This window comes from candidate division KSB1 bacterium (assembly GCA_034521575.1).
Lineage (GTDB): Bacteria > Zhuqueibacterota > Zhuqueibacteria > Residuimicrobiales > Krinioviventaceae > JAXHMJ01.
In genome coordinates this window covers 922,741-1,038,083 of the sequence record JAXHMJ010000002.1, presented here as the reverse complement: position 1 = coordinate 1,038,083, position 115,343 = coordinate 922,741, and the positions used below count along the sequence as shown (strand labels likewise).

Here is a 115,343-nt window from a genome sequence, read left to right as displayed (position 1 = left end):
GGTTGCGACCATGGCTATTGGAAAATCAGGAGCTGTGAATGCAGCCATTTATGCTGCTCAGATATTCGCCGCTGCAAATCCGTCAATTCAGGAAAAGCTTGATCAGTTCCGCGCTAACCAGTGTAAACTATAGACAATGATTATGGAAAAAATTGCAATAGCCGGAAGCCTGGGACTATTGGGACAACGGCTCTTACATTCCACACCTGATAACAAAGAGCTGCTTTGTATCGATCTTCCGGAATCTCCACAGCCTCTGACACAGCCCAACTATGTGTCCTGTGATCTTACAGACCGTGGAAAAACCTTTGATGTTCTTGATGCTTTTTCTCCGGACTGGATTATAAACTGCGCTGCTTATACACATGTGGACAGGGCAGAGGTAGAGCGTGAACTCTGTTGGACTGTCAATGTTGAGGCGGCAGAAAATCTGGCTTATGCTGCCAGAAAAACCCGCAGCCGTATCCTGCAAATTTCGAGCGATTATATTTTTGACGGGAAAAACGGACCCTATACAGAGGATGCGACGCCGAATCCTCTTGGTTATTACGGCAAATCCAAGCTGGCAGCTGAGAATGTTCTTCGCGGTGCGCCTGTAGAGTCGACCATAATTCGAACGATGGTGCTGTATGGTACGTCTAAAAACCAGCGACCCGATTTTGTTCAATGGTTGATCGGTGAACTCAAAGCCGGCCGCAGGGTAAAGATTGTAAATGATCAGATTGGGAATGCCACACTGAACGACAATCTCGCCGAAAATATTTGGCGTGTTATTGAACAACGATATACAGGTATTCTGAATATAGCCGGGAAAGAAATCAACAGCCGCCTTGAATTTGCCCGGCAGATTTGCGAGGTATTTGATCTGGATTTACGGCTTATGACTGCGATATCAACCCCGGAACTCGGACAAAAAGCACCGCGGCCGCTAAACTCCGGTCTTGTTGTGGACAAGGCAATAACTGAACTCGGACTTTTACTTTTGGATAACCGTGAGAGCCTGAGAATACTCAAGGATCATTTAAATCTTTAAATGGAGAAATCGGTGAAATCCCTGGTAATTATTCCCACATATAACGAGTCTGAGAATATTTTAAAGATTATTGAAGCGATTCTCAGACAGAAAATAGACGGACTGGATGTTTTGGTCATTGACGACAATTCCCCGGACGGAACCGGAGGGATTGTAGAGGAAATAGCGGGTCCACAATCCCGGGTTAAACTCATCAAACGTCCGACAAAATCCGGCCTGGGGACTGCCTATGTCCGCGGTTTTAAATATGCGTTGGAACACGGCTATGATCGCGTTATTGAGATGGACGCGGATTTTTCGCACGATCCAGCCGAACTCTCCAATCTGCTCAAGGCCAGTCAGACCTATGATATTGTGTTGGGATCCCGCTATATCCACGGTGTGAATGTTGTCAACTGGCCGCTTTCGCGATTGATACTCAGTATGGGAGCCAGTCTGTATACAAAACTGGTTACAGGATTACCTGTCAAGGATTGCACAAGCGGATTCAAATGCTTCAGACGGGAAGTATTGCAGAATCTAAATCTGGATCAGGTACAGTCTGACGGATATTCTTTTCAGATCGAGCTCAATTTCAAAGCCTGGAAAAAAGGATTTACTCTGGGTGAAGTTCCTATTATTTTTATAGACCGCCGGGCCGGGACTTCTAAAATGTCGCGAAAAATCGTCTGGGAAGCGGTTTGGATGGTATGGAAGCTGAAATTTATGAGCCTGTTCGGTAAAATTTAGAGGATTTTATGACACCGGTTCAGGAACTGCCTGTGATTTTTAAAAGTCAAGGCCATCAGATCATGGGCGTGCATCATACATCAGGACAGCAGCGGTCTTTGCTTTTGTGTCACGGGCTTACCGGTGACAAAGTCGAAGACCATCGTTTGTTTGTTCATACTGCACGGGCGTTTTCCGAAGAAAACTATGATGTGCTTCGTTATGATTTTTACGGTTCCGGTGACAGCGAGGGAGATTTTCGACAAACCCGATTGTCACACAACATCGATAACATTCGTGATGCTGTTTCTTTTCTTCGAAATATAAAGTACAAACAGATTGCTGTTTTAGGGATGAGTTTGGGCGCCGCCGCCGCCATACTATGCGCAAATGAATTGCCGATAGATGCGCTTATACTGTGGTCTCCTGTAACAGATACGCGGAAATTGCTGACAGAGCGAATGCATGTTGATCCTGAAACAACGATTGAAAACAGAATCATAAGCTTTGATCACTGGGAGCTGGAAGCTGATTTTGTCCCGGATGTTCTGAAATATGATATTAAATCGGCGTTCTCTGAACTGAACCTTTCCACATTTGTAGCTCAGGGTATGCAGGATGCACCAATGTTTGTGCAGGGGTTTCATGCACTGCGTCAGATCGCCAAACCTCCATGCGATTTTATGGAACTGCCCCAGGCGATACATACATTTTCTATACCGCGTCACCGACATCAGGTTATCCGACAGTCTCTGATCTGGCTTGACCGACAATTAACAAAAGGATAAAATCATTATGTACAATGAACGGGATGTTTATTCACCACATAAAAAAGAGAGTCCGTTTAAACGCATCGGAAGAAGCCGTTCCTTTAAAAAACCGCATTTAACACGTGCTTATCATAACAGTGAATTTCTGAACAGCAATGACGCCCGGGTGATTCGGATGCTTGCGGAATACCTTGAGACAGAAAGCAGGCTCAGTCATTTTGATATCAAAGACACGGTGGTTTTTTATGGGTCAGCCCGGCTTGTTTCTTCTCAAGAAGCTGCAGATAACCTGAAAACTCTGCGTGAAAAAGGCGCTGAACCGGAGGAGACTTCAAAGAGCCGAGAGGGAGTTGAAAATATCCCGATACTATGATGAAGCCAGAGCGCTGGCAAAGCGTTTAACCGAGTGGTCTATGCAACTGGCTGAGAAAAAAAGGTTTATTGTCTGTTCCGGGGGCGGTCCGGGAATCATGGAAGCTGCGAACCGCGGCGCTGCCGATGCAGGCGGCCCAACCATTGGTATGAATATCAGTCTGCCGTTTGAACAGTTTCCCAATGCCTATATTTCAGAAAATTTATCCTTTGAGTATCACTATTTCTTCATGCGTAAATTCTGGTTTGTTTATCTTGCCAAAGCCCTGATTGTGTTTCCGGGTGGATTCGGTACGATGGATGAACTGTTTGAACTGTTGACCCTGCTGCAAACCAAAAAGGTGAAAAAGTCGATCAAAGTAATTATCTACGGCAAAGAGTTTTGGGAGAAAATTATTAATTTTCAGGGACTCGTCGATTGGGGGGTCGTATCACGCGATGATTTAAACTTGTTTGATGTCGTGGATCATGTGGATGAGGCGTTTGAAATTTTGAAAAACCATTTCGAAAAAGAGTTTCTTGGAAAAACCCAATACTGGGAATTGTAAGCTGCAGCGCTGTGGAGTTTATAGTGTGGATTAAATTATTATATATCGGAGCCGGTGGATTTTTAGGCGCTGCCTTGCGCTATTTCTCCAGTGGATGGATTCAGAAATGCTTTCCCCAGTCTTTTTTCCCATGGGGCACATTGTTTGTCAATATTCTCGGTTGCCTGCTGATTGGATTTTTCATGGGTTTGGTCAACTCGAAACAAATGTTTTCTCCGGAAATCCGGTTGTTGATATTGGTCGGTGGATTGGGAAGCTTTACCACGTTTTCGACGTTTGCCTACGAATCTTTAATGTTGCTTCGGGATGGACAATTGTTGATGATGGCGTTGAACATCGGAGTGCAGGCAGGACTGGGGCTGTTTGCGGTTTACACAGGACTGTATTTGTCTAGATTGATATAAGGAGAACATATGCCGCTGCCTGAAAAAGGCCAACTGCTGCGCATCTATATTGCGGAATCTGATCACTATGAGGGAAAACCCTTGTTTGAATGGATTGTAAATAAAGCCAGAGAAATGCATATTGCAGGAGCCACTGTACTTCGGGGACAGTTGGGATATGGGCGCACAAGCGTAGTTCACAATGCAAAAATCTTGAGATTGTCCGAAGATTTGCCCCTGGTTATTGAAATGATTGATGTGCCGGATAAAATTGATGCATTTTTGCCCATTATTCAGGATGCTCTGAAAGGTGGACTCGTCACCGTTGAGAATGTTTCTATTCTATTGTATCAAAATTGATTCAATGCGGATGAAAACAGCGGTCTGGTTTGTTATAAAGACAAAATATTCATTCAATTAAAAGGAGAAACTATGTCATACTATCATGAACCCCCTGAAGAACTTGGAGAACAAGCACGAAATATTACCCGTGCTCTTAATAGCCTTAAAGAAGAAGTGGAAGCAGTTGATTGGTATAATCAACGCGCTGTAACCACCAATGATGATCATTTGAAAAATATAGTTGAACACAATCGCGATGAAGAAATCGAACATGCCTGTATGACCCTGGAATGGCTGCGCCAGAATGTCCCGGCCTGGGATGAACATTTGCGTACATACCTGTTTACAGGACGGGATGTTACAAAAGTTGAAGAGGAAGAAGAAAACGGTAACGATGCCTCTAAAGCATCCGGAGGCAGTGATTTGGGTATTGGAAAATTATCATAAAAATTCGAGGAGATTTTTATATGGATATTCTAAAACGGTCATTAGCCCCTCTCACGGATGAGGCATGGCAAGAAATAGATGAAACCGCACGCGCGGTTCTGGTAAATAACCTGTCTGCCCGTAAAGTTGTAGATGTGGATGGACCCAAAGGATGGGATTTCGGCGCCATTCCGCTGGGACGTCTTGATATTCCGAAAGGTCAATCCAATAAACAAGTCCAGTTTGGTACGTTCAGCATGCTTCCTTTGACTGAAGTTCGTGTGCCGTTCAAACTGAATATTTGGGAAATAGATAATCTGATCCGCGGCGCCCGGGATGTCGATCTTGATTCTCTGGAAAAAGCTGCTGAAAACACCGCAAAATTTGAAGAACAAGCTATTTATTACGGTTTCAAACAAGGTCGGATTCAGGGGTTGAAAGAAGCTTCGGAAAACGAGCCGCTTTCACTCCCCAAAGATGCAAAAGAAGCCCTGGCGGTTGTGACTCGGGGTATTCGGGTATTGGAAGATGCCTCAATCGGCGGCCCTTATACATTGGTTGTCAACCCGAAGAAATGGCAGCAAATCTCAAGCTATACCGGTGGTTATCCGGTACGTCGTCAGCTTGAAGAGATATTGGGAGGACAGATTGTACTCAGTCCACAGGTCGACGATGTATTTCTGGTATCCCAGCGGGGCGAAGATTTTCAGTTGACGCTGGGCGCTGATTTGTCAATTTGGATATCATTCACACGACAGCAAAGAAGTCGAGTTGTTTTACACTGAATCTTTTACATTTCAGGTATTTGAACCCAAGAGCTGTGGTTGTGTTTGAATAAATTTTAGCCGTACGGGTCCTGTTCACAGCAACAGGACCCGTCTTTTTAGGGGACTCTTGAAATCTTTTTTGTTATTTTCTCTTTGTATGATAGCTGTGCAATGAATTGAATCTGCTTGATTTTATATGATTAATTGTTTATACTCAGTAACGTCCGGTTAGGTAATTGCAACGCTCAGATTATACAAAAAAATATGACATAACACAGAAAAACACTTGACATTACGTCAAAAATTTTGAAGTCGACTTTCATAACATTAATAAATATAAGGTGTTATGGAAATGCGACGTAAATTCAAAAAGTTTAAGCCTCGACAAAAATCTAAAACATTCAAAAGACTAATGGAACCGATCAAGGCTATCTTGTCCAAGGTACCACCATTAGTTTCACGAGGAGATCGACCTCTGCAAATGACATTTGAAGATCAACTTAATGCCCTCGTGTTTTATCATCTTGAAGAGCATGAATCAGGGACTCATCTTGTCCAGGTTCTTCAAGAAGATACATTTGCTCGGGAGCATATTGCCCGAAAGATGGAATCAAAAAAAGTAGCTTTTTTGAGGCTATCAACAATCGCGGCCTCGAACAACTAGCTGTTGTTTTTAATGAACTTCAAGCCAAAGCTGCGACCACTATCCCAAAGCAATTTGAACATTTGGGGGAGCTTGTTGCCATCGACGGTTCTTTGATTGATGCTGTTCTTTCAATGACTTGGGCTGATTATAGAAACGGCTCTAAAAAGGCAAAAGTTCATCTCGGTTTTGATATTAATCGGTCCATTCCAAAAAAACTATATCTCACAGGCGGTTTAGCCGGTGAACGACCATTTGTCGATCAAATACTCTCTTCTGACCAGTCCGGCGTTCTTGATCGGGGCTATCAATGCCATAAACGCTTTGACCAATGGCAGGAGGACGGTCGTCAATTTTTCTGCCGCATCAAAGCATCGACGAAAAAAATATGTCTTTATGCACATGACATAAAACCAGAAAGCATTGTTTTTTATGATGCTATAGTTTTATTGGGGACGCCGGGCACCAATCAAACAAAAAAGTCGATACGACTTGTCGGTTATAAAATCGGCAATGTAAAATACTGGATCGCGACAAATCGTTATGACCTCTCTGCAGAAGATGTTGCTCAGGCATACAAACTTCGTTGGGAAATTGAAAATTTCTTCGCTTGGTGGAAACGCCATCTCAAAGTCTATCATCTCATAGCTCGAAGTCAGTACGGACTTATGGTTCAAATTCTCGGCGGCCTCATTACATATTTGCTGCTGGCAATCTATTGTCATGAAAATTATAACGAAAAAGTTAACATCGAAAGAGTGCGAGAACTCCGTATTCAAATTCAAAATGAAGTGCGAGATTCCGACAAGAAAAATCGTAGAAAATCTCATAGAAAAAATCGACGAAATTACTTACGTGCAAAAACCTAACCGGACGTTACTGGTTTATACTAAAAGGTAATGATTCATACCTAAAGACTACTCAATGTCCAATTATATTGAATATAAAAACTTTTTAGATACCTTTCCGTGTGCAGTTGTGTGGCTGTATATTGATCCTGACACGGAAACAAAGAATGAATGCATCGTGGATATCTGCAACCCGGCATTTGAAAAGACGGTTGATCAGAAAGACTGTGCCGGCAAGCCGCTTTCCAAATTGTTGCCGGATATTGCGGAAAATATATATGCTTTTATTGAGCGTTTGGGGGAAGGAGAACAGGATAATTTTATTTACTTGAATAAAGAAACCCAGAAGGAATATCATTGCAATATTTATTCACCCTCCCCGGGGTCTATTGGTTTGGTCATGCTCGAAAGACCCCGGTTTGAAGAACCGTTTGCAAAAGCGCTCAAAGCCGGCAAAATCGGCACATGGACCTGGGATATCGAAACCGGACATATTACTTGGTCAGAGACCGTGAGTGAGATGTTTGGATTTCAGGAACGCCAGTCGGATGTTAATTTCCGAACCTTTCTTAAAAACGTGCATGAAAAAGATCGATTTGTTCTTTTGGATGCACTGAAATCCAGTGTAAAAAATAAAACGCGCTATCAGGTGGAACATCGAATAGTCAAACCTGACGGAGCTGTTCGATGGATGCATGAAGCCGGTGACTGGGTCAGGGATGAGCATCATAATGTAAAAAAGATGTACGGAATTGTATATGATATCACTGAACCGAAAAATTATCGGGACGCACAGCAGCTACTGGTGGAATTGGTCAATCGGTCGGGGGATGCGGTTATTATCCAGAGTCCGGACGGGATCATCAAAAGCTGGAATGACGGTGCCCAGCAGATTTACGGTTATTCCGAACCTGAAATGCTGGGAGAGTCCATCAAAAAGATTATACCTGAATCACAGCATCAATCAATCGATGAACTTTATTTATCTATTTGTGGTGGCAAGAAAATAGACGGATACGAGACCATTCGGTGTCGCAAAGACGGCACGCACATTTATGTTTCCATCACTTTTTCGCCTATCTTTGATGATCGCGGACGTATATCGGTTATAACATCCATTGCCCGGGATATTACAGGCTGGATTGAAAAAGAACAGGAACTCGTACAAGCCAAAGAAACTCTGGAACAACGCGTGATGGAAAGGACCATGGAAATCCAGGAACGCAATCTGGATTTACAAAAAGAAGTGTTCCGGCGCAAGCGCTATCAGCAGCAGCTGCGCAAACTGGGAATGCATTTGATGCATGTTGAAGAAAAGGAACGACGTCGTATCGCGACCGGTCTGCATGATCGAATTGTACAAATTTTGGCTCTTGCCAAAATTAAAACCGGCATTTTGCGTAAAAAATTTGCAAATGATGAATCCTACGCCGACATTGATCAAATATATGAAATCCTCGATGAAAGCATTGATCAAACACGTACACTTACCTTTGAACTCAGCCCTCCGGTGTTGTATGAAATGGGACTTGCAGCCGCCATTGAATGGCTTGCCGGAGAGTTTTCGGATCGATATGATTTGGACATCATTGTCGATGCCCGAAATGAAATTCCATCCCTGCACGAAGATGTTCGAAATGTATTGTTTCAGTCTGTACGCGAGTTGTGCAATAATATTGTCAAACATGCTCAGGCTGAAAACGTAAAAATCTCATTGGAACAAAAAAAGGGTAAAATCATTATAATCATCCGTGATAACGGGGTGGGTTTTAACCCGGATCAATTGGAACAGCATGAATCCGGAGGTTTCGGCTTGTTTAATATCAAAGATCGAATGGCATATCTGGATGGCTCTGTGGATATAAACTCTGAACCTGACAAAGGCACAGTTGTCACATTATCAGTTCCCACGAGTGTACAATAAAAAGAGTTAGCACTATCATGTGAGGGAAAAATGCCGATATCAATACTGATCGCTGATGATCACGAGATCCTGAGAAGTGGATTACGGTCTCTTTTAAGCGAAAATAAACAGTTTGACATCATTGCTGAAGCATCTGACGGCAGAGAAGCCTTGACAAAGGCAGAAGAATTGAAACCGGATGTCATTGTTATGGATATCAGTATGCCGGGCATGAACGGGATGGAGGCTACACGCCAAATTCTGGAAAAAGAAGGGGAAATAAAAATTATTGCTTTGTCTGTACATTCGGACAAACAGTTTATTGCAGGGATGTTACAAGCAGGAGCAAGCGGTTATTTGCTGAAAGATTGTGCTGTAGACGAGTTGGAAGAGGCCATCACAACTGTAATCCATGGGGATACCTACCTGAGTTCCCGTATTACAGGAACAGTGGTCCAGCACTTTCGTGATATTCTGAACAGTCAGCATACAAGCGCATTTGATGTGCTCACGGAACGGGAAAGAGAAGTCCTGCAGTTAATCGCTGAGGGCGGCAATACAAAAGAAATTGCCGCAAAATTATACGTTTCTGTTAAAACCATAGAGACACATCGTCAAAATTTGATGAATAAATTAAAAATATACAATATACCGGATCTGGTGAAATATGCCATCCGGGAGGGGCTGGTCAGTTTATGACAAAAACGCTCGGTCATTGATAAAAAACCAGGAAAAATTGATTTGAAACTCAGGAAATCCCCGATTGAAATTGGATTCGGTTTGTTATATATTTTTATCGAATTTGACAGGCTGATTTATTGTTTATATAAGTAAAGAGCGGTTTATAAAAGCGGAGGTTTATCATGTTACCTGTTAAAAATATTTTATGCCCTACAGATTTTAGCAAATCTTCTATCAAATCAACCGAGACCGTTAATAAACTTGCGGAATTATTTGGATCTACTGTTTATCTGGTTAATGTAGTGGTGCCTGTCCCTGTGAATGAGGGGTATCCCGGTATGATCGATACGTCTTCAATGAATACCGAGCAGCTGGATATGGAAATTCATAACAATGCCAGGGAATCTCTGCAGAAAATGGCGGAAGAACATTTTTCTGAAAATATAACGGTTAAAAAAACTGTTCTCACAGGTTCACCTGTGGATGAAATTTCGCGGTTTGCAGAGGATCAGAACATTGATCTTATCATTGTACCGACGCACGGAAGAACCGGATTAAAGCGGTTGGTGATGGGATCAGTCGCTGAAGGTATTATTCGTCATTCATCCTGCCCTGTGCTGGTTACACGCGCTGAACAGGAATAAAACGGTGTGCTGCTATAGACCCTTGTACTCTATAATTCAAATGCTTAACAGATATTGAGGGCCTGATGTTTGGTAAACGTATTCATTATGGTAATCCGTGAAGGCAAATTACAGGGAATTATTGCGTTGAAGGATATGATGAAATTATTGTCGTTGAGAATGGATTTGAATGAAAACAATTAAAGGAGGAATTATGTCAGATTGGATGAACAAGGTTGTCGATTTTGGGTTTGGCGCTTATGCTGTCACCAAAGAACGTGCACAGTCTCTGATTGATGAAATGATCGAAAAAGGCCAGATTTCCAAGGAAGAGCGTTCAAAAGCGGTTGATGATCTCATGGAAAGAGCGCAAAAAGAATGTCAGGAATTCAATCAGAAACTAGAAGACAATATGAAAGAGGTCATGCAAAAACTTGATCTTGCTACAAAAGACGATATCAAGGAAATTCATAAAAAGCTCGATCAAATTCTTGAAAACAAATAACGGCTGTTGGATATATGAAACGATTGCTGTCAAAATTAAAAAAGATCAGACATTTTAGTCGTTACCAGCAGCTTGTCACTATTCTTGTCAAATATGGATTTGAAGATGCGCTGAATCGCTACAAGATATCCCGGCTTTTGTATAAAAAGAGCCGGGTTCTGTTGCGCAAAGAATCGAAAAAACAAATGCACCGGTCTTCAGCGCAGCGAATCCGGCTGGCTTTGCAGGAAATGGGTCCGACTTTTATTAAATTCGGGCAGATGCTCAGTACCCGCTTTGATCTGTTACCGGTACATGTCATTGAAGAATTGCAGAAACTGCAGGATGAGGTAGAGCCCTTTTCAGGTGTACAATGTGTGCAAATCATTGAAAAGGAACTGGGATTATCTTTAAATGATATTTTTGCAGAGTTTGAAAATGATCCGCGAGCGGCCGCTTCTTTGGCCCAGGTGCACAAGGCGCGTACGCATGACGGACAGGTTGTTGTCATCAAAGTGCAGCGGCCGGATATACAAAAACAAATAAAACAGGATATTGAAATCCTGAAAGATCTGGCAGACTGGACGGTCAAACACGTTCCAAACCGGATGTTCATTCACCCGTCAGAGCTTGTCAGTGAATTTGAAAGCTGGATTCAGGATGAGCTGGATTTCAAGCAGGAAGCCCGGAATATGTACCGCTTTGGGGAAAACTTTAAAAATGATAATACTCTATATGTTCCGGAGGTGTTCTGGCAGTATACAAGCGGTAAAGTGATTACAATGACGTTTGTGGAGGGCATTCGCATTGATCATGTCGAGTCATTGAAAAAAGCGGGACTGGACCCGGGTATCATTGCCAACAATGGAACCATCGCAGCTCTCAGGCAAATATTTGAACACCGCTTTTTTCATGGTGACCCGCATCCCGGCAATATCTTTGTAACGTTTGATGGGAAAATTGTGCCCATTGATTTTGGCCTCGTCGGGCGATTGGATCAGTCCATGGTTATGCTGGGGGGAGAGCTGCTGATGGGAATTGTCAACAGGGACAGTGATACCGTCAGTCAGGTGTTGATCCGACTGAATCGTCTGGACACAGATGTGAATGAAAATGCGATGCGGATTGATGTCTATAATTTTCTGGATCGTTATTACGGTGTCCCGGCAAATCAGCTTTTATTTGAACATTTATTTTATGATCTGGTCAACCTGATTAAAACACACAATATACAGTTACCCCGTAATCTTTATCTGGTGGGGAAAGCCCTGCTTCTTATGGAATATCTGGCTCGCAAACTGGATGAAAATTTTAATCTGTTTACAGTCGCGGAACCCTACGTCGACTCTGTTATTCGGAAAAAGATGGGGCCGTCGTTCTGGGCTGAGCAAACCAAGCAAAGCGCGCAGGATTATGCCGGTGTGCTGCTGGATGTGCCGAGAACTCTTAAAAAGATTATGCGCAAGTCCAGCAGCGGTAACATTTCTGTTACGTTGCAGCACCAGGGACTCACTGATTTGATGAATGAGATCGGCAGATCAAGCAACCGGTTGTCATTCAGTCTTATTATTGCGTCTCTAATTATCGGCTCTTCTTTGATTATTCGGACCGGGATGGGCCCCGTGGTTTGGGGGGTTTCTATTGTCGGACTCGTCGGTTATATTCTGGCTGGTATGATGGGCCTGTTATTGCTCTTGCGGATTTGGAGATCCGAACAATTTTAAAGGAGGTTCTATTTATGATTCGTTGCTTGACAACTATCGTAATACGGGGTCTTTTACTGCCCTTTCAAATAAATGCACAAACAGAGTCAACTGTATTGCTGTGTGAAAAGATATAGACTTGCAAATGAAACGGGAGAAAACCCTATGAACAAACAAACCTATCAACGCTTGTACCAGCGTATGGAAGATATAAACGCACGTTTGAACACATTACGTGAATTGGTTGAACAAGACAGGTCGGAGAACGTCTTTCAAAAGCAGGAGCTAAAACGTCTTGAACAGCAGCGAGAAACCATTGAAAACCAGCTTGAAGATTTGCATAATCGTCTAACATGGGAAAGATATGAATTGGTGGATCTCGAAAATTCAATGCAGGATCTTGATATGAAAATCACTCGTGCGCTTCAGGTTTTTGAATAATATTGTTAATGATTACGTGTATAGACAAACGTTGGCAGGAGTTGTTGGTGACGGTTGTTTGTGCATCTATAGCCGGTATTTATAAAGTGATTTTCTACAAATGATTTTGTATATTAACAGCCTAATGGCAGAAAGGATCAGAAATGAACAGATTACTTTGTTTTTGGGCTATTGTCTGTTTAACTTTTATCACATCACAGGCTGGTGAACCGTTTGAGAAAGATACAGTAAGAACGGCTGATCGGGATTTGGTGATGACCTTTATCGGACATGGCACGCTTATGTTTGAATACGGGGATACGGTTATTCATATAGATCCGGTAGGCCGCTATGCGGACTATGGGAAACTGCCCAAAGCTGATCTCGTTTTGATTACCCACCATCATTTTGATCATTTGGATGCCGATGCAATCAAGCGGGTAAGTAAAAAAAATACCAGGATTATTCTGACGGAGAAAGCCAGGGAACACCTGGAAATCGGGGTGGTTATGAACAACGGTGAGACAATGACTGTCCAGGGGATTCCCGTTAAAGCGCTGCCGGCCTATAATATCAAGCATGTACGCGATAACGGTGAGCCTTTTCATCCCAAAGGAGATGGAAACGGTTATGTGCTGACCTTTGCTGATAAAATAATCTATATCGCCGGAGATACAGAGAATATACCCGAGATGCAGCAACTGGAAAAAATCGATATTGCATTTCTACCGATGAACTTGCCCTATACAATGGATCCGGAAATGGTTTTCCAGACTGTACAGGTGATTAATCCCGGTATTCTTTATCCTTATCATTTTGGAAATACGGACACGGATAGTCTTGTAAAGATGCTGGAAAACAGTGACACGGAAATCAGAATACGAAATCTTGAATAAGACATTAGCGTACAACCCGAGTCTGTCGGATACAAAACAATGAAGAGCACAAAAGAGTTTGAACTGATGGCGCCCGCCGGGAATGAAGCGAGTCTGAAAGCAGCCATCCAGGCGGGTGCGGATGCTGTTTATTTCGGGGTGGATAATTTGAACATGCGGGCCAGAGCATCCCGCACATTCAAACGGGCAGACATGCATAACGTCGCAGAAATGTGCCGTCATGCTAATGTACGCAGTTATCTTGCATTGAACACCATTATTTATGACGATGAATTAAAGCAGGTGCGAGAGATATGTGATGCTGCTTTGGAGGCCGGGATTACAGCGGTCATCGCGACTGATCTGTCAGTTGTCCGGTATGCCTCTCAAATCGGCCTGCAGGTACATCTGTCAACTCAGGCCAATATCAGCAACATCGAAGCTGTAAAGCACTATGCTCAGTTTGCCACGGTTATGGTGTTGGCCAGAGAGCTGACATTGCAGCAAATTAATCACATATGCTGGCGCATTGAAAAAGAACAAATCACCGGACCGGACGGTAATCTTGTCAGTATAGAGTTGTTTGTTCATGGCGCCTTGTGCGTGTCCATTGCCGGAAAGTGCTATATGAGCCTGGCCGCCACCAATCAATCGGCCAATCGCGGGTTATGTCTGCAGACTTGCAGACGGCGGTATCGGGTAATCGACGAGTCTACCGGAGAAGAACTGGACATCGAGAACAAATTTGTCATGTCTCCCAAAGATCTGTGTACAATCGGCTATATGGATCGTTTGATGGAATCCGGGGCAACGGTGTTCAAAATAGAGGGACGGGCGCGCGCTGCTGATTATGTTTTCACCGTGACGCAAGCCTATCGTCAGGCTATTGATGCGGTTTTACAAGACGAATTTAACCCGAGACGGGTTGAGCAATGGATACAGTCACTCGAAAGCGTCTTTAATCGAGGCTTCTGGCATGGCGGTTATTATTTGGGACACCCATTAGGAGAGTGGAGTGCAGCCTATGGCTCAAAAGCCACCCGTGAAAAAGTGTATCTCGGCTATGTGAGCAATTACTATCAAAAATCCGATATTGGTGAGTTTTGTATAGAGAATAATGAATTGTTCTCAGGAGAAAAAGTGGGGGTCATCGGACCCACGACAGGGTATGCGGAAACTGTGGCGGAAACACTGTATGTGGACGGGGAACCTGCGGAAAAGGCTGTAAAAGGTGATAGGGTCACCATACCGTTTTCTGAAAAGCTTCGCAGAAATGACAAACTTTACGCGATTCGAGACCGCTCGCTCTGGCAAAATTGAAAAAATATTTGAAATTCCATTGAAAACCCTTATATTTAAACAGAACAAAATGGAGGTATCTATGGGTAAAGGTGATCAACGTTCACGCCGCGGCAAGATTTGGCGAGGAACGTATGGAAAGAACAGGCTGAAGAAAGATACAAAGAAAAAGAAATAAACCCCGATAAACGGGGTTTATTTATTGCATATCTTCTATCTGCTCTTGTGCGGAATAATTCAGTTCTGAACCCTGCATGCTGTGCGGTATTAAAAAAATGACCAGGGTGATCAGCGCTGCAATCCAGATATAAACCTTGTAATGTTTTGAACGCTGAAACGCAAAAATTGCGGCAATCCATCCCAAAAGTGCGATCAAGGTTTTGTTATCTGTGAGATCATAACCCAGGGGAAAACCAGCCCACCAATCGCCGAATGCAAAGTGCTGTACAATGGGACCAAATATAAAACCACCCACGATCAACAGACTGAATGTTGTCCATAAATAGCCTTTCAGCGGAGCCTGCTTGCGCAGAGCCTGTAAACCGGTGCGTGTTGAAAGCAGCATAAACACAAACATGGCCAGGATATGGGGAAGCAACGCCCAGGCTGGAACCCGGCCGCGGAATCGGATGACGGCATTTTCGGAAAAAGGCAGCGTGATCTCGGCATCTGCTTTTTTCAATTCAATATGGTATTCAACTTTGCCTGCCGGCGGCTGATGTGGAATAATGCCCTGCAGGGTGTCTCCGTAACGGGTTAGACGCACTGCAGTCCATTCATCGTTTGTGGGATAGCGTCGGTAGACGAGCTTTCCGATGATGTTGGTATCCGGGACAATAATCTGGATAAATTCTCCTCCCACACCGCCATGTGTACGGGGAAGCTCATAGACAACCGGCGAACCGGCAAGTTCGGTTTTGCCCGAGATGGGATAGGAGGGACCGGTCATCCTCTGGAAAACAGCAGAACCCAGAGTAACAACCAGGGCCAATATCCACAAAAGTAAAGAGTGAAGCGTTTTGTTCATATGATTTCCTTGATAATCTACGATAGTAATCTACTGACAAAGCATTAAAGTGGCGGACATTTAATTGTACTTTTGATTTTGCGTTGAGCCTGTCAGGTCCGGCACATTGTGGAACATTAAAGGATTTTTAAACACAGATAAAATAAAATAAAAAAATATGAAAAATGCAAAATAAAGCTTGCAGAAAAAAAAATATATCGGTACCTTTTAGATATAAAATGACTGACGGTCAGTCATAAAACAACTTTTAGTTGGTGAGGAGCTATGGGAACTGCTGAAAGAAGAGAGCGTGAGCGCCTGAAGCGCATGGATGAAATTTTGTCCGCTGCGGCTGAGCTGGTTTTTACAACAGGTGTCCATGAAACCAGTATGGATCAAATCGCCGATAAAGCTGAATTGAGCAAGGGAACCCTGTATTTATATTTTCAAAATAAAAGCGATCTCTTGGCCGGCCTTTGTAACCGGGGATTAAATCAATTAAAATCCATGTTTGAGGCGGTTATGCAGGAAAAAAAGACCGGAGCGGAACAGCTGGAGGCGATCGGCAAAGAATACCTTCGATTTGCCGAACAGGAACGCGATTATTATGAACTCATGTTGTACTGTATGGCTGATAAACACAATTCCGCTGCTGAATTAGACCCCCAGGCTGATGCCTGTCACCAGACCGGTATGTCTATTCATAAAATTACAGCAAAAGCCATAAAAAACGGTATACAGGATAAAACTATCCACACGTTATATGATCCCATGGAGCTGGCTGTGTTGATGTGGGGACAGACCACAGGCGTCATTCAAATTGTACAACAGAACAAAGATGAACTGCAAAATGTTTTCCATGTAGATACGGATAGAATGATAGAAATATATTTCCAGCTGGTTCGAAGCAGTTTACGCAATATTGCAATTGACAACAGTGAATGAGGAGATCAACATGAAATATAGATATATGATTTTGACATCTGCTTTACTGTTGCTGGCCTGTCATGAACCGGAACAGCCGCAAACTCATGCCGTACCGGTTCGGGTCGATAAAATAAAACAGCATAGAACATCACGTCCCGTTGTCACCAGCGGACTTTTGAAAGCAGAGAAAGAATTGAGGTTATCCTTTAAAATCGGCGGTTTTATTGACAGTGTTTGTGTGCTTGAAGGCGAACAGGTTGTTCAGGGACAATGTCTGGCTGTGCTCAAATTGGATGAAATTAAAGCGCGTGTCCAGCAGGCCCGTAGCGGTCTGGATAAAGCCCGGCGTGACTATAATCGAGTGAAAAAACTATATACCGACAGCGTAACCACACTGGAACAGCTGCAGAATGCTGAAACAGCGCTTGAAATGGCTCACTCTGACCTGAAAATCGCAGACTTTAACCTGCGTCATGCCCGTATAACCGCTCCTTCAGATGGATATATTCTTTCTCAATTGATGGATGAGCACGAAATGGTAGCTGCCGGACATCCCGTTTTTTTCTTTGGGCAACTGGATGATCACTGGGCGCTGAGGACCTCTGTAACTGAATCAGATGTTATCAGACTCAATCGCGGCGACCGGGCGATTGTTGTATTTGATGCCTTTCCGGATCGTCCCGTATCCGGATACATCAAGCAGCTTTCCGGAACCCTGTCACCCAAAACCGGCACTTACCCGCTGGAGATTATCCTCCAGTCTGTCGACCTCAAGCTGAAAAGTGGATTTGTCGCGCGTGTTAAACTGATACCCGGTGATACACAGATATTTAACATTCTGCCGGTCAAAGCGCTGGTGGAGGCCGATGGATCACAGGCCTCTGTTTATTCAGTTGAAAATGGACGAGCCAGCAAACATGCTGTCAAAATAGCGTTCATGACTGATGATTCCGTGCTGGTGGAACCCGATTTGTCCGTTACAGAGATTATCACCGATGGAGCAGCCTATCTGAGCCCGGGAATGCCGGTAATCGTTGAACAAAATGCGAGGCCGGAATTATGAAATTACCCAAAAGTTCCATTGAACATCATCAGTTTACCCTGATTATTGTTGTTTTATTGATATTGATGGGCGTTATTTCTTTTCTGGATATGCCCAAAACCGAAGATCCGCTTGTGACACCGCCGGGAACCAGTATCATTGTTATTTATCCCGGAGCCGGTCCTTCTGATGTTGAGGAGCTGGTTGTCGATCCTATTGAGACGATTGTCAATGAATTGGAAGATATTAAACATTTGTCTGCTGAAGCATCGGATGGGCTGGGTGTGGTGGCTGTTGAATTTGAACCCGGGAGCGATGCGGATGAAAAATATGATCTGGTTGTACAAAAGGTCAACAGCATGCGCTCTCAGCTTCCGGACGGAATTCATGACCTAACGTTGATGAAATGGAGCATCAGCGACGTTCAGATATTACACTTGGCCCTGGTATCCGATGACGCCTCTTATCGCGATCTTGAAGAACGGGCCGAACGTCTTCAGGATGACATGCAACGGATTCCCGGAGTGAAAAATGTAAAGCTGTGGGCTTTGCCGGATCAACAGGTGCGTATTTCCATCAATATGACAAAGATGGCGCAATGGCAGCTTTCCATCGACCGTGTCATCGGCGCTATCCAGGATGCCAATGTGAACATACCGGGCGGAGCCATTGATGTAGGGTCACGCCGGTTGAGCATTAAAACCAGCGGCAGCTATGAATCTGTGCGGGAAATTGAAAACACGGTAATCAATGCGGCACCCGGCCAAGTGGTTTATCTGAAAGATGTGGCTGAGGTGGACATGAGGCCGAATGACGTCACATACAAAGCCAGATTCAATGGCGAACGATGTATCTACCTGTCTGTCAGTCAAAAACCCGGCACCAATATCTTAAAAATATTTGACAATCTGCATCCGGTTCTTGACGATCATAAAAAAAGCTTGCCGGGCAATGTTCGGATGGAGACGGTTTTCGACCAGTCGACCAGCGTATCCAAACGCATTCGCGGGTTTTTTATGAATCTGCTGCAGGGTATCGTGCTGGTTGGTACCATTATTCTGCTTGGTGTGGGAGCACGTCCGGCGTTGATCGTTATGCTGGCCATTCCTATTTCCATTATGACGGCTATCGGACTGGTGGATATGAGCGGTTATGGCCTGCAGCAAATGTCCATTGCCGGACTGGTGATTGCTCTCGGCCTGCTGGTGGATAATGCCATTGTGGTGACTGAAAATACCAGCCGGTTTATTCATCAGGGACTGGATCGCACTCAGGCTGCTGTGCAGGGCACCACTCAAATCGGGTGGGCGGTGGTCAGCGCGACAACCACTACGGTGTTGGCGTTCATTCCGATTATCCTCATTCAGGATGTAACCGGAGATTTTATCCGCAGTATGCCGGTGACGGTGGTGTACACGTTGTCCGCGTCACTGCTGGTTTCCCTGACTGTGACTCCTTACTTTGCTTCAAAATTATTGTGCACATCAGACAATCAGAGACAGAGCCGGGTGCGTCAGCGGCTAAACCGATTTATCGAAACGGTGTACAGACGCACACTATTCCGGGCGCTCGAACATCCGCTCAAAGTTTTAATAGTGTCCACGCTTGCCCTGATTCTATCACTGGGATTATTCCGTTTTATCGGTGTCAGTTTTTTCCCAAAAGCGGAAAAACCGCAGTTTTTTGTCAATATCAATCTGCCCCAGGGCATGAATCTCAATGAAACAGACAGAATAAGCAAGGATGTGGAATCAGTTCTGCAGGCCTGTCCTGAAATAAAAACCGTTGCTTCGAATATCGGACACGGCAATCCTCGTTTGTATTATAATATTATTGCCGAACGTACAAAAAGCAATCACGCTCAATTGTTTGTTGAGCTCGAGTCTTACAACAGTGAAAAACAAGAGCAGCTTATTGCTGAACTTCGAAAGCGCTTTGACCGTTATCCCGGAGCTAAAATTCAGATCAAGGAACTCGAACAGGGTCCACCGGTTGAAGCGCCGGTAGCCATTCGAGTTCTGGGAGACAATATGGCAATGCTGGAACGCATTGCCGGGGATGTGGAAAGTATGCTAAAACAACATCCGGGCACGGTGAATATTGACAATCCGCTGCGCACCGGCAAAAGTAATCTGAAAATAAAAATGAATCGGGACAAAGCCGCCATGCTGGGAGTCCGGCTTTCTGATATTGATTTTACGGTTCGTGCCGCTCTGAACGGACTGACGCTTGGAGAGTACCGTGATGTCAATGGGAAAGCCTATGATATGGTCCTGCGACTGCCTGTTGATCAAACACCGCGTATGTCAGACCTGAACGATATTTATATAGCGTCAATGTCCGGAACCATGATCCCGCTTTATCAACTAACTGCAGTGGAATTGACACCCAGCCCGCTGTATATCTCTCATCACAATATGGAGCGCTCTGTTTTGCTGACCTCGGATGTCCGTCCGGGATACACAGTAGATGATCTCGTCTCCGGTATTCTGCAAAAACTCGACAACTATCAATGGCCGACAGGCTACCGTTACAGTATTGCCGGTGAGCAGGAGAGCCGTCAGGAATCGTTCGGCGGCATGATGCAGGCCATACTGGCGGCACTGGTTGGTATTTTCGCTGTACTGGTGCTGCAGTTCCGCTCCTGGTCCCAGCCCTTGATTGTTTTCTCCGCCATTCCGTTGGCGATTATAGGTTCCATATTGGCGCTGCTGATTACGGGAAACAGCTTTTCATTTTCAGCGTTCATTGGACTCACGAGTCTGGTGGGAATTGTGGTGAACAATTCCATCATTCTTGTTGATTATTCCAATCAGCTGCTGCGTTCCGGCAAGTCTCTGATTGAGGCTGTACAAATTTCAGCGGAAACCCGGTTTGTTCCTATTGTTTTGACTGCATTGACCACCATTGGCGGACTGCTGCCGCTGACGCTGACCGGCGGTACCATGTGGGCGCAGATGGGGTGGACCATCATCGGGGGTCTGCTGGTGTCAACCCTGCTGACTCTGCTGATTGTGCCGGTGCTTTACAGTTTGTTCACAAAAACAGCCTGAAGACTTTACACCTTATATGAGCAAGGCGCAACATAAAAGTAAAATGGAGTATAGGTTCATTGGCGCCCCGGTACTCCCGGAATACCTGTATGCGGACGTTTGATGATTATGATACAAAAGCGCCTTACTCTGACTGGCTCAGCGTGGCGGTTTATTTTGACAGCATGGGGCGCCGCTCGATGCAGCATTTTGAAAAATTCTACAACAGCATACTTTTTGCAGATGCATCAAAAAGATGATCTATACAAACCATTCATGTCCAACCTTTGAGAGGAGTGTAATGAAATTCTACTATTTTATTTTATGTTTTGCTGTGCTGTTCAGTGCTGCGTCCGCAAATCCGCTGCAGACGCTGGTACAGGACGATACTGTTTATGCGCGTGAAGCCGAAACACCGCCGGTAATGGATGGATTCGGATCGGATGCCTGCTGGGATCATGCCGCGTGGCAGACCATCGATCAGGTCTGGATTCCCTGGGGCGGCAGTCTGCCTGCTGAAGATTTTACAGGGCGGTATAAAGTGAGCTGGTCATCAGACACTGATTCGGTTTATTTTCTGGTCGAGATCGTTGACGATGCATTGGTCAAAGGCTACAGTTACCCGGATGGCGGCTGGCCGGACTGGGATGTGGTCGAGATTTTCTGCGATGAAGATAATTCGGATGGGGATCATACACATGATAATAATGCATTCGCCTATCATATTACAGCTGGCAATAATTCGGTTGCTTATGAGGTCATTGACCTGCAGCAGGGATGGGACCCCGTGGACTTTACTCACCATCTGCGCTGTGTCATCAAAGAGCAGGACACACTTTACACCTGGGAAATTGCCATGGCTGTGTTCAACGAATCCTATGATGTGAACAATGCAAGCAATCCGACGGAAGAACTCTTTATCGGCAAAGTCAGCGGCCTGTCATTGGCTTACTGCGATAATGACGGAATAAATGAGGAGCCGAAATCACGCGATAATTTCATCGGATCAGTCTATGTACCGCAGCACAAATATAACGACCACTGGCAGAATGCCTCGGATTTTGGTACAGTAAAATTTGTAGAGACGGATTTTGTTTCCATTGTCCGCCAGGAATCAATGACGCCGGATGATTTTACTCTGAATCCCAATGTTCCCAATCCATTCAATCCGATCACGCGAATTACTTATTCTCTTGCCTCTACAGGATATGTAAGCCTTGTGGTGTATAATATGCAGGGACAGAAAATCCGTACCTTGGTTGATCAGACTCTGCCGGCCGGTCATTATAGCGCCACATGGAATGGCCTGATGGATTCTGGCGTTCAAGCGCCTTCAGGGGGTTATCTCTATCGTCTACAGAACAACTCACAATGTCATCAGCGCAAAATGATGCTGACTCGCTGATCCTTGCCTTCGGCGGTTGAAATTCGGCCGCCGAAAATTTTCAGAGATACAGGCAAATATCGGAATAAACCGAACCCAATGACCTGTTTTCAAAAATTGCACGAACAGCTGCGTAAAAGTTTTCAGCAGCAAAGCCCCTGGGCGCATGCCGGAAAAGGAGAGCAGAATGATCTTTTTTTTAACAATATGATTCCTGAGAGTACCCACGATGTTTCGCAATCCATTGATTTGATGAATCTGTATCAAAACAAAACTATAAACTATACCGTACCGGGTGAACGTTCGAGCTGGTTTACGGTATCCGGCAGCGGGGTCGCCGAAAAGTGATGTACGGGGCGCCCGGGGCTGCCGGGAATGTCATGGAACACTATAACCGCAAAGTGACACGCGCCTATCTGCAGAGGCTTTTGAAAATATCAGCGGATACAGGAGTACCGTTCGAGGATATTCTGCGGGCCCTGTTTTGTGACAGCATCGAACTTGCCGGCGCCAACTGAACGGATGGATTTGCGAGTCGCTTCAGGAAAACCTAGCAGGAACGTTGATATACGGGCCCATGCAATATGAAGCCCTGATGTTGACCGGGGTTGAATCTATGCATCCGCAGACCGCTCAAAATATTATACAATTTGTGCAAACAGGCGGCACCCTGGTTATGGTGGATTCATTGCCCAATCGCTCACCAGTCTATATAAAGCACTATTAATTAATGAAATATGCTAGGGTATAACAGTACATACTATGGTATGGTCTGTTTTGTACTTTTTATTCATATCTCTTTTCTCTGTTGTACGGGAACAACCTGTTATTTATAAGCGTTTCTCTTCTATCTAAAGAGGAATTATATTATGGTTGAAAAATTGAAACAATGGTTCTGGTCTTTATTCTCCAGCGGCTTGCCCCGGGATCATGATCTTGAAATTTTGCGCAAGGTTTTTTTGTCAAATCTCATCATCTTTTTCGGAAGTATTTTCCTGTCCATATTGGGGATACTGGCTCTGATTCAGGACTATATCATCGTTGCTGTGATTGACTTTGCCGTGTGGTTGTTTTTGATTGGGTTGTTTGTTTTTCTCCGCCGCAAAAAACGCTATAATATCGCCGCATTTTTGGGTTCTGCCGTTATTGGGTTATTTTACTTTTATCTCATCACCTCCGGCGGTGTCAACGCTACAGGATTTGTCTGGCTGTTTTCTTATCCGTTGATTTCTTTGTTTATGCTTGGATCAAAGCGGGGCTCTTTCCTGGCGCTGCTGCTGTTGTTTATGACCAGCCTGAGCTTTGTGGTTGCGCCTCTAATTCCGGGACTTGCCGTCTATCCCCCGGATTTGATGATTCGGTTCATTCCCGCTTATATTGTAATCTATGCGTTTGCGCTGGTCATGGAAATTTTGCGTGAGGTTGTACAGAAAAGGTTAAATAGCTCGAACCAGGCTCTCACCGCTACTGTCACCGCACTCAAATCAGCAAATATCGAAAAAGAGGAACTGATTGATCGGCTGCAGCGATCGATCCAGGAAATTGAAATGCTGCAGGACATTATTCCGATCTGCGCCAATTGTAAAAAAATACGCAACGACTCGGGATACTGGGAACAGGTCGAACATTATTTTCATAATCGATCAAATACTCGCTTTAGCCACGGCATCTGTCCTGACTGTGAAGCAAAATTGTACGGCGAATTAGATCCTGAGGATTAATGGTACGATCCAGCGCGGAATTTTGCACCGGAGTTCATACAGCGCTGTTTCCGTTCCATGAAACCGGTATTTCGCAATCGAAATCGACTATTGCCTGACGGCTCAAGCGTAAAAGGCTGCGCCGCCTGTGTGAGCAAGTGGCATCGGGGATACCTGCCGGATTATCTACTCAACAAGCATGGATTCGACACGGTTGATGGTATTTCCTGCAGCAAAGATATGACCAATGAACGCCGGGGTGATCCGCCGCTGCCCGTATCTTTTCACCCATTAACGCCTTGTCACGCCATCCATTCGCGTTTCCGTGTAAATCCCGGATCGTTCACAACAGACGTAAAACTATTGGCGTTTTCCACGATCTGGAAATCAAACATGCCCACACAGGCAAAATCGGCGCCGTTTTCAAATACATATTTGAACCCTTGTTCCGGGGAAAGGGCGCCGGCGGCCAGGACCTTGAAGGCGATCCAGGGTTTGTCCAGGCTTTCCATATACTGAATCGTTGCCTCCGGCGTGCGCGCCCAGTAATTGTCCGTGTCATAATTGTCGATCACCCAATCCTGTTTGGATTCATCCGGCTGCCAGGACCAGTAGCGGTTGCTGTGCAGGGTTTTCATGTAAAAATCTGCGCCCAGATGATGCTCTTCCGCATCTTTGATTGTAACCAGTTCATGTCCTGCCAGTCCGGCCGGCACCTTTTTGCTTTTGATGTATTCAAGCACCTCACCGACCAGATCGAATTTACCGTCCCGGATCCATTGATCACCCATGTTGCCCATAATCAATGCTGCAGAAGCGCCGTTGTCCAACGCCATATCGATATTTTCCTTGAAATGTTTTTCCTGGGGATAAACGCGCGCGATCCACTGCATGTTGCCGCCCTGTTTCCAAAAGTATGAATCAAATTGATTTCAGGCGGCGCCGTACGCATATCAATCGAGTTGATGCCGCATTGCTCACAAATCCACCAGGTATCCAGTACCTTTTTCTCTGTGAAATAGGTTTTCAGCAGGGAGGATACATAAATCAGATCACGGCTGTGGGCAAACCCGCTGATCAGGTTGCCGCCGCAGATCAGACGGCTGATTTGCAGATCACCGATATTACCTTTGGAAACCGGTTTTTTCAGTTTGGACAGATCGACCGGATCATTGACTTGAACCGTAGCTCCGGTTCTGGCATCGCTCAGGTTCAGTTTGTTGTTGAGTTGTGTCTCTTCAAAGCTTTCCCAGCCGTGATTCTTGATGAATGCAAATGCCAGGGCGCCGACAAACGGCAAGGAAACCAGATTCTTGACCAGTCTGCGGCGGTTTAGTGCATGACCGTCCAGGTTGTGATTGATGTCGTCCGGCGCTTTGATCCGGTTTTTTTTCGGCAGTCTGATCTTAATCAGCCTTTGCAGTCCGTAATACCACGATTGCGGTAAATTGGCAATAACGATGAGAGCGATGATTTCCACCAGATTTTTATCCACCAGCAGATAATGCCCCTCACTGGCATAACTTACTTTGGTTGCGGTCCAGGGCGGTTGCGCCAGATAGTAAAAACCGATCAGCAATGCTCCGGCTATCGCCGCATATCGGGTAAACAAACCGAGCATAATAAACAAACCGATGATGACGAGTCCGGCAATATTGATAAAATCAACCGCTGTCAGCAGCAGATCTGAACCTGCCATCCATTGAAAAAAGCCCGATAAAAAACCGTTTGAATTCATTAAATATCCGGCTGCAGACCAGGCCGGATCAATGAGTTTGACCAAACCTTCGTAGAGGAAATGCCAGCCTATAGCAATATTTAACAATGTGATGGCGAGTTTCAGGCGAAAGGGAGGTGTTTGCGGATTCATGATATATCCTTTATAAAGCGCATTATCAATTTTTTTATAATTTAAATGTTAAAGGTGAACAAGTCAAGTAGCATATTGTCATCATTTTCATTTGCAAAGGATACTTTTTGTTTTTCTTCGTTCGATCTGTTATATTGTTTGAATCTGAATCAACTCGAAATTTGAATCAAAAATGACACCAATGAGACGCAGAAACATAACATTAACCGAGGGCAATATTGCATCCAGTCTGGTGCACATGGTCTGGCCCATGCTTTTCGGTATGCTGGGCATGGTGGTGTTTAATCTGGCGGATACTTATTTCATCGGGCAAGTGGGTGTGAATGAACTCGCTGCGCTGGGATTTTCTTTTCCGGTGGTTATGCTGGTCACCAGTATTTCACTGGGAATGGGTATTGGCACGGCATCCCTGATTTCGCGCAGTATCGGCGGGGCTGATCATCTCACTGTCCGACGTTATGCCACCTCAGCGCTGTTCCTCGGAATTATGATCATTTTGGTATTCATTGCAGCCGGACAATTAACCATCCGTCCGCTGTTCTCAGTTCTCGGGGCAGAAGGTGAGATGCTCGAATTAATCCATGATTATATGAGTATCTGGTACTGGGGAATGATATTTGTCATTATTCCCATGATGGGCAACAATATCATCAGGGCCACCGGAGATACATTTACGCCGGGTATGATCATGCTTCTATCAGCGAGTGTGAATATTGTGCTTGATCCGTTTTTGATTTTCGGCCTGGGACCGTTTCCGGTACTGTCGCTGAAAGGTGCGGCATTGGCAACGGTATTCGGACGCGCAATGGGTATGGTGTTGACATTGTACATTCTGATAAAACGTGATCAATTACTCACTAAAAATCTTCCAACCCGACGCGATATCTTTCGAATTTGGGGAAAGGTTCTGTACATAGCCGGCCCTGCCGCGATCAGCATCTTGATTACACCGCTGTCCATCGGCATTATTACGCGCATTATTTCCCGTTACGGCGAACCCGCCGTTGCTGCATTCGGTGTGGTTACTCGCCTCGAAATGTTTGCCATGCTGTTTATCCATGCGCTGGGCTCGGTGATGATCATTTTTGTCGGACAAAATTGGGGGGCGGGACAAAAAGAACGCATTCTGCAGGGGTACCGGATCGGCGCCCTGTTTTCCGTGGGGTGGGGATTGATCCTGTTTATAGTTGCTCAGGTATTCTCGCACGAAATCGCCGGTGTGTTCAGCGACGATATGCAGGTTGTTGATATTACCGCCCAATACCTGGGGATTGTCTCCTTCAGCTATATGTTTATCGGCTTTCTGGTTCTCGGAATTTCTGTCTTTAACGGCGTCAACAAACCACTTCCGGCCACAGGCCTGACCGCATTGCGCATGGTCGGACTTTATGTGCCTACGTCTGTTCTCGCTGCCTGGTTTTGGGATATCAAAGGGATATTCTGGGCAGCGTTCACGGCAAATATTTTGACCGGTATTCTGGCCTATATTCTGGTTAGGGCATTTCTGAAGCGGAACACCGCAAGCTGAACGGCAGGCTGGTCACTGGTATGCTGATATGGGTGATACCGCCGATATTGCGCGCCCGAGCTTAAATCTGAAAAGGCTGTGGTTGATCCGAACCCCATTCCGGATTCCATGATGTTTTGCAGACTGCTGTCGTATCATAGCACATAATAGGTAATAAATGAAAAATCAGGAAAGCTGGATGCGCTGATTCACTGATGAACCGTATCATACAAAAACGACGCATCCGGCTAACCAAGGTCGGGGGGATGAATATCTGTTTTTATTTTTAGCAAGGTAAACCAGTTCAGTTATTCAGCTTGTGAATTTCAACACTTGCCGTAATGAACGGGCCGACACCTTTGCCGTCATTGCTGACTATATCCTCATTGATATAATATGAATAAGATCCATCCCTGCCGTATCCCAATCCGGCTGAACGGCAGATTTGATTCAAATTTAGGGTTCCGTCAGAATTTTCACTGACAAACTGATCGATTATTCCTTTATAGCCCCGGTCCGCTATCCGATGATACGATTCGTCCAGATATCCTTTTCTCACACCTTTGGCCAGGGCATAGGTGAACATACAGGACGCCGAAGCTTCAAGATAATTCCCGGCTTGCTCCGGTTTGTTCATGATCTGCCACCAGACACCACTGTCTTTGTCCTGGGTTTTTTTTATGGCTTTGGCCAGCCGGGCCAAAATATCCATCAGTTCTTTACGCTGCTGGTATTCTTTGGGCATGATTTCAATGACATCGACCAGCGCCATGGCATACCAGCCCATGCCACGCGCCCAGAATTCTGATGATTGGCCGGTTTTAGAATCCGCCCAGTCCTGGGTCTTTTTTTCATCCCAGCCATGGTATAACAGACCGGACCAGGCATTGCGTGTATGGGTTTCTGATAATTCAAACTGCAGCACAACATCGTCGTATATTTCAGGGTTGTTGAACAGTTTTCCGTATTCCGCATAGAACGGCGCGCCCATATACAAACCGTCCAGCCACATCTGGAACGGATATCTTTGTTTATGCCAGAATCCGCCCCCGGATGTACGCGGCTGCTCGATCAGTTGTTGATATAATAGATCTGCAGCTTTTTTGTATTTTTCATCGCCGGTTTCTTTGTACAGAAATAAAAGCATGCGGCCTTCATTGATTTCATCGATATTGTAATCATTGAGATCATAGTCGTTAATTGAACCATCCTCATTAACCGAAAAATCAACACTTTTTTTGATATACTCGTAATATTTTCGTTCGCCGGTCAACAGCCAGAGTTCTTCAAAGCCGCGCAAAACCGTGCCTGTCACATAATCCCACTTGTAATAATTGTCCGGATGCCTGACAATCACGGATTCCGCCATGCGGATCCCCCATTGCAGACCCCGGGACGGGGATTGTTTTTTCTCGGGTGTACAATACATGCCTGCAGATATACAGGCCAAGAGCAGTATCATTATCGGATATAATTTTTGTCTCGTCTTCATCGCTGGTTCCGCCGTTTTAAATATCTGGATAATATCTCCTGATTGTTTGCCTTCCCCGGATCATGCCAGGCCGGCATGAAACCGACCTGGCATTGCGGGGAGGTGAAATTATTTCAGCAGCATCATTTTTCTGACTTTGCTGAACGAGTTGGTTTTGATTTTGTAAAAATACAGTCCGGATGAATACCGGGCAGCGTCAAATGTCAATTTGTGGACACCGCTCTTGTAGGATTTATCCGTCAGTACTGTCACGGTCTGTCCGACTGCGTTGAAAATGGTCACGGTTACATGATCATCCTGAGGCAGCTGAAATTCGATCGTCGTCGTGGGATTGAACGGATTTGGATAATTCTGTCCCAGCGCATATTGATCCGGTACCGTTGCTTCTTCCGCTACACCGGTGTCATATCCGTCCACGATCAATCCTTCAGGAAAGGGTTCACCTTCACCCGGCGCATAGGCGTCGGAGAGATCAAGGATACACCAGTCCAGATAACCGCCGATGGCTTCACCTGAGCCGTCACCGATTTTAATGTAATTGTCACTGGTTGACTCGCCTGAAAGGCCCATAGTAACCGGCACTGGATTTTCGTCTACATAGATCCAGGATGTATCTCCGGAAACGGCAATTCGTATAGTATGCCATTGATACATATCCAGACCGCTGCTTACAACGGTATCCGATTTTATCAGTTCAAATTCACCGGTTTCGCCCCAGATACGCAGTTCATCACGGCTGCCGATGTTGGCGTTGCGCCACTGCAGGTCGAATACACGGTCATAAGCCGGATCATTTTCGCCCTTGATCCGCGCCATCATGGTATAGGCTTTTTTGCTATAGCCTTCCGGGAAATAATAACGGTACATACGTTCCCCATTCGGCTGCAGATATTTCAGGATCTTGTTGCCGGGAACATCCGGATCGTCCATGATCTCTTCGACAAAATCAGGACCCGGATTATCCTGGCTCATACTGGTGAGATCCAGAGAATCGCCGCCGCTTCCCGTCATTTGCGGCAGGATATTGGCGTCATACACTTTCCAGCCGGGAGCAATTGGAGCAATATAGGGATCCACATACAGGTCTTCGGGAACAGCCAGACCTTCACCCGGATCTGCTGCTCCATAGAGATTCAGAATGCACCAATCCAGATAACCACCAATGGCTTCACCGGACCCGTCGCCGATTTTGATGTAATTATCGTCGCTGGTCGAGGTAGACACGCCGGTGATGTATGGAGTCGAACGTTCATCGATATAAACGGCGACAGAATCACCAATTACAACAATGCGATAGGTGTGCCAATTATAAAGATTCAAGTCCACCTTGACTTCCACACCTGCTTTTTCCAGTTCCAGAGTGCTGTCTTCCGGCCAGATGCGCAGTTCATCGCGGGAATTGGCATTGCCGTTGCGCCATTGCAGATCAAAGACCCGGTCATAGGCGGGAGAATCAATACCGCGCACGCGCGCCATTAATGTGAACAGGGAATCTTTAAATTCTTCCTTGAAATAGTGGCGGTACATGCGTTCACCGTCGGGTTGCAGATATTTCAGCAGTTTGTTGTTTTCAATATCATTGTCATCCACAATGTCTTCGACAAATGTGGCGCCCGGCGAATCCTGACTGAAATCGGAGAGGTCAAGTGTGTCGCCGCCGGCTGTGGTTTCTCCCGGCAGGACGCCGGCGTCATAAACCAGCCAGTGGGGAATGTCAGGCGGAGCGGCCAGATCAACCTCAAGATAACCCGGAAGCGGCAAACCGTCACCCGGCACATTGGCCCCGTAAGTGTCCAGAATGCACCAATCGACATAACCGCCGATGGCATCGCCGGAGCCGTTGCCGAATTTGATGTACTTGGCGTCTGTCGATGAACCCGGAAGTGCCGCTGAGTACAGGTTCCTGAGCTTCATCCAGATAAACCGTCGCTACATCACCGTTGACCACAATTCTGAATGTATGCCATTCGTAAAAATCCACCGGCAGTTTGATTTCAGTTTCCGCTTTTTCCAGTTCCAGTACACTGTCCGCCGGGAAAATGCGCAGTTCATCGCGTGTACCGGCATTGCCGTTGCGCCATTGAATATCTATGGATCGGTCATAGGTTTCCGGATTGTTTTCGCCTTTAACCCGGATCATCAGTGTGAATGTTGAATCCTCATAAGATTCGATCAAAATAATGCCGGAACATGGTTTTGCCGTCGGGCTGCAGGTACTTTAACAGTTTGTTGCCTTCAATGTCCGGATCGTCAATGATTTCCTGCACCATATCCGCGCCCGGCGAGTTGTCGCTGACACTGGTGATGTCCAGCGTATCACCGCCACCGCCGGTATTCTCGGGCAACACGCTGCCTTCGTAGATCAGCCAGTGCGGGACGTCCTGGTTGCCGCCGTCTACAATTAAATGTTCGGGCAGAGCCGAACCTTCACCGGGCGCATAAGCGCCGGAACGATCCAGAATACACCAGTCCAGATAACCGCCGATGGCATCGCCGGTATCCGTCGCCGATCTTGATGTACTGATCGCCGCTGGACGAACCGGACACGCCGCTGATCTCGGCGACCGGGTACTCGTCAATGTAAACAGTCGCCTCATCACCGTTGACCGCGATACGGTAGGTATGCCATTCGTACAGGTCCATATCGACCTTGACCTCAACATCAGCTTTTTCCAGTTCCAGAGTGCTGTCTTCCGGGCTGATCCGCAGTTCATCGCGCGTGCCGGCATTTCCATTGCGCCATTGCAAATCAAACGCGCGGTCATAGGCTGCGTCGCGTTCGCCTTTGACGCGTGCCATGAGGGTGAACGCACTATCTGCATAGGCATCATCAAAGTAATACCGGTACATGGTTTTGCCGTCCGGATGCAGGTACTTTAGCAGTTTGTTACCGGCCAGATCCGGATCATCGATGATTTCCTGTACAAATCCTGCTCCTGGTGAGTTGTCACTGACGCTGGTGAGGTCCAGAGTATTTTCGGCTGTCGGTGTTTCAGAGGGCAGTATACTGGCATCATAAACCAGCCAGGGAGAAACCTCTTCCTGAGCGCCTTCGACATACAGATCTTCAGGCAGGGCATTGCCTTCGCCCGGAGCATAAGCACCGGAAGGGTCGAGAATGCACCAGTCCAGGTATCCGCCTATGGCATCACCGGAGCCGTCGCCGATTTTGATGTACTGATCACCGCTGGACGAACCGGAGACACCGCTGACCACAGCAACCGGATTTTCATCAATGTAAACAGTGGCTTTATCGCCATCGACTGCAATACGGTAGGTGTGCCATCCGTAAAGGTCCATATCGACTTTGATCTCAACATCGGCTTTTTCCAGTTCGAGAGTACTGTCCGCCGGCCAGATGCGCAGTTCGTCCCGGCTGCCGGCATTGGCGTTTCTCCATTGCAGATCAAATGCCCGGTCAAAGGCTTCATCGCGTTCAGCCTTTACCCGAGCCATAAGTGTAAACGCCGAGTCGCTGTAAGCATCATCAAAGTAATACCGGTACATAGTTTTGCCGTCCGGATGCAGGTACTTGAGTAATTGATTACCGGGAATATCCGGATCAGCAATAATTTCCTCGACAAAATTTTCGCCCGGTGAATTATCACTGACACTGGTGAGATCCAGTGTGTACTCTCCGGTCCCGGTTTCAGCCGGAAGCACACTGGCATCATAGATCAGCCACTGTGCATTCAGCTGTGTGACAGCAAACAACGCGCATATCACACCAAGGGTTACTATCCATCCTCTCTTCATGTTTCCTCCTTGTTTGGTTAAGTGTTCACATTTATAAGAGTTTTTTTCGCCTTCCCACAGTTCACTCTTGTTATGTGAACGATCCTAAAATCTGATACCCATTGAAAAACGGTTTACGCTGTTAAAGACATCAAAATTTGAATACGAATATGCAAAGTCTATATCATTCTTCCCGACTGCAGTTCGGATACCCAGCCCGGTTGACCAGTTCGCCACGTCCTGATTGGTCTGGTATCCGGCCCGCAGCGACAGGGCATTCCACAGTGTATAGTCTATACCAAAGTTAATCCGTTCGGTATAGTTGTTCGGATGTAAAAAGTCCAGAGCCAGAGTCAGGGAATTGGCGTCCGGATTGTCCATGGGAAAAAAGTCGAGAATATCCATGGCCAGCCCCATGGTGAACAGCAGGGGGAGCGGTTCAGATATTTCTTCACGTTTCAGATTCGAGGAAAAATTACGGATCGCCATTCCGAACCGAAAGCTCTTGAAACCGGTGTAATATTTCACCCCGGCATCCACCACCAGTTTTTGGGCATCGTTCTGCACGATGCTGCCGCCCATCATGTTTTCACCGAGATTTTGTCCGACGTACTTTAAATTACCGCCGATCAGAAACCGGTCGCTGACCGCATAGCCGTAGGTGAGCCCAAGGGCATAGGAACCGACATTGCTCAGTGTGCCGTTATCCTTGTACCCCAGGGGATACTGGGCCTGTTCACCGCCGCTCAATAAACTGGTGCCGTAGATTGTGCCGTAATCCACCCAAAGCGCAGAGAGTCCGATGGTTCCCAGATGTCGGCCGTTCCACACCACAGCGCCGGCCATATACTGGATATCAGCGATCCATTGGGTCATGTACATTTTCACATCAAACGCACTGTTGTTACTCAGTTCAGCGGCGCCCGCCGGATTGAAAAATATACTTTCAGCGCCTTCCCCCACGGCTGTGAACGTTTCTCCCATGGCGGCCGCTTTCGGGGAAACATTCACCAATAGAAAATTCATGGTGCTCTGGGCGACTTTGGTCAAACCGACCTGCGCCCGCGCGGCCGGAACCGCGGTCATGGCAACGATCAATATCATGAATAAGTGTTTACAGAATTTCATGAGAACATTCTCCTTGTTTCTTAGCGGACGACCACAAATTTTTGATAAGAGACAGAGCCGTCGGGTTTTTCAAAAACAGCGATGTATACGCCGCTGTTGATGATTTGCTGATTTTTTGTGATCATATCCCAGTTCACGTGTCCGGAATTCACCGGACTGTCGTGTTCAATCGTCTGGACCAGGTCACCGTGTTCTGTAAAGATCTTGATGGTGATCCTGGAGGCAGGTTGAAAAACTGAATCGCACGCTGATCTGTGAATCCCTGTTCCACCAGCAGAGGATCATTGATATTGTATGGGTTCGGCACGATTCGGATTTTGTTCAGGTCCTGTTGTGAAAAATGCGGAGGATTGATCCAGTAAATATTGGGCTCCAGTACCCGGCTGCTGTAAATGAGTTTGCCGCGGCTGGTGGGATGTGCCTTTAAATCATTCTCCGGAATACGCGCTATGGCCTGAATATAGTAATAGTACTGGGCGCCGATCAGCACATCCTTGTCCACATAAAGATGTTCATCAGCTTTATCATCAGGACTTGTTCTGTAAATTTCCTGATAAAACACGGTGTCCATATTGGAGATTCGGCGCATAATCCGGTGTCCGGCAAAATTGTCCATCTCCTCAGCCCCGCTATTCGACCAGCGGATTTCAACGCCGGTACCGAGTCCGGTGATCTCAACCATGGAAGGGGGAGGCGGAGCCTGCGGCACCTGGTACTTTTGTTTAAAATTCCATTTGGCCCGACTGGCGCTTTTCATAACTGAATCGATACCGGTGCTGAGCCAGCGGTCTTTGATCTTGTCCATTTCTGTGGCGCCTTGAGGAAATACAAAATTGTCTGGAAAATATCCGCTGCGTTCATTCGGAATGCCCGGCGGATCTTTTAGGGTTTCTTCCAACCACTGTTCACCCACCTGTTTGGCCATTTCAAGGCTCAGACCGGTATAGCCGCTCGCATAAACAATGCGGATGCTTTTGCCGGGTTCAAGAGTGTAAGGCCCAAAGCTGGACCACATTTTAGAGTTGCCGGCCTGATGGCTGCCGCCGGGATGACTGGCATAATCCGCACTGCCCATTTCATCACTGTTGCCGCCGTGAAATGTGTTCGGCCAGGTATTGCCGGTCATAGGCCAGAATTCAGAATAGCCGCCCCGAATTGCCCAGTAATTTTTACTGCCGAATTCATCCCCCTGTTCATTATAGGGAATCAGATTGTCTTTGCCGATATAGGTAACGCGCGGCTGTAGAAAATCATCCTGGTCTTCCGAAGGATCGGAAAACGGTGTTTCGGATGCATGCAGTATAGAATACCAGATATAGTTGGGATTTAAAAGCCGTCCGCCCTGAGACGGCGCCGGCGCGCCCATATCATCTCCGGTTTCTTCCGGCTCATCGGCGCTGTACTCGTAAAACACACGCAGTGAATCACCCACTCGTCCGCCGTAATAATGCTGCCAGGTGACAGCCGGATCAAAACGCTCCCCGGCCGCCGGACTGGGATTGTTGCCGTTTGAACGAAATGTGTTTTCTCCGTTTAATTTCATATTGATATAAAAATCATAGAGTGTCGAGTCGATGACACTGGTTAGGGTGACATCCACCAGAATATAATCATTGTGAAAATTCTGCGTCCAGGCCATGATCTTGCGCTTGACCTCAACACCGAGAATGTTTTCCGTCGTCACTTTAAGGACCTGATCGTAGGTTTCCTCGCCGAATTGTTCCGGCGCATGAGCGCCAAACGGTTCCAGATCAACCGTCTGAAAATCTACCGTCTCTTCCGGATAGGTGTAACGGATAAAATTGGTCATGGGCTCGACCACTTTGCCGATCGGCCTGAATTCATTTGTCGGACCGTAAATAGCGGCAATATGCAGGGAATCCAGCGGATCCACCCAGTTGGTGGTGGTCAACTGAAAACCGCCTCCGGCCCAGGCTTCCCGGTATTGGCCACGGACCCCCAATATGTCATAATCATTCGGAAAAAATCCTGCACGATAATCGAAATTACCCTTGCCGCCGTTCGCCGTAACACCGCACCAAACATGTCCCATGCGGATTTGTGCCTTTTCAAGTTCGGGCTGGGTTTGGGCGATCAGTGCAGAAGAGCCTGCAATCAGGGCTGCAACCATCACCGTCAGCAGCGGCATATACAATATTTTGTTTTTGAAAAAATTTAGAACATTCATTAAAGACTCCATAGTTTAGAAACTGAACCGCAAACCGAACCAGATATCTCTGGGTCTGCCATAATACCAGTATGTATTTTTGGGATCATTGATATACGATTGATCCGATGAACGCAGATCACCGACCTTGTCATCGCCGGGTATAAAATATCCCGGATAGCGTTCCCGCAGCTGATCATACTTTGGCGAATCGTAACGCGGCAGCTGCAGAGAGGCCATGTACCGGAAAAAGTCCGGACGTTCCTCCATATCCGTACCGGATACGTATTCAAAGGCATACCCGCGATGCATCATGTTCATTTTTAAATTCAGTACATTGCTGGCATCAATGTAAAAGGTGGTATTGAGTCCGCCGATGCTGAATGTTTTGGTCACTTTCATATCCAGCATATAATAACTCGGCCAGCGCATATTGTCACTCACATGCAGTTCGTTCAGAGGATTCCAGGTAAAATAATCTCCGGCTTCCCATTCTCCGAACAGGGTCAAATTCCAGCTGCCGAGGACATGCAGCCCCATCAGCTCCGGACCCCAGTCGCGCGGCGAACGAAATGTGATGTTAGCGTTCAGTTCCGGTACGGGAAGGGCGCGCGATTCCTGACCTCTGTACAGCCCTTCCTGGTCGTTGTTGATGGTCACGTCGGTTATCAGTTCACGGCCGCTGAGACCGGATTTTTTTAGCATATAATTGAAATTGACCCAGCCCGTTACCCAGCTGTTGTCCTTTTTGGCGATATTGATCTCGAATCCCTGAATGTCCTCATATTCATTGTTGGCCCAGGCATCGTAATCCAGGTTTCCGGCCGCATTCTGGTATGTGATTTCACCATGCTTGCCGGTTACATCTTTCGAATACCCGGACAACCGCACCACCAGATTCTGGTAAATGTTCACGGCCGTACCCAGTTCGTAAGAGATGGTGCGAGGCGGTGCCAGATTGGGATTTGACATGTCGTACAGCCCGTTCTTGTCATAGCGGTAGCGGTACAGATACATGGTGTAATAGGGCGGATTGGAGCGGAAATGCCCATAGTTAAAGTAAAATTTTGAATTCACGGTGATCGGGAAGGAAATACCGATGCGCGGACTGACCGTGAAATGGTTTTTAATCGGCTTTAGGAATCCCGGATGTTCTTCATCATATTCTTTCCAGGTGTCCCAGATATAGGATTTGCCGCGTTCCAGATATTCAAACAGCACTGAATCCTCTGCAAAGGCCTGCGGCGTGAATACTTCTGTGGCAAACGGGTCACCCGTGGGCCACTGGCCCCCGCCGCCGTAATAGTAATCAAAACGAAGTCCAAGATTGGCGATGATATTCGAATAACTGATTTGATCCTGAATGAAAACACCGGTCTGGCTGGGTGTGCGGTGATAGTTGAATTCATAAACGTTGTAATAATTTTCGTTTCCATTTTTCCCAGAGTTCGTGATCCAGATCGATATAATTGTATTCAAAGCCGCCTTTGACATAGTGATGGTGACCGATCTGCGAATTTAGTTCAAATTTGGCTCTATACTGGCTTGTGTTGGTATTGTCGTACAGATCACCTTCCTTGCGCCGGAAACGTCTCGGAACGCCCGGAAGCGCATCATAACTCGGGTACTCGAATCCGTCGAGAATATTCAGGCCGTACTGCAGTTTACCGTAAGGCATTTCAGACACCGGAAACGGACCGAAATGAAGTCAGTACGGTATTGTCGCGTGTGTTTCCGGTAGGCGAGTCGTTCTGGATATTCATAGCGCTCAGGGTCAGTTCCCAGAACATAGACGAGTTGAGTATATGATTGATCGTCAATCCGCCCATCAGAGTATTCTGTTCCAAAATGGGATAAAACGGTTGATCGTACCAGTAATCCGGGTTTTTGTGAATGTATTTAATGTTGTTAATGGGCATAAAGCCGCCTTCCCGGCTGGCGTCCGGAAAATCTCCCCAGGGTGGCCGGATGGGACTCATGCCTTTTTGGTATTTATGCAGACCATTAAAAGTTAGTGACAGACTTTCAGTCGGATTGGCTTTGACGGTGGCCAGCGTGGTATATGTTTTTTCATTCGAACGGGTGACCGGCATGATGTAATTGCGCTCTCTCGAGTTATTAGAGATGTAAAACGTCGCGTCTCCGATATACTTGCCGATCAGCGGCAAAGGACCGCCGAACCCGCCGTCAAAGTTCCAGTCCACACCGCCTTCCTGGCGTTGATGTTCGGCAAACAGTCTTTTGTGTTCCTCGGACACCGTATATCCCTGCTCCGCCAGACCTTCATAGTCAGGTTCAGCCATGTGCATCCAGGTGCCCAGCAGATAATAATCCAGGGGTGTGGCATGATCTTCCGGTTCTTTGCCCATATTGTAAATCTGTGCAGCCAGATTCCACCCGCTAAAACTCAGATGCTGCTCCTGAAGATAAGGATCATCTGCCCATGCATCGCGGGTGCCCACAAAAGCAACGTCCGGATCCAGAAACGGACGCAGCGCCGGACTGTGCGGATCGTAAAAGGAGGGACCGAATCGGCGAAGATGATCGGTGTTGCGCGAATAGCTGAATGTTCCATGATACCCGTCTTTATTGCCGCTTTTGGTGGTCACATTGATCAGACCGGACCGAAAATTTCCATATTCTGCATTATATCCGCCGGACAGCAGCGAGACCTGTTCAATAGCGCTCAGCGGTATGCTGGTTTCTGCATTGCCCACTGCTGCATTGTTGTAGGCCAGACCGTTCACCATCATACCGGTCTGGTCAGCGGAACCGCCGCGGATAGAGAGATAGCCGTTCTGTTCTGAAACGCCGGGAAGTTTGGTCAGGAACGAGTTGATTTCACGGATACCGGTGGCATCCTGCAGCTGTACATCCGAGATCACCAGCTGCGTATTTGAAACTTCTTTGTGCAGTCTCATCTCGCTCCGCCATGACCACAACTTCTTCGCCCTGCATCACCGAAGGCTTCAGCATAAAATCAAGGTTGGTGGTCCGGTTCATCGAGACCATAACACCGGTTTTAATCCGGGTTTCATATCCCATCATGGTGGCTTTGACACGGTATTGACCCACCGGAACGTTAATGATGATGAACCGGCCCTGTAGATCCGCGGCAGCGCCCAGATTGGTATTTTCTATCATCACATTCGCCGCTGCCAGGGGTTCGCCGGTGCTGGCATCCCGTACCGTACCGGAAATACGGCTCCGGTTCTGGGCCTGTGCAGCCGTTTGTATCATCAATAACAATAGAATGGATAGTATCAAGATGATTGATTGTTTTGCAATTATTCTCCTGTGAAACATAATGTTTTCCTTTCAAAGGATACGAGCGAAAATTGTCCAGTCTGCAGCATGCTCTACCGCAGCAATTGCATTTTGATAACACGGGTTTTGTTGCCGTGTGTTAATACAGCGAAATACAATCCGGATGCCACGTGTTGATGGTTGGCATGTGTTCCGTTCCATTCAGCTGTATGCACTCCCGCCTGGCAAAGCTCCCGGATCAGGGTGTTCACCAGCTGGCCGCGCATGTTATAAATATTCAGCTCAACATAGTCTGCCCGGGGCAAATTAAATTCAATCCGTGTGCTGGGATTGAACGGATTGGGATAATTTTTCAGCAATGTAAATGACTCGGGCAAATCCGGAGAATCGGCGATGCCGCTGGGATTCGAAACCAGGCCGTTGATATACCGTTCGAGCATGGTATAGCCTCTTGCATCCGTGAGATTGCGGTCGGATGCGTCATTGGCATCCAGTCCGTTATCTGATTCCCAGTCATCCGGCATGCCGTCCTGATCCGAATCTGCAGGAGCTGCTGCGCTGCTGAGTATCGGCCATCCGCCGACTTGATCCTGGGAATCAATAATGCCGCGCACCACAGAGGTGTCGGAAAATCCTTGAGCCGCTTCGTAATAAAATCCTTCATAGGTGGCTGTACCGCTTTCCACTTCGCTCAGAATACGGCTGTCCACTGCATCCTGGGTGGGAAAGTTTGCACCCACATCCTGCAATACGTCTGCATAGGCTTCTTCGGCGCTTTGGGTGGTTTCAATATGAAAGGGAAAGGGCGTATCGACGCCGATAATGGATTTGACCGCTGAACCGCCCTGCACACCGCCTGACCAGTTGTCCGCGGAGATGTCAGGAAATCCTTCCACCACATTTTCTGCAACATACCATCGTCCTTCGATTCCGGAAGGATTGACAATCCGGTCGCGCACTGACTCTTTGGTGGCCGGTCCGGCTTTGAAATAATTGGCAACCATATTGATGGTGCCGCCTTCACCGCCGTAGGCGCTGTTAAAGCCCCAGTTGTAGACGACATTATTGCGAAAGTCGACATTCACGCACAGTGATGTGCTGCCGCCGGAGAACCGGGGATTGCGGCTGGAATGATGTGCCAGCAGATTGTGATGAAAACTGGCATTGTCTCCGCCCCAAATACCGCCGTATCCGTGTGCGCCCTTTTCATGATGTGAATAGTACAGACTTTCGGAAACCAGACAGCGCTGAATAGTCAGGCTGTCAATCCCGTAGAATGAAAACGCTTCGTCCACACTCCAGCTGGCGGAACAATGATCCAGGATTGCATTTTTGCAATACCGGCCCCATGCGGCATCGGATTCTTCGCCGGATTCATCGCCGAGGCGAAACCGCATATACCGAATGATCACCTCGTTGTGATTGACATATAGTGTGTGATCTTTGATACAAATCCCGTCGCCGGGCGCGGTTTGTCCGGCAATGGTGATATATGGACTTTTAATTTTCAGATCGGATTCCAGTTCAATCGTCCCTGAAACCTGAAACACAACAGTGCGCGGTCCGCTGGCTTCAATGGCTTCTCGCAGGCTGCCGGGTCCGCTGTCGCCGAGATGGGTGACAATATAAACCTCACCGCCGCGGCCCCCGCGCGTAAAACGTCCTGCGCCCTCAGCGCCGGGAAAAGCCAGTGTGCGGGTGTGTCCGTATAACGGTATCAAAAAAATAGCTATTAAAAGACTATAGACCCTCAATATTCTCATCAGCTCTTACCTTTCCCAATGTTGCCCCCCGTTGCGTATACCGGCCGGCGATTCAAACCGGCCGGCGATTGATTCTGTTTTATTTTAAAACGGTCATTTTTTTGGTCATGCTTTGACCGGCGGACTGCAACTGATACAGATAGACGCCCGTGGGCAGGCTCTCTGCATCTACACGGATCCGGTGCGTACCGGCTGACATTGTCTGATTAATCAGTTCCTTGATTTCATGTCCGAGCAGATCATAAATCGCAAGACGTGTGTGCCCGGCCTTGTCCAGAGTGAAGGAAATCGAGGTCACGGGATTGAACGGATTGGGATAATTCTGGTCCAGGGTGAATCCGTTCGGAGGCTGCGTTGGTTTCAACACCGGTTGCATGAATAGCCCAGCGGGGATCGCCGATGGCGCCGCCGTTTTCACCAAATGTAAGCAGCTGGTGAGCCTTCCGGCAGGGTGAAATCGCCGTTCTCCGGGCCTGCAAATTCAGGATCCACGTTCAGTGTATCCGAGACCGGATGATCGCGCCAGGTGCGGTTTCCTACATCCCACATACAAATATTATTGATCACGGCCTGATCCGGGGTCAAAGTTTCCTTGATGTTGATGACGGTCTTGTCCTTGTTGATCTGTTTTACCAGAATGCTGTTGCTGACTTTCCATTGTCCCAGATGCGGCCCCTTGGCGCAGAGAATGATCTCACGCCCGTCTTCGGTGCCGATATTGTACCAGGTGGTATGATCGATCAGGGCTGAAGGAGTGTGTTCCGGCAGGTTGCTTTCTGCAGGTCCGGCGACGCGGAATCCGTAACTGGAAATGGTGTTAAACGTTGAATTGGTCACTTGAATATAATGGGCGCCGCAGTATTTGTAATAGACAGACGTGCCGGTGCGTTCCACCACACAATTGTCCACAAACGTTGAATCGACGATCAGATTGCCGCGCATTTCAGAACCACCGGCAGCCAGAACATCACTGACAAAATCGTGGATATAGCAGTTTTCAACACGGATGTTATTGACCGTGGTGGGAGCGGGAAATTCGCCAAGATAAAACGTAACTGCATATTCAGCGCTCATTTCACCGGCATAACTTCCGTCCAGTTCCAGATTGCGCAGGGTCAGGGAAGCATTGTCCCCGACCTCAAACAAGCGGATTGTACTTTCACCGTCGGGTGGAGTGAGGATCTGCAATTTTGCCTTGTCCGGTTCTTCTTCTGTGCTTTCAACATCAATGGTCAGCCTTTTATCGACAATCGTACCAAATGTATAAGCGCTGGATTCTGTGTATTCACCGCCCGGAACCAGCTCGAGGATATCACCGTCCGCGGCATCTGTGATCGCCTGGGAGAGGGTGCCGTCGCCCGGTGCGACGTAGGTTTGTGCTACAAGCCCTGTCGCCAGTAAAAGGCTCAATAGTAGCAAATGTTTTCTCATTGTGGACCTCCTTGTTAACTGTGACTGTTTATATGATAAACTACGCTATTCGTTTACCAGACTGTTTAAATACTGTTCAAGAACGGTATAGCCGTCAGGTGTCAGATTGCGGGAATCGGCGGGTTCGTCCGGATCGAGACCATGCGTGTCTTCCCACACATCCGGAAGTCCGTCCTGATCCCGGTCCGGGGGAGCGGGATCGCAGTGCAGCTCCGGCCAGCCGCCGACCTGGGTTTGTGAATCGATAATACCGCTTTGTTCGCCATACTTGCCGCCATACGTGGCGGTGCCGGTGCGTATTTCCCGGATGATGCGTTTGTCCAGACTGTCGCGTTTCGGAAAAATGGCGCCGCAGGTTTGCAGTACCTGTTCGTATGCCTGTTCAGGTGTCTGTGTCGCCACCGGCGCGACCTGAAAGGGTGTGTCAACCCGGGCGCTGTTTTTATGTTTGCCCTGAACCCCGCCGGCCCAGTTGTCTGCTGTAACTTTCGGGAAACCATGTACCCGGTTTTCCGCCACATACCATTTGCCCTTGGCATCGTACGGCTCTACAATCCGGTTCCGGTGCCGCGAAGCCGGTCCGGCTTTATAATAGTTTGCGATGATATTTTGACGTCCGCCTTCGCCGCCGTAGCTGCTGTTAAAGCCCCAGTTATAAATGACATTGTTGCGGAAATCCGTCAGTTCGCGAACCGGTTTGGATTGATGCCGACTGCCGTTAAAACGGGGGGTACGACTGGCATGGTGTGCAAAACAATTATGATGAAAACTGGCGCCCATGCCACCCCAGATACCGCCGTATCCGTGCGGACCTTTATGATGCGCTGAATGGTGCAAACTTTCGGAAATCAGGCACCACTGGACGCTACTGTTCTCATTGTTCCAGAATGATGCCACTTCATCGTTGCCCCAACTGAACGAACAATGATCGACAAGTATGTCTTTCTGACCGACACAGCTGATGGCATCGGTTTCCACATGAGCTTTGTCGCCGGGACGCACCCTTATGTAGCGGATGATAATATTGTCCGCTTTAATTAAAACAGGATAATTCTTTATACAGATACCATCACCCGGAGCGGTCTGACCGGCAAGGGTCAGACCGCTTTCACGGATGATGAGCGGAGAGTTGAGATTAATGTGTCCTGAAACACGAAACAAGATGGTTCGTTTGCCGGGAGTTTCAACGGCCTGACGCAGACTGCCGGGACCGTTGTCATTCAAGTTGGTCACATAGTACACCTGTCCGCCGCGCCCGCCGGTTGTGTAGCGTCCGAAACCTTCAGCCCCCGGAAATGCCGGAATGCGGGAGATCGCCGGTGCTGTTATAGTCAGGCATATCAGAAAAAAGACGATACAGCAATGTGAAAATGATGGTTTGATATTAGATCCTTTCGGCATTTTCTTCAGGAACCGTCATCGGTTCACCGTTGATTTTGACCTCTGAGAGTCTCAGGTCTTTGACATGATTCAGAATATTGCCCTGCTCGACACCGTTAAATTTACAGGAATCCAGATAGATATGGGTGATCGGAGATCGTTCGTACCCTTCCAAAAGCAGCGCATATTTGCTTTTTTCACTGGTTACATTTTTCAAATGAATGTTGCGCACCACCGGCGTATAGTCGCCCGCATCTCCGTTTTCATAATGGAAATATACGCGCAGGATGGCGTCTGCCACCTGACCGATCCTGACATTGCGCATATATATATGTTCCACCGTACCGCCGCGCAGCGAGTTGGTTTTGATGCGCAGGGCGCGGTCCAGATTAGGGCTGTCCATGACACAATCCTCGACAAACACATTGCGGCAGCCGCCGGTCATTTCACTGCCGATAACCACACCGCCATGTCCGTCCTTCATACGGCAGTTGCGGATAATTACATTTTCAGTGGGTGTGTCCACGCGCCTGCCGTCACCGTTTCGTCCGGCTTTCAGGGCAATACAATCATCGCCGGTATCAAAATAACAGTTCTCAATCAGGATATTTTTACTGCTCTCCGGATTGCAGCCGTCGTTGTTCGGCCCGTGCGAGTCGATGGTTACATTGCGGACAGTGATATTCTCACTTAAAACCGGATGGATCTCCCACATGGGAGAGCGTTTCAGAGTCAGACCGTCAATCAGGATATTCTTACAGCGATAAAACTGAATAAAATTGACCCGAAGATAATGTCCTGGACCGAACACGCGTTCCTGCACCGGTGCATTGTCTTCACCCATCTGAAACAGTCTATCGCGATCCGCCTTTTGGTGCGGCATACCTTCCTGCCAACCATGATCCTGTTTTTTTGCCCATGACCACCAGTGTGTTTCATCCGCCTGACCGTCCAGAGTACCCTCGCCGGTGAGGGCAATGTTTTCCAGATTATATCCGTAAATGAGTGGTGAATAGTTCATACATTCAACACCTTCAAAACGGGTGTAAACCACCGGCAAATAATCTTCAAGATTCCGGCTAAAGAGTATGGTAGCACCATCACTGATATGCAGATTGACATTGCTTTTTAAATGGATCGCGCCTGTGAGATATTTGCCTTGCGGTACAATGACACGGCCGCCGCCCGAATCATGACAGGCTGCAATAGCCTGCACAAATGCCTCTGTGCAATCGGTGACCCCGTCTCCTTGAGCGCCAAAGTCGGTCACGTCAAACGAGCGTTCCGGAAATTGAGGCGGTTTGATCTGTTCCAGAATCTCAGATACCTGGTCCCAGCCTGTGGTCGGCGAGGGTGTGCCTGCGCAGGAAACCAGCACGAACAGACCCAGTGTAAGTAGATAAATTCGTTTGTTGAGGAGGGTTTTCATAGGATTGATTCGCGTTAGGTTTATGGTATTTAAATTACACTATAATAAACAGGTTTTGTCCGTTAAATAAAAGTAATAAACGGTGAAAAACAGTGAACAACATTAGACAACATCCATCAACAGACTAGAACGGGCTGTCTTTACCGAAAATGTTCCTGATACAAAGGTTATTAAAGATATTATACGTTTCAATAAAAAAATATCGGTAACGCCTGTTAAAGTCTTGCATTTATGGCACGAAACTATTACATTCGAACAGCTTCACCGGTTCAGGAATTTTTTTATCCATCTTAATTGTCACCGCCGCTGTTTTAGAGATTGAAAGCATATGGGCCTTGATTACAAATATAAAAAGAGTCTTGAAAAGATATTAAACAGTCAGGAATTTTCCCACTCTAAAATTTATCAGCAGTTTCTCCGTTACCTGGTTCACGCATCCAGTGAGGGAGAGGCTCCAAAAGAAACCACGATTGCCATTGATGTCTTTGGCAAAGACTCTTCATTTAACCCTGCCGAAGACACCACCGTCCGGTCACATATTTATACGCTACGAAAAAAACTGCAGAGTTATTATTACAGTGAAGGCCGGAAAGACAAGTATCGACTGCGGATTCCCAAGGGGCATTATGAGGCGAAATTTGTTCCCAATGTAGAGAGTATCTATCATCCCAAAAATATTGTTTCAGTGCTGAAAACATATTATCATTGGCTGATCATTGCTGCGCTCTGCGCGCTTGTTTTTCTGCTCTGGCAGCAGAATCAAAGCCTTGAACAGGATATTGATGCTTATACGGTGCTGAGTGAGTCTGATCCGGTCTGGCAAGAGTATCTGAGTTCAGAAAAATCGATTCTGGTTATACTGGGGAATCATTTTTTCTTTGACGAGTACAGTGAAAAATATGAGGAATTTATTGCCATGCGGCATCCCAAAGTCAATTCAATGCAAGACTTTGAGGCGTACCGCAAACGGCGTCCGGGGGTGACCTATCAGGTGACCAATGAGCCGTATTTCCCGTATCACAGCATCTGGAGTCTGCCACCGGTCTTGGAACTTTTTTATTCCGTGCACAAACGTCCCATACTGCGCAAGTCATCCGAGATCAGTCCTCAGATCCTGGATGAATATCATATTCTGTTTCTGGGCAGCATTAAAACACTGTACAAGCTGAAACACACCCTGTTGAAATCCAATTTTGATTTCGAAATTTCACCGCACAAGGTATTTTATACCGATCCGGAGAGTGGAAAAAGACAGGTGTTCGAAACCACGCTGCATTCACCCGGACCCAATGAGGACCTGGTTCTGGCGCTCAAGCTGCCGGGGCCGGATAACAATTCGATCTTTATTATCGCGTCCTACCATTCTCTCGGTGCGCCGGAAATCTCAAAGTTTATGACGTCCCTGTCCATGCGCAAACCCATGAATGACATGCTCATGCAGAAATACGGCAAGATTCCGCAGTATTTTGAGGCGCTGTTTCGCGTCACCGGGATTGACAAGACCGCCTATAACACCGAGATTCTGATCCTTAATAAAATTACTTCGGACGATATTGTGACTGCCGCGGCTCGTGATTCTCTGAACTGACAGCTCAGGCGATTCGTTTTAGAAATTGTGGTTCGTTGCGGTGTCCGGATGCCTGTTCATAGGCGTAAGCCAGACGGATGAGCAGCGGTTCCTGCCAGGCGCCGGAGAAGAACGAAATCCCGACCGGCAATCCATGCACAAATCCTGCCGGCACGGTAATGTTTGGATATCCCGCGCGCGCCGCAGGAGAAGAACTGCCGCCGAGAAAATGATCGCCGTTAATCCAGTCTGTGGGCCAGGCCGGACTGCCTGTCGGCGCAATCAGCGCATCCACGTTGTGTTTGCGCAGGGTGGCATCTATTCCTTCATCGCGTGATTTTTCTCGTACGGTTGCCATAGCTTCCCGGTATTCGGGACTTGAAAGATCGCCTTTTTCCTGAGCCATTTCGAATATTTCCTGACCGAAATACGGCATCTCTTGATCCGAATAGTCGCGATTGAATGCGATCAGGTCCGATAATGTTTTCGGCTGATCCGGTCCCGTACCTTTGAGATAGGCATTAATGCCGTCCTTGAATTCATACAGCAGCAGGTCGAATGCCGCCCGACCGTAGGTGCCGCTGGTTTCAATATTTGCCGTATCCACAATTTCCGCATTTAGGTCGCGCATCACTTTTATCGCCCCTTGCATTAATTCATCCACCTGCGGCAAAAAGCCGAAAAAATTGCGCGCCACACCGATGCGCGCGCCCTGCATGCCGTCCGGTTTCAGATACCGGGTATAATCAGGATGAGATTTTGCTGTTTTGTTCTGCGTCGCTTTATCGCGTGGATCAGCTCCGGCCATGGCAGTCAACATCAGCGCCGCATCCGCCACCGTGCGCGCCATGGCGCCGGCCGTGTCCTGGGTCGCTGAGATCGGAATAATGCCGCTGCGCCCGAGCAGTCCCACTGTGGGTTTGATGCCCACAATCCCGTTGGCATTGGCGGGGCACACCACCGAGCCGTTGGTTTCCGTACCTACAGCCAGGGCACAGAGATTGGCGCTCACCGCCACTGCAGAACCGGAACTGGAACCGCAGGGATTGCGGTCGAGAACATAGGGATTGCGCGTCTGTCCGCCGCGGCCGCTCCAGCCGCTGCTAGAGTGCAGGGAACGGAAATTCGCCCACTCGCTCAAATTCGCTTTGGCCAGGATGACCGCGCCGGCCTTGCGCAGTTTTTCTACGATGAATGCGTCCTGACGTGCGTGCCAGCCCTGCAAAGCCAGTGAACCGGCCGTGGTCATCATCTTGTCTGCTGTGTCAATATTGTCTTTGAGGATCACCGGTATCCCGTGCAGCGGACCGCGCACTGTCCCGGCTTGTCGTTCATGATCGAGCTGTGCGGCAATGTCAGCAGCATCAGGATTGATCTCAAGAATTGCATTCAACGCAGGGCCGCTTTGATCTACATCACGGATGCGCGACAAGTACTGCTCTGTGATCTCCCGGCTTGTCAGATCGCCGGATTGCATTGCGGTACAAGTCCATTCAGCCAGCTCAAAGCTCGCAATGTCGGTACGGCGTGAGCGCTCGCCTCCGCAGGACAGCCAGCTGCTCAGAGCCGCTCCCGTGCCGCTTAACGCGGCTGTTCTGAAAAATTCGCGTCGTTTCATGATGATCCTTTCATTGACTTGTTTTCAGTCAAATGATACTCGATTATCGGCGTTTTTTCTTTTCCTTTTTAATGGCTTTAACCATCTTGCCGAATTCCTTGTCGCGTTCCCGTCGTTCGTGATAGGAACGGCTGTAATGCGCGGCTTGTTTTTTCATCTTGACATAGTTTTCATAATGCCCTGCGTCCAGTTTACTGTTTTCCAGTGCGTTAAGCACAGCGCATCCGCTTTCATGCTCATGGGTGCAGTCGTTGAAACGGCAGTGTCGAGACAGTTCAGCAATGTCTGAAAATGCCGCGCTTAGACCGGTATCCGAGTCAAAATGTCCCAATTCACGCATTCCCGGTGTGTCCAGGATCATGGCCCCGTTGGGCAGGAATAAGAGTTCCCGGCGTGTGGTGGTATGCCGGCCTTTGCCGTCCCGGCGAACGGTTGTGGTAGCGTGCGACTCGTCGTTCAGCAACCGGTTCATCAGGGTGGTTTTGCCCACACCTGACGATCCAAGAAGACAGTATGTGCAGCCGGGCTGCAGCAATGCTGTCATTGATTCCAATCCGGTTCCGGTGCTGCTGCTAAAGGCATGTACCGGAAGGTCAGGCTGCAGGTCATGGATCTTTCGGATTTTAGCCTGTATATCGGCTTGATCAGTCAAATCCGCTTTGCTCAACAGGATCACCGGTTGAATACCGCTGTCCAGCACCACCACCAGATACCGCTCCAGGCGCCGCAGATTGAAATTGGCGTCCAGTGACTGCATGATCATGGCGATATCAATATTGGTGGCAATCAGTTGGAATTCGACGGATTTACCAGCTGTTTTTCGTTTGAGAATGCTTTTGCGCGGCAGGACAGAGTGAATGACGGCCAGACTGTCGTCGACGATATCCGTCGCCACCCAGTCGCCGGCAGCCGGAAGGTCCAGAGGCGAATTTGAGCCGTACATCAGATTGCCGGTCAGCTGCGCCCTTACCTGCTGCTCACCCGTGCTGATTAGAAAATTATCACGATTAACGGTCAGCACGCGCGCGATTTGGTGCCCGCCGGCATCCGCATGCTGCTGGAACCACTCGTCAAAACCAAGGTCGGTAAGCGTCATATTCGGTTTTCCTTTTGACTGTTTAAAAATCAAAACAAATTACAACAATTAACAGTAGAATGCAAACGGGTATTGCAGAGCGTTTTTTATAATCAAACAGGCAGGATATGACGGAATGCACAGGATATCCAGAAAATCAATTAAATCCTGTTGATCCGGACGATCCTGTCCAGGCCTATTTTATCGATATAGTCCGTATTTAACATTTTCACCGGAATAGTCCTTGATTATCACAGTCAGGAGCATTATATTCACGTTTTGCGTTTAAAAACAGGTGCGAATAGAAATGAAAGCTGTTATTGTCGGCGGCGGGATCGTGGGATTTCAGATCGCCAAAAAACTTGTTGAAATTGACGCCAATGTGGTGCTGATCGAAAGCGATCAGGTACGTGCTGAATATCTGTCGAACCATCTGGACTGCCTGGTGATCAATGACGAAGGTAACAATATAAAAGTGCTTCGCCAGGCCGGAATCAGCGATGCGGATTATTTTATCAGTATGACCAATGATGATTCCGTTAATCTGATCTGCTGCGAACTGGCGGATCAGGGGCCCTACAAGATCGCCCGGGTGAAAAATCTTGATTACGCCAGCACCGAGCGGCTGAAGCAAAATCTCCGTTCTATAGATCTGGTGGTCAATCCCCAGGCCGAAGCCGCGGAAAAGATCATTCATGCGGTGGAGCACGGCGCATACAGTGATGTGTTCAGTTTTATCAGCGGCAGACTGCGTATGCGCAATCTGTTAATCACGGCGGATTCCCCGTTTTTGGGCCGCAGTATCAGCGATATCAAGGAACAGATGCCCTATGATTTTCTTGTTGCCGGCATTGTGCGTCATGATCGATTTATTGTGCCCACCGGTGATACTCAGGTGAAACACGAGGACAATCTTTATATTCTGGCTTCTGCCGGGGATATTGAAACCATCTTTGATGAAATCGGCGTGGTCAAGACCGGCATCCGCGATATTCTCATCATCGGCGGCGGCAAGATCGGCCGTCAGGTCGCCGCTCATTTTATGAATGCGGAATCACCGGCGAGTTCCGTGCTCAACCGAATCGTCAGGCCAAACGGCCAAACCGTCAAACAACGTGAAGTGCGCTCGATCAAAATCATTGAACGTGACTATGAAAAGTGTAAATCGCTGGTCAAGGATTTTCCCTCGTCCATGATCATCAATGCGGATATCTCGGATGAATCTTTGTTCAAAGAAGAAAATCTGGGTCGTTATGACCTGATCATCACAGCCACTGATCGTCACGAACTGAATGTACTGTCTGCGCTTTATGCTAAAAAAATGGGGGTTAAACGCGCCATCAGTGTCGCAAATAATCTGAATTATATTAATATGGCCATCCGTCTGGGGATCGATGTGGTTGTCAGTCCTAAAAATAGTATTATCGATCCTATTTTTAAACACATTCAGACCGGCGTGTTCAAGAGTGTACACAGTATCGCAGACACCGAAGTCGATGTGATTGAGACTTTTGTCAAGGAAAAAAGCAGAATTGCCGGAAAACGCGTTCGCGATATTCACCTGCCCGCCCGGTCTCTGATTCTGGCTGTGACCCGTGACGGAAAAAATACAATACCGGATGGTGGTTTTATAATCGAGTCAGGCGATGATCTGATTGTGATGAGCAAAGAAGAGTCGGTGGCACGCCTGAACAAACTGTTTGCGGAGAAATAGACGTGCTCAATCTTATGCAGGTTCTGCGGATCATTGCGCTCCTGACGCTAATTCTGTGCGCTTTTATGCTGTTACCGGTGCTGGTCGCTTTGTTTTATAAAGAATATCAGACGCTCTCGGCGTTTTTGATTCCCCTTGCCGGGACCGCTGTGCTATCCGGGTTGTTTCTGATGTTGTCCAGCGCTTTCAAGATAGAAGAACTGTCTGTTAAAGATGGATTTTTATTTGTCAGTCTCAGCTGGATAACCGCTTCGCTGGTCGGATGTCTGCCGTTTGTCATTTCCGGCGCTATCCCGTCGTTCACTGATGCGTTTTTCGAAGCCATGTCCGGTTTCAGCACGACCGGAGCCTCGATTCTGACCGATATCGAATCCCTGCCGTACAGTCTTTTGTTCTGGCGCTCCCTGACTCACTGGTTGGGCGGTATGGGGATCGTGGTGCTCACGGTGGCGCTGCTGCCGATCCTCGGGATCGGCGGTGTGCATCTGCTCAAAGCCGAAGCACCCGGTCCTATGCTTGACAAGACCATGCCGCGCATCACTCAGACTGCCAAAACCCTGTGGATGCTGTATCTCTCGCTTACAGTGCTGGAAACCCTGCTGCTCATGTTCGGCGGCATGTCTCTGTTCGAAGCCCTGACGCACACGTTCGGCACCCTGGCCACCGGCGGATTTTCGCCGAAAAATGCCAGTGTCGGATATTATTCCTCCGCTTATATTCAGATTGTGGTCACTGTATTTATGATCCTGGCCGGGATCAATTTCGGTTTGTATTTCCGAGCCGTCACAGGACGTTTTGATCAGGTGCTGCGCAGCAGCGAGCTTAAAGTGTATCTGTCCATCTTTGTCATCGCTTCCGCTGTCGTTGCGATTTCATTGTACGGGACGGTGTATACCGGAGCGGGGGAGAGTCTGCGCTATGCCGCGTTCCAGTCCGCGTCCATTCTCACCACGACCGGTTACGCCACTGCGGATTTTGCCGCCTGGCCGGCTCTGGCGAAAGGGGCGCTCTTTTTTCTCATGTTTATCGGCGGCTGTTCCGGATCCACCGGCGGCGGCATTAAGGTGATCCGCGTGTTCTCGCTGATCAAACTGGCTATGAACGAAATGAAACACATGATCCATCCGCGCGGAATTTTCCGAATCCGTATTGACGGCGAAATCCTGGCGAAAAAATATTTTTATCCGGTGATCGGTTTTTTTGTTCTCTATATCTTTATCCTGCTGCTCATCACTCTGGCCGTGGCTGCCGCCGACAATGATCTGTTGACCTCATTTTCCACCGCTCTGGTCACGCTGGGCAATATCGGCCCCGGTTTCGGTAAAATCGGTCCGACACTCAATTACCAGTTTTTTCCGGACACTATAAAATGGATTTTGTCATTCGCCATGATGATCGGTCGGCTGGAGCTGTACACCGTGCTGGTATTGTTCACCAGAGAGTTCTGGCAGCAATGATTATCCCGGACCTCGAACCACATACCTTATACCCTGTAACAATTATCTCAAACTCCTTATCCCAAAACATAGAGTTGTTTATTTTAAAGAGAACCTAAATGCATCAATCTTTGCACAATATGAATTCCAAAGAACTGGGCAGACTGTTTCCGGTCGAAATTGCCGAACCGAATCCGAATTGGCGGCTTTTGTATGAACAGGAATGCGCCCGTGTCCGGGCGAGATTCGGTGAGCCTATTCACTGCATCGATCATATCGGCAGCACGTCTGTGCCCGGATTGCGCGCAAAGCCGGTCATTGATATTCTGCTGCAAATCACCCGTGACTGCGATGTGAAAAGAGTGACCGACATGATGCAGGATCTGGGATATGACATTATCCGCAAACTTGAGAATCCACCGCCGCACCTCCTGTGCGTCAAAGGCTATACTCCGGCGGGTTATCAGGGCCAGCCGTTCCACGTACAGGTGCGCTATCCCGGTGAGTGGGATGAATTACGATTCCGGGACATTCTGATTGCACATCCCCCGATTGCCAACGATTATGCCCGTCTCAAGGAGAAACTGGCTGCACAATACAAACATGACCGCGACGCTTATACAGATGCGAAAAGCGAATTTATCAAGGCGATTCTTGAACAACCGTGGAAATAGTGTCTGCCGGACGGTTTGATCTCGAACAGTATGTACTGCAGTACTTTTAAAATTTGATTTATATTAATGATATACAATAACTTATAAATGGCTTTATCACACCTTGTTTGCAACTTGTTTACGAAATCAATATCGACCGGCGAAACCGGACGGGCGGCTACGGGCAGTTATTTTTCGATTCAGAATCAAAGCCGCTGGAGAGAGCAAAAATGTATTTAAAAGGGTGGGAGACATTTTTTAATCTCGTCACGATCCTCCAGCTCGTGATGCCTGTCAAATGACAATCAGCCCATCCATATGCAATGGCAATGCTCTGCATTGCACAGCTTTTGAACAAAAGCAGCGCCCAGTCCATAAAATTTGGGCGCAGAGCGAGCGGTGCGGCTACGCTCCATTGTTGCATTCAATCCCGGTATCACCCAACCTGTCCCGTAGGGACAAAATATCTATAGAACCCATGCGAACCCAAAAAAAGCACCCCGTCAGGGGTGCCATAGGCCGGAAAAGGCAGTCAAGGCTGCAAACGATTGATTCCGGGATGTTCTGGAAAGGGTTTTTCACACCCTGATTAAAATTGGTCTTATTGCGTCCCTCCGGGACGCCTGTTTTCGTTTGATGGATATTGCTATAGATATACCGCCCCTTCCGGGACGAGGATTGTGCAGCATTGAAGATTCAGCATATCGAGTGTTTCCCGGATTTGAATATCCCAGGTTTTGTAACCTCGATATTTCATTGTAAGGGTAATTTGAACTTTACATGCCCTTCATTCATGATACCTCATAAATCTGTCCCGGTTATCGGGAAGCTGTCCCGTAGGGACAAAATATTTATAGAACCCATGCGAACCCAAAAAAAGCACCCCTTCAGGGGCGCCATAGGCCGGAACCGCCAGTCAATGCTGCGAATGATTGATTCCGGGATGTTCTGGAAAGGGTTTTTCACACCCTGATTAAAATTGGTCTTATTGCGTCCCTACGGGACGCCTGTTTTCGTTTGATGGATATTGCTATAGATATACCGTCCCTACCGGGACGGGGATTGTGCATCATTGAAGAATCAGCATATCGAGTGTTTCCCGGATTTGAATATTCCAGGTTTTGTAACCTCGATATTTCATTGTAAGGGTAATTTGAGCTTTACATGCCCTTCATTCATGATACCTCATAAACCTGTCCCGACTATCGGGAGCCTGTCCCGTAGGGACAAAATATTTATAGAACCCATGCGAACCCAAAAAAAGCACCCCGTCAGGGGTGTCATAGGCCGGAAAAGGCAGTCAAGGCTGCAAACGATTGATTCCGGGATGTTCTGGAAAGGGTTTTTCACACCCTGATTAAAATTGGTCTTATTGCGTCCCTGCGGGACGCCTGTTTTCGTTTGATGGATATTGCTATAGATATACCGTCCCTGCCGGGACGGGGATTGTGCATCATTGAAGAATCAGCATATCGAGTGTTTCCCGGATTTGAATATTCCAGGTTTTGTAACCTCGATATTTCATTGTAAGGGTAATTTGAACTTTACATGCCCTTCATTCATGACACCTCACAAACCTGTCCCGTAGGGACAAAATATCTATAGAACCCATGCGAACCCAAAAAAGCGCCCCATCAGTACATACTAGAGTACTGTTCGATTACTCGGGTGCTTTGATCAGTAAATTCAAACAGCGCTCAGGCTGTACCCGTATTCTCGACAGACACCAGGGCTGTACCATCCCACCCGTAAATTTTACTGAACATTCCAAGTAACATGTTTTACAGAAAAATATTTCACTCGGCATGCATTTAAAATATAAAATAATAAATTACAGCATTTTGAGGCAAAATCGCGCATTTTGCGGCGGCCGGGGAACAGAAAGTTCTATTATAGATTTGATTTCAAAGTATGAATCATTATATTCTATTAATTGACAGGTAGATAAAAGTATTTCACACGAAATTGGCTATTATGAATAAAACACCGATCCGCATTTTCATTGCAGATGATAATGCCCTGCTTCTTAAAGGCCTTGAGACGATGTTGGGTGATCAGGATGATTTTATCATTGTGGGGACGGCGCCCAACGGCTCTAAAGCTGTGGAACTTATTAAAAGCTCCCAACCCGCAGTGGCGCTTATTGATATCGGTATGCCTGAAAAAGACGGACTGGAAGTAACTCAAATTCTTCACAAAAATTTTCCGCAAATAAAAGTGATTATTCTTGGGTTGATTGATCTGACAGATGAAATCATGGCATGTATCGAAGCCGGTGCAACCGGCTATATATTAAAAGAATCCCCATTTGAACATCTTGTCGAGACCATTCGTTCAGTCCACAATAATGAAGCTTTTTGTTCACCCCGGATGGCTGCTTCACTCTTTTCCCGAATTGCAGAATTGACAAGCAAAGTCAACGAAAAAATACCATTCGATTCCGTCAGACTGACTTTGCGCGAAATTGATGTCGTTAATCTAATCGCCGAAGGTCTGTCTAACAAGGAAATCGCCGCCAGGCTTTTTATAGAAACACAAACGGTAAAAAATCATATCCATAATATCCTTGATAAACTGCAACTGCACAATCGCTTTGAAACGGTACAATATGCCCGTGAAAGAAAACTCTTGAAATAAAAGCAAAGTACCAGTACTTTTCCCACCAAAAAACAATTCAATCCATCAGAGGACTGGTCCCTATTATAGACCTTTTTTGAACCTTTCGGTCTATTGACTTTCTGCACATTTATGTGGACATTGTGTTCGTACGATTAAATGAGATAATGCCATGCCTCAGATAAATGTGATGCTTTCGAGCCGACCCAAATTGTTGTCAGAAGTGATTCAAAACCTGATTAAACGCCAGCCGGATATGAAGCTTGTGGGTGAAGTTATTGATCCTATTGAGCTCATATTTGCCCTGCGAATAACCTCTGCGGATGTGGTGATTATCACACCCCTTAAAACGAACGGCAATCCCAGAATCTGCTGTCAATTGATCGAGGAACACCCTCTGTTGAGAATATTAATATTAACTCTGGAAAGTAAAGCGCTCTACATTTATCAGTCAGGTTTAGAGAAAAAATGTATCGAGGCGCCTTCTGAACAGATCATTATAGATATTATTCGTGGATTGTGATAGCAAACCGGGAATGGTGACAGGTTTTGTTTATTTTAAAAAATGAAATATTTTCTTTGAATGAGAATTGAATCGTGAGAAAATTAATTGAAAACAAGTCCAAATGCCTGATTATACAATCAGAATTTTCCGAATTCAGCTTTTGGAACTATGTGGATGTGTGTAAAATTATTGGAGCCAAGTATCCTTCCGCACCGTTGGGTCTCTTGACCGTGGCTGCATTGCTGCCGCAACACTGGATTTTTAAACTTGTGGATGCGAATATTACACCGGTTCTTGATGAGCACTTTGAATGGGCGGATATTGTGTGCCTCGGAGGTATGTTGCCTCAGCAACCCAACATGTTATCCCTGATTGACCGAGCCCACCAGTTTAATTTGCCTGTTGTGGTAGGTGGACCGGATCCGACCTCTCAGCCTGAATTGTATCAATCTGCCGACTATCTTGTGCTTGGAGAAGGGGAAGTGACCATTCCTCTTTTTATCGCTGACCTGGAAAAAGGCTTGCATCGGGGTCAATACCAATCAATTGAAAAAGCCGATATGACAGAGGCTGTTGTACCCCGCTTTGATTTAATACGATTTCGGGATTATTTACAAATGGGCATTCAATATTCCAGAGGCTGCCCGTTTCATTGTGAGTTTTGCAATATTGTTGAATTGTTTGGCAGAAATCCGAGAACCAAGACGTCTGAGCAGGTTTTACTGGAACTGCAGACACTTTACAATTTGGGGTATCGTGGACATATTGATATTGTAGATGATAATTTCATTGGACATAAAAAGAATGTTAAAAAACTTTTGACTGACATCAGGGAATGGTCCGAACAAACCCGCTATCCATTCTATTTCTCAACTGAATGTTCAATCAATCTGGTAGACGATGAAAGTCTGATGCAAATGATGCGTGATGTGGATTTCAGATATGTTTTCATAGGGATTGAAACACCGGAAGAAAGCGCTTTAATAATGGCGAATAAAAATGAAAATATAAATAAATCTACAAGTGCAGTCGTGAAAACGATCTCTTCATATGGTATGATTGTTAATGCAGGTTTTATTATTGGATTCGATCAGGAGAGCAATCAGATCGCTGATAACATGATTCGTTGTATACAGGATTCAGGTATCTCCATGGCCATGCTTGGGCTTTTATACGCACTGCCAAACACCAGATTGTCAAAACGCTTAATGAATCAGGGCAGATTGTTTGAATACAGTTCTGCGGAGAAAGAAAACCAGATATTAATTGATCAAACTACAACCGGTTTGAATTTTATGACAGACAGACCCAGGCTCAATATACTGAACGATTACCTTTGTATTGAAAAGTTTATTTATGATCCGGAAAATTATTTTGATAGAGTTACCACCACCGCTTTTCAATTGGAATGGATTCCTAAATTTAAACCGGGATTTTTCAGATGGTTGAAAACAGGAATGGCCTTTATCAAGGTGAGCCTCAAATTGGGCAAAGACAGACAAACAGCTTGGTCCTATTATAAAATGTTATTCAGAGTTCTCTTGAAAAACGCTCGGGCAATTGAACCGGCTGTCAGTCTTTCAGCCATGTTTATCCATTTTCATCGCCAGTCAATGTTCATAATAAAGCATATTGATGAAGAAATTATAGCCCAAAAGCGCTTTCAACAGGAACAAACAGAACTGCTTTTTAAAGACAGTATTCTATCACGAATGCAATTGCAGACTGAGAAATAAAGTTCGCTGCATAGAAATCAGAAAAGATGATTGATGTACAAACCGTTACAAAGAACCAATGATTCATCAGCAAACTTTAAACAGAAAGGAAATAGAACATGAATATTTATATCGGAAATTTGGCAGAAAATATTACAGAGGATGATCTGAAAAAAGTATTTGAGGCTTTTGGCCCGGTTACATCCGTCAATGTAATTAAAGACAAATACACCAACAAATCCCGGGGCTTTGCATTTGTTGAGATGGCTTCTGACAAAGATGGACAGGCGGCGATCGATGGTTTAAACGGCAAGGACTTGAAGGGATCAACCCTTACTGTCAATGAAGCCCGTCCCCGAAAAGAAAGACAGGGAGGCGGAAGGCGGTAATTTAGCACGCCATTATCGTAAAGTTAAAATACATATATGCGGAATTGGGCTTATCTCCGGATTCTTATACCGGGTATGGCAAGTTCATTTGCATGAAATACTTGACCAATCTGAGAAAAGTGAATCGGAATTTAGAGCAAGTTTTTACTTTAACACGATTGCCCGATCAGATTAAAAAATCCGTAAAAGTATAAAACTGCATAGGGATTGGACACGCCGCTTTGTAGAGGAGGTAACGAAACCGGGAAGCAGACTGTTTAAGACCATCAAAACCGCTATTCATAGAAAGATATTGATCATGAATTCCGTATCAACCCATTCAAGACTCGATCGCATTGCGTTTATTGGCAATTACCTGCCGCGTCAATGCGGCATCGCCACATTTACAACGGATTTAAGCAACGCCATTGCGACGAAATTTGATCAAACAACCTGCATCGCTGTTCCGGTCAATGATGTGAAGGCCGGCTATAATTATCCTGACCAGGTTCGGTTTGAAATTTCTGAAAAGGACATCGATTCTTATCGCCGCGCTGCAGATTTTCTGAACATAAACAGCGTGGACCTCGTTTCACTGCAGCATGAGTATGGTATATTTGGAGGTCGGGCAGGCAGTCATATTCTGGTACTTTTGCGCGAGTTGAGGATGCCTGTTGTAACCACTTTTCATACCATTCTGCGTGATCCTGATCCTGATCAAAAAAGGGTACTGCAGGAAATATCGTCGCTGTCAGATCGAGTTGTAGTTATGAGTCAACACGGTGCGGAATTCCTGCATGATGTCTATGGCGTAGCATCGGATAAAATTGACCTGATTCCACACGGCATCCCGGATGTGCCCTTTGTTGATCCAAGTTTTCACAAAGATCTGTTTGGCGTCGAAGGCAAAATTGTCCTGCTGAGCTTTGGATTGTTGTCTGAAAATAAGGGCATTGAAAACGTCATTTCAGCTTTACCCGCCATTTTGCAAAGTTATCCGAACATTGTTTATTTCGTCGTTGGCGCAACCCACCCCCATGTCATTCGGAGCGAGGGGGAAACCTACCGATTATACTTGCAGCGCCTGGCCAGAGAGAAAAAAGTGCAAAGTCAGGTCATTTTTTATAATCGCTTTGTCAGCAGGGAAGAACTCACTGAATTCATCAGCGCCGCGGACATTTACATTACACCTTATCTGAATGAAGCGCAAATCACTTCCGGAACGCTTGCATATACACTGGGGGCTGGAAAGGCCGTGATTTCGACGCCATACTGGTATGCGGATGAACTCTTATCTGATGGACGGGGGGTGCTGGTGCCATTTCAGGATTCTGACGCACTCGCCAATCAGGTGATTCGGCTTTTAGACAATGAATCCGAACGCGATGCCATGAGAAAGCGGGCCTATGTGTACGGCAGACAGATGATCTGGCCCCAGGTTGCGGAACGCTATGAAGAGTGCTTTAAACGCACACGCAAAGAGCGTCGCCATTTTACCCGCCCTGGTTTTGCAGTCAAACCATTGGATAAACGTCCAGCCGATTTACCGCCTGTAAAGCTTGACCACTTGTTACATATGACAGATGAGACGGGTATAATCCAACATGCCATATTCACAGTTCCAAACTATAGCGAAGGATACTCGATCGACGATAATGCCCGGGCTCTGATCGTGAGTGTTCTCCTGGAATCCCTGGGGAATGAAAACACACTGCAACTCGGTTCCCGCTATCTTGCTTTTATCTGGTATGCCTTTAATTCAGAAATTGGACGTTTTCGAAATTTTATGGATTATCAACGTAACTGGCTGGAGAAGATCGGTTCTGAAGACAGCCATGGCCGAACGTTGTGGGCGTTAGGGACTGTATTGGGTCGATCAAATATACCGGCCCTGCACAGCATGGCTGGATGGGTGTTCGAGCAGGCCCTGCCGGCCATTCTCGAGACGACCAGCCCCCGCGCCTGGGCTTTTACAATAATGGGGATTCAGGAATACCTGCATCGATTTACCGGTGATCGGCGAGCCATCCAGGTGCTTGAGGAATTGTCCATGCAATTATATAAATTGTATAAAGAAAACTATTCTGATAAATGGCAATGGTATGAAGACCGGTTAACCTATTGCAATGCCGCACTGCCGCACGCTTTACTTACGAGTGGCAATGTCATGTCCAATACCTCTTTGACAGAGGCCGGTTTAGAGTCATTGAACTGGTTGTCTGATTTACAGCATTCGGATGTGGGATATTTTTTCCCTATAGGATCCAATGGATTTTATCAGCAGGGGTCAAAGCGCGCGCGCTTTGACCAACAGCCGGTCGAAGCACAAACCATGGTTTCTGCGTGTCTTGAAGCTTACCGGATCACCGGCGACAAACGTTGGCAGGAAGAAGCACGCCGGACCTTTGAGTGGTTTCTCGGACATAACGACTTGAATCTTCCTGTTTATGATCCAACTACAGGAGGATGCCAGGACGGTTTGCATCCCGACAGTGTGAACAAGAACCAGGGTGCAGAGTCGACGCTGGCCTTTCTTCAGGCCCTGCTGGAATTGCGCCTGGCTGAAAATATTTTATTAACCCAGGAGATTAAAAGCCAATGAATAACGAATATCCAGAGCTCTTTCGACGCCACGAACATAATCCCATTCTGACGGCTGCACAATGGCCGTACCGGGTTAATTCTGTTTTCAACCCCGGCGCCGTATTAATGCCTGATGGTGTCACTCTTCTTTTGTGCCGTGTTGAAGATCGACGCGGGCATTCCCACTTGTGCGCTGCGCGCTCAGATAATGGCATAGATAACTGGAAGATCGATACACAGCCGACGTTGATGCCGGATCCGGAGCGCTTTCCGGAGGAAGTTTGGGGCATTGAAGATCCACGTATCACCTATGTTAGCGAACTTGATAAATATGCCATCGTTTATACCACCTACACCCGAGAAGGACCGGGGGTATCTCTGGCTCTCACAGAAGATTTTCACCATTTTGAACGCTATGGCTTGATTTTGCAGCCTGAGGATAAAGACGCCGTGCTTTTGCCTGAACGCATTAATGGCAATTGGGCATTGATTCATCGTCCGGTCGCCATGCCCGGAGCACATATGTGGCTTTCCTATTCCTCCAATCTGCGTCACTGGGGCGACCACAAGCTCATGTTAAAAGCCAGGCGCGGAGCCTGGTGGGATGCGAACAAAATCGGGCTCTCGCCTCCGCCTATAAAAACCAAAGCAGGATGGCTGGTCATCTATCACGGTGTCCGTGTAAATGCAGCCGGCGCCATTTATCGGCTCGGACTGGCCCTGTTCGATTTAAATAAACCGGAGATCTGCCTCAAACGCGGTGATGAATGGGTTTTTTCTCCAGAGGAACCATACGAACGTCGTGGCGATGTTGACCATGTTGTCTTTCCATGCGGTTATACCATAGCACCCGATGGCGACACGATTCGTCTGTATTACGGCGCGGCGGATACGAGCATTGCCCTGGTCACCGGCAGTGTGAACGCCATGCTGGAATGGCTTGCTCAACACTGATTCAGCGCCTGGGAATGGATCCTGACCGGACTGATTAAAGGGGGCGGATTTTGTATGATCAGTAAAACAGGGTTTATATATCAATATTTGCAAGTATATGTAAAACAAGATCAAACCGGGGGCATTCACCAATTGTTCATAAAAAAACGCATAATCTATCAAAAAATTGGCTTGATTGCTGATTTTTTGATAGATTGTTATGATGGTTCCAATAAATTTATATATATGATTTAAACACCGGAGGATGTTGTGAAAACAAAATCTGATAGAGTTTGGTTGTTTCACAAACAATTAATTATCTGCATATTTAATATTCTGCTGATAAATCTGCTTGCCATACAACCGGCCGGCATTCTGGCAGTCCGCTTTCCCAGAATGTCTGTGCATCAATGTTCGATCGCCCGGCACACGATCGAACCCAGCCCGCGCCTCCGGCCGTGGTTCCGGGGGAACCGTCAACAGGGCAAAAGGCAAGCTCAGCGCCGTCGGATGCGGTGGTCTTGTTTGACGGCTCGGATCTGTCCGCCTGGGTGGGAATGGACGGAAACCCCACAAAGTGGCGAATTGAGGCGGGCGCATTGGAATGTGTGCCGGAAAGCGGCTATATTCGTTCTCTGCAATCGTTCGGCGATTGCCAACTGCATGTCGAGTGGGCGCCGCCGGTTCCGGCAGAGGGAGAAAGCCAGGGAAGAGGCAACAGCGGCGTGTTTTTCGGACTCGACCGGTATGAGATCCAGGTGCTCGACTCGTATCAGAACGAAACCTATGCAGATGGATCGGCAGGTTCACTCTACGGACAATATGCTCCAATGGTCAATGCATCCAGGCGGCCCGGTAAATGGCAGAGTTATGACATTATTTATACCGTGCCACGTTTCTGCGGGGACGGGGAACTCGTTTCGCCTGCCTATATGACTATTTTTCACAACGGTGTCTTGATTCAGAACCATGTCGAATTGTCCGGGCCGACGGCCTGGATTAATCGACCTGATTACAGTCCGCATCCGCTCAGGATGCCGATTGCGCTTCAGGATCACGGCAATCCCGTCTGCTATCGCAATATCTGGGTGCGCGAGCTCGATCCTGAATCCAACCCCGAATATTATTACACCGATGAACATCTGAAGCAATATACAGGATCTTATCATATCAGCTGGGGAGAGCCCGCTCAAGTAACTCTCGCCGGACATGGTCGACTGGCTATGGATATAGCCGGGACCCGTCTGGTTCTGTTCTGCAGCGATGAGGGAAAATTATTTGCCAAAACAACAGATGTCCTGGTTCATTTTGTCAAAGAGAAAGGCAAACCTGTTGCCCGCATATCAGTTGGCGACGGCTGGTTCTCCATGCAAAAATTGTAGCTCGATTGAAGCAGGAAACAAATTTTCGTAACTCAAACGCCGGGTTTGCCGAGAACGCAGAGGTAGTATTGAAAAACAGTCTCTTGCTTTATTGGTGAGAACATTCAATTTCATTTTGTGGAATCTGTTGACACGTGATAAATGCAGGGGAAAATACTTGATTTCAGATTTCTCGATGGTTCTCCACGTCCTCGTCGGGTTCTGCGTTGAATGATCAAAACATAGCATCTGAAAAAATATTTATGGTATGTTTATGGAATAATTACATCTCATCCGGCACGCCAAATCCAGCTGGAAAGATGACGCGCTGGCCGATATTGACCGTCCGCTCAACGATCGGGGGCTCCGGACCTGTCGATATATGGCGCGGCATATATACAACTCCGGGTGTTGTTTTGATCATGTATACTGCAGTCCGGCACTGCGAACCCCGTCGACTATCAAACTCATCAGTGCAGATGAACTTTCATCTACCGGTCATAAACCTTTTGTTTTTTTAAAAAAATATCATACCTTGTTTTATCATTAACCAACATGGAGGTGAAATGCGCACAATAAGAATACTGGTACTGCTAATCGCTTCTGCGCTTATGCAGGTTCTGTTTATCGGCAGCAGCTGTGACAATGGAGTTGAATCCAAAAAGGAAGAATCAATCGTTGGCAACTGGCGTATGAGCAATGTAGTCATGAAAAATACTCCAGTGGGTGATATGAGTATGACCGCGGAGCAATTTTTAGAGCTCTCCGGAACAGGGGCCACCTCGTCTGTCCTGCTGTTAAACGAAGACGGATCCGCTTCAGTGACAACGACTTATACCGGCAGCAGTGATGTTGTGGTTGACGGCACCTATAGCTTGAACGGTGATGAATTGATCATCAACGACGTCGGGATTGATAATATTGTAGGCTATGATATTGACGGCAATACTCTCACCATTACCGTGATGATGCCGATTGATTTTGATTCTGACGGTACTGATGAGGATATTGAGGTTGATATGGTATATAATAAAGTGTGATTTAATCTGTCACGGTTGATTAAAAAATATTGTGATAGCCTTGTCGAATAAGTGGTGATTCAGTATAACAAAAAACTGTATTCAATGTTCACAGTTTTGTTGTTGATTCATAACATCATCCAAGATTATGAATAGCAGATTCTCCAGCAATTAGCAGCCCGTTTATCGGAACAAAGCAATAATTTCAGCCCAAATTAAAAAGTGTCTGCAATATGTCCAGTTTACAAAGTATTGTGTTCAGGTTCATGACAAGAATACTTTCGTATCGGATGAATTCAATTAATTCAATACAAGATTTGCGCACTTTTTCAGAAAAAACATCCAGGCCACTGCTGCTGCCTGATGGTGTGACATTACAGGAAAGCATTCTGGATGGGGTTCCAGTCGAGTGGATCAAGCCGCGTCTTGCTGTAGTAAAATCTGTGGTATTATATATCCACGGCGGTGCATGGGTGCTGGGTTGGAATAATAACTATCGTGTGCTTGCCGCCTATATCGCACAGGCCGCAAACAGCCGGGTCGTGGCAGTTGATTATCATCTGGCACCTGAACACATTTTTCCAGTCCAGCTTAACGATTGCCTGACTGCTTACAGGCGGCTGCTAAAGGATGGGATCAAACCGGATCGTATTGTGCTTACAGGCGATTCAGCCGGGGCCAATTTGGTGTTGGCGGTTTTGATGGCGCTTCGTGATGCCGGTGAGACACTGCCGTCTGCTGCTGTTTGTATGTCCCCTATGACTGATCTGGCCTGTACCGGTGAGACGTTTCATACCAACAAAGATGCACTTTTAACATCGGAATTTGCCCTGTCTATGTCGCGAAAATATGCAGGTAATCAGAATGTGCGCTATCCTTTGATTTCGCCTCATTATGGTGACTTGACAGGCCTGCCGCCAATACTCGTCCAGGCAGGTAAACATGAAATTCTATTGAGTGATGCGGAACGTCTTGCAGAGAATGCTGGTTATGCAGGTGTGGAGCTAACGCTGACTGTTTGGCCGAAAATGTGGCATTTGTGGCATATTTTCATACCCTATCTGCCTGAAGCAAAACAGGCTGTGGATGAAATCGGCTGTTTTATCCGGAAATATCAGCAAGACTGAGAGTGACTCGAGTGCACTTGACATTATTTAATATTTGGAACTATTGCAAAGATTTAATATTTTTGGATGAAAATATTTTTCAGCCCGGTATACGACTCTGAAACCGACGTCAGGGGATACATGTCTTGTACCTCTGCTACCAGGAGTAGACTATGAAATGGATTCCGCGTATTTATATATTATTACTTTTGATTTTGCATAATCCTGTATCCGCTCAAAAAGGTGTCAAATTTGGATTCAGGGCAGGGTACAGTATGGCAACGCAATATGGTATCCTTGCTCCCGATCTCCCTTATTCAGTTGATGTATATTACCGGCATGGCCTGGCGGGCGGTCTGCTCATTTATTATCCCATCACAGAATCATTCGGTATGCAGCAAGAGTTTTTATTTGTGCAGAAAGGATCAAGGGAAGATATTGACTTGAAAGATCGTCCAATCAATACCCGAACCGAGTATGATTTGAACTATTTTGAAATCCCCATGCTGATACGATATTCGTTTGCCCAGATGGGAGATTTTACTCTTTATGGAAGCAGTGGGTTTGTCCTCTCCATTTTACTCAACGGTGATTACCGTCTGAGTGGCGTGGCTAAAGTTGATGGTGTGCCTGTCAGTTTTTATGATGTTAATAAAATCAAAGGTATAGATGTTTTTGATTATGCGTTCCTCTATGGAGCCGGTGTGGAAAGCACGATTTTGGGCAAAGAGTGCTTTTTCGAGTACCGCTTTACCATCGGCTGGAATGTATTGATGATGCCCACTGCAGAAGGAGAGGATCCCGCGCCCTTGCGCAACCTGGATTATATGTTCACAATAGGTATGTATTTATAGAATTTTTCTAAAATTATTACAGAATGTGAAGAGGAGAACAGTATAAAAATGGATATTAATTGCGATACGATAACTGAATTGTGGTCAAAAACATACAATACAAAAGGGAACCCCGACTGGTCTCATATATTGCCCTATTATGCGGATGATATTTATTTTCGGGACTCTATTCAGGAAATACATGGTATCAGGGAATTCACGGCAATGACTGAACGTTTGGCAGACCGTTCTAAAGATTTAAAGATGCACATTGTCAGGGCGGTCCAGCAGGAGAACGTTATTTTTCTAGAGTGGGAGATGACCCTCAGTTATAAAAATAATCCCGGTTCGACAATTTATGGCTGCAGTCGTGTGACTCTGAATGCAGACGGAAAAATCTCAGAACAGCGGGATTATTATGATCTTTGGGGTGATATTTTTGACAATATACCGCGTTTCGGTCCGGCATACAGAAGGTTTATGAGAAAGAAATTCGGTTGAGTCTGGTATGAACAAAAGAAAAAAAGTATGGCAGTATGTCAAAGAGTACAAATGGTCTAATATTTGGGCTATGATCCGAAACAGCTTTCTGGAGCCAGAGGTCTGCTCTGATGATTTCACCGGCAGGCTGGTTGTGATCACCGGCGCTACATCCGGTATCGGCAAGCTGACCGCACATAAGTATGCCTCACACGGTGCGAATCTGCTCTGTATCAACCGCAATCCTGTGAAATCGGAAGCATTGCGTACTGAGATTGAAACCGAATACGGTGTCAACTGCCGGTACTTAATCGCCGATCTGAGCGATCTGAGCGATATTCGTAAAGCTGCAAATGAACTCCTGCAAGTCAAGCAGCCCATCGATGTTTTGATCCATAATGCCGGTGTCTATTTGACAACACGGGAATTAACACCCGACGGTATCGAGAAAACATTGGCGGTTCACTATCTCTCTTCTTTTATTATCAATTATCTGCTGTTGGATAAACTGAAATCCCAGAAAAGCGCCCGCATTATCTTTGTGAGTTCCGAAGGACATCGGTTTGCCGCATGGGGGCTGCCTGTGGATGATCTGAACTGGGAAAAACACCGTTATTCCGGCTTGAAAAGTTACGGATCCGCCAAAACCGCTCAACTCTTGTCCATGATTGTTTTTGCTGAAAAATGTGAAAATACCGCTGTGTCGATAAATGCTATGCATCCAGGTGCAGTGAGGACGGATACGGGCCGGGAAAATGGTCCCCTTTACCGCTTGTTTAAAAAGACATTTTTTGATAAAACCTTAAAATCCGCTCAAGTTTCAGCCGAGGCTTTGTATTATTTGGGTGTTTCGGAGAACATAAAAACCGTAAACGGCAAATTCTTCCACTTGACCACTGAAGAGACACCCGCACCGCCGGCTCTTGATAAAGACATGGCGGGTTTGCTTTGGGAAAAAAGTCTGGATTTGACCGGTTTGTCAATCCCATCATCTTGAATGATTCATGTTTATATTTAAAAGGGACATCCTATGTCTGTAAATAAATTCCATACCATCATCGTCGGCGGCGGAATTGCCGGATTGACATCGGCAGTCTATCTTGCACGTGAAGGGCGAAACGTACTGCTATGTGAGAAAAATGCAGAATGCGGCGGGTTGGTAAACTCTTTTAAAAGAGACGGTTTCCACTTTGATGCGGGTGTGCGTGCGCTTGAAGATGCGGGTATTATTTTTCCGATGCTGGAAGATCTGGGTATTCAGCTGGACGTGGTGAAAAGTCCGGTCTCTCTGGGCATCGAAAATCATGTCATCAATATAGAAAATCTGGATAGTTTAAAACAATACAGGGAACTGTTACTCGAATTGTATCCGGAAAGTGAACACGAAATAGATGCTGTATTAAAAGTTATACAAAAAATCATAAAGCACATGGATGTGCTTTATGGCATAGAAAATCCGGTGTTCAAAGATTTAAAGCATGACCGAACTTTTCTTTTAAAAAGACTTTTACCCTGGCTACCAAAATTTATATTTACGGTCGGAAAGATTAACCGCATGAATATGCCGATTGAAACGTATCTGGATGCTATAATAAAAAATCCTTCTCTCAAAGATATTATTTCGCAGCACTTTTTTAAAAATACTCCAACATTCTTTGCATTGAGCTACTTTTCGCTTTACCTGGATTATTTTTATCCCAAAGGCGGGATTGGAAAATTGGCCGATGCTCTGAAAAACAAAATCCTTGAATATGGCGGAATCATAAAGACGGAGACTGAGATTGTCAAAGTGCTGGCGCATCGTTGCCGGGTGAAGGATCATGCAAATGAGGTTTACGAATTTGAGAATTTGATTTGGGCCGCTGATTTAAAGACATTTTACAGGATCACGGATATTATTGGGGTGTCCCCAAAAATAAGAACGCAATTCGGAGATATGAAACAAAAGATATTATCAAAGCGCGGGGGAGACTCTGTTTTTACATTATTCCTGGAGGTGGATGAACCGCTTGAGAGTTTTCGGGCGATTGCAAATGGCCATTTTTTTTATACCCCTTCCAAACAGGGGCTCGGTGAAACGAACTGGAATGAGCTTGATCATCTGCTTGACAACCCGGAAAAGGAGCCGGTTTTAAGCTGGCTTGACAAGTATACGCGTTTAAATACCTATGAAATATCCATCCCCGGACTCAAAGATCCTGAATTGGCTCCCCGGGGGGAAACCGGTCTGATTATCAGCCTGCTTGCTGAATATGAGCTGTTCAACAAAGTCCGTAAAGCCGGGTGGTACGATGAACTGAAAACGGAACTGGAGAACCGTATTATTAACGTAATATCTGAATCCATCTATCCGATGCTGAAGGACAAGTTGGTTGCCCGTTTTTCTTCAACCCCGACAAGTATCAAAGACTATACCGCCAGTTCCGAAGGTGCCGATAACCGGGTGGTCATTTGTTAAACCGGTTCCTGTTATCAATAAAATCCAGTTCTCAGATCGTTCCGTTGTGACCCCCATACCTTCAGTTTATCAAGCCGGGCAATGGGCTTACAGTCCTGCCGGTGTCCCCATGTCGATTCTTACGGGTAAATTATCCGCGGACCGGATTCTCAAAACCTGAGGTTCTGTTTATTTCGCAGGTATTGTATATTCATGGTTCAATAAATAAAAGAATTGTTTTCTTTATGGCCGGATTTTATCCCGCCGAAGAGGCCGATACGCAGCATGTTCGGGGAACCGGATTTCGATGCGGATACCTTGCAACTCAGAATGTCCGGTTTGGTGGATTCCGCCTACGCCTTGAGCTGGTCGGATATCCGGAAGCTTTCTGCTGTCACAACAGATACCATGATTATGTACTGTGTGGAAGGCTGGCAGGTCTGGGTGTCTGGAAAGGTGTACTGGTTCAGGACCTCTTGCAACAGGCAGGCCTGCATCCCAATGCCGCATATCTGAATTTTGAGTGCGTTGACGGTTTCAAATCAGTGATATCGCTCTCATACGCGCAAAAATACGATGCCATGCTCGCCTATGAGGTCAACGGTGAACCACTGCAGGATCATGACGGATTCCCGCTGCGCCTGATTGCGTTTGGCAAATACGGGTACAAATGGGCAAAATGGGTCAATAAAATCTATGTACTGAGTTTCAATCAGGTTGCCAGCTGGCCGTCGGATGACTGGCTGGATCCCGGTGATGTGCCTGTTGAATGGCGGCGTCCGTTCGAGGGAGAGGATGTGGAACCGCTGGAGTATTAGTGGTGAGCCGGGATATGTTGATTTGAGTAAAAGTTGAAAAAAGTTTGAGTTTCAGAGTTAAAGTGTTCAATATTCACTTTTTAAAAAATTGACAATCATCATTATATTCTGATATCCGTGTACGGATCTGCCAAATGGCCGCAAGGTATGCGCTGGTGTGGGTGCCGGAGATGCAGGCGTATTGGTATACCTTGTTCTTGATCATAAATATCGGGTACTGCGAACAGAAACGATCTATTATCATTCCTGTGGTTATGCCAGGGTAATCAATAAAAGGAAAAAGAGTGAAAACAAAATCCTGTTCGAATATCATGATTATCGTGGGGACAATGATGTTGCCTTTATATAATTTAAATCAGCCTGATGAGGGCCTGAATATCAGCGAATTGAAGAAATAACCGGAATATATGGAAATCAATCAGCATTGTGGAATGTTATTCATTAATAGACTCAGTGAGCTTTCGCAAGAATGACATGCGATAAATGCTGTCGATCTAACTAGTGTCATGTCACACTTGTAATGTCGTAAAATAATTTGTATATTAACTCCATCAACGAATTGATTGATGGAGGTGATATGAAAAAGTACAAAGTAACTCTAACTCAAGAAGAGCGTCAAAAGTTGATTTCAATAACACAGAAGGGCAAGCATCGATCGCAAAAGGTTCTAAACGCTCTCATACTGTTAAACTGTGATGAAGGTGACTATCAAGACAAACCATTAAAGAACAAGGATGTTGCCAGCGTCTTAAAAATCAGTATGCGCAAAATCGATCGTGTCAAAAAATGTTTTGTTGAACAAGGCCTCGATATTGCATTAAATGGTACCAAAGGGCAACGCGCTTACGAAAGAAAAGCTGATGGAGATTTTGAAGCCCATTTAATTGCTTTAAGTTGCAGTGAACCTCCTGAAGGCTTTTCGCGATGGTCGCTCCGGCTGCTTGCTGATAAGGTTGTTGAGTTAAATTATGTTGACGATATCTCACATGAGACCATTCGTCGCGTACTAAAAAAAACGAAATCAAGCCGTGGCGCAAAAAGGGGTGGGTAATTCCACCTAAGCAGAACAGCGATTTTGTCGCCAACATGGAAATCGTTCTTGATATTTACAAAAAGTCATACAACAAAGAGTTTCCAGTTGTTTGCATGGACGAATCTCCTAAACAATTGATAAAAGAAACGCGTTTGCCCATAGCGGCCTCTGCAGGAAGTATTGCAAAGTATGATTATGAATACGAACGCTGTGGAGTCTGCAATATTTTTCTCGCCAATGAGCCATTATCAGGTAAACGGTTTATCGAGGTTACAACAAAAAAAACCAAAACAGATTGGGCTCGCTTTGTAGAAACAATCGCCAACCACTACTCAAAAGCCAAAAGGATAACCCTGGTTATGGATAACTATGGTACACATAAGCCAGGTTCGCTGTATGAAGCATTCGCACCAGAAAAGGCAAAACAGTTGCTCGATAGATTTCAATTTATCTTTACTCCAAAGCATGGTAGCTGGTTAAATATGGCAGAAATTGAATTAAATGTTTTAAATGGTCAATGCCTAAACAGGAGAATCGACAACATATCTACCGTGATCCGAGAATGCTATGCTTGGGAAAATCACCGGAATCAAATGAATGCAAAAATTAATTGGCAATTTACAACAAAGGATTCTCGCATAAAACTCAAGCGTCTTTACCCGACACTACAGATGTGACATGACACTAGATGAAAAGTGATCGGTTATGACTTCTATTCTGATATTGGGTATTATTTTATTCACCGGTTTTATTGTAGGTGAAATCTGTTCTCGAACGGGACTCCCCAAGGTAACAGGTTATATTTTGGCGGGATTGATCCTGAATCCCGGTATTACACATTTCATTCCCGCTTCATTTGTCGAGCATACCGGTTTGGTAACCAATGTTGCATTATCATTCATCACCTTTTCTGTCGGCGGCACATTGCTGTATTCCCTAGTTCGGAAAATGGGTAAATCGATTCTTTATATCGTACCTTTTGAAGCAGAGTTTGCGTACCTGTTTGTGGCGGTCTCTTTTATTGTTCTCGCCCCTATCATGAACTCTTCCGAGCACAGCATGTTGACGTTTTTTGTTCCCCTTGGTTTACTACTGGCCTCGCTTGCTTCGCCGACAGACCCGTCTGCTACATTGTCGGTTGAACATGAGTATCATGCAAAAGGTGAAGTGACGTCTACCATCATGGGAGTCGCTGCATTTGATGATATTCTTGGTATCATCAATTTTAGCCTGGCTGTCTCTGTCGTCAATATAATTACAGCGCATCAGCCTTTTAGTATTCACTTGATTTTAGAGCCAGCACTTCGGATACTGCTGTCTATTATGGGGGGAGGATTGTTTGGTATACTCTTAAATATTTTAACAAAAATCATCCAAAAAGAAACAGAAGGCGTCCTGATTACACTCATTGCAAGCCTGCTTGCTCTGTGTTACGGATTCGCCGGACTGCTGGGTGCAGATGAGCTTTTGTCCACTATGGTCATGGGGATTGTGGTAGTAAATTATAATTTTAAAAAGGAGAAAATTTTCAGGATCCTGGAAAGATATACTGAAGAATTAATATTTGTTCTTTTTTTTACAATCAGTTCAATGCATCTTGATTTCTCCATATTGATAGGCAATTACTTGTTGATTCTGATGTTTGTTGTTTTTCGTGCGGCTGGGAAATATTGCGGTACATTTCTGGGAGGAAAACTGTCGCAATCGTCTCCAAAGGTTCAAAAATATGCAGCCGGTGGTCTGATTCCTCAGGGTGGTATTGTCATCGGTTTGGCGTTGATTATCAAACAAAATCCGGCGTTTGCATCATTTTCTGATATTATTTTAAACATCGTGATTGGTGCAACGATCATCCATGAAATTATCGGCCCCATCATATCAAAATTTTCACTTGCCAAAGCTGGTGAAATTCATTCTGAAAACGGATAATGATACATGTGGGGAAACAAACGAAAAAAATGTTTTGCGATGAATGCATGACTCGTATATTGTATAGGGTTGATGGAAAAATATCTGTTTACACTGCTGATCGAATATTCCGGTCTATGCGGAGCATTAAAGATTGCTGGAGTTAGAATAATCTGAACTTTTCCCCAAGAGGACTTTATGAACATAACAATTCTGGGCGCGGGTATGGTAGGCCGGGCAATTGTCAAAGACCTTGCAGCGGATGTAAATAACCATGTAACCGCTGTTGACCATAACCGGAACAATCTTGACAAGCTTGGAACAGATACCTCCATCACTGTTGAACAGGCAGATATTTTGAATGATGAGCATGTAAAACAACTGCTCGATGACAGCCGTCTGGTCATCAATGCACTGCCGGGATCTATCGGATTCAAGGTCTTGCATCAGATCATCTCACAGGGCAAAGATGTGGTGGACATATCGTTTTTTGAGCAGGATGCGTTTGAACTGGACAAACTCGCCAAATCCAGGGGAGTGACGGCAGTGGTCGACTGCGGTGTTGCGCCGGGTCTGTGCAATATTCTGGCCGGACATGTGCACAGTCTTTTGGATGAGACGCATCGGTATATCTGTTATGTCGGTGGACTGCCCAAAAAACGCATAGGGCCGTTTGAATACAAGGCACCGTTCTCGCCTTCAGATGTGCTGCAGGAGTATATTCGTCCCGCACGCTTTATTGAAAACGGCAAACCGGTGGTCAAACCGGCTTTATCAGACCTGGAATTGATTGATTTTGAAGAGGTGGGGACTCTCGAAGCGTTCAACACTGACGGCCTGCGTACGCTGCAACATACACTGAACATTGCGAACATGTGTGAAAAAACCCTGCGCTATCCGGGCCACGCCGAACTCATGCAGGTTTTTAAAGAAAGCGGCTTTTTCGATGCTGATCCTGTCGAGGTTGACGGAGCAAATGTGAGCCCGCGCTCTCTGACCTCAAAGCTGCTGTTTGATCAATGGTATCTACATGATGATGAACCGGAATTTACTGTAATGCAGGTGATACTCGAAGGGATTGAGGATAAAACAAATAAACGTTACAGCTATTACTTGTATGACGAGTATGATCTGAAAAACTGTGTGTCTTCTATGGCCAGAACCACGGGGTATACATGCGCGATTGTTGCTCGTCAGATTTTAAATGGACTATATACTCTAAAAGGAATTTCTCCGCCGGAATTTCTCGGCCGGAATACTGCATGTTATCAGGACCTTTTATCAAAGTATAAAAAGCGCAACATTAACCTGACCGAATCTATTCTGATCCTATAAAGATATGATATACGGAATTAAAGTGGATTATAAAAATAATTTCTCGTTTATCGGCGAACCTGCCGAACTTGTACATGCCAATCCGAACCAGTACGGCTGGGAGGTGCCGGGTGATACGAACCGCTTAACCGGCCAGGCGCCCTGGATTGAAGGCGCCTGGATGAATAAACACAACGGCATTTATTATCTGCAGTATTCAGGACCGGGTACCGAGTATAAAAGCTACTGCGACGCGGTTTACACCTCAGAAAATCCTCTCGGACTGTTTCAGCCGCAGGCGCACAATCCCTTTGCTTACAAACCGGAAGGATTTGCTGCCGGCGCCGGACATGCAAGTACGTTTCATGATGAATACGGCAATCTCTGGCATATGGGCACCATTACAATTTCCCAAAAACATATGTTTGAACGCCGACTGGGACTCTATCCTGCCTTTTTTGATGCAGAAGGAACATTGTACTCGATAACAAAATATGCTGATTATCCCCTGATCCTGCCGAAACAGGCGAGTCTGATGAATTTGTGGTTTTGGATCTGGAAAAAATGAACGATGTGTGTGCTGTACAGATCAATTTCGCCGAACATTATTCTAACATATTCGGACGTCAGAAGGGACTCTCGCATCGATATATGGTTTATCAGGATACCATATTGAGCATCAACAGTCTGAATGCTGAAATCATATACTATTTTACAATAGAGGCATTTAATGAGAATGGCCGCACGGACAGCGGGATTTTACTGCAGGCAAGGTCAGATTGTCAATGAAATATCGAATCCCGATCATGAAACAGCCTCCCCGCTGCAAATACCGAATTTAGGTATGGATTAACATAAAGTTAAAAACAGTCGAGGAGGCTAAAATCAACGCATTGTAAAATAGTAATAAAAATTAAAACAACAAATTGTTTTTTGACGTGAACAGTCAGGCACACCGTTGCAATAATATGTTAATAATTTACGGATAGTATTTTGAAAATTTTAAAAATAAATCCGATACTGCATCATCGGGAACACACCCAATTGATAATTGGTCTTGATCGTACCCGTATCCTCATCAAAATAATACATCAGCACATTGTCGTGATTGGTCACATTTTCCACATAAAACATCCATTCCTGGGTAATATGTTTGGAACTCTGACGATACCCGATTTTGATATCGGTTTTGAAATAATTGGGAAACTGTTTGCTGAATGCTTTTTCCTTAATCGTGGTCATGTCGCCGGTGCGTCTGGATGCTTCCAGATCGATGGGCGTGTAACGGTTGCCGCCCGCCCAGGCAATTTTGGTGTCAAAAAATAATGTGTGTTTCTGGCTCAGGCGGAATTCCTTGCCGATGAGAACATTGGTGACAAAATTATTGTTAAAATGTGTATCACGGGTGATCTCGTCACTGCCCTGATAACGGGAATCAAACAATGAACCGGTAAACAAATAGTACAATCCGTTGTCAAGAAATCGTTCCAGCGTAACTTCCAGACCGGTGTTGCGCGCGGTACCCTGATTGATCATATTGTCGTGCAGATTGATATTAAACTCGGATCCGGTGTTGATCAGGCTGTACGACGAGGGCGTGCGTTCCACGGGGATATCGTACAGCGATTGTAGATAAGCTTCCACTTTGAGACGAAGGTGTTCCGACAGACGTTTGTCATATCCCAGCACCAGGTGATGCGCCCGGGTATAGTCCAGATCCCGGTTCATGGGAGTGGGGTTCCCATCTTCACTGTCAAAGAAATAATAGGTGAGCAGCTGCTGGCGGCGCGAATGCAGCCCGTAGGCCAATGACAATTTGTCTGTTGCCGAAAGCGACTGTGATATTCCGATTCGGGGTTCGAGGGAACGGCTGCTGTTCAGTGTGAAATAAGAGGCATTCAGCCCTGCATTTATTACAGTCGCCTTGGTGAATTTATACTGCCATTGGCTGTACGCCTGCCAGTATCCCGGGCCTGCCTCGAGATCAATCCGGTCCTTGAAATAAGAATAAAACCGTTCATCATCGAAATCGTAATAGCGTCCGTCAAGATTTACCGCCAGACGGTCATAGCTCAGGCCGCTTTCAGAAGAGAGGCGGCTGCTGTGCTTTTTGTTAAAAGCATAGCTCAGGGACAGACGCGATTCAATATAATCATCATTTAGGGAGCGCTGACGTCCGGACTGCTTGAGATCAAAAATGTCCGTCCAGCTGTGCTGATACAATCCGGAAACCTGCAGCCGCGAGCTGGTGTTTTTATTGTGGAAATATGTGTAGGAGAGACCGGCTACAGCCAAACTCGAGCCGTTATACAGATCCTGCCCACCCGGCGAATAGAGGTTATCGCCGTCGCGTTTGCTGTCCAGGATACTGATCCCGCTGGTGCCCCAGAGTCCAAACAGGTCCCAAACACCGTTCTGTGTCGGGAATACCAAATGCAGTGTGAGGTCCTGGTATTCGGGCACACCGCCGGTTCCCATGTCCACCCCCAGCTTGTCCATCACATCCAGGGTTGAATAGCGGTAATTGAGCAGAAACGAGCTGCGGCTGTTTTTTGAAAACGGACCTTCGGCGCCGAATTCGAATCCGTTGAATCCGACCTGACCCAGAAATTCATACTGTTCATTGTTGCCGTTGCGCAGACTCAGATCAAATACACCGGACATGGCATTGCCATACTCGGCCGGAAATGCGCCGGTGAAAAAATCAGAGTTGTTCAACGTATTGTTGTTCAACATACCAACAGGACCGCCGGTGGTGCCTTCCATGGCAAAGTGATTGGGATTGGGAATGTCGACGCCGTTCAGACGCCAGAGCAGCATGGAGGGTGTGTTGCCGCGGATCACAATGTCATTTCGAGCGTCGTTGCTGAACGCCACGCCGGCGTAATTGCTGGCCATGCGCGCCACATCTCCGCGGCTTCCGGCATATTTTTCTGTTTCCTCCACGGAAAACTGCCGGGCGCTCACGGTCGCCATTTCATTAATGGGTGTAAATTCGAGATCCGCCTTGACACTGATCTCATCCAGTTTCAGGATGTTTTCCAGCATTTGAATATTCAGCACAACCTCTTTACCCGGATGCACCAGGATATTGCGGAGCACGACCGGAGTGTATCCCATATACATTGCTTTGAGAGTAACGCGGCCTGTGGGTGCGTTTTCAATATTGAATCTGCCGTTCTGATCCGTACTCGCACCCAGAGACCGGCTTGAATCCATGATAATTACATTGGCGGAAGGGAGCGGAGCGTTTGTGGTCTTGTCCGTGACCTGGCCGCGGATGGTCTGGGTAAATGTGTCAGCTTGTGCAAATCCTGTCGTTACCGATAGAATCAATAGTAAAAACAATCGCATAAAATATCCTCTAATTTAAAACAGATGAAAGAAATGAATTGCAAATTTAAAATTATTTTATTAATACGCAAGTCCGGATCCAGGGTTTCATCCATGTTCGGGGATGCTTGAATAGTGTGGAAAATTAAAGTGCTTGTACACCGCAAAGATAAAAATATATTTTTCTAAAACGAGTCATCCAAAGCCGACTTTAGGCTCTTACTTTTTATTATTGATAAATACCATTTAATGTGAATAAAATAACATAAAAAAGCATAAAAAGTATTATAATGTTGACAAAAACACTTTTAATTGCTATATTATGGTGAATAAAAAAGGAAAATCAGCATGATCTATCGAAAAAACCACGTGACTCGCCTGTCAAAGTATAAAATGGTGGTCAAGCGCATGCGCGCTCTGGGCATGAACAAAGTGTTTTCAGAAAACCTGGCAGATGCCCTGGGTTTTACCGCTTCACAGGTGCGAAAGGATTTTTCCATTTTTGGTATTACCGGTCGTAAAAAGGGCGGTTATCAGATTGAGGAGCTGCTGGAAGATTTTGATCGCCTGTTGGGCAAAGAAGAGACCCGGGACGCAGTCATTGTCGGATACGGCAATCTGGGCCGCGCCATGGCCCGGTATCCAGGTTTTGAAAAAGAACGTATCCGTATCAGAGCGGCTTTTGATGTTGATAAAGACAAATTGAACCCGGATGCGCAAGTGCCTGTTTATGCAATGGACAAGCTCTCGGATTTTATCCGGAAACACGACATCAAGCTGGCGATTCTTGCCGTGCCCAATACAGCAGTTCAGGATGTTTTAAACCAGTACTGATTAAAGCCGGGATCACAGGAGTGCTTAATTTTGCGTCTGTGACCCTGCGCGTGCCTGAACACGTGATTGTACACGATATCGATCTGAATGTGGCCATGGAGACACTGACCTTTTATGTGTATTCAGGCTATCGGCATAACCACGGAGCAGCAACATGAGTTCAAAACAGCAACTGAATATAGAGATCTGCATGGGAAGCAGCTGCTTTTCACGCGGAAATCACAAGAGTCTGGAAATGATACAGTCATTTATCGAAAAACAAAATTTACAGGCTGAAATACATCTCAAGGGCTGTTTGTGTCAAAATCAATGCAACAGCGGTCCGATTATCCGTATCAACGGCAAGCTTTATAAAAAAGTAGAGCCGGTGATGGTGGTGGATATTTTAGAGGAATGCAAGTCTGCGTCAAAAAGTTAAAGGAATAGGATGAATCCATATTATCCCATATATACAGAGCAGCCGGAATGTCAGGACTGCTACAAGTGTGTGCGCGCCTGTCCGGTAAAAGCGATCCACATTGAACAGGGCAAGGCTTCGGTGATGGAAGAGCGCTGTGTGCTGTGCGGGCATTGCGTGCAGGTGTGTCCGGTGGGCGCCAAGCGTGTGCGTAATGATATTGGCCGTGTAAAGCGCCTGCTGTCGCAGAAAAAAGCGGTGTATGTATCTTTGGCGCCGTCATTTGTCAGCGAGTTCAGTCATGCCAGGCCGCGGCAAATCATCCGCGCGCTGAAGCAGCTTGGTTTTGCCGGTGTGTCTGAAACAGCGCTTGGCGCACAGGAAGTGTCCGCGCACATGGGTGACCAGTTGAAAAAGAACACCGGAAAAATATACATTTCTTCAGCCTGTCCGACGGTTGTGCAGTATATCAAAAAGTATGTGCCGGAGCTCAGCGACCGGGTCAATGATCTGTTTTCACCGGTGCTGGCGCACGCCGGGATGCTGCGCCGGGAATACGGCGACGATATTGCGGTGGTGTTTATCGGTCCCTGCATCTCAAAAATGCACGAATCGGATGAATATCGTGATCTGCTGAATGTGGCGCTGACCTTTGATACCCTGCGTGCCTGGTTTGATGCTGAAGGCATCAATTTGCAGAACCAGCCTGCTGACGCAAATGACAGCTTTGTGCCGGAACCGGCACAGGAGGGCGCTTTGTATCCCATCGACGGCGGTATGATCGCCGGCATCAAAGCCAATTGTTCGGTCAACGATGCTACGTTTATGTCGTTTTCCGGACTTGGGCACATTAAACAACTGGTCAATGATCTACCGCAGGTACCGCCGGACTCGAATATCTGTCTGGAACTGCTTGCCTGCGCCGGAGGTTGTGTGAATGGTCCGGGGAGCGGTGAAAATCTGGCCACCGCCATGAAACGATACAATTTAATCCAGTACACGTCTTATCCAGAGATGGAAATTCCGCGTCAGCCGACTCTGGATATCCGGAATACCTATCGGTCCGAACCTGTCCGGGAACCCGAATACAGTGAAAAGGATATTCGCGACGCTCTGGCCCGGGTGGGCAAATACAGTACGGATGATGAACTCAACTGCGGCGGCTGCGGGTATGACAGCTGCCGGGAGTTTGCTGCGGCGATGCTCGGCGGTAAAGCGGAACGTGAAATGTGTGTTTCCTATATGCGCCAGCTGGCCAATAAAAAAGCCAATGCGCTGCTGCGCAGTATGCCCTCCGGTGTGGTGATTGTCAATGATCAGTTGCGGATTGTAGAGTGTAACCGCAATTTTGCCCGACTCTTGGGCGAGGAAACCTCCATGGTGTTTGAGGCCAATCCGGGTATGCAGAACGCGCTTCTGGAACGCGTAATTCCGTTCGCAGACTATTTCAAGGCGGTCCTGCAGTCCGGTGAAGATATTGTCAATAAGGACATAAAATACGATAATCATATTTTAAATGTATCCATTTTTTCGATTGAGATGCACCAGATCGTTGGAGCTGTGATTCAGGATGTGACTGCTCCGGCTATGCAGAAAGAACAGATTATCAAACGCACCCGCGATGTGATTGATAAAAACCTGCAGACTGTGCAGAAAGTTGCTTATTTACTGGGTGAAAATGCATCGGAAACCGAAACCATGCTGGATTCGATCGTCCAGTCTTTTTCCGCTGAACGGGTGGAGGGAGATACATAATATGGCGTATGTGGAAGTGGATTATTTTCAGCTGTTCAAGGATCAGCAGCGTGTCGGGGGTGACGCGTTTCTATCGCGCAAGGTCAGAGATGAGAATCGTGTGATCTCGGTATTGTCGGACGGTCTCGGCAGCGGGGTCAAAGCCAATGTGTTGTCAACGTTAACCGCTACGATGGCGCTGAATTACGTGACCAATCACATGGACATTGAAAAGGCGGCGCGGGTGATTATGAAAACACTGCCGGTCTGTAAAACCCGCAAGATCAGTTACTCGACATTCAGCATTGTGGATGTGGAAAAAGACAATCGGGTGCGTATTGTAGAGTACGATAATCCGCCGTTTCTCCTGGTGCGCAACGGCAAAGTCATCGATACGGCCAAGCAGTCGATTAAACTCGACAACAATACGCACACCAAAGAGGATGTGCTCAAATGCGTTGAGTTCAAAGCCCGGCTCGGCGACCGGATTATTCTTTTTTCTGACGGCGTGAGCCAGTCCGGTATGGGTACCCCGGAATTTCCGCTCGGATGGCGCGAGTCGTCGATCCGTCAGTTTGTCTGCGGTATTCTGGAGCGCGAGCCCGAACTATCCGCGCGTGATCTGTCGCGCCGTATTGTGCAGAAAGCATACACGCATAATTATAATGCAGCCTGGGACGACATTACCTGCGGCGTGATCAATGTACGCCAGCCGCGTGAACTGCTGATCATGACCGGACCGCCGATACACAAAGAACGCGATCAAGAGATGGCCGAAATCTTTGAATTGTTCACAGGCGAGAAAATCCTGTGCGGCGGCACCACGGCAAACATTATCAGCCGCGAACTCGGGCGTCCGATTGATGTGGATTTGAGTCATATTCATCTGGATGTGCCGCCCACTTCAAACATGCAGGGCGCCTCTCTGGTGACAGAAGGGACAATTACTCTCGGAAAAGTTGTGGAAATTCTGGAGAGCGGACTGAATCCGGATAGCATGAAACCCAACGGAGCGGTTCTTCTGGTGCAGCATCTGCTGAATCATGACAAAATCCATTTTTGTGTCGGAACCAAAATCAATGATGCACATCAGGATCCACATGTGCCGGTTGAACTTGAAATCCGGCGCAATATTATTAAACGTATTCAACAAGCGCTTGAAGACAAGCATTTGAAAGAAACAACACTGCAATTTATTTAGGAGTTGAATATGATCAAGGTCGAGATCTGTACAGGAACAACCTGTTTTGTCATGGGCGGAGCGGAATTGCTTATGCTGGAAGAAAGTCTTCCAGAATCTCTGGCAGACCGGGTGGAGATTCAGGGCACGTCCTGTATGGAACACTGTAAATCCAATCCCGCCGGTGAAGCCCCGTACGCGCGGGTGAATGGTAAATTGATTAAGCAAGCCAGCATACACAACGTGATAACGGAACTCAAACGAATAACAGGTGAAGAATGAACGTACTCAACAACGCGACATTGATTCGACGCGAGCTCATGATTCGTCTCGCCCGCCTGGTTTTACAAGATAAAGTTAAGGATATAGACCGAATTCCTGTTGAAATGTTTCCCCGGCGCGGAAAATCCGTTCGCTGCTGTATTTACAAAGACCGCGCCATGACCAAGTACCGCCTGATGGCGCTGATGGGTCACCGCATGGAAGAGGAACAGGATGAGCTCACACCATTGTGCGAATACGCTGAACAGGCGGAACAGCGGCAGGATATTGAAGCGCCGATATTGACGGTTCTGGATGAAGCCTGCAGCGCCTGTGTGCGCTCCAATTATTACGTCACCGATGCCTGCCGGGGCTGTGTGGCCAGGCCGTGCATGACCAGCTGTAAAAAGAATGCCATCAAAATGCAGGACGGCCGCGCCGTCATTGATCCGGATCTGTGTGTGAATTGCGGTCTCTGCCAAAAAGAATGCCCCTATCATGCCATTATTTATATGCCGGTGCCGTGCGAAGAGGCCTGTCCGGTAGGCGCCATCAGCAAAGATGAGGACGGCAAGGAACAGATTGATTATGACAAATGTACGTTTTGCGGCAAATGCATGCGAGCCTGTCCATTCGGCGCCATCATGGAGCGGTCGCAGATGATTGATGTGCTTAAACGACTCAAACAGAAAAAGCCCATGACGGCTATGGTCGCTCCGGCGATCATCGGACAGTTTTCGGCAGAACTGGGACAGATGGTGACTGCTTTGCGGGAGCTTGGGTTTGATCATGTTATCGAAGTTGCCTATGGCGCTGATATGACTGCTGCGCACGAAAGCGAGGAATTTTCCGAACGCATGCAGAATGGTGCACATTTTATGACGACATCCTGTTGTCCCGCGTTTACTGAAACCGTGAACAAACATTTACCGGAACTGGAGCCGTTTATTTCAGATACACCGACGCCCATGCATTATACGGCCGAAAAAGCGCGTGAACATTGGCCGGATTCGCAGACCATATTTATCGGTCCCTGTGTGGCCAAACGGCATGAAGCGCTGGATGATGAGCAGGTTGATCTGGTGTTGAGTATCGAAGAACTCGGATCCATGTTTGTGGCTGCGGATATTGATGTCCAGCAGTGCGAACCGTCGGCACTGGAAATGCCAGCGCATGCCGAGGGTCGCGGATTTGCCGCGCTCGGCGGTGTCAGCCGGGCCATCGAACATGCTGTAAACGGGCCGGCGGTCAAGAGCGGGCAGGTTGACGGATTGGACAAAAAGCAGGTCAGGGCTCTGAAGCGATATCCGGATTCCTGCGACTGCAATTTTCTCGAGGTTATGGCCTGTGAAGGCGGCTGTATCGCCGGCCCGGCGGTGATCAATAATCCGAAACTGGCCAAACGCAGCCTGGAAAAGTTCCTGAATCAAACAGTTTGAACCTTGGATATACCGAACGCCCCGATAAACCGGGGCGTTCGATTGTGATCTATTTTATTAAAAAACACATTTTGCTGAGGGTACGATCAGGCGTCGATAATCGGTAGATATAACTGCCTGTCGGCAGTATCTGACCGGCGTCATTCCTGCCATCCCATTTGAGCTGATGAAAACCCGCTAGTCTGAGTTCTCCGACAACAAGTGAGCGCACTTTTTTGCCCATAACATTAAAAACATTTAAACTGACTTGAACATCAGCGTCAATACTGAATTGTATGATTGTTTTTTGGTTGAACGGATTGGGATAACTGGACAGAGTACAGGTTTTGGGCAGCCCTGAGGAGCGTTCATTAACCGATGTGCCGCCATATGAATAGACAAATCTTCTCTGGATTTCATACGCCCCGTCTTGCCAATCCTTTACTAATATATTGTCTATGGAGCCGTCAGCGCTATAGTAATACTCGTGCAATTCTATGGGTACCCAATCGTCCCCATCCCATTCCAATTCTTCCAGCGAGAACAACGTGCCGCTCGTAAAAGTATGCACGCTTTTCTGGTTATAGGTCCAGCTTGTACTCGACCCGTCATAATCCTCTTCGGTGATATAATCAATGTCATTTCCCTGATAATGGTACACGCTACGACTGATATCAGCCCATGCTGATCCTGTATTCAGTTGTTGGGTTATCTGCGTGATTTTTCCATCCGCATTATAAGCATAAACTTTTCGGCTTGTGAATAATCCCATTTGAATTAATGCCGGATCACCTTGCTTAACCTCCATCAGCCGGCCGTTCTGATATGTGTTGGCATAGGCCCAATGCACCACTGGCGTCCATTCTCCATCCTCCGGCATTTCCAGTATGAATTCCGTCATATTATCGTGGTCATCGATCGTTGTAAGGGTGCGATTGAGAGCCTTCCAATCCGGCGGAATCCATCCGTATTCGGTTTGAATCGTTTGATTGTTTGATAAATAGTCAAACGTGGTTTTCCCTACTTTATACCATTCCCCGGTGTAATCATAAGCCTGATTCATGATTACAGTGGGTTTAGGTTGCGCCGAGAGCATTTTCGTCATAAGAACCAAGAGAATAAAACCAACCGTTACGATACTGTGTAATTCTTTTTTCATCATTTTCTCCTTTCATCGTGATGAGTCTTGTCAAACGAATTGAAACTTTTTTGTCATACATATTAATTTTTGTGCGAAATAGCTTGTTCAAATTTCTTTCCCGAGATAACTGATGCTTTCAGGATGGATAAATTGCATGAATTACATATCCTGATTTGTTCCAGGGCCTATATCTGTTGACTGTTATAACGCGAGACTGCTTTTAAGTTTGTTTATATTCAATGGTTTTTCCAGAACGACGGCATTGCATTGTTCAAGAGCGGCTATTATATCCTGAGTCAAATCCGATGTGAGTACCAGAATGGTTGTGTCCGGCGCTTTTTGTCTGACAAGCCGGATCAAAGGGATGCCGTCCATGGTTTGAAAACAAAGTTCACAGACAATGACATCAAATCTCTTTATTTCTAATTTTGCGACAGCTTTCATTGGATTTTTTATATGCTGTATCTCGGCAAACATATCTTGCAGAGCATGAGATATCCCGCGCCCCAATGAGGGGTCAGGTTCAATGATGAGAAGGGATTTGTTATTCAGTGTCTGCATGCAATATGACAAGCAAAGGCAGTGCCAGTGTATAAAAACGAATGTAAATATAGTATAAACAATAATATAAAAGAATACTGAGAACAGATGTCTGTTAACCGGGCCTTACACTTGTTTTAGCGCCCTGTTGGTGGACGAAATCAACAAGGTAATCCAAGTCTATGTAAAACAGTATATTAAATAAAAGTGCTGCTATTTAACCCCTTTGGAACAGTGTTAACCGGAGTTAACAGTTATCTTGTATCGTTTTATTTTTTGATGCAGCGCCACACGTGATAAACCAATTTCCTCTGCTGTTTTAGAAATATTTCCCCCGTGTTTCTGCAAATGGAAATACAGATAACGCTGCTCAAATTTGTCGGTGATTTCCTGTAAGGCCGTCTTGATATTCGGCCGTTGCAGGAATTCGTTCCAGTCATTGTGATGATGTGTTTTCACTGAAAACGGCAGATCCAGGGAAGAAACTTTGCTTCCACTGCAAAGAAGCAGCAATCTGCGTGTCAGGTTTTCAAGTTCGCGGATATTGCCGGGCCAGTGATAAGACTGCAGTTCATTCATCGCATCTGCGGTAAGGTTAAAGGCGGGTAAAGAGCGTTTATATCTCTTTATAAAAAACTCGAGTAAAACGGGAATGTCTTCTTTGCGGCTGCGCAGCGGAGGAACGGTGATCTCCATGACATTCATCCGGTAATACAGATCTTCACGGAATGTCTTTTGATGTAGCATTTCTGTCAGGTCGCGGTTGGAAGCTCCGATCACCCGCGCCTGGACTGGTACTTCACTGCTGCTGCCCAACGGATAAATTACATGTTCCTGCAGCACACGCAGTAGTTTGGCTTGCATATGTGCACTCATTTCACTGACTTCATCCAGAAAAAGCGTGCCAGATCCCGCAGTCTGAAAAAAACCGGGTTTATCTGCCATCGCACCCGTAAAAGCACCGCGGCAGTATCCAAACAGCTCACTTTCCAGCAGGTTATCAGGGAGCGCTGCACAATTGACTGCGATAAACGGTGAACCGGCTCTGCTGCTGTTGTTGTGGACCGCGCGAGCTGCCAATTCTTTACCGGTGCCACTTTCACCGTAAATCATGACCGGTATATCAGGATCCCGGGCGATGTGCAGAATCAATTGTTGCAGCTGCTGCATGACACGGCTGTGTCCGATCATGTCCGGGTTTTCGTGTCGTTTTAGACTTGCTCGCAGATTACGGTTTTCTGCCTCTAAATTTATTTTACGCTGAATACGTTTGATTTTTAAATGCAGCTCTTCCAGATCGAGAGGTTTGGTCAGATAATCTTCCGCCCCTCTTTTAATGGCCTCTACTGCATTTTTAACAGTCGCATAAGAGGTAATGATAATAACCGGAATGTGCAATTCCTTTTCAGCGAGTTTGTCCAGTAAATCAATCCCGGTCATTCCGGGCATTTTTAAATCCGAAATGATAACATCGGGTGGATTTTTCCTACAGCGGTTAAATGCCTCTTGTCCGTCAGCTGTGGATGTAACGTCATAGTTTTTATGTTTCATAAAAACAGCAATGCCTTTGCGGATTGCAGTGTCATCTTCTGCTATCAAAATATGCATAATTGGTCCAAAAGTTAGGATTTATTCGTTTCAAGCGGCAAAAATAAACTGAAACAGGCTCCATGGCCGGGCTCATTATGAACGGTTATGCTGCCTTTATGGGCCTTGATGACAGAGGATGCAATGGCCAGACCCAGGCCGCTGCCGCTCGTTTTTGTGGTATAGAACGGATGAAAGATTTGGATTTCGTCACCGGGCGGGATGCCGGGGCCGTCATCACAAACCGTTATTTTACAATAGCCATCATTGCGGGTGACGGTACATTTTATGGCGCTTCCGTCTGATGAAAAGTACAAGGCATTCATAATCAGATTGGACAGCACATCCAGCATTTGATCTTGATCAGCGCGGATGTCAATCCGGTCTTTGATATGCGTTTTGAGTTTGATATTTCTGGATTCAGCGTCTTTTATAAACGGCCATATTGCATCACTGACGAGATCCGCAGCATCAATCAGAGTCACATTTAAAGAGGGTTCCCGATAAAAACGTTTAAAATTGCTCAGCATTTGCATAAAAGAATCAAGAGACTGTTCTATTTCTAAAGTATACAGGCTGATAGTGGGATTCTCTGCTGCCATAATCTTTAGATTCTGCACCCAAATGGAGACACCGCCGATTTTGTTCTGTATTTCGTGAGAAATTTTTGACAGGGTTTCTCCGACAAGCGCAAGTCTTTGTTTTTGAGAAAGTTCAGCCCGTGTACGTGTCAGTTCGGAAAAACTTTGTTCAAGGGCTATATTGGTTTTTTCGAGTGCCTGGTAACTTTTATTCAGGCGATCCACCATTTGATTGAATGTCATGATCAGCTCTCCCAGTTCATCCCGGCGCTGCAGTTTAATTGTTTGACTGAAATCTCCATGCGAGACTCGCTGAGTGACGCGAGTTATCTCCTGCAGGGATGCTGCCAGCTTTCCAGCCATTATCCTGACAATTAGCAAAACAGTCAGGAGAAGCAACAGGATGAAAACAAGCAGGCCGATCAGGTTTCTGTGCAATTCAGCGAATTCCGGTTTCAGGTCTTTTTGCAAAAACAAAACCAGTCCATAAGGCAATTCAGAGCTTTGCCATGCGTATTCAGATGAAAAACCGGAATGAGCGGCAAATATTTCGCGATTATCAACAATTTGATCGAACTGGCTGCCAATATTGTGTATGCTGTTGGAATGCAGAATGGTATAGTTTGAATTTGTTAGAAAGTAAGTATAGATCGGAGGAAGCTGCAGACTGTTTAGAATTTGTTCCACAATATGATCAAGCGCCACAGAGGCCAAAATATGCATACTGCTGTCCGCCGGGTGCATAAAGTGAATATCAATAGACCTGCGGTCGCGGTTCAGGGGCGGACTGGAATTGATAAAGTCCAATGTATCTATTTTTGATATAATCTCACCCCCGTAGATTTTCACAGGTGAAATCCGCACTGCTCTGGATTCCGGGCTACCCATTGTAAGAGAGATGTACTTTATAGGATAGGCTGTGATAAAAGCGTCTAATTCATTGGCAGAGGGAGGGACTGAATATAAAAGAGGATACATTTCAAGTTTACAATCGTGCAGCAGCGCCTGGAATTCATTCTGGAAGCGGGTATGATAATTATATAAATTCACGCTCTGCTTTTTTTTTGATTAATGAGATGTGATTGAAATAAATAAATGATAAAACACTAATCAACAGAACCATTGTAAATCCAGTCAGGAACAGGCTGAATTTGGGTGTTGAGTTTATAACGGGTTTTCATCATGCTTTTCCAACCAGATTTGCGAATAGTCTTCTATAGTGAAATTTATTCGAAAACCGTTGACGTTTGTGTTTCTGATATGGTAGACCGACTGCTCTGTTGTTAACAAAAGTACGGGGACATCACGCTTTAGCAGCTTTTCCATATCTGAAAAAAGTGACAATCGGTGAAGCGAATCCGTTTCACTGAGACTGGATTCAAACAGGCGGTCAAACGTCTTGTTTTGATAACCGCTTATATTCAACTGAATATCTTGGAATAAAAAAGGTTATAGTAAGCTTCCGGATCCGGATAGTTGGGTTGAAAACTTACCCGGAAAAGAACAGGACGTTCCTTGAATACCCAGCTGTAATAATCTGATTTTTGAACGCAGAGCTCGGCATTTAAACCCAATTGCAGACAATCAAGCTGCAGCTGATTCACTTCTTCTGTCTCTATATTGGAGGCAATACAAAATTGTTCTCCTGCATACCCGGAATTTTTTACTAAAAGTTCGGCTTTACGCGGGTCATACGTGTACCATGTTGTCTCGCTGGTCCTGAGCATCTTTGCCGGGACAAAAGTCTGTGCCGGGGTTGTATTTAGAGAATTTAGAATTTCCTCCCGGTTAAAACCGCAAGCAATCGCTTGTCTTAAATCAGGTTTAAGGGTCGCCTTGCCTGTTTTGTTCAGAGAAAAAGCAAAAAAGCGAATATTATAGGAAGGAGTGGCCTGGATCATAAAATGCTGTTCATGCAGTTTGTCCTGGTTTACAAGCTGATCGAATTGCTTTTGATTGAGAGTGGCAAGATCAAGATTGTCTTTGTACAGTTCAGAGATAACCATAACCGGCCGGGAAATCAGGTGTAGATGTATAGAGTCCAGATACGGCAAGTGCCGGCCATAGTTGTCTTTTTTCCAATAATTGGAATGCCGCTCAAAGTAAAGGGTTTTTAGCTGCTGCCAGCGGCTTAGCCGAAAGGCGCCGGTTCCGACGGGATGGTGTGAAAACGAGTCTCCATAATAGGTTACTGCTTCCTGCGGAACGATATAGCAAATATGTGTCGCCAGATACTTGAAAAATGCAGCAAAAGGTCGGGTCAGCATGAACGTAACTGTGAGACTGTCATTTTTTACAATCCCGGATATATGCTTGGTCTTTCCGGTATGATAGTCATCGATACCGATTATCTTTCCGGCAAACATACTGTATTCAAGGCATTGGGTTCGAGCGTCAGCCAGTCGATGGAATGTATAAATGACATCATCGGCACACAGCCGCCGGCCTCTGCTGTTCGGAAAACAAGGATCATTATGAAAAAATACCGAATCACGCAGAAAAAATGTCAGCTTTTTGCCGTCACTGCTCAGGGCCCAGCTCTCAGCCAGACAAGGCTTGGGTTCATCGCAGTCGCCGACAAATGTGGTCAAGCCTTCGTACACAATTGAGGCTGCTTTGTAATCGGTTTTAAATATTAATTGCTGGGGATCAAGGGTTTCAATGGAGGCCAGACAGGCTGTTTTCAGGATTCCGCCAAAAACTGGTTTTTTAACGGACTGTTCTTGATGCCTGTCTGAGCATTGCATAAAGATAATCATGCTCGCGGTAATCAAAATATTTATTTTGAAAAACATGCAATACAATTCATTTGATCAGACATTATTTTAGAATTTTACGGATTTCTTCGTTAAATAACGAAGCCTTTTCAAGGTTGCAACGCTTTTTCAATGAATCAAACAGCACATAAAAATCAAAAGCTTGACCGCACCTCAGTTTGTCTTGATTTTTTATAAATATTAGGATTAATAGCTTTGCTTTTTATGTTATTTATTATATATTTGATTGGTTTAAAGTACTAATTAATTCTAATTCAAATAATTATCAGACAAAATCGGGAGGTAATTATGAAAAATGCGTTAACAACAGCATTATATGTAATGCTAACGTTTTGCGTTGTACCCGCTGCTTTTGGCCAGGGTATGTTCGGAGACTCCAATGGTCATCAACACAATTCCTGGAAGTAGACCTCATATCATACATACCGCTGATCTGGATAATGATGGAGATCAGGATGTTATTGTGGGATCATTCGGTGATGACAATATTGTCTGGTATGAAAATGACGGAACCGGGAATTTCAACAGTCAGCCGCTGCTCATAGATGAAGACGCTGATGATGTTCAGTCTATCTATGTTGTTGATCTGGATGCTGACGGTGATCTCGATGTTCTCTCAGCCACATACGCTAATAACAGAATTACCTGGTATGAAAATACCGGCGCTGGTTTTTTTAGTGAACCGAAAATGATCACCAATGAGGCAAGCGGAGCAAACTCTGTATATGCAGCTGATATGGATCAGGACGGAGACCTTGATGTGGTGTCAGCTTCCATCAAAGATACAAAGATTGCCTGGTATGAAAATACGGGTGATACAGAGTTTGGAAGCCAGCAGGTCCTTGCTGAACTTGACGGACTATCGTCGATGTTTGCTGCCGATATGGACCAGGATGGTGATCCGGATATTGTCACAATTTCAAAAGAAACCGGCAATATTGCCTGGCATGAAAATGTAGGGATCCAGGATGATGAACTTGAACTTGCGGATGAGCCGAATATTATATACACCCTTGTACCGGCAGGTAATTGTAATATTACAAAGGTCGATCTGGATGTTGACGGCGATCCGGATGTGTTGGCTTCTATAGAAGATGCTGACAAAGTCGAATGGTATGAAAACAGTGGAAGCGGAACTTTCAGGACAAGAGCTGTAACGGATTCCACGGTCGGTGTAAAATCAGCTTTTGCGTCCGATTTTGACAAAGACGGTGACCTGGATATCGTGACCGTTTCCTACTCGGATGCTTACCGTGATGACAAAATCGCCTGGTTTGAAAACACGGGCAATAGATCTTTTTCAAATCAAAAGATAATTGGCGGCTATCTAAAAATTCGTGGCCCCATGGCCGTTGCAGCGGCTGATTTTGACGGTGATGGATTCCCGGATATCGTCGCAGCTTCGACAGGCAGAGACGAGATTGTCTGGTTTGAAAATTTGCTGGAGGATACGGGTGTAGACGAGTTGACCGAAAAACCAAATCATTTTGGTCTCACTCAGAATTACCCCAATCCGTTCAACCCGTCAACGGTTATAGAATACGCGCTGCCAAAGACCTCACAGGTTACCGTCAGCATTTACAACTCTCTCGGACAGTCCATTAAAACCCTGGTTAACACAGAACAGACCGCCGGACACCATTCTGTACGCTGGAACGGTTTGGATGAAAACGGTCAGACTGTCAGCAATGGAGTTTATTACTATCGTATTAGCGCAGATCAGTTTTCTGAAACGAAAAAGATGCTGTTGGTTCGATAGCACGTTCAATTATTTTCGTTAATTAATAAAGCCCGGGAATGCAGCCGTTACATTCTCGGGCTTTTTTTATGCATTTTGGAATTTATTAAAGTGGGCTCTCCAGAATACCGCGGTTATTTCAAGCATCATTCCGACATCTCTATCAATTCCCCGAGGTACGGGCTTGATAATGACAGGGCTTTGCGGATTATACTAAAACTATACCCGGTTTTGTGAGTACCGGCTATCTGCCTTTATATTCCGGATTCTTTTAGTTTTCCCCGGCCGAAATCAAATTTCCAAACGTCGGCGAATAAATGTGCGAATCTCATCCATAGCCTCGGCAGCTTCACGGAACATGGGCGACAGTAGCGGATAACAGTGTACCCTACCGACTCCGGATCGGAATTCAAAATCGACATCGACCTTTTTTGCTTTCAGGTAAAAGCGTTCAGCGTCGTCATACAATTCATCATCCATTGCGGCATTGATAAAAACCGGAGAGTCCCTGCAGATCACCGTACAGGGGGGGATGAGCGGATGTTTTGCAGAGTGAGTGCCGGTATAATGAGCACTGAACACCTTTTATGAATTCAACGGGGCAACGGATTTTTTGTTTTTTGTTCGATAGGAATCACCGGAACAGGTTAGATCCGTCCAGGGAGAAATAGCGACAGCTCCGGCCGACAATGAGAAATGTTGTTCTTTCAGGGCCAGCAGCAAGGCCAGGGTTATAGACCGCCTCCGGCAACAAGTATGCGATTCGGCTGATACCCTTTGTCGAGCAGTATTTTGTACACCATGACGGAATCATCCAGCGCGGCCGGAAACGGGTGTTCCGGTGCCAAACGGTAGGTATAAACCAGATTGACATAGCCGCAGGTCTTGGCGAATTTGGACACAAATCCGCGATGATCACTGCAGGAACCGGATACATAGCTGCCTCCATGGACGTAAAGACTCAGCTTGTCGGGATTTGCATTCTCCGGGATTATTTACTCGGCCTTGATGCTTTTGATCATCTCTTCTTGAAAGCGTACGCCCTCCGGAAGTTTTGCCTATTTTGATGCACCGTTTTCGCATTGTTGCCGAAATTCTTTAATGGAAGTGTCAAAGTCAAAGCGCAGTTTTTTCAATTTTACCTGAAAAATATGCCGATTGCGCATCATATCATAAAGTTGAAAAAGCAGCTTTTTAAACTCTGCATGATGATTCCTAATAAACTATGCTTTCTTTGACTTGACTACATCATCATCCAGCGGCATCCGTACGCCGCTAAAAGTCCCAGATAATTGCCCAACGCATAACCGACCAGCGCCAGCAGTATGGCGATGGGGATTAGTTCTTTGCGGTGATAGGCTGCAACCACCGGAGCGGATGCTGCGCCGCCGATGGCCGCGACACTGGCAATGGCGGCCATGTGAATATCCACTTTGAACAGCCTGGCGCCCAGTACAACCAGCAAAAGGTGGACGATCATACAGACGATGCCCGCCAGCATGAAATACGGGGCGGTTGCCGCCTGCGCAATGTCCGCCTGCGCGCCGATCATGGACAAATACGTATACACCAGAGCCATGGACAGCGCACTGGTGCCCGGAACATTGCGGAACCGGGTGGTGGCGAGAATCAGTCCGGATGTGGTCAGGATCAGGATTTCCCAGGTTTTTTCGGTAAAAATACCCGGCACCACGGGCAGGTAGCCGGAAATTGTTTCGACAATCCAGATCAGCAGAAATCCGACACCGAACAGCGTCAGTACATCGCGAAAATTGACCTCTTTGGATTTTTGTTTCAGATCATTGACCGCCTTGTAGGTACGCTCGGACTGTTCTTCCGTCACACGTGCAAAACGTGCAAACGGTTTGCCCCAGCGTTTGGCGGCAAACAGCAGCGGAAAATACAAAATGAAAATAAACGTGTCCGCCAGCACCACAATTCCCATCATGGTGGGAGGGGTGGATACGGCTTCGGCCACAGCAGCCATATTACCGGTACCGCCGATCCAGCTGCCCACTAACGCGCCGAATCCGCGCCAGGACTCGGGACCGAGCTGCCCTTTGAGCATGAAAAAGGCGACCATACCGCCGATGACCACGCCGATGGAACCGAGAACCACTACCCCCATGCTGCGCAGGGCAATTTTCATCGTAGCGCGAATGTCCACATCCAGCAGCATGAGAATGATAAACATGGGAACGGCAAAAGCTTTGAAATTGGTGTATACCGGCGATTCATTGGGAATCACGTCCAGACTGCTCATGACGATGGGGGCCACGAAAATCCAGATTATCGGTGGAAAATAATCGAACAGTTTCCAGCCCGTCTTTTTTTCAAGCCCGATGAATATAACCGGAATGAGCATCATGATAGCGAGCAGAGCGTAGGGGTGCGAAATTAAAACGTCATTGTGTGTCATTGGGAACTCGTGCTATTAATGGTTGCTGTTTACAGGCACATAATGACCTTTAAAGTAATCATTTTTTACTTGATATGAAAGGGTTTTAAGACGCGTCATGCCGATTAAATGCACAGCTTGTATGTAACTATCAACCATTACCCTGTTGCCAGGATATTTTTGGTCATCCCTTTGATGCGATATGAATAATCAGTATATTCATTGCTCTCCTTTTTGACAAATAACAAGAGCAAAGAGACGGTTATTCCTGGGCGGTCATGGATTTTATATCACTGCAATGACTCATTTCCCGGAGATTTCAGCGCATAGCCGCGCTTTTGCAGAACATATCCGAGCCCCCATGATGTCAGAATGACCAGCGGTAGTGATACAGCGAAACGTATCAGGGTAAACTTTATGCCGAGAAAAGAAGCTTCGAAAATGGTCATCGGAATTCTACAGATTCCAGAGGCGGTAATGTATGTAAATATCACCGCCAGCTTTGCTCCCTTTTTGTACAATGTATACGCCAGTGGAAACGCCACATAGAGTCCGCCGATTGTGATTCCGGCCAGAACAATGGCCACAAGATAAGATCTGAATCCGGTTTTCTCGCCGAAATAACGCTCCACGGTTTCTTTTTTGATCCACACCTCAAACAATCCGATCAGTACGAATGCGGCCGGCAGCAGAATGGCCATCTGCGTTGCAAAATCAACCAATCCGGTAAGCGCACGGCGTCCGGCCGGAATATCCGCTGCATATGAAAACCAGGCAAAAGCGATAAAAGCAACCACCACGCTTGTGAACAGGATTTGTTTTTTCAAAACCCGACCTCGCCAAAGGCAATACCGGTAGCGACAGCGACAAGCAGGGCAGTGATCGATCCAAGAATATTGCGAACGATCGCCACCCGCATTCCCAAAAAGGCTTTTTCAATGGGAAAGGTGATTATACCCACCATCATCAGAGTTGTGGTGAATGCCGAAATCACCATATAAAGCACTCCGCTGTTCCTGAGAATCGCACCCAGAGGGAAGGCGATGAATCCCGGCATTATCGCAAATGAACCAAGCAATGCGGATACCGCAGTGGCTGTCCAGCGGTTTGCAGCGCACCCGAGTGCGTTCTGAATTGTCGATTCCGTGACAAATCCCAGAACAATCGATGTGAGCAGAATCACCATGATGAACAGTGGCAGGATTGAAATAAAGCGTTTGAAAGCGATGCGCAATGCCCGTTTTGATTTTTCAGGGTCAACAGCAAAGGAGAGGAGTAGCAGAATCACAATACTGCCGGAAAAAAGATACCTGATCATATAGAACCTTTCCTCATTTGATCTACGATCCATGGTTGCGTGACGTGGTCTCTATAAATAATTTGTTTTTGCCGATGACGCACAAATGACAGCAATTTTGCTGACCGCCCAATCTCTTAATACCTCATTTATCCATTTCCCGTACGATATTTAAATCGAGCCAGATCAAGCGGTGATCCGAAGCCTTTTTCGCCAGCGCAGCGCCCTCGGAATCATCACTGGAATCCGGCCAAAACACCCCGCCGTTGATCGGTTTCAAGTCCGTGCTCGGGAGCAGGTGATCGATACGCAGACCGCGGTCACCCCATGCTGCGGTACGCCGTTCGATGAATTCCGGCGGACCGGGCTTCCGGCCCTGGAGCGCGCCTTGACTGGTCAGTAAATGCCCGCAATCCTGAATGTGGGGATGATTCAGCAGCTGATCAATGGCCCGCTGACCCGTCGCCAGCGTATCTCCACGGGGTGCGGCATTCAAATCGCCCGCAAGGATAAAACTCGCATCCTGCGCAAGTCCACCGCGAACACCCTCATCATCCACCAGCACCGAATCATGGTTCAGATAGTGCACCCACATGCGGATTTCGTCATAATTGCGGCGGCCGTTACGATTTTCCGGGCCGTCGAATCCCGGCGGCGTGGGGTGGGAGACCAGCAGATGAATGACTTTATCCCCGATGTTCACCGGGAGATCCCAATGCGATTTGCTGCTCAGTCTAAATATTTCAAGTTCGCCGGGAGAATACCAGTCTTTGGGGATCACCGGGTCGGGCAGATCCTTCCACAAAAAGGTCTGAAACGTGCGCGCTTTTTCAGACTGCAGCGGAAAGCGCGACAGCACAGCCATCGAGTACTGTCCCGGATACTCGCCGTACCCGAAACAATCGCCGCCGTAGATTCGCGTTCGATGGTCGGCTTGGGTTGCGATGATGCCGTTATTGTCCAGATCCTCATCGGAAAGCCGTCCTGTATTACACGGCGCGGCATAGAGATACGGATAGCTCAGGGGATTGTCCCCCTGATTCAGATATGCATCGATAAAGCGCTGTGCGTTGAGCGACAGATCATGGCCTTTACGCAGCGCATCGATATCGTGATCGATTTCATTCAGCACCAGCACATCAGGATTGATTTTCCGGATGATCGCTGCCGCGGCGTTCACCTGCTCATTTTGGCCGACACCGCTCGAATCCACATCCGTCAGTTTGTCGGTCGACAGTTCCCGGATATTGAACTGGGCGACACGCATTATTTCTTTGCTAGGGGTGCTTTTATGACAACCACTGATTTGCAAAGTGATATAGAGTGGAACGAGTAAAGAAAGGATTAAAAGTTTGTATTGATTTTTCAAACAAAACTCCTGTATTCATTTTTGTTAACCGTCAGTCACATGTCATGTGATTTGCGGGTATCTATATTAAATATTAAGGAAAAAAACGGATAATAATGTGTTTTCTCCCTGCACGTTTCGGGTCCAAATGAGTTGCTGCAAAGTACGATAGTTTTTATCGGTACAACTATCAATTTTACATTCTGCATTCTACCCTGTACTCGCCTTTTCCCCAGAATTCAGCAAACAGATATTTCCCTTTTGGCGTCAGGGTGACAGGTACCGGATTATTCTGTGAATCAAAAACCAAAAACTCACGATTGACATTTTTCATGACCAGTACATTCTGGCTGTATCCCTGTACATTATAGACAATTATTCCGTTTTCCTCGCTCACATCATTCAAGCGGATTGTCGAGTATACCAGGCAGGGTAGAGAATTGATTTGATTTTCCATTTTAATGTCGAGCCGATTGTCACCGGCTTGAAGCCGGTCGTCAGGAATCTGCAGTGTGTGTTCAAGTTTGTTGCCGTTCAGTGTTACCGAGGAAATATTTCCCTCTCCGCTGTAAGAGACGCTTATATTCCTGTTCAAATATCCGAAATCCCGGAGCTCTTTAACATATTTCGTTCCTCTTATCGCAATCCCATGTGGCATGGTTTTAATGCAGAGATTGGTCAGGGCAGCAATATAAGGACTGTAGAAAATGCCTGAGGACGAATATCGTGAAATGATCCTTCTTCCGCGCCAAAGTATTCCACCATGGACCAGGGCATGGGGATATAACGTGAAGGCTTGATATGGTAGGGGAGGGTTGCCCGGATCGTTTTTATAATATCCTCTTCATTCATAAACTCGGTATCTAATCCCTGTAATCGACCGTAAATCTGTGTCGCATAATGATGGCGCAGGTCCTTGTCGTTAAACGGTGTGTAGCCGGTGGTCCGCTGCATGAATTTATCCGGATAGTTGGGCATATAGTAAGCAGGGGCGCGGTTCTGGATTGCAAACAAGGCCAGGTTATCACCGGTACGCTGGTTGCCGGATGGTACCGCAACCAGTTCTCTGTCCTTTAATCGATAATACGCTGTAATACCCATCGAATCGAGTTTTTCAAGATATTGGGCGACTGTCTTTGCTTTTTCAAGATATTCTTCAGCTTCATCACCGGATGTGATTGAGTAGAGCATCAGGTACATATTGTATTGATTCAGGTTCATTCCATACTCAAAAGCCCGCAATATTGCCTTGCCTTTATACCTGGGGTACCCCATATTTCGGCTCATAAATGATCCCACCGCAGCGTCATAGCCGTAATCATTGCTTCCCAGAAACGGATCTTCCGAGCCGCCGCCGAGGTAATACGTTCCGATTGCCTGCATGTCCGCATCCCAGCAATACCGTTCCACCCAGTCAACCACATTTTTCAAAAGCTGCAGGTTTTCTCCGGTGACAAAACGGTCTGATCCGCCAAGCCCCCAATACATGAATGACGGCCAGACAGCACACAGGGAGCCAAACTCTTCCCGCTTGGTGATCTTTTTGTTCACCAGCTGACCGTAAAACGGGCCTTCCGGAGGCGTATCCTGTCGGGTGGGATTGGCAAGAAAATATTCACACCAGCGGCGCAGAAAGTCCGGATCTCCGGCCTGTGCCATACTGGTTGCGCAGACCGAGCCGTCAGTCAGCCAGATCAGGTAATATACATATCGAAGGGCAGCACGCAGGGCACCGGATGCATCCTGTACCGACAGCATGTGGCGTTTGTTGATCTCATAGAGTTTCTGTACCCTTGGCAAGCCGTTCAGAATCAGGGAACCGGGTTGAATCGCAGCCGCGATCTTGTTTTCACTGTTTTCGAGTAATTCGTTCAGATTACCTTTTGTTAGGCGACTTGTGATCTGTCTGACATTCTCTTTCGACAATTCTCCGCCTATCACAACAAAATCGTCAGGCTGAACCACCGCCCGCGCATATATACTCCGGTGCAGCAAAACCTCGGGCTGGTGCTGGAAAACCGCATCACCACCGAGTCCTGCATAGAAATCAAGCACCAGTCCGCGATCGGGATGCCGGACTCCGAGAAATTGATCAGATTGCTCCAGTAAAGAATCCTGTTTATCCGATTTAAAGTCGATGACTTCTTCCTGACTGAACCAGACCAATACCACCGGTTGATCGATCAATGTAGCGATATGCATATCCTGACCCTGGAAATGCAGGACGGAATGAAACGGATCATAGTCGCAACCGAGAAAACGTTTGTTGACCAGTTCGGGAAACGTGATCTTGTCGAACAGATTGGTATGATCATCGCGGCATGAAAAATTACGGTACCGGTTGGACAGTTCCTTTCCGGCCTGGGGAGATATCCAGAGGTCAAGACGGTTTTTGTTCAGGTTCATTTCAATGCGTATACCCATGCGGCTGTGCATGAGAACAGCCGCTTCGATACTGCCATCGGGTGACTGTGTCTTGGAATAGCCCGGGTCCTGCATACCGGTGTCGCTGGTCTGCAGATCTTGTCCGGACAGTGGAACGGTTATGACTGAGAGAATAAGCAAGGCAACAAGAAAAGGTGAAAATTGGGTTAACGGCAACCAATTGTCCTGTTTACCCCTTGGAATAATGTTTTTCAAAAAAAACAGAGTTGCAAATACGAGGGGCAATATGGAATTATTTAATTTATTCAAGGGTCGCCTCCATTTACAGGATCATCCGTGCAGAAACAATATTTTATGAGCGTTCACAAGAAACTATATAAAATTATTAATAAATTCAATAAAAATATATTTTGTTACAATCCATTTATTCGTTTAGATGTTTGAAAAAGATGTAAATGACTCGTGTTTGCTATCAGAAATAAATTTTTGATTTGCAGCCAGGATATCAGTCGCATCTTTAATTCGTACTCGTATTTAAATTTCTATCCAGCCATCAACGCCAATAATTTTCAAAAATATTTTTCATCCTACTATTTTTTTCCAGTAACGTCCGGTTAGGTTTTTGCACGTAAGTAATTTCGTCGATTTTTTCGATGAGATTTTCTACGATTTTTCTTGTCGGAATCTCGCACTTCATTTTGAATTTGAATACGGAGTTCTCGCACTCTTTCGATGTTAACTTTTTCGTTATAATTTTCATGACAATAGATTGCCAGTAGCAAATATGTAATGAGGCCGCCGAGAATTTGAACCATAAGTCCGTACTGACTTCGAGCTATGAGATGATAGACTTTGAGATGGCGTTTCCACCAAGCGAAGAAATTTTCAATTTCCCAACGAAGTTTGTATGCCTGAGCAACATCTTCTGCAGAGAGGTCATAACGATTTGTCGCGATCCAGTATTTTACATTGCCGATTTTATAACCGACAAGTCGTATCGACTTTTTTGTTTGATTGGTGCCGGCGTCCCCAATAAAACTATAGCATCATAAAAAACAATGCTTTCTGGTTTTATGTCATGTGCATAAAGACATTTTTTTCGTCGATGCTTTGATGCGGCAGAAAAATTGACGACCGTCCTCCTGCCATTGGTCAAAGCGTTTATGGCATTGATAGCCCCGATCAAGAACGCCGGACTGGTCAGAAGAGAGTATTTGATCGACAAATGGTCGTTCACCGGCTAAACCGCCTGTGAGATATAGTTTTGTTGGAATGGACCGATTAATATCAAAACCGAGATGAACTTTTGCCTTTTTAGAGCCGTTTCTATAATCAGCCCAAGTCATTGAAAGAACAGCATCAATCAAAGAACCGTCGATGGCAACAAGCTCCCCCAAATGTTCAAATTGCTTTGGGATAGTGGTCGCAGCTTTGGCTTGAAGTTCATTAAAAACAACAGCTAGTTGTTCGAGGCCGCGATTGTTGATAGCCTCAAAAAAGCTACTTTTTTTGATTCCTTCTTTCGGGGCAATATGCTCCCGAGCAAATGTATCTTCTTGAAGAACCTGGACAAGATGAGTCCCTGATTCATGCTCTTCAAGATGATAAAACACGAGGGCATTGAGTTGATCTTCAAATGTCATTTGCAGAGGTCGATCTCCTCGTGAAACTAATGGTGGTACCTTGGACAAGATAGCCTTGATCGGTTCCATTAGTCTTTTGAATGTTTTAGATTTTTGTCGAGGCTTAAACTTTTTGAATTTACGTCGCATTTCCATAACACCTTATATTTATTAATGTTATGAAAATCGACTTCAAAATTTTTGACGTAATGTCAAGTGTTTTTTTGTGTTATGTCATATTTTTTTGTATAATCTGAGCGTTGCAATTACCTAACCGGACGTTACTGATTTTTTTCCTTCTTTTTACTGCGTTTTCATTGCCATATTCCTGTTGATTTTTCCACGCCTGCATTGTATATTTAAAGTTGGAGAATTATATGAAAAACAAAGACACAGCAGACATACTGGACCGGTTTGGCGACGTTCTCGAGTTTCTCGACGAGTCGCGGTTCAAAATCAATGCCTACCGGCGTGCAGCGCGGGCGATTACCGAGATGGCGGATGATATCGAGGTCATGTGGAACGAAAATCGTCTGGGCGATATCCCGGGCGTGGGCAAGGCGCTGCAGGAAAAAATCTCCCAGTTTCTCGAAACAGGACGCATCAGTCAGCTGGACGAACTGCTTAAACAGACGCCGAAAGATATTTTTGCTCTGCTGTCTATTCCGTATTTCGGTCCCAAAACCGCGGCACTGGCCTACCAACAGCTCGGGGTCGAAACCCTGGACGATCTGCAGAAACAGATTGAAACCGGCAAATTAGCCGAACTGCCCAATATGGGCGCCAAAAAAGTCGAAAAGATCAAAAACGGACTGGAACGCCGCCAGCAGGCGAACGAGCGCTTTTCCATCGGTCTGGCCTGGCCCATGGCGGAACATATCATTGATTATATCAAAGAGAATTGCACAACTGACATGGGACGCATCATGCCGGCCGGATCGGTGCGCCGGTTCCGCGAGACGGTGCATGATGTGGATATTCTGGTCGAGACCGACGACGGAAAATCCGTGATCGATACGTTTGTTTCCATGCCGGATGTGACACAGGTGCTGGCGGCCGGCGATACCAAGGCCAGTGTGCTCGTTAATGACAAGTTTCAGATCGATCTGCGCGCTATCCCGACGTCAAGCTACGGCGCTGCCCTGCAGTATTTCACCGGTTCCCAGGCGCACAATGTGCGACTGCGCGAGCGCGCCAAAAAAGCCGGATACAAGATCAGCGAATACGGCATCTACAACGGCGACGAACAGATCGGCGGAAAGGACGAAGCCGAGTTGTACGAGGCATTGAATATCGACTGGGTGCCGCCCGAACTGCGCGAGGACCGCGGCGAGATCGAAGCTGCAGAGCAGGGAGATCTGCCGGAACTGCTCACTTTGAACGATATTCGCGGCGATATGCACGTACACAGCCATTATTCGGACGGACACAACACCTGCAAAGAAATGGCGGTCGCAGCGGTCGAGCTCGGTTACGAGTACCTGGTGTTCTGCGACCATTCGCAGAGTTCCACCTATGCCAATGGATTGTCCGAGGAACGCCTGCAGCAGCAGATCAAAGAGGTGCGTGCTTTGAATGCCGAACTGGACAGCATTGAGATACTGTCCGGCATTGAACTGAATATTCATCCGGACGGTAAACTGGATTTCCCGGATTCGGTGCTAAAGCAGCTTGACTTTGTCGTGGCCTCGGTGCATTCCGGATTCGAACGCGACGCCACGGAACGCACGATTGCGGCTATGAACAATCCGTTTGTAGATGTGATCGGACATCCTACGGGACGGCTGATCACCCGGCGCGATCCCCTGACGATTGATATGGAGCGTGTAATCAGCGCGGCCGCCGAGACCGGGACAGCGCTGGAAATCAATGCCAACTGGGACCGGCTGGACCTCAAGGATATTCACGCGCGTCAGGCGGTTCGGGCCAACGTGAAATTGTGCATCAATACCGATTCACATGATACCGGCAGTCTGTACATGATGGTTCTGGGTGTGGGCACAGCGCGCCGCGGCTGGGTATCCAGGTATGATGTTTTGAATACGATGCCGCTGACTGATCTGCGCAGCCGGCAGAAACGCAACCGGATGTAAACCCGCGGAGAAGAATCCTGGCCAAACAATCCAAAGAGCAGATCACGACCTATTTTGCCGCCACCCGGACGCCCTTTTACGGGGTGATTGTCACGCTGCCGTTGCTGTTGATCTACGAAATCCTGGCGCTGCTGATGATGCGTCAGGGCGAAGCGCCGCTGAGAAACGGAGTGGATATGTGGCTTCGGCATCTGGCCTCGCGGTTCGGGTCGCAGCCCGATTCCGAGCATTGGTTCAAATGGCTGTTCAACCTGGTTGGATCCCAGGGAATTTTCGTTCTCAGTCTGCTGATGTTCATTCTGGTTATCGCCGCTTCCTATTCTTTTTTCCGCCACCGGCCGGTGTTCAGTTTCAAGTACTGCATTCTCATCGTCCTGGAAAGCGGGGTTTACGTCTGGGTTCTGGCGCTGGCAGCGCGTTTTTTCGCCACTGCGCTGGCAACTTATCTGGCTATCGGCAGTGAGACGCACGCCGTAATTATCATGTCCCTGGGCGCCGGTGTGTTTGAGGAACTGCTGTTCCGGGCTGTGGGATACGGGCTGGTGGCGGCGCTGATTATCAAGAGCCTGGACGCCAAACGCAAATGGCCGGTCAAGCTAATGGTGCTTTTGGCATCTTCACTGATTTTTGCCTGGGCGCATGATCTGGCTTCTCTGGATTTTACAAATTATACGTTTTTATATCGCGCAGTCATGGGCGTGCTGTTCTGTGCCCTTTATGAATTCCGCGGACTCGGCGTAGCGGTGTGGAGCCACGCATTGTATGATCTCATTGTATTAATGGCGGGAGCGAATTGAAAAAACTGTTCAAATATACAGGCCTGACCCTGGCGGCATTGGTGGTTGCCGCTGCATTTCTGCTTTCTGTGATCCTGTACTGGCCCTTTTACACTCTATCTAATTCTGAAAACGTGGATATTATTGTGCCGTGGGGCGCAAGTTTTGATCGGGTGACCGAAACCCTCAAAAGCCGAAATGTGATTGCCAATAAACACCTGTTTAAATTATCTGCAAAATTGTTGGCAGATACACAGAACCTGCGCGCCGGTAAATTCACATTGCATGAGGCGCATGTCAAATAAATCGGCCCTGGACGCGCTGGTAAGAGGACCTCAGAGTTATTTTTCCGTGACCTTGCCCGAAGGTTACGCAGCACGGCGTTATGCGGGTATTTTCCAGAAAAAACTGGGACTGGATTCCCTGAACTTTATGCAGCTAATTTCCGATACAAATTTTATACAGAAACTGGGATGGGAGGACCCTTCCCTTGAAGGCTATTTGTATCCGGAAACCTATCATTTTACCTACGGGGTCACGGAAAAACAGGTGATCCGCACCCTGGTGCAGCAGTTTCGCAGCACGGTCCCGGATTCATTCTGGGTGGCCGCAGAGGAACAGGGTATGACCCGGCGCGATGCAGTTACGCTTGCGTCCATCATCGAAGGCGAAGCCATGCTGGACCGTGAAATGCCGCTGATTGCTTCGGTTTATCATAACCGGCTTGAGCGCGACATGCGCCTGCAGGCCGATCCCACCATTCAATACATTATCCCGGAGAGTCCGCGACGGCTTTTAAACCGTGACTTGAAAATCGATTCTCCGTACAACACTTATCTGTACGCCGGACTGCCGCCGGGCCCGATCAACAATCCGGCGGTCAACGCCATTCGTGCGGCTGTCTATCCGGCAGAGACCTCTTTTTTATATTTTGTCGCGGACGGAAAGGGCGGACATACCTTCAGCCGCACCCTGACCCAACACTTAAACGCCAAGCGCAAATTTGACCGAATTCGCAGAGAACACCGACGCAAGGAGCTGAATGCCCAACGTGAAGAATAAAGACTATATTGATAACCTGTTGGCCGAACTCAATGAAGAACAACATCATGCGGTTGTTCATACGGAAGGACCTCTCCTGGTCCTGGCCGGCGCCGGCAGCGGCAAAACCCGCGTCCTGACCTTTCGCATTGCGCATCTGATCGCCAGCGGCGCGGCCGAACCGCACGATATTCTGGCCATGACCTTTACCAATAAAGCCGCCGGTGAAATGAAAGAGCGCGTGCGCAAACTGGTACCTGTGCCGCTCAAAGGCATGTGGATCGGCACCTTTCATTCGCTGTTTGCCCGGCTGCTGCGCCGCGAAGCCGACCGTATCGGCTATGACCATAATTTTTCCATTTACGATGTGGATGATCAGGTTTCCCTGATCAAATCTATTCAAAAACAGTTGAACATCCTGACTCCGCAGGTATCCCCCAAACTCATCAGTTACAGTATCAGCATGGCGAAAAACGCCATGCAGTCCGCGGATCAATTCAAGCAGAGCGCGGATTCACCGGTGGATGACGTGGTGTCCAGGGTGTTTCTTGAATATGAAAAACAACTGCGCCGTCACAATGCCATGGATTTTGACGATCTTTTGATCAAGCCCATCGAATTGTTCGAAACGTATCCGCTGGTCATGGAATATTATCAGGAACGTTTTAAGTTTCTTCTTGTGGACGAATACCAGGACACCAACCGCGCCCAGTATCACATGCTGACACTTTTAGCTAAAGCGCATCAAAATATTGGTGTGGTAGGGGATGATGATCAGTCGATTTACCGCTGGCGCGGCGCCGAACTGCGCAATATTCTCGAATTTGAAGAAGATTATCCCGGCTGTAAAAAATATCATCTGGAACGCAATTATCGCTCGACCGCTCATATTCTCAATCTGGCGCATTCCATTGTGGTGAACAACACTCAGCGTCATCCCAAAAAGCTGTGGACGGACAAAGGCGATGGTGAGCCGGTTTCCATGGTTGCGGTGTACAATGAACGTGAAGAAGCCCAGATGATTGTGGAAAAAATCAGTCAGGAATTCCGCAAAGGCGAACGCGATTTTTCGGATTTTGCCATTCTTTACCGCATCAACGCCCAGTCGCGCGCCCTGGAAGACGCGTTTCGCGCTGAAGGTATCCCGTATGTGATTATCGGTGGCGTTCGGTTTTACGAACGCAAAGAGATCAAGGATGTGCTGGCGTATCTGCGGCTACTGGTGAATCCCTCGGATACGATCAGTCTGCGCCGTGTTATCAACAATCCCACCCGCGGTATCGGCGATACCACTTTGTCCAGAATACAGGCGTTTGCGTTGCAGCAGGATATGCTGCTTTTTCACGCTCTGGGCCGGGTGAATGAGGTGGAGGGTCTGCAGAAACGCGCCAGAGAACGGGTGCTTGGATTTTATGAGATGATCAAGCGCTATCAGAGTCTGCTTGAAGAAATCTCTCCGGCTGAACTGGCCGCAACTCTGGTGAACGAACTCGGCCTGATTCGCAAATACAAAGAGGAAAACAGTATCGAGTCCATAACCCGGTTGGAGAACGTGCAGGAGCTGCTGCAGGCGATTGCCGAGTACACGCGCAATAATGAAGAGGCGACCCTGGAGACGTATCTGCAGGAAGTGTCTCTGATTACGGATCTGGACAACTGGGATGATGATGCCAAAGCCGTGACGTTGATGACCCTGCATGCCGCAAAAGGTCTGGAATTTCCGGTGGTGTTTATTGCCGGCGTGGAAGAAGGACTGTTTCCACTGTCACGGTCCATGGATGATCCGCATGCCCTGGAAGAAGAACGCCGGCTGTTTTATGTCGGCGCCACCCGCACTCAGGAAAAGCTGTACCTGTTCTGGGCGCGCAACCGCAAGCGCTATGGAGAGACCCGCAGTTACAAATCCAGATTTTTGACCGAGATTGATATGCGCTTTGTCGTACAGGAAAAGAGTCCCACACTCACACGGGCCGAACATTCGCAGCAGAGGTTTCCAACGCAGCGCTCACCTGAACCCGAGTTTGTGGACAGTATGCCGAATTATGAAGATGAGTCTCAGGAACCACAGGAACTTTATATCGGCTCACGAGTCAAACATTTTAAATTCGGCAAAGGAACGGTGATGCAGATTGAAAAGCACCCGACCACTGTCAAACTGCAGGTCAAGTTTGACCGAACCGGCATGAAACGACTGGTACTACCCTTTGCCAAACTGGAGATTTTATAATATGAAATATTTTTTAATCATCTTGATCCTGCTGACTGCATTTTTATCCGCTGCACAGGATGCCGCTCCGGCTCTGGAGGATGAACAGGCGTTTCGATTCGCTGCAGAGCTGCAGCAAAAGGAGCTCTATGATCTGGCTGCAGCGCAGTTTCAAGAGTATGCGGATACCTATCCGACCAGTTTCCGGGCCCCGGTCGCGCTGCTGCGCGCCGGACAAAACTATGAAAATGCGGACAGCCTGCTCAAAGCCTCAAATGTCTATTTGTCCCTGCTGCTCAAATATCCCGAATCCAATGAAATCGACCAGGCACAATTCAGCCGCGCCGGTCTGCTTGCGAAAACCGGCCAAAACCGCAATGCGGCGCTGGCCTACGAACGGCTGCGTGTGCTAAATGAGGACAGTCCACTGATCACCGACGCCCAGTTGCGCGCGGCAGAACAGTATCTTGCAACGGGATTGCATCAGAAAGCGATGGATGCTGCATTTTATGTACTGGAACAGGAAGAAAACCACCTGAAACGTCTGAACGCCCGTTATCTTGTCGCAAAATCGCATTACGGTCTCGGAAACTATAAAGATGCGTTGCAGGTTCTTGACGATTTTTCTTCAGCTACCCTGAAAAATGACCTGGAAATAAAAATCCTGGCCCTCAAATCCGATGTCTATGAAAAACTGGGACGCTACAGCAAAGCGGACAGCATTGTCCATTTTGTGCTCAGACAGCCGGTCGCCAATCCTGAATTGGGAAAAATGGCGGTTGATCTCGCCTCTTCTCTGCATCATCAGAAACGTTATGCCGAGTCCGATGCCGTGATCCAGTTGTCCCTGGACAAGGTGAAACAGGACAGTCTGCGCAATGCTCTGCTGTTTCTGTACGGCGATAATGCCTGGGCCCGGGGACACTATCAAACAGCCGGGTCTCATTATGCGCGCGTACAATTGAATGAAAATAATCCGGAACGTCCCTGGCTCTGGTTCAAGCAAGCCATGGCCGCTGTGCCCACTGACCCCGATTCCGCGGAACTGTTTTTCACCCGCGTGCTGCAGTGGGAGCAGGATATGGAGCCCTGGTTATACACCAAAACTGCACTGGAATTCGCCAAACTTCAAACGAACACAGACGCCCGCAATGGCGTGCGCACGCTGCAGCAGGCCCAGGACAAAGTGCGGATTCCCGCAGCCAAAGCCGAACTTTTGTTTGAAAAAGGGCAGATTCAGAGGCTGTTTCTTAAAGATTTTTCCGGCGCTCGCGCCAGCTATTCCTCGATCATCTCTTCATTCCCCAACAGTCATCTGATCGATGACGCACAGTTTCGCGTCGCACAAACCTACGAACAACAGAACCGTTATCAGTATGGCATGGACGAGTACCGCCGTTACCTGAACATCTATCCCGGCGGTGATTTTCAAAACGAAGCGCAGCAGCGTCTCAGTTATCTGACGTTTTACGCGCCGCCTTCATCCGAACAGGCCGCTGAAGCGTTTAGCCGGCTTTTGTCTGCAAATTCCGCATCATCTCAATTGCTCCTCGATCGTGTCGAAACCCGGATTCATACATTCCATGATTATCAGCGCGCCCTCACAGCGCTGAATCAAGTTGTAAATTCAGCCGACGAGACGCTGCCGCAGGACAAACTCTTCTATTATCAGGCACTGTGCTATGATCGTCTGATGATGCGGATGTCACTGGATCAAAACGCGGTGAGCGCTGCACAATACAGTGATTCACTGATCCAGGCCGCTGACCGGTTTATGGCTGTTTATCGGGACAGTCCGCATTACAATCATGTGCTTTATATGCACACGCAGGCTCAGCTGTCACAGATCGATTCGGCTGCGACTCGAGCTGCTTTTCTGGCAGACCGAATTGATCAGTTTATCCATCCCGATGACAGCCTTGCCCTGCGCATTCAGTACGAATGGGCGCGTGAAAAAATAAGCTCGGGACCGCTTGACAGCAGTGATACCTCTGCAGATAGTCTGCTGCTGCGGGTCGCCGAGCATACACGAGACGGGTCTCTGCGCAACAATGCGCTGTTCGGCGCTGCTGTGCTGCAGCATGAGCGCGGTCAACTTGATTCGGCGCGCTCCCTGCTCATGGAGATTGTGACCCGGCCTGAACCGGAACGCAAAGCCGAGGCCACATTCCTTTTGGCCGGCTACCATCAGCAAGCCGGGGCCCATAAACAGGCGCTGGCCTTGTACGACAAGGTCGCTCAATATTATTTTTATTCGCGCTGGGCGTCGCGCGCCCGCGTTAAAGCCATTGATTTGCTGATGCAGCTGGGCGAACACCGGCAGGCCAACCAGCGGCTGGAAGATTTGCGCAATCAGGCGCTCCCCGCACGGTTGAAATTGTATTATGATCAGGTGAGTGATGATGAAACCCTGTGGCTGTGGGCGCGATCCGTGGAGCGTATGAAATCCATTCCCGAGGCCGTTCGCGCTTATAAAATGTACCTGGAGCGCAATGACGCCGCTCACCGCGCCGAAGCCCTGTTCCGGGTGGGCGAACTGGCCAATGCCTCCAATCAGCTGGATATGGCTATCGGGCATTACCGGGAATGTGCGGATTTTGCGCCGCAGGACAGTCTGGGCAGGCTGGCGCGTTATAAAACCGCGGATATTTATTTTCAGCGCGGCCGCTATGAACAGGCGCTGGAACAGTATGAATTGCTGAATCAACAGTTTACCGGAGACCTGCGTCGGCAGGCGGAGCAGAATGCGATCATTTGCGAATATCAGCTTGACCATCTGCGCCGCGCCCAGCGTAAAGTGCAAGCCTTTACAGAAACCTGGGATGACCGCAATGCAGAAGCGCGGTTTTTGTACCAGGAGGGATTGTACCATATCCGCACCAAAAATTTTGACGATGCTGAAAGAGCCTTTAAACAATGCCGCAAATATGATGATGTGCCCCAGGGGGCGCGCGGCGAACTGGGCCTGGCGCGGCTGTATGTGGTGCTCAACAAAACCGAAGAAGCTCTGAAACGCCTGACCCGCATTCCGGGCAGATATGATGATCCCGATATTGTTGCCACGGCTTATGTGAATCTGGGTGATTTCTATTATGAAAACCGTCAGCTGCAGAATTGTATTGCGGCCTGTAAGAAAGCGCTGGAAACGATAGACAGCGGACGACAACGCGCCCAGGCTCTGGATCTGCTGGTGAATGCCTATGATGATCTGAATCTGCGCGACAAGGCGATTGCCATGCAGAAACAATATATTCGCGAGTTTCCGGATAATCCGTCTGTGTTACGACGCCGAATGCGGATCGGTGTGTTTCTCTATTATATGAAAGAATATGACCGCGCGATTCATCATTTCAACGAGATCAAACCGCTGCTAAGCGCGGACGATTATACCGAAGTACAGTATTGGATTGCCAAAAGCTATGCCGACGCCGGTTTGACGGAAAAATCCGTGATCGAGTTTCTCAAAGTGCGTTATATGTGCAAACAAACCAAACTGCCCTGGGGAGCTACCGCGCTGTACGAGGCCGGACGCGGATATCGAAAACTCGGCAAACCTGAAAAAGCCATTCGCATGTTTGAACTGGTGGTCAGGGAACGCGGGGCTGCCGATAATATTGGCCGGGCTGCAAGCGATAAAATTAAAGAAATTCAAAGCGAGATGGCAGAGACCTTATGAATAAAATTCTGCAGGCAGATGCAGCTGCACTGATCAACATGGCTCTGCGTGAAGACCTGAACGAGCGCGGCGATATTACCGTCAAGGCCATTCTGAATCCCGAGGCTCAGAGGTTCGCCCGTATTGTTGCCAAGCAGGACGGTGTTGCATGCGGAACCGAATTCAGCGAGATGGTGTTCAAGACCGTTGACGCCGGACTGGAAGTGCAGATCTGCGTTCGTGACGGGGATCTGGTTAACAATCGCGATCTGATGATGAGCGTCTACGGACGCACCGCTTCCATACTACAGGCCGAAAGAACAGCCTTGAATTTTCTCGGACATCTCTCCGGTATCTCGACTCTGACGCATCAATTTGTCAAAGCCGTGTCGCATACCAACGCGAAATGCCTGGACACTCGTAAAACCACACCCGGCTGGCGGCGCCTGGAAAAATACGCGGTCGACTGCGGCGGCGGTGTGAACCACAGAATGGGCCTGTATGATATGTTTCTGATCAAGGAAAATCATATTGCGGCCGCCGGCGGAATTAAAGCGGCTGTTGAACAATGCCGCAGGGCGATGCGTCAGCGCTCATTCTTGGCAGAAATTGAAGTTGAAACAACAACACTGGATCAGGTCAGGCAGGCCTGTGAACTCGAGGCAGATCGAATTATGCTGGACAATATGAGTCCGGAGTTGATGCGGGAATGCGTTGAATGGGTGAATGGCCGTGTCGAACTGGAAGCCTCGGGTAATGTGTCAATCAAGAGCGTGGCAGCCATCGCGGAAACCGGCGTGGACTTTATTTCGGTGGGCGCTCTGACCCATTCCGCTGGAACATTTGATGCCAGTTTGTTGTTGGATAGTGTATAGAATTTTGACACAATAATGTGCATGTGTTCAATACTCCAAAAGGATTAGTTGATTTTATTGCACTTGTGTTGTTTTTATAAGATGGTATAGAATTTGCATCTAATATACAAAAGGATGAGATATATGCAACAAAAGGCAAAACGGATGAATCTGTTGACTGACAGTGGAAAAACACCGACTCCGGAAGAATTGCGCAAGGATGTATCGGAATTTCTGCGTGAAAAATATGGAAACAATGTGGTGGTGCCCCAGGATGCCGACCATATGGGCAGCGGAACGGAGGAAAAAGATGATAATGATAATCCGCCGCGCCAGATTAATTTTGATTTAAAACCCACACAGCTGGAAGCTTATTTAAAAAATTATGTGGTGGGACAGGATACAGCGGTTGAAATTCTGGCAACCAAAATTTGTACGCATTTTAACCGCATGAACTATGAAATGTCAAACCCGGACTCGGCCGAACTGCTCGGCAATATCAAGAGCAATGTGCTGATGATTGGTCCGACCGGTGTCGGTAAAACATATATTATCAAGCTGATTGCTCAGAAACTGGGTGTGCCGTTTGTCAAAGGCGACGCCACCAAATTCAGTGAAACCGGATACGTGGGTGGAGATGTGGACGATCTGATCCGAAATCTGGTACACGATGCCAATGGCGATATGAAACTTGCGGAATACGGTATTGTCTACCTGGACGAGATTGACAAGATCGCATCCACCGGCAACGGAGTGGGGCCGGATGTGTCCCGAAGCGGGGTACAGCGCACCCTGTTAAAGCTCATGGAAGAAGCAGAAGTGGATCTCAAAGTACCGCATGATCTGGCTTCGCAGATGGAAGCCGCCATGGAAGCGCAGCGCACCGGCAAAGTCAATCGTAAAAAAGTAAATACACGCAATATCTTGTTTGTCATGAGCGGCGCGTTCAACAATCTGGATGATCTGATAAGACGCCGAATGAATCAGCAACCCATAGGTTTCACCCGGCAGGATTATGACGTCCAGCAGGTGGGCAAAGAAGAGCTTTTAAAACAGGTCAAGACAGCAGATTTGATCCAATATGGATTTGAAAACGAGTTTATCGGCCGTCTGCCCATCGTTCTTTCGCTGAATCATCTTGATGTTGCAGGGTTGTATAATATTCTGAAAAATCCGAAAAATAGTGTCATTCAGGGTAAAAAACGTGATTTCAAAGCCTACGGCATTAATCTGGAATTTGATGATGATGCTCTTCATCGGATTGCCGAGATGGCCTATGAAGAACAAACCGGAGCGCGCGGACTGCTCAGCGTGATTGACAATCTGTTGCTAAAGTTCGAGAAACTGCTGCCGGATACACAAATCGACAGTCTGAAATTTACAGCGTCAATGGTCGAGGATCCGGATACAGAGCTTGAAAATCTGCTGACCGAGTATTATATCAAAAAATTTCAGCGGCAGTTTTTAACCAAGAATAATGTCGTCATTACGTTTACAGAGCAAGCTGTGGAAAAATTAAAAGAAAAGGCTGCAAATGACAAGCAGCCGCTTGATAAAATCTGCAGTGAACTGCTGGAAGATTACGATTACGGTCTCAAACTGCTGGGTTGGGAAGAATTTTCCGTGGATGAATCGATTATCGATGATCCCAAAAGCCGGCTGGAAGAGTTGATCAAAAGGGCCTATGAGAAAAAATAAACACCGAGAGACTCAACCCAAGGCCGTTTCGGGATACCGGGACGGCCTTTTTTCGTGAAAGGAGAGGAAATTATGGACTTTATGGAAACCGTCCGCCGGCGGCACAGTGTGAGAGCGTTTCAAGTAAAGCCGGTATCGGAAGATCTTTTGAAGGAAATCATCAATGCGGGCAGACTGGCGGCTACCGCCCGGAATATTCAGCCCTGGGAGTTTGTCGTGGTACGCGATCCTGAAACCCTGGCATCCCTGGGGCGGCAGGCCAATTACGGCCGATTTATCGGGTCAGCTCCTGCCTGTATTGTGGTGTTTTGTCAGGATACCAAATATTATCTGGAAGACGGCAGCGCCGCCATGCAGAATATGCTGCTGGCTGCGACAGCGCTGGGACTGGGCGCCTGCTGGGTGGCCGGCGACAAGAAAGAATATGCCGGGGATATCCGTAAGCAGCTCGATGCACCGGATGATTATAAACTGATCGCCATGATGCCGGTGGGATATATCGAAGGCGAACCTTCCGTGAAAGGCAAACGCGATTTGGCTGATCTCATCCACTGGGAAACCTTTTAGCTGATGCCTGATATCCGGGAAAAATTGTCGCATGTTTCCACTCAGCCCGGTGTCTATCTGTTTAAAAACAGTCGCGGCAAAATTATCTACATCGGCAAGGCCAAAGTGCTGCGCAACCGTGTGCGCAGTTATTTCCAGAAAAGCCGCAATCCTGACCCGAAAACCGTCAGGATGATGCAGGGAGTGCGGGATTTTGAGACCATTATCACGGATACCGAAGTGGAAGCTCTGATCCTGGAATCCAATCTGATCAAAGAGTATAAACCGCGCTATAACATTAATCTCAAGGATGACAAGAGTTATCCGTATATACGGATTACCCATGAAGCGTTTCCACGTATTTTCCCAACGCGTAAACTGGTGCAGGACGGTTCTCGCTATTTTGGACCGTATACGGATGTCCAGGGCATGCGCAATCTGCTCAAGACCATTCAGCGTCTGTTTCCCATCCGTTCCTGCAAACTTTCGTTAACTCGACAAACGATAGCAAAAGGCAGATACAACGTATGTCTCAACTATCACATCAACCGATGTTCCGGACCCTGCGAAGGGTTTATTTCCCAGGCGGAGTATAACAAAACCATCCAGTATATAATCGAGTTTATCAATGGCAATACGCATGCCATTGAACAGGATATCACGGAGCATATGCAGCATCTGGCCGAACAGCGCCGCTTTGAGCAGGCGGCGCGAATGCGCGATCAACTATTGGATATTCAAATGTTTACGCGCAAACAAAAAGTGTTTGATCCGGAACTTCCGGACCGCGATGTGATTGCTGCGGCCTCAAATGATGACGATACCTGCTGTGTCATCTTTCGAATCCGTCAGGGAAAAATACTTTCAAAGAGCCATTATTTTCTCGAGAATACCCGGGATGAGACGCCGGAATCCATTTTTGAAGCCTTTATCAAACAATTTTATCTGAAAACCACGGATATACCCGGCGAGATTATCATTCCCGCCAAATTAGAGGACCATAAAGCGGTGGAAACGTGGCTGAGCCATCGCGTGCCTGTGCCGGTGCGCATACAGGTTCCGGAAAAGAACGATACACGCGAACGCCTGCTGGGGTTGTGCGAGCGAAATGCCAAATATCACCTCAATGAACTCGAAATTCAGAAACTGCAGAAAAAAACCCATGTGGCCGGTGCCGTCAAGGCGCTGCAAAAGGCGCTGATTCTGGATGATCCGCCGAAACGCATCGAAGGCTTTGATATTTCCAATATTCAGGGCACCGATCCGACGGCATCCATGGTGTGTTTTGTCAACGGTAAACCGAGCAAATCGGATTACCGCAGGTTTAAAATCCGCAGCAAACAGACCCCGGATGATTTTACCATGATGCACGAGGCGGTCAAGCGCCGCTATTCGCGCATACAGCGGGAAAACAAGGATATGCCGGATTTGATTCTGATTGACGGCGGCAAGGGACAGTTGAATGCTGCCGTCAAGGCTCTGAATGAACTGGGGATACGTAAACAGCCGATCATCGCCCTGGCCAAGCGGCTGGATGAGGTGTTTATGCCCAACACCCAGGATGCGCAGAATATCCCCAAAGACTCTGCAGCCTTGCGGCTTTTACAGCGGGTTCGCGATGAATCGCACCGGTTTGCCGTCACCTTTCACCGCTCGTTGCGCAGCAAGCGCGCTCTGTCGTCGGAACTGGACGACATTCCGGGCGTAGGCCCGACACGTCGGC

Annotated in this window: 107 protein-coding genes and 2 pseudogenes (2 of these 109 only partly in view); 72 read left to right on the top strand and 37 right to left on the bottom strand. The window is 46.9% G+C overall.

The window, feature by feature from the left end; translation table 11 throughout:
- The 20 genes and pseudogenes from purE to U5R06_07570 all read left to right on the top strand — a co-directional run.
- Nucleotides 1-133, top strand: partial view of a 5-(carboxyamino)imidazole ribonucleotide mutase gene (purE, locus tag U5R06_07665; GenBank protein MDZ7722683.1) — the end only. It extends 326 nt beyond the left edge of the window; the window shows 133 of its 459 coding nt (coding positions 327-459); the start codon falls outside the window, past its left edge; it ends in the stop codon at nucleotides 131-133.
- Nucleotides 134-142: 9 nt separating this feature from the next.
- Nucleotides 143-1,033: an NAD(P)-dependent oxidoreductase gene (locus U5R06_07660; protein ID MDZ7722682.1), complete on the top strand. Its 891-nt coding sequence runs from the start codon at nucleotides 143-145 to the stop codon at nucleotides 1,031-1,033.
- Nucleotides 1,034-1,045: 12 nt separating this feature from the next.
- A complete protein-coding gene (locus tag U5R06_07655) occupies nucleotides 1,046-1,762 on the top strand; it encodes a polyprenol monophosphomannose synthase (GenBank protein MDZ7722681.1) in 717 nt (238 codons plus the stop codon).
- Between the two features lie 8 nt (nucleotides 1,763-1,770).
- Nucleotides 1,771-2,529: an alpha/beta fold hydrolase gene (locus U5R06_07650; GenBank protein MDZ7722680.1), complete on the top strand. Its 759-nt coding sequence runs from the start codon at nucleotides 1,771-1,773 to the stop codon at nucleotides 2,527-2,529.
- A gap of 7 nt (nucleotides 2,530-2,536) precedes the next feature.
- Nucleotides 2,537-2,884 carry a hypothetical protein gene (locus U5R06_07645; GenBank protein MDZ7722679.1) on the top strand — a complete coding sequence of 116 codons (348 nt, stop codon included), beginning with the start codon at nucleotides 2,537-2,539 and terminating at the stop codon, nucleotides 2,882-2,884.
- On the top strand, nucleotides 2,862-3,431 hold the full coding sequence (locus U5R06_07640) for a TIGR00730 family Rossman fold protein (GenBank protein ID MDZ7722678.1): 570 nt from the start codon (nucleotides 2,862-2,864) through the stop codon (nucleotides 3,429-3,431). Before U5R06_07645 ends, U5R06_07640 begins: the two co-directional genes overlap by 23 nt.
- A 23-nt stretch (nucleotides 3,432-3,454) precedes the next feature.
- Nucleotides 3,455-3,835 carry a fluoride efflux transporter CrcB gene (crcB, locus tag U5R06_07635; protein MDZ7722677.1) on the top strand — a complete coding sequence of 127 codons (381 nt, stop codon included), beginning with the start codon at nucleotides 3,455-3,457 and terminating at the stop codon, nucleotides 3,833-3,835.
- A gap of 9 nt (nucleotides 3,836-3,844) precedes the next feature.
- Nucleotides 3,845-4,174, top strand: coding sequence for a DUF190 domain-containing protein (locus U5R06_07630; protein ID MDZ7722676.1), 330 nt, complete (start codon nucleotides 3,845-3,847; stop codon nucleotides 4,172-4,174).
- 72 nt (nucleotides 4,175-4,246) lie between these two features.
- Nucleotides 4,247-4,603, top strand: a complete 357-nt coding sequence (locus U5R06_07625) for a ferritin-like domain-containing protein (GenBank protein MDZ7722675.1) — start codon at nucleotides 4,247-4,249, stop codon at nucleotides 4,601-4,603.
- 20 nt (nucleotides 4,604-4,623) lie between these two features.
- The gene (locus U5R06_07620; protein ID MDZ7722674.1) at nucleotides 4,624-5,367 is read left to right on the top strand and encodes a family 1 encapsulin nanocompartment shell protein; all 744 of its coding nucleotides are present in this window, start codon (nucleotides 4,624-4,626) and stop codon (nucleotides 5,365-5,367) included.
- 334 nt (nucleotides 5,368-5,701) lie between these two features.
- Nucleotides 5,702-6,861, top strand: a pseudogene (locus U5R06_07615) (IS4 family transposase).
- Between the two features lie 55 nt (nucleotides 6,862-6,916).
- Nucleotides 6,917-8,764: a PAS domain S-box protein gene (locus U5R06_07610; protein MDZ7722673.1), complete on the top strand. Its 1,848-nt coding sequence runs from the start codon at nucleotides 6,917-6,919 to the stop codon at nucleotides 8,762-8,764.
- A 30-nt stretch (nucleotides 8,765-8,794) separates the two neighbouring features.
- Nucleotides 8,795-9,442 (top strand): response regulator transcription factor, encoded by a 648-nt coding sequence (locus U5R06_07605; GenBank protein MDZ7722672.1) that lies wholly within the window; start codon nucleotides 8,795-8,797, stop codon nucleotides 9,440-9,442.
- A gap of 164 nt (nucleotides 9,443-9,606) precedes the next feature.
- Nucleotides 9,607-10,068 (top strand): universal stress protein, encoded by a 462-nt coding sequence (locus tag U5R06_07600; protein ID MDZ7722671.1) that lies wholly within the window; start codon nucleotides 9,607-9,609, stop codon nucleotides 10,066-10,068.
- 169 nt (nucleotides 10,069-10,237) lie between these two features.
- Entirely contained in the window at nucleotides 10,238-10,552 is a 315-nt protein-coding gene (locus U5R06_07595; GenBank protein MDZ7722670.1) for a phasin family protein, read from the top strand.
- 14 nt (nucleotides 10,553-10,566) lie between these two features.
- Complete coding sequence (locus U5R06_07590; protein ID MDZ7722669.1) at nucleotides 10,567-12,255, top strand: AarF/ABC1/UbiB kinase family protein; 1,689 nt, start codon at nucleotides 10,567-10,569, stop codon at nucleotides 12,253-12,255.
- Between the two features lie 144 nt (nucleotides 12,256-12,399).
- Complete coding sequence (locus U5R06_07585) at nucleotides 12,400-12,675, top strand: hypothetical protein (protein ID MDZ7722668.1); 276 nt, start codon at nucleotides 12,400-12,402, stop codon at nucleotides 12,673-12,675.
- Between the two features lie 143 nt (nucleotides 12,676-12,818).
- A complete protein-coding gene (locus U5R06_07580; protein MDZ7722667.1) occupies nucleotides 12,819-13,550 on the top strand; it encodes an MBL fold metallo-hydrolase in 732 nt (243 codons plus the stop codon).
- A gap of 39 nt (nucleotides 13,551-13,589) precedes the next feature.
- A complete protein-coding gene (locus U5R06_07575; protein ID MDZ7722666.1) occupies nucleotides 13,590-14,849 on the top strand; it encodes a peptidase U32 family protein in 1,260 nt (419 codons plus the stop codon).
- A 61-nt stretch (nucleotides 14,850-14,910) separates the two neighbouring features.
- The gene (locus tag U5R06_07570; GenBank protein MDZ7722665.1) at nucleotides 14,911-15,006 is read left to right on the top strand and encodes a 30S ribosomal protein THX; all 96 of its coding nucleotides are present in this window, start codon (nucleotides 14,911-14,913) and stop codon (nucleotides 15,004-15,006) included.
- 21 nt (nucleotides 15,007-15,027) lie between these two features.
- Here U5R06_07570 and U5R06_07565 read toward each other — a convergent pair whose 3' ends face one another.
- Complete coding sequence (locus U5R06_07565; protein ID MDZ7722664.1) at nucleotides 15,028-15,855, bottom strand: hypothetical protein; 828 nt, start codon at nucleotides 15,853-15,855, stop codon at nucleotides 15,028-15,030.
- Nucleotides 15,856-16,119: 264 nt separating this feature from the next.
- Between U5R06_07565 and U5R06_07560 the strand changes: the two genes are divergently transcribed.
- From U5R06_07560 to U5R06_07520, 9 genes are all read left to right on the top strand, one after another.
- Complete coding sequence (locus U5R06_07560; protein MDZ7722663.1) at nucleotides 16,120-16,779, top strand: TetR/AcrR family transcriptional regulator; 660 nt, start codon at nucleotides 16,120-16,122, stop codon at nucleotides 16,777-16,779.
- Between the two features lie 10 nt (nucleotides 16,780-16,789).
- Nucleotides 16,790-17,824 (top strand): efflux RND transporter periplasmic adaptor subunit, encoded by a 1,035-nt coding sequence (locus tag U5R06_07555; protein ID MDZ7722662.1) that lies wholly within the window; start codon nucleotides 16,790-16,792, stop codon nucleotides 17,822-17,824.
- The gene (locus U5R06_07550; protein ID MDZ7722661.1) at nucleotides 17,821-20,856 is read left to right on the top strand and encodes an efflux RND transporter permease subunit; all 3,036 of its coding nucleotides are present in this window, start codon (nucleotides 17,821-17,823) and stop codon (nucleotides 20,854-20,856) included. The genes U5R06_07555 and U5R06_07550 overlap by 4 nt, the downstream gene beginning before the upstream one ends.
- An 89-nt stretch (nucleotides 20,857-20,945) precedes the next feature.
- The gene (locus U5R06_07545) at nucleotides 20,946-21,095 is read left to right on the top strand and encodes a hypothetical protein (protein ID MDZ7722660.1); all 150 of its coding nucleotides are present in this window, start codon (nucleotides 20,946-20,948) and stop codon (nucleotides 21,093-21,095) included.
- Nucleotides 21,096-21,136: 41 nt separating this feature from the next.
- On the top strand, nucleotides 21,137-22,240 hold the full coding sequence (locus tag U5R06_07540; GenBank protein ID MDZ7722659.1) for a sugar-binding protein: 1,104 nt from the start codon (nucleotides 21,137-21,139) through the stop codon (nucleotides 22,238-22,240).
- A gap of 78 nt (nucleotides 22,241-22,318) precedes the next feature.
- Entirely contained in the window at nucleotides 22,319-22,567 is a 249-nt protein-coding gene (locus U5R06_07535; GenBank protein ID MDZ7722658.1) for a hypothetical protein, read from the top strand.
- Nucleotides 22,568-22,599: 32 nt separating this feature from the next.
- A complete protein-coding gene (locus tag U5R06_07530) occupies nucleotides 22,600-22,737 on the top strand; it encodes a hypothetical protein (GenBank protein MDZ7722657.1) in 138 nt (45 codons plus the stop codon).
- A gap of 44 nt (nucleotides 22,738-22,781) precedes the next feature.
- The gene (locus U5R06_07525; GenBank protein MDZ7722656.1) at nucleotides 22,782-22,946 is read left to right on the top strand and encodes a hypothetical protein; all 165 of its coding nucleotides are present in this window, start codon (nucleotides 22,782-22,784) and stop codon (nucleotides 22,944-22,946) included.
- Nucleotides 22,947-23,088: 142 nt separating this feature from the next.
- Nucleotides 23,089-23,940 (top strand): hypothetical protein, encoded by an 852-nt coding sequence (locus U5R06_07520; GenBank protein MDZ7722655.1) that lies wholly within the window; start codon nucleotides 23,089-23,091, stop codon nucleotides 23,938-23,940.
- A gap of 281 nt (nucleotides 23,941-24,221) precedes the next feature.
- On the opposite strand, the gene U5R06_07515 is transcribed toward U5R06_07520, so the two are convergent.
- A complete protein-coding gene (locus U5R06_07515; GenBank protein ID MDZ7722654.1) occupies nucleotides 24,222-24,755 on the bottom strand; it encodes a hypothetical protein in 534 nt (177 codons plus the stop codon).
- On the bottom strand, nucleotides 24,722-25,789 hold the full coding sequence (locus U5R06_07510) for a DoxX family protein (GenBank protein MDZ7722653.1): 1,068 nt from the start codon (nucleotides 25,787-25,789) through the stop codon (nucleotides 24,722-24,724). Before U5R06_07510 ends, U5R06_07515 begins: the two co-directional genes overlap by 34 nt.
- Before the next feature lie 181 nt (nucleotides 25,790-25,970).
- Between U5R06_07510 and U5R06_07505 the strand changes: the two genes are divergently transcribed.
- Nucleotides 25,971-27,317, top strand: coding sequence for an MATE family efflux transporter (locus tag U5R06_07505; protein ID MDZ7722652.1), 1,347 nt, complete (start codon nucleotides 25,971-25,973; stop codon nucleotides 27,315-27,317).
- 283 nt (nucleotides 27,318-27,600) lie between these two features.
- Here U5R06_07505 and U5R06_07500 read toward each other — a convergent pair whose 3' ends face one another.
- From U5R06_07500 to U5R06_07425, 16 genes are all read right to left on the bottom strand, one after another.
- A complete protein-coding gene (locus U5R06_07500; GenBank protein ID MDZ7722651.1) occupies nucleotides 27,601-28,788 on the bottom strand; it encodes a glycoside hydrolase family 88 protein in 1,188 nt (395 codons plus the stop codon).
- A 108-nt stretch (nucleotides 28,789-28,896) separates the two neighbouring features.
- On the bottom strand, nucleotides 28,897-29,358 hold the full coding sequence (locus tag U5R06_07495) for a T9SS type A sorting domain-containing protein (protein ID MDZ7722650.1): 462 nt from the start codon (nucleotides 29,356-29,358) through the stop codon (nucleotides 28,897-28,899).
- A 1,195-nt stretch (nucleotides 29,359-30,553) separates the two neighbouring features.
- Nucleotides 30,554-30,964 (bottom strand): hypothetical protein, encoded by a 411-nt coding sequence (locus tag U5R06_07490; protein MDZ7722649.1) that lies wholly within the window; start codon nucleotides 30,962-30,964, stop codon nucleotides 30,554-30,556.
- Nucleotides 30,948-31,133 (bottom strand): hypothetical protein, encoded by a 186-nt coding sequence (locus tag U5R06_07485; GenBank protein MDZ7722648.1) that lies wholly within the window; start codon nucleotides 31,131-31,133, stop codon nucleotides 30,948-30,950. The genes U5R06_07490 and U5R06_07485 overlap by 17 nt, the downstream gene beginning before the upstream one ends.
- Nucleotides 31,134-31,215: 82 nt before the next feature.
- A complete protein-coding gene (locus U5R06_07480) occupies nucleotides 31,216-32,544 on the bottom strand; it encodes a hypothetical protein (GenBank protein ID MDZ7722647.1) in 1,329 nt (442 codons plus the stop codon).
- Nucleotides 32,545-32,628: 84 nt separating this feature from the next.
- The gene (locus U5R06_07475) at nucleotides 32,629-33,651 is read right to left on the bottom strand and encodes a PorV/PorQ family protein (GenBank protein ID MDZ7722646.1); all 1,023 of its coding nucleotides are present in this window, start codon (nucleotides 33,649-33,651) and stop codon (nucleotides 32,629-32,631) included.
- Nucleotides 33,652-33,799: 148 nt separating this feature from the next.
- The gene (locus U5R06_07470) at nucleotides 33,800-35,839 is read right to left on the bottom strand and encodes a hypothetical protein (GenBank protein ID MDZ7722645.1); all 2,040 of its coding nucleotides are present in this window, start codon (nucleotides 35,837-35,839) and stop codon (nucleotides 33,800-33,802) included.
- Nucleotides 35,840-35,854: 15 nt separating this feature from the next.
- Nucleotides 35,855-37,297, bottom strand: a complete 1,443-nt coding sequence (locus U5R06_07465; GenBank protein ID MDZ7722644.1) for a hypothetical protein — start codon at nucleotides 37,295-37,297, stop codon at nucleotides 35,855-35,857.
- A complete protein-coding gene (locus U5R06_07460) occupies nucleotides 37,224-37,496 on the bottom strand; it encodes a hypothetical protein (GenBank protein MDZ7722643.1) in 273 nt (90 codons plus the stop codon). The genes U5R06_07465 and U5R06_07460 overlap by 74 nt, the downstream gene beginning before the upstream one ends.
- A gap of 1 nt (nucleotide 37,497) precedes the next feature.
- On the bottom strand, nucleotides 37,498-38,739 hold the full coding sequence (locus tag U5R06_07455; protein MDZ7722642.1) for a Plug domain-containing protein: 1,242 nt from the start codon (nucleotides 38,737-38,739) through the stop codon (nucleotides 37,498-37,500).
- On the bottom strand, nucleotides 38,660-39,124 hold the full coding sequence (locus U5R06_07450; protein MDZ7722641.1) for a carboxypeptidase-like regulatory domain-containing protein: 465 nt from the start codon (nucleotides 39,122-39,124) through the stop codon (nucleotides 38,660-38,662). The genes U5R06_07455 and U5R06_07450 overlap by 80 nt, the downstream gene beginning before the upstream one ends.
- 53 nt (nucleotides 39,125-39,177) lie before the next feature.
- The gene (locus U5R06_07445; GenBank protein ID MDZ7722640.1) at nucleotides 39,178-40,848 is read right to left on the bottom strand and encodes a T9SS type A sorting domain-containing protein; all 1,671 of its coding nucleotides are present in this window, start codon (nucleotides 40,846-40,848) and stop codon (nucleotides 39,178-39,180) included.
- 79 nt (nucleotides 40,849-40,927) lie between these two features.
- Nucleotides 40,928-41,212 (bottom strand): T9SS type A sorting domain-containing protein, encoded by a 285-nt coding sequence (locus U5R06_07440; protein MDZ7722639.1) that lies wholly within the window; start codon nucleotides 41,210-41,212, stop codon nucleotides 40,928-40,930.
- A 50-nt stretch (nucleotides 41,213-41,262) separates the two neighbouring features.
- Entirely contained in the window at nucleotides 41,263-42,279 is a 1,017-nt protein-coding gene (locus U5R06_07435) for a DUF5123 domain-containing protein (protein ID MDZ7722638.1), read from the bottom strand.
- A gap of 45 nt (nucleotides 42,280-42,324) precedes the next feature.
- Nucleotides 42,325-43,680, bottom strand: a complete 1,356-nt coding sequence (locus U5R06_07430; protein MDZ7722637.1) for a pectate lyase — start codon at nucleotides 43,678-43,680, stop codon at nucleotides 42,325-42,327.
- Nucleotides 43,664-45,088 carry a glycoside hydrolase family 28 protein gene (locus U5R06_07425; GenBank protein ID MDZ7722636.1) on the bottom strand — a complete coding sequence of 475 codons (1,425 nt, stop codon included), beginning with the start codon at nucleotides 45,086-45,088 and terminating at the stop codon, nucleotides 43,664-43,666. Before U5R06_07425 ends, U5R06_07430 begins: the two co-directional genes overlap by 17 nt.
- 328 nt (nucleotides 45,089-45,416) lie before the next feature.
- Between U5R06_07425 and U5R06_07420 the strand changes: the two genes are divergently transcribed.
- Complete coding sequence (locus tag U5R06_07420; GenBank protein ID MDZ7722635.1) at nucleotides 45,417-46,676, top strand: hypothetical protein; 1,260 nt, start codon at nucleotides 45,417-45,419, stop codon at nucleotides 46,674-46,676.
- A 4-nt stretch (nucleotides 46,677-46,680) separates the two neighbouring features.
- Here U5R06_07420 and U5R06_07415 read toward each other — a convergent pair whose 3' ends face one another.
- Together U5R06_07415 and rsgA are read right to left on the bottom strand one after the other, a co-directional pair.
- Nucleotides 46,681-48,273, bottom strand: coding sequence for an amidase (locus U5R06_07415; protein ID MDZ7722634.1), 1,593 nt, complete (start codon nucleotides 48,271-48,273; stop codon nucleotides 46,681-46,683).
- 43 nt (nucleotides 48,274-48,316) lie between these two features.
- Nucleotides 48,317-49,369: a ribosome small subunit-dependent GTPase A gene (gene rsgA / locus U5R06_07410; protein ID MDZ7722633.1), complete on the bottom strand. Its 1,053-nt coding sequence runs from the start codon at nucleotides 49,367-49,369 to the stop codon at nucleotides 48,317-48,319.
- 286 nt (nucleotides 49,370-49,655) lie between these two features.
- Here rsgA and U5R06_07405 point away from each other — a divergent pair, with 286 nt between their 5' ends.
- The 23 genes from U5R06_07405 to U5R06_07295 all read left to right on the top strand — a co-directional run bounded on the left by U5R06_07405 (nucleotide 49,656) and on the right by U5R06_07295 (nucleotide 74,969).
- Complete coding sequence (locus U5R06_07405) at nucleotides 49,656-51,062, top strand: Trk system potassium transport protein TrkA (GenBank protein ID MDZ7722632.1); 1,407 nt, start codon at nucleotides 49,656-49,658, stop codon at nucleotides 51,060-51,062.
- A 2-nt stretch (nucleotides 51,063-51,064) separates the two neighbouring features.
- A complete protein-coding gene (locus tag U5R06_07400) occupies nucleotides 51,065-52,519 on the top strand; it encodes a potassium transporter TrkG (protein MDZ7722631.1) in 1,455 nt (484 codons plus the stop codon).
- Between the two features lie 98 nt (nucleotides 52,520-52,617).
- On the top strand, nucleotides 52,618-53,172 hold the full coding sequence (locus U5R06_07395; protein ID MDZ7722630.1) for a GrpB family protein: 555 nt from the start codon (nucleotides 52,618-52,620) through the stop codon (nucleotides 53,170-53,172).
- Between the two features lie 1,953 nt (nucleotides 53,173-55,125).
- Nucleotides 55,126-55,788, top strand: coding sequence for a response regulator transcription factor (locus U5R06_07390; protein MDZ7722629.1), 663 nt, complete (start codon nucleotides 55,126-55,128; stop codon nucleotides 55,786-55,788).
- 151 nt (nucleotides 55,789-55,939) lie between these two features.
- Nucleotides 55,940-56,290, top strand: coding sequence for a hypothetical protein (locus U5R06_07385; GenBank protein MDZ7722628.1), 351 nt, complete (start codon nucleotides 55,940-55,942; stop codon nucleotides 56,288-56,290).
- A 74-nt stretch (nucleotides 56,291-56,364) separates the two neighbouring features.
- A complete protein-coding gene (locus tag U5R06_07380) occupies nucleotides 56,365-58,008 on the top strand; it encodes a B12-binding domain-containing radical SAM protein (protein MDZ7722627.1) in 1,644 nt (547 codons plus the stop codon).
- Between the two features lie 98 nt (nucleotides 58,009-58,106).
- Complete coding sequence (locus tag U5R06_07375) at nucleotides 58,107-58,376, top strand: RNA-binding protein (GenBank protein ID MDZ7722626.1); 270 nt, start codon at nucleotides 58,107-58,109, stop codon at nucleotides 58,374-58,376.
- Nucleotides 58,377-58,674: 298 nt separating this feature from the next.
- Nucleotides 58,675-60,957, top strand: a complete 2,283-nt coding sequence (locus tag U5R06_07370) for a glycosyltransferase family 4 protein (GenBank protein MDZ7722625.1) — start codon at nucleotides 58,675-58,677, stop codon at nucleotides 60,955-60,957.
- On the top strand, nucleotides 60,954-61,892 hold the full coding sequence (locus U5R06_07365) for a glycosidase (protein MDZ7722624.1): 939 nt from the start codon (nucleotides 60,954-60,956) through the stop codon (nucleotides 61,890-61,892). The genes U5R06_07370 and U5R06_07365 overlap by 4 nt, the downstream gene beginning before the upstream one ends.
- 389 nt (nucleotides 61,893-62,281) lie before the next feature.
- Nucleotides 62,282-63,253, top strand: coding sequence for a DUF1080 domain-containing protein (locus tag U5R06_07360; protein MDZ7722623.1), 972 nt, complete (start codon nucleotides 62,282-62,284; stop codon nucleotides 63,251-63,253).
- 545 nt (nucleotides 63,254-63,798) lie between these two features.
- A complete protein-coding gene (locus U5R06_07355; GenBank protein ID MDZ7722622.1) occupies nucleotides 63,799-64,272 on the top strand; it encodes a hypothetical protein in 474 nt (157 codons plus the stop codon).
- A 245-nt stretch (nucleotides 64,273-64,517) separates the two neighbouring features.
- A complete protein-coding gene (locus U5R06_07350) occupies nucleotides 64,518-65,378 on the top strand; it encodes an alpha/beta hydrolase (GenBank protein MDZ7722621.1) in 861 nt (286 codons plus the stop codon).
- A 152-nt stretch (nucleotides 65,379-65,530) separates the two neighbouring features.
- Entirely contained in the window at nucleotides 65,531-66,211 is a 681-nt protein-coding gene (locus U5R06_07345) for a porin family protein (GenBank protein MDZ7722620.1), read from the top strand.
- A 48-nt stretch (nucleotides 66,212-66,259) separates the two neighbouring features.
- Nucleotides 66,260-66,691: a nuclear transport factor 2 family protein gene (locus tag U5R06_07340; GenBank protein ID MDZ7722619.1), complete on the top strand. Its 432-nt coding sequence runs from the start codon at nucleotides 66,260-66,262 to the stop codon at nucleotides 66,689-66,691.
- 7 nt (nucleotides 66,692-66,698) lie between these two features.
- On the top strand, nucleotides 66,699-67,667 hold the full coding sequence (locus U5R06_07335; protein MDZ7722618.1) for an SDR family NAD(P)-dependent oxidoreductase: 969 nt from the start codon (nucleotides 66,699-66,701) through the stop codon (nucleotides 67,665-67,667).
- 33 nt (nucleotides 67,668-67,700) lie between these two features.
- On the top strand, nucleotides 67,701-69,128 hold the full coding sequence (locus U5R06_07330; GenBank protein ID MDZ7722617.1) for an NAD(P)/FAD-dependent oxidoreductase: 1,428 nt from the start codon (nucleotides 67,701-67,703) through the stop codon (nucleotides 69,126-69,128).
- 224 nt (nucleotides 69,129-69,352) lie between these two features.
- Entirely contained in the window at nucleotides 69,353-69,925 is a 573-nt protein-coding gene (locus U5R06_07325; protein ID MDZ7722616.1) for a molybdopterin-dependent oxidoreductase, read from the top strand.
- Nucleotides 69,926-70,059: 134 nt separating this feature from the next.
- A complete protein-coding gene (locus tag U5R06_07320; protein MDZ7722615.1) occupies nucleotides 70,060-70,191 on the top strand; it encodes a hypothetical protein in 132 nt (43 codons plus the stop codon).
- Between the two features lie 311 nt (nucleotides 70,192-70,502).
- Nucleotides 70,503-71,635 (top strand): IS630 family transposase gene (locus tag U5R06_07315; protein ID MDZ7722614.1). Its coding sequence is split into 2 segments (ribosomal slippage): nucleotides 70,503-70,932 and nucleotides 70,932-71,635, totalling 1,134 coding nucleotides; the frame shifts between segments, so codons are not numbered across the junction.
- A 46-nt stretch (nucleotides 71,636-71,681) separates the two neighbouring features.
- Nucleotides 71,682-72,887 (top strand): cation:proton antiporter, encoded by a 1,206-nt coding sequence (locus U5R06_07310; protein ID MDZ7722613.1) that lies wholly within the window; start codon nucleotides 71,682-71,684, stop codon nucleotides 72,885-72,887.
- Nucleotides 72,888-73,064: 177 nt separating this feature from the next.
- Complete coding sequence (locus U5R06_07305; GenBank protein ID MDZ7722612.1) at nucleotides 73,065-74,201, top strand: saccharopine dehydrogenase C-terminal domain-containing protein; 1,137 nt, start codon at nucleotides 73,065-73,067, stop codon at nucleotides 74,199-74,201.
- Nucleotides 74,202-74,223: 22 nt separating this feature from the next.
- A complete protein-coding gene (locus U5R06_07300) occupies nucleotides 74,224-74,748 on the top strand; it encodes a family 43 glycosylhydrolase (protein ID MDZ7722611.1) in 525 nt (174 codons plus the stop codon).
- Nucleotides 74,745-74,969, top strand: coding sequence for a hypothetical protein (locus U5R06_07295; protein ID MDZ7722610.1), 225 nt, complete (start codon nucleotides 74,745-74,747; stop codon nucleotides 74,967-74,969). Before U5R06_07300 ends, U5R06_07295 begins: the two co-directional genes overlap by 4 nt.
- A gap of 213 nt (nucleotides 74,970-75,182) precedes the next feature.
- On the opposite strand, the gene U5R06_07290 is transcribed toward U5R06_07295, so the two are convergent.
- Nucleotides 75,183-77,534: a carboxypeptidase-like regulatory domain-containing protein gene (locus U5R06_07290; protein MDZ7722609.1), complete on the bottom strand. Its 2,352-nt coding sequence runs from the start codon at nucleotides 77,532-77,534 to the stop codon at nucleotides 75,183-75,185.
- Nucleotides 77,535-77,861: 327 nt separating this feature from the next.
- Here U5R06_07290 and U5R06_07285 point away from each other — a divergent pair, with 327 nt between their 5' ends.
- Genes U5R06_07285 through U5R06_07255 form a run of 7 tightly spaced genes read left to right on the top strand, consistent with a single transcriptional unit; the run spans nucleotide 77,862 to nucleotide 83,358 of the window.
- Complete coding sequence (locus U5R06_07285; protein ID MDZ7722608.1) at nucleotides 77,862-78,347, top strand: redox-sensing transcriptional repressor Rex; 486 nt, start codon at nucleotides 77,862-77,864, stop codon at nucleotides 78,345-78,347.
- A 20-nt stretch (nucleotides 78,348-78,367) separates the two neighbouring features.
- Nucleotides 78,368-78,505: a hypothetical protein gene (locus U5R06_07280; GenBank protein ID MDZ7722607.1), complete on the top strand. Its 138-nt coding sequence runs from the start codon at nucleotides 78,368-78,370 to the stop codon at nucleotides 78,503-78,505.
- Entirely contained in the window at nucleotides 78,502-78,765 is a 264-nt protein-coding gene (locus tag U5R06_07275; protein MDZ7722606.1) for a (2Fe-2S) ferredoxin domain-containing protein, read from the top strand. The genes U5R06_07280 and U5R06_07275 overlap by 4 nt, the downstream gene beginning before the upstream one ends.
- A gap of 9 nt (nucleotides 78,766-78,774) precedes the next feature.
- Nucleotides 78,775-80,499, top strand: a complete 1,725-nt coding sequence (locus U5R06_07270; protein ID MDZ7722605.1) for a [Fe-Fe] hydrogenase large subunit C-terminal domain-containing protein — start codon at nucleotides 78,775-78,777, stop codon at nucleotides 80,497-80,499.
- A 1-nt stretch (nucleotide 80,500) separates the two neighbouring features.
- Nucleotides 80,501-81,679, top strand: a complete 1,179-nt coding sequence (locus tag U5R06_07265; protein MDZ7722604.1) for a SpoIIE family protein phosphatase — start codon at nucleotides 80,501-80,503, stop codon at nucleotides 81,677-81,679.
- Between the two features lie 9 nt (nucleotides 81,680-81,688).
- The gene (locus U5R06_07260; protein MDZ7722603.1) at nucleotides 81,689-81,940 is read left to right on the top strand and encodes a (2Fe-2S) ferredoxin domain-containing protein; all 252 of its coding nucleotides are present in this window, start codon (nucleotides 81,689-81,691) and stop codon (nucleotides 81,938-81,940) included.
- A complete protein-coding gene (locus U5R06_07255) occupies nucleotides 81,937-83,358 on the top strand; it encodes a 4Fe-4S dicluster domain-containing protein (protein ID MDZ7722602.1) in 1,422 nt (473 codons plus the stop codon). Before U5R06_07260 ends, U5R06_07255 begins: the two co-directional genes overlap by 4 nt.
- 49 nt (nucleotides 83,359-83,407) lie before the next feature.
- On the opposite strand, the gene U5R06_07250 is transcribed toward U5R06_07255, so the two are convergent.
- The 6 genes from U5R06_07250 to U5R06_07225 form a co-directional block, all read right to left on the bottom strand.
- A complete protein-coding gene (locus U5R06_07250; protein ID MDZ7722601.1) occupies nucleotides 83,408-84,499 on the bottom strand; it encodes a FlgD immunoglobulin-like domain containing protein in 1,092 nt (363 codons plus the stop codon).
- A gap of 180 nt (nucleotides 84,500-84,679) precedes the next feature.
- Nucleotides 84,680-85,039 (bottom strand): response regulator, encoded by a 360-nt coding sequence (locus U5R06_07245; GenBank protein ID MDZ7722600.1) that lies wholly within the window; start codon nucleotides 85,037-85,039, stop codon nucleotides 84,680-84,682.
- Nucleotides 85,040-85,255: 216 nt separating this feature from the next.
- Entirely contained in the window at nucleotides 85,256-86,626 is a 1,371-nt protein-coding gene (locus tag U5R06_07240) for a sigma-54 dependent transcriptional regulator (GenBank protein MDZ7722599.1), read from the bottom strand.
- A 14-nt stretch (nucleotides 86,627-86,640) separates the two neighbouring features.
- Nucleotides 86,641-88,236, bottom strand: coding sequence for a HAMP domain-containing sensor histidine kinase (locus U5R06_07235; protein MDZ7722598.1), 1,596 nt, complete (start codon nucleotides 88,234-88,236; stop codon nucleotides 86,641-86,643).
- 114 nt (nucleotides 88,237-88,350) lie between these two features.
- Nucleotides 88,351-88,611 (bottom strand): hypothetical protein, encoded by a 261-nt coding sequence (locus U5R06_07230; GenBank protein ID MDZ7722597.1) that lies wholly within the window; start codon nucleotides 88,609-88,611, stop codon nucleotides 88,351-88,353.
- Nucleotides 88,608-89,933: an ABC transporter substrate-binding protein gene (locus U5R06_07225; GenBank protein ID MDZ7722596.1), complete on the bottom strand. Its 1,326-nt coding sequence runs from the start codon at nucleotides 89,931-89,933 to the stop codon at nucleotides 88,608-88,610. The genes U5R06_07230 and U5R06_07225 overlap by 4 nt, the downstream gene beginning before the upstream one ends.
- Nucleotides 89,934-90,342: 409 nt before the next feature.
- Here U5R06_07225 and U5R06_07220 point away from each other — a divergent pair, with 409 nt between their 5' ends.
- Nucleotides 90,343-91,722, top strand: a complete 1,380-nt coding sequence (locus U5R06_07220) for an FG-GAP-like repeat-containing protein (protein MDZ7722595.1) — start codon at nucleotides 90,343-90,345, stop codon at nucleotides 91,720-91,722.
- Between the two features lie 270 nt (nucleotides 91,723-91,992).
- On the opposite strand, the gene U5R06_07215 is transcribed toward U5R06_07220, so the two are convergent.
- The 9 genes and pseudogenes from U5R06_07215 to U5R06_07175 all read right to left on the bottom strand — a co-directional run bounded on the left by U5R06_07215 (nucleotide 91,993) and on the right by U5R06_07175 (nucleotide 100,901).
- Nucleotides 91,993-92,283 carry an alpha/beta hydrolase gene (locus U5R06_07215; protein ID MDZ7722594.1) on the bottom strand — a complete coding sequence of 97 codons (291 nt, stop codon included), beginning with the start codon at nucleotides 92,281-92,283 and terminating at the stop codon, nucleotides 91,993-91,995.
- A 149-nt stretch (nucleotides 92,284-92,432) separates the two neighbouring features.
- On the bottom strand, nucleotides 92,433-92,693 hold the full coding sequence (locus tag U5R06_07210; protein ID MDZ7722593.1) for an alpha/beta hydrolase: 261 nt from the start codon (nucleotides 92,691-92,693) through the stop codon (nucleotides 92,433-92,435).
- A 251-nt stretch (nucleotides 92,694-92,944) separates the two neighbouring features.
- The gene (locus U5R06_07205) at nucleotides 92,945-94,120 is read right to left on the bottom strand and encodes a DUF819 family protein (protein MDZ7722592.1); all 1,176 of its coding nucleotides are present in this window, start codon (nucleotides 94,118-94,120) and stop codon (nucleotides 92,945-92,947) included.
- A gap of 269 nt (nucleotides 94,121-94,389) precedes the next feature.
- Complete coding sequence (locus U5R06_07200) at nucleotides 94,390-94,926, bottom strand: permease (protein MDZ7722591.1); 537 nt, start codon at nucleotides 94,924-94,926, stop codon at nucleotides 94,390-94,392.
- On the bottom strand, nucleotides 94,923-95,417 hold the full coding sequence (locus tag U5R06_07195; protein MDZ7722590.1) for a hypothetical protein: 495 nt from the start codon (nucleotides 95,415-95,417) through the stop codon (nucleotides 94,923-94,925). The genes U5R06_07200 and U5R06_07195 overlap by 4 nt, the downstream gene beginning before the upstream one ends.
- A gap of 124 nt (nucleotides 95,418-95,541) precedes the next feature.
- On the bottom strand, nucleotides 95,542-96,765 hold the full coding sequence (locus tag U5R06_07190) for an endonuclease/exonuclease/phosphatase family protein (GenBank protein ID MDZ7722589.1): 1,224 nt from the start codon (nucleotides 96,763-96,765) through the stop codon (nucleotides 95,542-95,544).
- 175 nt (nucleotides 96,766-96,940) lie between these two features.
- Nucleotides 96,941-97,339 carry a hypothetical protein gene (locus U5R06_07185; protein MDZ7722588.1) on the bottom strand — a complete coding sequence of 133 codons (399 nt, stop codon included), beginning with the start codon at nucleotides 97,337-97,339 and terminating at the stop codon, nucleotides 96,941-96,943.
- 83 nt (nucleotides 97,340-97,422) lie between these two features.
- The gene (locus U5R06_07180) at nucleotides 97,423-99,345 is read right to left on the bottom strand and encodes a hypothetical protein (GenBank protein MDZ7722587.1); all 1,923 of its coding nucleotides are present in this window, start codon (nucleotides 99,343-99,345) and stop codon (nucleotides 97,423-97,425) included.
- Nucleotides 99,346-99,743: 398 nt separating this feature from the next.
- A pseudogene (locus U5R06_07175) lies at nucleotides 99,744-100,901 on the bottom strand (IS4 family transposase).
- A 227-nt stretch (nucleotides 100,902-101,128) separates the two neighbouring features.
- Here U5R06_07175 and polX point away from each other — a divergent pair.
- The 10 genes from polX to uvrC all read left to right on the top strand — a co-directional run.
- The gene (gene polX / locus U5R06_07170) at nucleotides 101,129-102,844 is read left to right on the top strand and encodes a DNA polymerase/3'-5' exonuclease PolX (protein ID MDZ7722586.1); all 1,716 of its coding nucleotides are present in this window, start codon (nucleotides 101,129-101,131) and stop codon (nucleotides 102,842-102,844) included.
- Nucleotides 102,845-102,927: 83 nt separating this feature from the next.
- Nucleotides 102,928-103,641, top strand: coding sequence for a CPBP family intramembrane glutamic endopeptidase (locus U5R06_07165; protein MDZ7722585.1), 714 nt, complete (start codon nucleotides 102,928-102,930; stop codon nucleotides 103,639-103,641).
- Nucleotides 103,638-103,925 carry a hypothetical protein gene (locus U5R06_07160; protein MDZ7722584.1) on the top strand — a complete coding sequence of 96 codons (288 nt, stop codon included), beginning with the start codon at nucleotides 103,638-103,640 and terminating at the stop codon, nucleotides 103,923-103,925. The genes U5R06_07165 and U5R06_07160 overlap by 4 nt, the downstream gene beginning before the upstream one ends.
- Entirely contained in the window at nucleotides 103,915-104,682 is a 768-nt protein-coding gene (gene mltG, locus U5R06_07155) for an endolytic transglycosylase MltG (GenBank protein ID MDZ7722583.1), read from the top strand. The genes U5R06_07160 and mltG overlap by 11 nt, the downstream gene beginning before the upstream one ends.
- Nucleotides 104,663-106,888, top strand: coding sequence for a UvrD-helicase domain-containing protein (locus U5R06_07150; GenBank protein MDZ7722582.1), 2,226 nt, complete (start codon nucleotides 104,663-104,665; stop codon nucleotides 106,886-106,888). Before mltG ends, U5R06_07150 begins: the two co-directional genes overlap by 20 nt.
- A gap of 1 nt (nucleotide 106,889) precedes the next feature.
- Nucleotides 106,890-110,543: a tetratricopeptide repeat protein gene (locus U5R06_07145; protein MDZ7722581.1), complete on the top strand. Its 3,654-nt coding sequence runs from the start codon at nucleotides 106,890-106,892 to the stop codon at nucleotides 110,541-110,543.
- Nucleotides 110,540-111,397 (top strand): carboxylating nicotinate-nucleotide diphosphorylase, encoded by an 858-nt coding sequence (gene nadC, locus U5R06_07140; GenBank protein MDZ7722580.1) that lies wholly within the window; start codon nucleotides 110,540-110,542, stop codon nucleotides 111,395-111,397. Before U5R06_07145 ends, nadC begins: the two co-directional genes overlap by 4 nt.
- Before the next feature lie 123 nt (nucleotides 111,398-111,520).
- A complete protein-coding gene (locus U5R06_07135) occupies nucleotides 111,521-113,074 on the top strand; it encodes an AAA family ATPase (protein MDZ7722579.1) in 1,554 nt (517 codons plus the stop codon).
- Between the two features lie 72 nt (nucleotides 113,075-113,146).
- Complete coding sequence (locus U5R06_07130) at nucleotides 113,147-113,641, top strand: nitroreductase family protein (GenBank protein ID MDZ7722578.1); 495 nt, start codon at nucleotides 113,147-113,149, stop codon at nucleotides 113,639-113,641.
- A gap of 3 nt (nucleotides 113,642-113,644) precedes the next feature.
- On the top strand, nucleotides 113,645-115,343 hold the 5' portion of the coding sequence (gene uvrC / locus U5R06_07125) for an excinuclease ABC subunit UvrC (GenBank protein ID MDZ7722577.1). Its footprint extends 137 nt past the window's final position; the window shows 1,699 of its 1,836 coding nt (coding positions 1-1,699); its start codon is at nucleotides 113,645-113,647; the stop codon falls past the right edge of the window.

Bases quoted from the DNA above. Each gene is read 5' to 3' on its own strand.
- U5R06_07435 (MDZ7722638.1), bottom strand. From the start codon at position 42,279: ATGAGAAAACATTTGCTACTATTGAGCCTTTTACTGGCGACAGGGCTT.
- U5R06_07660 (MDZ7722682.1), top strand. From the start codon at position 143: ATGGAAAAAATTGCAATAGCCGGAAGCCTGGGACTATTGGGACAACGG.
- U5R06_07445 (MDZ7722640.1), bottom strand. From the start codon at position 40,848: ATGAGAATATTGAGGGTCTATAGTCTTTTAATAGCTATTTTTTTGATA.
- U5R06_07205 (MDZ7722592.1), bottom strand. From the start codon at position 94,120: ATGACACACAATGACGTTTTAATTTCGCACCCCTACGCTCTGCTCGCT.
- U5R06_07385 (MDZ7722628.1), top strand. From the start codon at position 55,940: ATGCCTCAGATAAATGTGATGCTTTCGAGCCGACCCAAATTGTTGTCA.
- U5R06_07335 (MDZ7722618.1), top strand. From the start codon at position 66,699: ATGAACAAAAGAAAAAAAGTATGGCAGTATGTCAAAGAGTACAAATGG.
- U5R06_07625 (MDZ7722675.1), top strand. From the start codon at position 4,247: ATGTCATACTATCATGAACCCCCTGAAGAACTTGGAGAACAAGCACGA.
- U5R06_07260 (MDZ7722603.1), top strand. From the start codon at position 81,689: ATGATCAAGGTCGAGATCTGTACAGGAACAACCTGTTTTGTCATGGGC.
- U5R06_07540 (MDZ7722659.1), top strand. From the start codon at position 21,137: ATGAAATTCTACTATTTTATTTTATGTTTTGCTGTGCTGTTCAGTGCT.
- U5R06_07425 (MDZ7722636.1), bottom strand. From the start codon at position 45,088: ATGAAAACCCTCCTCAACAAACGAATTTATCTACTTACACTGGGTCTG.
- U5R06_07415 (MDZ7722634.1), bottom strand. From the start codon at position 48,273: ATGAAACGACGCGAATTTTTCAGAACAGCCGCGTTAAGCGGCACGGGA.
- U5R06_07420 (MDZ7722635.1), top strand. From the start codon at position 45,417: ATGGGCCTTGATTACAAATATAAAAAGAGTCTTGAAAAGATATTAAAC.
- U5R06_07560 (MDZ7722663.1), top strand. From the start codon at position 16,120: ATGGGAACTGCTGAAAGAAGAGAGCGTGAGCGCCTGAAGCGCATGGAT.
- U5R06_07515 (MDZ7722654.1), bottom strand. From the start codon at position 24,755: ATGGCGTTGGACAACGGCGCTTCTGCAGCATTGATTATGGGCAACATG.
- U5R06_07620 (MDZ7722674.1), top strand. From the start codon at position 4,624: ATGGATATTCTAAAACGGTCATTAGCCCCTCTCACGGATGAGGCATGG.
- U5R06_07340 (MDZ7722619.1), top strand. From the start codon at position 66,260: ATGGATATTAATTGCGATACGATAACTGAATTGTGGTCAAAAACATAC.
- U5R06_07450 (MDZ7722641.1), bottom strand. From the start codon at position 39,124: ATGTTTCACAGGAGAATAATTGCAAAACAATCAATCATCTTGATACTA.
- U5R06_07330 (MDZ7722617.1), top strand. From the start codon at position 67,701: ATGTCTGTAAATAAATTCCATACCATCATCGTCGGCGGCGGAATTGCC.
- U5R06_07545 (MDZ7722660.1), top strand. From the start codon at position 20,946: ATGCGGACGTTTGATGATTATGATACAAAAGCGCCTTACTCTGACTGG.
- U5R06_07495 (MDZ7722650.1), bottom strand. From the start codon at position 29,358: ATGGGCCTTTCAGGCGAGTCAACCAGTGACAATTACATTAAAATCGGT.
- U5R06_07585 (MDZ7722668.1), top strand. From the start codon at position 12,400: ATGAACAAACAAACCTATCAACGCTTGTACCAGCGTATGGAAGATATA.
- U5R06_07500 (MDZ7722651.1), bottom strand. From the start codon at position 28,788: ATGAAGACGAGACAAAAATTATATCCGATAATGATACTGCTCTTGGCC.
- U5R06_07345 (MDZ7722620.1), top strand. From the start codon at position 65,531: ATGAAATGGATTCCGCGTATTTATATATTATTACTTTTGATTTTGCAT.
- U5R06_07595 (MDZ7722670.1), top strand. From the start codon at position 10,238: ATGAAAACAATTAAAGGAGGAATTATGTCAGATTGGATGAACAAGGTT.
- U5R06_07360 (MDZ7722623.1), top strand. From the start codon at position 62,282: ATGTTCGATCGCCCGGCACACGATCGAACCCAGCCCGCGCCTCCGGCC.
- U5R06_07575 (MDZ7722666.1), top strand. From the start codon at position 13,590: ATGAAGAGCACAAAAGAGTTTGAACTGATGGCGCCCGCCGGGAATGAA.
- U5R06_07645 (MDZ7722679.1), top strand. From the start codon at position 2,537: ATGTACAATGAACGGGATGTTTATTCACCACATAAAAAAGAGAGTCCG.
- nadC (MDZ7722580.1), top strand. From the start codon at position 110,540: ATGAATAAAATTCTGCAGGCAGATGCAGCTGCACTGATCAACATGGCT.
- U5R06_07135 (MDZ7722579.1), top strand. From the start codon at position 111,521: ATGCAACAAAAGGCAAAACGGATGAATCTGTTGACTGACAGTGGAAAA.
- U5R06_07550 (MDZ7722661.1), top strand. From the start codon at position 17,821: ATGAAATTACCCAAAAGTTCCATTGAACATCATCAGTTTACCCTGATT.
- U5R06_07250 (MDZ7722601.1), bottom strand. From the start codon at position 84,499: ATGATGAAAAAAGAATTACACAGTATCGTAACGGTTGGTTTTATTCTC.
- U5R06_07565 (MDZ7722664.1), bottom strand. From the start codon at position 15,855: ATGAACAAAACGCTTCACTCTTTACTTTTGTGGATATTGGCCCTGGTT.
- U5R06_07145 (MDZ7722581.1), top strand. From the start codon at position 106,890: ATGAAATATTTTTTAATCATCTTGATCCTGCTGACTGCATTTTTATCC.
- U5R06_07225 (MDZ7722596.1), bottom strand. From the start codon at position 89,933: ATGCAATGCTCAGACAGGCATCAAGAACAGTCCGTTAAAAAACCAGTT.
- U5R06_07270 (MDZ7722605.1), top strand. From the start codon at position 78,775: ATGAATCCATATTATCCCATATATACAGAGCAGCCGGAATGTCAGGAC.
- U5R06_07405 (MDZ7722632.1), top strand. From the start codon at position 49,656: ATGAAAGCTGTTATTGTCGGCGGCGGGATCGTGGGATTTCAGATCGCC.
- U5R06_07265 (MDZ7722604.1), top strand. From the start codon at position 80,501: ATGGCGTATGTGGAAGTGGATTATTTTCAGCTGTTCAAGGATCAGCAG.
- U5R06_07580 (MDZ7722667.1), top strand. From the start codon at position 12,819: ATGAACAGATTACTTTGTTTTTGGGCTATTGTCTGTTTAACTTTTATC.
- U5R06_07240 (MDZ7722599.1), bottom strand. From the start codon at position 86,626: ATGCATATTTTGATAGCAGAAGATGACACTGCAATCCGCAAAGGCATT.
- U5R06_07255 (MDZ7722602.1), top strand. From the start codon at position 81,937: ATGAACGTACTCAACAACGCGACATTGATTCGACGCGAGCTCATGATT.
- U5R06_07275 (MDZ7722606.1), top strand. From the start codon at position 78,502: ATGAGTTCAAAACAGCAACTGAATATAGAGATCTGCATGGGAAGCAGC.
- U5R06_07530 (MDZ7722657.1), top strand. From the start codon at position 22,600: ATGGAACACTATAACCGCAAAGTGACACGCGCCTATCTGCAGAGGCTT.
- U5R06_07570 (MDZ7722665.1), top strand. From the start codon at position 14,911: ATGGGTAAAGGTGATCAACGTTCACGCCGCGGCAAGATTTGGCGAGGA.
- U5R06_07475 (MDZ7722646.1), bottom strand. From the start codon at position 33,651: ATGAAATTCTGTAAACACTTATTCATGATATTGATCGTTGCCATGACC.
- U5R06_07505 (MDZ7722652.1), top strand. From the start codon at position 25,971: ATGAGACGCAGAAACATAACATTAACCGAGGGCAATATTGCATCCAGT.
- U5R06_07370 (MDZ7722625.1), top strand. From the start codon at position 58,675: ATGAATTCCGTATCAACCCATTCAAGACTCGATCGCATTGCGTTTATT.
- U5R06_07220 (MDZ7722595.1), top strand. From the start codon at position 90,343: ATGGTCATCAACACAATTCCTGGAAGTAGACCTCATATCATACATACC.
- U5R06_07630 (MDZ7722676.1), top strand. From the start codon at position 3,845: ATGCCGCTGCCTGAAAAAGGCCAACTGCTGCGCATCTATATTGCGGAA.
- U5R06_07470 (MDZ7722645.1), bottom strand. From the start codon at position 35,839: ATGAATGTTCTAAATTTTTTCAAAAACAAAATATTGTATATGCCGCTG.
- U5R06_07350 (MDZ7722621.1), top strand. From the start codon at position 64,518: ATGACAAGAATACTTTCGTATCGGATGAATTCAATTAATTCAATACAA.
- U5R06_07290 (MDZ7722609.1), bottom strand. From the start codon at position 77,534: ATGCGATTGTTTTTACTATTGATTCTATCGGTAACGACAGGATTTGCA.
- U5R06_07305 (MDZ7722612.1), top strand. From the start codon at position 73,065: ATGAACATAACAATTCTGGGCGCGGGTATGGTAGGCCGGGCAATTGTC.
- U5R06_07480 (MDZ7722647.1), bottom strand. From the start codon at position 32,544: ATGAAGAGAGGATGGATAGTAACCCTTGGTGTGATATGCGCGTTGTTT.
- U5R06_07600 (MDZ7722671.1), top strand. From the start codon at position 9,607: ATGTTACCTGTTAAAAATATTTTATGCCCTACAGATTTTAGCAAATCT.
- U5R06_07150 (MDZ7722582.1), top strand. From the start codon at position 104,663: ATGCCCAACGTGAAGAATAAAGACTATATTGATAACCTGTTGGCCGAA.
- U5R06_07555 (MDZ7722662.1), top strand. From the start codon at position 16,790: ATGAAATATAGATATATGATTTTGACATCTGCTTTACTGTTGCTGGCC.
- U5R06_07195 (MDZ7722590.1), bottom strand. From the start codon at position 95,417: ATGATCAGGTATCTTTTTTCCGGCAGTATTGTGATTCTGCTACTCCTC.
- U5R06_07375 (MDZ7722626.1), top strand. From the start codon at position 58,107: ATGAATATTTATATCGGAAATTTGGCAGAAAATATTACAGAGGATGAT.
- U5R06_07455 (MDZ7722642.1), bottom strand. From the start codon at position 38,739: ATGAGACTGCACAAAGAAGTTTCAAATACGCAGCTGGTGATCTCGGAT.
- mltG (MDZ7722583.1), top strand. From the start codon at position 103,915: ATGTCAAATAAATCGGCCCTGGACGCGCTGGTAAGAGGACCTCAGAGT.
- polX (MDZ7722586.1), top strand. From the start codon at position 101,129: ATGAAAAACAAAGACACAGCAGACATACTGGACCGGTTTGGCGACGTT.
- U5R06_07365 (MDZ7722624.1), top strand. From the start codon at position 60,954: ATGAATAACGAATATCCAGAGCTCTTTCGACGCCACGAACATAATCCC.
- U5R06_07320 (MDZ7722615.1), top strand. From the start codon at position 70,060: ATGGCCGCAAGGTATGCGCTGGTGTGGGTGCCGGAGATGCAGGCGTAT.
- U5R06_07605 (MDZ7722672.1), top strand. From the start codon at position 8,795: ATGCCGATATCAATACTGATCGCTGATGATCACGAGATCCTGAGAAGT.
- U5R06_07430 (MDZ7722637.1), bottom strand. From the start codon at position 43,680: ATGCCGAAAGGATCTAATATCAAACCATCATTTTCACATTGCTGTATC.
- rsgA (MDZ7722633.1), bottom strand. From the start codon at position 49,369: ATGACGCTTACCGACCTTGGTTTTGACGAGTGGTTCCAGCAGCATGCG.
- U5R06_07650 (MDZ7722680.1), top strand. From the start codon at position 1,771: ATGACACCGGTTCAGGAACTGCCTGTGATTTTTAAAAGTCAAGGCCAT.
- U5R06_07295 (MDZ7722610.1), top strand. From the start codon at position 74,745: ATGAACGATGTGTGTGCTGTACAGATCAATTTCGCCGAACATTATTCT.
- U5R06_07245 (MDZ7722600.1), bottom strand. From the start codon at position 85,039: ATGCAGACACTGAATAACAAATCCCTTCTCATCATTGAACCTGACCCC.
- U5R06_07510 (MDZ7722653.1), bottom strand. From the start codon at position 25,789: ATGAATCCGCAAACACCTCCCTTTCGCCTGAAACTCGCCATCACATTG.
- U5R06_07390 (MDZ7722629.1), top strand. From the start codon at position 55,126: ATGAATAAAACACCGATCCGCATTTTCATTGCAGATGATAATGCCCTG.
- U5R06_07610 (MDZ7722673.1), top strand. From the start codon at position 6,917: ATGTCCAATTATATTGAATATAAAAACTTTTTAGATACCTTTCCGTGT.
- U5R06_07285 (MDZ7722608.1), top strand. From the start codon at position 77,862: ATGATCTATCGAAAAAACCACGTGACTCGCCTGTCAAAGTATAAAATG.
- U5R06_07590 (MDZ7722669.1), top strand. From the start codon at position 10,567: ATGAAACGATTGCTGTCAAAATTAAAAAAGATCAGACATTTTAGTCGT.
- U5R06_07460 (MDZ7722643.1), bottom strand. From the start codon at position 37,496: ATGCCTTACGGTAAACTGCAGTACGGCCTGAATATTCTCGACGGATTC.
- U5R06_07535 (MDZ7722658.1), top strand. From the start codon at position 22,319: ATGACCTGTTTTCAAAAATTGCACGAACAGCTGCGTAAAAGTTTTCAG.
- U5R06_07355 (MDZ7722622.1), top strand. From the start codon at position 63,799: ATGCGCACAATAAGAATACTGGTACTGCTAATCGCTTCTGCGCTTATG.
- U5R06_07395 (MDZ7722630.1), top strand. From the start codon at position 52,618: ATGCATCAATCTTTGCACAATATGAATTCCAAAGAACTGGGCAGACTG.
- U5R06_07325 (MDZ7722616.1), top strand. From the start codon at position 69,353: ATGGCCGGATTTTATCCCGCCGAAGAGGCCGATACGCAGCATGTTCGG.
- U5R06_07520 (MDZ7722655.1), top strand. From the start codon at position 23,089: ATGGTTGAAAAATTGAAACAATGGTTCTGGTCTTTATTCTCCAGCGGC.
- U5R06_07130 (MDZ7722578.1), top strand. From the start codon at position 113,147: ATGGACTTTATGGAAACCGTCCGCCGGCGGCACAGTGTGAGAGCGTTT.